Source organism: Streptomyces sp. NPDC005784 (genome assembly GCF_042871525.1).
Taxonomy (GTDB): domain Bacteria; phylum Actinomycetota; class Actinomycetes; order Streptomycetales; family Streptomycetaceae; genus Streptomyces.
Map to the genome: position 1 here is coordinate 56,933 of NZ_JBIAIQ010000018.1, position 111,330 is coordinate 168,262.

Annotated in this window: 104 protein-coding genes, 3 pseudogenes and 1 riboswitch (1 of these 108 running past the window's edge); of the genes and pseudogenes, 47 read left to right on the forward strand and 60 right to left on the reverse strand. The window is 71.3% G+C overall.

Features of this window, described 5'->3' with window-relative positions:
- Window positions 1-51 precede the first annotated feature (51 nt).
- Entirely contained in the window at window positions 52-1,497 is a 1,446-nt protein-coding gene (locus tag ACFYR3_RS26115) for an MFS transporter (protein WP_355852751.1), read from the reverse strand.
- 131 nt (window positions 1,498-1,628) lie between these two features.
- A complete protein-coding gene (locus tag ACFYR3_RS26120; RefSeq protein WP_355852748.1) occupies window positions 1,629-2,831 on the reverse strand; it encodes an FAD-dependent monooxygenase in 1,203 nt (400 codons plus the stop codon).
- A 336-nt stretch (window positions 2,832-3,167) separates the two neighbouring features.
- Between ACFYR3_RS26120 and ACFYR3_RS26125 the strand changes: the two genes are divergently transcribed.
- Window positions 3,168-3,572 carry a tyrosinase cofactor gene (locus tag ACFYR3_RS26125; protein WP_355852745.1) on the forward strand — a complete coding sequence of 135 codons (405 nt, stop codon included), beginning with the start codon at window positions 3,168-3,170 and terminating at the stop codon, window positions 3,570-3,572.
- A gap of 33 nt (window positions 3,573-3,605) precedes the next feature.
- Entirely contained in the window at window positions 3,606-4,430 is an 825-nt protein-coding gene (locus ACFYR3_RS26130; RefSeq protein ID WP_356784360.1) for a tyrosinase family protein, read from the forward strand.
- A 220-nt stretch (window positions 4,431-4,650) separates the two neighbouring features.
- Here the strand turns inward: ACFYR3_RS26130 and ACFYR3_RS26135 are convergent, their stop codons facing one another.
- Entirely contained in the window at window positions 4,651-5,376 is a 726-nt protein-coding gene (locus ACFYR3_RS26135) for a ribonuclease H (RefSeq protein WP_355852739.1), read from the reverse strand.
- A gap of 337 nt (window positions 5,377-5,713) precedes the next feature.
- Window positions 5,714-6,511: a VOC family protein gene (locus tag ACFYR3_RS26140; RefSeq protein ID WP_355852736.1), complete on the reverse strand. Its 798-nt coding sequence runs from the start codon at window positions 6,509-6,511 to the stop codon at window positions 5,714-5,716.
- A gap of 141 nt (window positions 6,512-6,652) precedes the next feature.
- Between ACFYR3_RS26140 and ACFYR3_RS26145 the strand changes: the two genes are divergently transcribed.
- Both ACFYR3_RS26145 and ACFYR3_RS26150 read left to right on the forward strand, forming a co-directional pair.
- Complete coding sequence (locus tag ACFYR3_RS26145; RefSeq protein WP_355852819.1) at window positions 6,653-7,669, forward strand: zinc-binding alcohol dehydrogenase family protein; 1,017 nt, start codon at window positions 6,653-6,655, stop codon at window positions 7,667-7,669.
- Between the two features lie 62 nt (window positions 7,670-7,731).
- Window positions 7,732-8,955 (forward strand): PP2C family protein-serine/threonine phosphatase, encoded by a 1,224-nt coding sequence (locus ACFYR3_RS26150; RefSeq protein WP_389284835.1) that lies wholly within the window; start codon window positions 7,732-7,734, stop codon window positions 8,953-8,955.
- 235 nt (window positions 8,956-9,190) lie between these two features.
- On the opposite strand, the gene ACFYR3_RS26155 is transcribed toward ACFYR3_RS26150, so the two are convergent.
- Window positions 9,191-9,673 carry a VOC family protein gene (locus ACFYR3_RS26155; RefSeq protein WP_355852730.1) on the reverse strand — a complete coding sequence of 161 codons (483 nt, stop codon included), beginning with the start codon at window positions 9,671-9,673 and terminating at the stop codon, window positions 9,191-9,193.
- Window positions 9,674-9,898: 225 nt separating this feature from the next.
- Here ACFYR3_RS26155 and ACFYR3_RS26160 point away from each other — a divergent pair, with 225 nt between their 5' ends.
- The 3 genes from ACFYR3_RS26160 (at window position 9,899) to ACFYR3_RS26170 (ending at window position 12,596) form a co-directional block, all read left to right on the forward strand.
- Entirely contained in the window at window positions 9,899-11,095 is a 1,197-nt protein-coding gene (locus ACFYR3_RS26160; protein WP_389284836.1) for an epoxide hydrolase family protein, read from the forward strand.
- A gap of 243 nt (window positions 11,096-11,338) precedes the next feature.
- Window positions 11,339-11,992, forward strand: coding sequence for an ATP-dependent Clp protease proteolytic subunit (locus ACFYR3_RS26165; RefSeq protein WP_355852724.1), 654 nt, complete (start codon window positions 11,339-11,341; stop codon window positions 11,990-11,992).
- 1 nt (window position 11,993) lies between these two features.
- The gene (locus tag ACFYR3_RS26170; protein WP_355852721.1) at window positions 11,994-12,596 is read left to right on the forward strand and encodes an ATP-dependent Clp protease proteolytic subunit; all 603 of its coding nucleotides are present in this window, start codon (window positions 11,994-11,996) and stop codon (window positions 12,594-12,596) included.
- 28 nt (window positions 12,597-12,624) lie between these two features.
- On the opposite strand, the gene ACFYR3_RS26175 is transcribed toward ACFYR3_RS26170, so the two are convergent.
- Window positions 12,625-13,107 (reverse strand): helix-turn-helix domain-containing protein, encoded by a 483-nt coding sequence (locus ACFYR3_RS26175; RefSeq protein WP_389284837.1) that lies wholly within the window; start codon window positions 13,105-13,107, stop codon window positions 12,625-12,627.
- 79 nt (window positions 13,108-13,186) lie between these two features.
- Window positions 13,187-14,530 (reverse strand): DUF6777 domain-containing protein, encoded by a 1,344-nt coding sequence (locus tag ACFYR3_RS26180; protein WP_389284838.1) that lies wholly within the window; start codon window positions 14,528-14,530, stop codon window positions 13,187-13,189.
- 162 nt (window positions 14,531-14,692) lie between these two features.
- Between ACFYR3_RS26180 and ACFYR3_RS26185 the strand changes: the two genes are divergently transcribed.
- Window positions 14,693-15,988 (forward strand): streptophobe family protein, encoded by a 1,296-nt coding sequence (locus tag ACFYR3_RS26185; protein WP_355852712.1) that lies wholly within the window; start codon window positions 14,693-14,695, stop codon window positions 15,986-15,988.
- 31 nt (window positions 15,989-16,019) lie between these two features.
- On the opposite strand, the gene ACFYR3_RS26190 is transcribed toward ACFYR3_RS26185, so the two are convergent.
- The 4 genes from ACFYR3_RS26190 to ACFYR3_RS26205 all read right to left on the reverse strand — a co-directional run bounded on the left by ACFYR3_RS26190 (window position 16,020) and on the right by ACFYR3_RS26205 (window position 20,636).
- Complete coding sequence (locus ACFYR3_RS26190; RefSeq protein WP_355852710.1) at window positions 16,020-17,018, reverse strand: serine/threonine-protein kinase; 999 nt, start codon at window positions 17,016-17,018, stop codon at window positions 16,020-16,022.
- A 34-nt stretch (window positions 17,019-17,052) separates the two neighbouring features.
- On the reverse strand, window positions 17,053-17,808 hold the full coding sequence (locus ACFYR3_RS26195; protein WP_355852707.1) for a hypothetical protein: 756 nt from the start codon (window positions 17,806-17,808) through the stop codon (window positions 17,053-17,055).
- Between the two features lie 6 nt (window positions 17,809-17,814).
- Window positions 17,815-20,157: an FHA domain-containing protein gene (locus ACFYR3_RS26200; protein ID WP_389284839.1), complete on the reverse strand. Its 2,343-nt coding sequence runs from the start codon at window positions 20,155-20,157 to the stop codon at window positions 17,815-17,817.
- 68 nt (window positions 20,158-20,225) lie between these two features.
- Complete coding sequence (locus tag ACFYR3_RS26205; protein WP_328557338.1) at window positions 20,226-20,636, reverse strand: hypothetical protein; 411 nt, start codon at window positions 20,634-20,636, stop codon at window positions 20,226-20,228.
- A 358-nt stretch (window positions 20,637-20,994) separates the two neighbouring features.
- On the opposite strand from ACFYR3_RS26205, the gene ACFYR3_RS26210 reads away from it, so the two are divergent.
- Window positions 20,995-21,402, forward strand: coding sequence for a nuclear transport factor 2 family protein (locus ACFYR3_RS26210; RefSeq protein WP_355852700.1), 408 nt, complete (start codon window positions 20,995-20,997; stop codon window positions 21,400-21,402).
- 71 nt (window positions 21,403-21,473) lie between these two features.
- On the forward strand, window positions 21,474-21,761 hold the full coding sequence (locus ACFYR3_RS26215) for a DUF1905 domain-containing protein (protein WP_355852697.1): 288 nt from the start codon (window positions 21,474-21,476) through the stop codon (window positions 21,759-21,761).
- A 226-nt stretch (window positions 21,762-21,987) separates the two neighbouring features.
- On the opposite strand, the gene mgrA is transcribed toward ACFYR3_RS26215, so the two are convergent.
- The gene (mgrA, locus tag ACFYR3_RS26220) at window positions 21,988-22,980 is read right to left on the reverse strand and encodes an L-glyceraldehyde 3-phosphate reductase (protein ID WP_355852694.1); all 993 of its coding nucleotides are present in this window, start codon (window positions 22,978-22,980) and stop codon (window positions 21,988-21,990) included.
- Window positions 22,981-23,126: 146 nt separating this feature from the next.
- On the opposite strand from mgrA, the gene ACFYR3_RS26225 reads away from it, so the two are divergent.
- The gene (locus ACFYR3_RS26225; RefSeq protein WP_389284840.1) at window positions 23,127-24,020 is read left to right on the forward strand and encodes a LysR family transcriptional regulator; all 894 of its coding nucleotides are present in this window, start codon (window positions 23,127-23,129) and stop codon (window positions 24,018-24,020) included.
- A 142-nt stretch (window positions 24,021-24,162) separates the two neighbouring features.
- Window positions 24,163-24,672 (forward strand): DUF664 domain-containing protein, encoded by a 510-nt coding sequence (locus ACFYR3_RS26230; RefSeq protein WP_355852689.1) that lies wholly within the window; start codon window positions 24,163-24,165, stop codon window positions 24,670-24,672.
- Between the two features lie 28 nt (window positions 24,673-24,700).
- Here the strand turns inward: ACFYR3_RS26230 and ACFYR3_RS26235 are convergent, their stop codons facing one another.
- Window positions 24,701-25,765, reverse strand: a complete 1,065-nt coding sequence (locus ACFYR3_RS26235) for an adenosine deaminase (protein WP_355852686.1) — start codon at window positions 25,763-25,765, stop codon at window positions 24,701-24,703.
- A gap of 74 nt (window positions 25,766-25,839) precedes the next feature.
- On the reverse strand, window positions 25,840-26,232 hold the full coding sequence (locus tag ACFYR3_RS26240; RefSeq protein WP_261707466.1) for a VOC family protein: 393 nt from the start codon (window positions 26,230-26,232) through the stop codon (window positions 25,840-25,842).
- Window positions 26,233-26,612: 380 nt separating this feature from the next.
- Between ACFYR3_RS26240 and ACFYR3_RS26245 the strand changes: the two genes are divergently transcribed.
- Both ACFYR3_RS26245 and ACFYR3_RS26250 read left to right on the forward strand, forming a co-directional pair.
- Complete coding sequence (locus tag ACFYR3_RS26245; protein ID WP_389284841.1) at window positions 26,613-27,356, forward strand: phosphatase PAP2 family protein; 744 nt, start codon at window positions 26,613-26,615, stop codon at window positions 27,354-27,356.
- Window positions 27,310-28,362, forward strand: a complete 1,053-nt coding sequence (locus ACFYR3_RS26250; RefSeq protein ID WP_356784339.1) for a sodium-dependent transporter — start codon at window positions 27,310-27,312, stop codon at window positions 28,360-28,362. Before ACFYR3_RS26245 ends, ACFYR3_RS26250 begins: the two co-directional genes overlap by 47 nt.
- A gap of 240 nt (window positions 28,363-28,602) precedes the next feature.
- Here the strand turns inward: ACFYR3_RS26250 and ACFYR3_RS26255 are convergent.
- Window positions 28,603-28,698, reverse strand: a pseudogene (locus ACFYR3_RS26255) (aldo/keto reductase); the annotation flags it as partial.
- Between the two features lie 451 nt (window positions 28,699-29,149).
- Here ACFYR3_RS26255 and ACFYR3_RS26260 point away from each other — a divergent pair.
- From ACFYR3_RS26260 to ACFYR3_RS26270, 3 genes and pseudogenes are all read left to right on the forward strand, one after another.
- Window positions 29,150-29,575, forward strand: coding sequence for an STAS domain-containing protein (locus ACFYR3_RS26260; protein ID WP_389284842.1), 426 nt, complete (start codon window positions 29,150-29,152; stop codon window positions 29,573-29,575).
- A 13-nt stretch (window positions 29,576-29,588) separates the two neighbouring features.
- The gene (locus tag ACFYR3_RS26265; RefSeq protein ID WP_389284843.1) at window positions 29,589-30,350 is read left to right on the forward strand and encodes an ANTAR domain-containing protein; all 762 of its coding nucleotides are present in this window, start codon (window positions 29,589-29,591) and stop codon (window positions 30,348-30,350) included.
- 184 nt (window positions 30,351-30,534) lie between these two features.
- A pseudogene (locus ACFYR3_RS26270) lies at window positions 30,535-31,244 on the forward strand (GAF and ANTAR domain-containing protein).
- A gap of 467 nt (window positions 31,245-31,711) precedes the next feature.
- Here ACFYR3_RS26270 and ACFYR3_RS26275 read toward each other — a convergent pair.
- On the reverse strand, window positions 31,712-31,987 hold the full coding sequence (locus tag ACFYR3_RS26275) for a hypothetical protein (RefSeq protein WP_389284844.1): 276 nt from the start codon (window positions 31,985-31,987) through the stop codon (window positions 31,712-31,714).
- 675 nt (window positions 31,988-32,662) lie between these two features.
- Here ACFYR3_RS26275 and ACFYR3_RS26280 point away from each other — a divergent pair.
- A complete protein-coding gene (locus tag ACFYR3_RS26280) occupies window positions 32,663-33,238 on the forward strand; it encodes a DUF5994 family protein (protein ID WP_355852675.1) in 576 nt (191 codons plus the stop codon).
- A 338-nt stretch (window positions 33,239-33,576) separates the two neighbouring features.
- Complete coding sequence (locus ACFYR3_RS26285) at window positions 33,577-34,170, forward strand: hypothetical protein (RefSeq protein ID WP_355852672.1); 594 nt, start codon at window positions 33,577-33,579, stop codon at window positions 34,168-34,170.
- A gap of 150 nt (window positions 34,171-34,320) precedes the next feature.
- Here the strand turns inward: ACFYR3_RS26285 and ACFYR3_RS26290 are convergent, their stop codons facing one another.
- The 3 genes from ACFYR3_RS26290 to ACFYR3_RS26300 all read right to left on the reverse strand — a co-directional run bounded on the left by ACFYR3_RS26290 (window position 34,321) and on the right by ACFYR3_RS26300 (window position 37,945).
- Window positions 34,321-34,716 carry a DUF5994 family protein gene (locus tag ACFYR3_RS26290; protein WP_355852670.1) on the reverse strand — a complete coding sequence of 132 codons (396 nt, stop codon included), beginning with the start codon at window positions 34,714-34,716 and terminating at the stop codon, window positions 34,321-34,323.
- Between the two features lie 763 nt (window positions 34,717-35,479).
- Window positions 35,480-36,847: a phospholipase gene (locus ACFYR3_RS26295; RefSeq protein WP_355852667.1), complete on the reverse strand. Its 1,368-nt coding sequence runs from the start codon at window positions 36,845-36,847 to the stop codon at window positions 35,480-35,482.
- A gap of 264 nt (window positions 36,848-37,111) precedes the next feature.
- The gene (locus ACFYR3_RS26300; protein ID WP_355852664.1) at window positions 37,112-37,945 is read right to left on the reverse strand and encodes an alpha/beta hydrolase; all 834 of its coding nucleotides are present in this window, start codon (window positions 37,943-37,945) and stop codon (window positions 37,112-37,114) included.
- A gap of 423 nt (window positions 37,946-38,368) precedes the next feature.
- Window positions 38,369-38,463: riboswitch (TPP riboswitch) on the forward strand.
- On the opposite strand from ACFYR3_RS26300, the gene ACFYR3_RS26305 reads away from it, so the two are divergent.
- From ACFYR3_RS26305 to gndA, 3 genes are all read left to right on the forward strand, one after another.
- Window positions 38,455-39,855 carry a cytosine permease gene (locus ACFYR3_RS26305; protein ID WP_355852661.1) on the forward strand — a complete coding sequence of 467 codons (1,401 nt, stop codon included), beginning with the start codon at window positions 38,455-38,457 and terminating at the stop codon, window positions 39,853-39,855. It overlaps the preceding riboswitch by 9 nt.
- A gap of 65 nt (window positions 39,856-39,920) precedes the next feature.
- A complete protein-coding gene (gene thiD, locus ACFYR3_RS26310) occupies window positions 39,921-40,718 on the forward strand; it encodes a bifunctional hydroxymethylpyrimidine kinase/phosphomethylpyrimidine kinase (RefSeq protein WP_389284845.1) in 798 nt (265 codons plus the stop codon).
- Window positions 40,719-40,916: 198 nt separating this feature from the next.
- Entirely contained in the window at window positions 40,917-42,359 is a 1,443-nt protein-coding gene (gene gndA / locus ACFYR3_RS26315) for an NADP-dependent phosphogluconate dehydrogenase (protein ID WP_355852655.1), read from the forward strand.
- A gap of 122 nt (window positions 42,360-42,481) precedes the next feature.
- Here gndA and ACFYR3_RS26320 read toward each other — a convergent pair whose 3' ends face one another.
- The 6 genes from ACFYR3_RS26320 to ACFYR3_RS26345 all read right to left on the reverse strand — a co-directional run bounded on the left by ACFYR3_RS26320 (window position 42,482) and on the right by ACFYR3_RS26345 (window position 48,060).
- Window positions 42,482-43,246, reverse strand: coding sequence for a hypothetical protein (locus tag ACFYR3_RS26320; RefSeq protein WP_355852652.1), 765 nt, complete (start codon window positions 43,244-43,246; stop codon window positions 42,482-42,484).
- A gap of 8 nt (window positions 43,247-43,254) precedes the next feature.
- A complete protein-coding gene (locus ACFYR3_RS26325; RefSeq protein ID WP_389284846.1) occupies window positions 43,255-43,650 on the reverse strand; it encodes a hypothetical protein in 396 nt (131 codons plus the stop codon).
- Window positions 43,651-43,967: 317 nt separating this feature from the next.
- Window positions 43,968-44,696, reverse strand: coding sequence for a pyruvate formate-lyase-activating protein (pflA, locus tag ACFYR3_RS26330; RefSeq protein WP_355852646.1), 729 nt, complete (start codon window positions 44,694-44,696; stop codon window positions 43,968-43,970).
- A 5-nt stretch (window positions 44,697-44,701) separates the two neighbouring features.
- A complete protein-coding gene (gene pflB / locus ACFYR3_RS26335; protein WP_355852643.1) occupies window positions 44,702-46,960 on the reverse strand; it encodes a formate C-acetyltransferase in 2,259 nt (752 codons plus the stop codon).
- Between the two features lie 239 nt (window positions 46,961-47,199).
- Window positions 47,200-47,640 carry a pyridoxamine 5'-phosphate oxidase family protein gene (locus tag ACFYR3_RS26340; protein ID WP_389284847.1) on the reverse strand — a complete coding sequence of 147 codons (441 nt, stop codon included), beginning with the start codon at window positions 47,638-47,640 and terminating at the stop codon, window positions 47,200-47,202.
- A 189-nt stretch (window positions 47,641-47,829) separates the two neighbouring features.
- On the reverse strand, window positions 47,830-48,060 hold the full coding sequence (locus ACFYR3_RS26345) for a hypothetical protein (protein WP_389284848.1): 231 nt from the start codon (window positions 48,058-48,060) through the stop codon (window positions 47,830-47,832).
- A 303-nt stretch (window positions 48,061-48,363) separates the two neighbouring features.
- On the opposite strand from ACFYR3_RS26345, the gene ACFYR3_RS26350 reads away from it, so the two are divergent.
- On the forward strand, window positions 48,364-48,948 hold the full coding sequence (locus tag ACFYR3_RS26350) for a hypothetical protein (RefSeq protein WP_355858909.1): 585 nt from the start codon (window positions 48,364-48,366) through the stop codon (window positions 48,946-48,948).
- A gap of 36 nt (window positions 48,949-48,984) precedes the next feature.
- Entirely contained in the window at window positions 48,985-49,662 is a 678-nt protein-coding gene (locus tag ACFYR3_RS26355; protein WP_389284849.1) for a DUF4389 domain-containing protein, read from the forward strand.
- Between the two features lie 141 nt (window positions 49,663-49,803).
- Here the strand turns inward: ACFYR3_RS26355 and ACFYR3_RS26360 are convergent, their stop codons facing one another.
- The 5 genes from ACFYR3_RS26360 to ACFYR3_RS26380 form a co-directional block, all read right to left on the reverse strand.
- Window positions 49,804-50,688 (reverse strand): universal stress protein, encoded by an 885-nt coding sequence (locus tag ACFYR3_RS26360; RefSeq protein WP_355858906.1) that lies wholly within the window; start codon window positions 50,686-50,688, stop codon window positions 49,804-49,806.
- A 493-nt stretch (window positions 50,689-51,181) separates the two neighbouring features.
- Window positions 51,182-51,805 (reverse strand): hypothetical protein, encoded by a 624-nt coding sequence (locus tag ACFYR3_RS26365; RefSeq protein ID WP_389284850.1) that lies wholly within the window; start codon window positions 51,803-51,805, stop codon window positions 51,182-51,184.
- Between the two features lie 129 nt (window positions 51,806-51,934).
- On the reverse strand, window positions 51,935-52,720 hold the full coding sequence (locus tag ACFYR3_RS26370; RefSeq protein ID WP_389284851.1) for a universal stress protein: 786 nt from the start codon (window positions 52,718-52,720) through the stop codon (window positions 51,935-51,937).
- A 42-nt stretch (window positions 52,721-52,762) separates the two neighbouring features.
- On the reverse strand, window positions 52,763-55,393 hold the full coding sequence (gene ppdK / locus ACFYR3_RS26375; RefSeq protein ID WP_355849297.1) for a pyruvate, phosphate dikinase: 2,631 nt from the start codon (window positions 55,391-55,393) through the stop codon (window positions 52,763-52,765).
- Between the two features lie 22 nt (window positions 55,394-55,415).
- A complete protein-coding gene (locus ACFYR3_RS26380; RefSeq protein ID WP_389284852.1) occupies window positions 55,416-56,405 on the reverse strand; it encodes a universal stress protein in 990 nt (329 codons plus the stop codon).
- Window positions 56,406-56,584: 179 nt separating this feature from the next.
- Here ACFYR3_RS26380 and ACFYR3_RS26385 point away from each other — a divergent pair, with 179 nt between their 5' ends.
- The 5 genes from ACFYR3_RS26385 to ACFYR3_RS26405 all read left to right on the forward strand — a co-directional run bounded on the left by ACFYR3_RS26385 (window position 56,585) and on the right by ACFYR3_RS26405 (window position 59,638).
- Window positions 56,585-57,049, forward strand: a complete 465-nt coding sequence (locus ACFYR3_RS26385; RefSeq protein WP_355849303.1) for a cyclic nucleotide-binding domain-containing protein — start codon at window positions 56,585-56,587, stop codon at window positions 57,047-57,049.
- Between the two features lie 50 nt (window positions 57,050-57,099).
- Window positions 57,100-57,762, forward strand: a complete 663-nt coding sequence (locus tag ACFYR3_RS26390) for a CBS domain-containing protein (RefSeq protein ID WP_355849306.1) — start codon at window positions 57,100-57,102, stop codon at window positions 57,760-57,762.
- A gap of 114 nt (window positions 57,763-57,876) precedes the next feature.
- Complete coding sequence (locus tag ACFYR3_RS26395; protein ID WP_355849309.1) at window positions 57,877-58,584, forward strand: response regulator transcription factor; 708 nt, start codon at window positions 57,877-57,879, stop codon at window positions 58,582-58,584.
- 118 nt (window positions 58,585-58,702) lie between these two features.
- A complete protein-coding gene (locus tag ACFYR3_RS26400; protein WP_389284853.1) occupies window positions 58,703-59,269 on the forward strand; it encodes an HNH endonuclease in 567 nt (188 codons plus the stop codon).
- Window positions 59,270-59,353: 84 nt separating this feature from the next.
- Window positions 59,354-59,638 carry a hypothetical protein gene (locus ACFYR3_RS26405; RefSeq protein ID WP_355849315.1) on the forward strand — a complete coding sequence of 95 codons (285 nt, stop codon included), beginning with the start codon at window positions 59,354-59,356 and terminating at the stop codon, window positions 59,636-59,638.
- A gap of 812 nt (window positions 59,639-60,450) precedes the next feature.
- Here the strand turns inward: ACFYR3_RS26405 and ACFYR3_RS26410 are convergent.
- Window positions 60,451-60,789, reverse strand: coding sequence for a hypothetical protein (locus ACFYR3_RS26410; protein ID WP_389284854.1), 339 nt, complete (start codon window positions 60,787-60,789; stop codon window positions 60,451-60,453).
- A gap of 225 nt (window positions 60,790-61,014) precedes the next feature.
- Here ACFYR3_RS26410 and ACFYR3_RS26415 point away from each other — a divergent pair, with 225 nt between their 5' ends.
- Both ACFYR3_RS26415 and ACFYR3_RS26420 read left to right on the forward strand, forming a co-directional pair.
- On the forward strand, window positions 61,015-61,341 hold the full coding sequence (locus ACFYR3_RS26415) for a hypothetical protein (protein WP_389284855.1): 327 nt from the start codon (window positions 61,015-61,017) through the stop codon (window positions 61,339-61,341).
- Complete coding sequence (locus tag ACFYR3_RS26420) at window positions 61,338-61,829, forward strand: hypothetical protein (protein WP_389284856.1); 492 nt, start codon at window positions 61,338-61,340, stop codon at window positions 61,827-61,829. The genes ACFYR3_RS26415 and ACFYR3_RS26420 overlap by 4 nt, the downstream gene beginning before the upstream one ends.
- A gap of 282 nt (window positions 61,830-62,111) precedes the next feature.
- Here the strand turns inward: ACFYR3_RS26420 and ACFYR3_RS26425 are convergent, their stop codons facing one another.
- A complete protein-coding gene (locus ACFYR3_RS26425) occupies window positions 62,112-62,936 on the reverse strand; it encodes a hypothetical protein (RefSeq protein ID WP_389284857.1) in 825 nt (274 codons plus the stop codon).
- A gap of 383 nt (window positions 62,937-63,319) precedes the next feature.
- Between ACFYR3_RS26425 and ACFYR3_RS26430 the strand changes: the two genes are divergently transcribed.
- Window positions 63,320-63,775 carry a universal stress protein gene (locus tag ACFYR3_RS26430; protein ID WP_355849327.1) on the forward strand — a complete coding sequence of 152 codons (456 nt, stop codon included), beginning with the start codon at window positions 63,320-63,322 and terminating at the stop codon, window positions 63,773-63,775.
- A 141-nt stretch (window positions 63,776-63,916) separates the two neighbouring features.
- Here ACFYR3_RS26430 and ACFYR3_RS26435 read toward each other — a convergent pair whose 3' ends face one another.
- Both ACFYR3_RS26435 and ACFYR3_RS26440 read right to left on the reverse strand, forming a co-directional pair.
- Window positions 63,917-66,295, reverse strand: coding sequence for a glycoside hydrolase family 65 protein (locus tag ACFYR3_RS26435; protein ID WP_389284858.1), 2,379 nt, complete (start codon window positions 66,293-66,295; stop codon window positions 63,917-63,919).
- A gap of 127 nt (window positions 66,296-66,422) precedes the next feature.
- Window positions 66,423-68,807: a phosphoketolase family protein gene (locus ACFYR3_RS26440; protein WP_355849333.1), complete on the reverse strand. Its 2,385-nt coding sequence runs from the start codon at window positions 68,805-68,807 to the stop codon at window positions 66,423-66,425.
- Between the two features lie 86 nt (window positions 68,808-68,893).
- On the opposite strand from ACFYR3_RS26440, the gene ppk2 reads away from it, so the two are divergent.
- A complete protein-coding gene (gene ppk2 / locus ACFYR3_RS26445; RefSeq protein WP_389284859.1) occupies window positions 68,894-69,697 on the forward strand; it encodes a polyphosphate kinase 2 in 804 nt (267 codons plus the stop codon).
- A gap of 5 nt (window positions 69,698-69,702) precedes the next feature.
- Here the strand turns inward: ppk2 and ACFYR3_RS26450 are convergent, their stop codons facing one another.
- The 7 genes and pseudogenes from ACFYR3_RS26450 to ACFYR3_RS26480 all read right to left on the reverse strand — a co-directional run bounded on the left by ACFYR3_RS26450 (window position 69,703) and on the right by ACFYR3_RS26480 (window position 75,153).
- Window positions 69,703-70,590, reverse strand: coding sequence for a universal stress protein (locus ACFYR3_RS26450; RefSeq protein ID WP_355849339.1), 888 nt, complete (start codon window positions 70,588-70,590; stop codon window positions 69,703-69,705).
- Window positions 70,591-70,595: 5 nt separating this feature from the next.
- Window positions 70,596-71,618, reverse strand: coding sequence for a zinc-dependent alcohol dehydrogenase (locus tag ACFYR3_RS26455; protein WP_355849342.1), 1,023 nt, complete (start codon window positions 71,616-71,618; stop codon window positions 70,596-70,598).
- Window positions 71,619-71,681: 63 nt separating this feature from the next.
- Window positions 71,682-72,587 carry a universal stress protein gene (locus ACFYR3_RS26460; RefSeq protein WP_389284860.1) on the reverse strand — a complete coding sequence of 302 codons (906 nt, stop codon included), beginning with the start codon at window positions 72,585-72,587 and terminating at the stop codon, window positions 71,682-71,684.
- A 173-nt stretch (window positions 72,588-72,760) separates the two neighbouring features.
- Window positions 72,761-73,027: pseudogene (locus ACFYR3_RS26465) on the reverse strand (hypothetical protein); the annotation flags it as partial.
- A gap of 67 nt (window positions 73,028-73,094) precedes the next feature.
- Window positions 73,095-73,466, reverse strand: a complete 372-nt coding sequence (locus ACFYR3_RS26470) for a hypothetical protein (protein WP_355849347.1) — start codon at window positions 73,464-73,466, stop codon at window positions 73,095-73,097.
- Between the two features lie 134 nt (window positions 73,467-73,600).
- Complete coding sequence (locus ACFYR3_RS26475; RefSeq protein ID WP_389284861.1) at window positions 73,601-74,800, reverse strand: RNA polymerase sigma factor; 1,200 nt, start codon at window positions 74,798-74,800, stop codon at window positions 73,601-73,603.
- Complete coding sequence (locus tag ACFYR3_RS26480) at window positions 74,800-75,153, reverse strand: YciI family protein (protein ID WP_355849352.1); 354 nt, start codon at window positions 75,151-75,153, stop codon at window positions 74,800-74,802. Before ACFYR3_RS26480 ends, ACFYR3_RS26475 begins: the two co-directional genes overlap by 1 nt.
- A gap of 102 nt (window positions 75,154-75,255) precedes the next feature.
- On the opposite strand from ACFYR3_RS26480, the gene ACFYR3_RS26485 reads away from it, so the two are divergent.
- Window positions 75,256-76,308 (forward strand): acyl-CoA dehydrogenase family protein, encoded by a 1,053-nt coding sequence (locus ACFYR3_RS26485; RefSeq protein ID WP_355849355.1) that lies wholly within the window; start codon window positions 75,256-75,258, stop codon window positions 76,306-76,308.
- 215 nt (window positions 76,309-76,523) lie between these two features.
- Here ACFYR3_RS26485 and ACFYR3_RS26490 read toward each other — a convergent pair whose 3' ends face one another.
- The 6 genes from ACFYR3_RS26490 to ACFYR3_RS26515 form a co-directional block, all read right to left on the reverse strand.
- On the reverse strand, window positions 76,524-77,666 hold the full coding sequence (locus tag ACFYR3_RS26490) for an LLM class flavin-dependent oxidoreductase (RefSeq protein WP_389284862.1): 1,143 nt from the start codon (window positions 77,664-77,666) through the stop codon (window positions 76,524-76,526).
- An 87-nt stretch (window positions 77,667-77,753) separates the two neighbouring features.
- Window positions 77,754-78,308 carry an NADPH-dependent FMN reductase gene (ssuE, locus tag ACFYR3_RS26495; RefSeq protein ID WP_356782956.1) on the reverse strand — a complete coding sequence of 185 codons (555 nt, stop codon included), beginning with the start codon at window positions 78,306-78,308 and terminating at the stop codon, window positions 77,754-77,756.
- 304 nt (window positions 78,309-78,612) lie between these two features.
- Complete coding sequence (locus ACFYR3_RS26500) at window positions 78,613-78,696, reverse strand: putative leader peptide (protein WP_355794513.1); 84 nt, start codon at window positions 78,694-78,696, stop codon at window positions 78,613-78,615.
- Between the two features lie 267 nt (window positions 78,697-78,963).
- The gene (locus ACFYR3_RS26505; protein ID WP_261707043.1) at window positions 78,964-79,131 is read right to left on the reverse strand and encodes a hypothetical protein; all 168 of its coding nucleotides are present in this window, start codon (window positions 79,129-79,131) and stop codon (window positions 78,964-78,966) included.
- A 125-nt stretch (window positions 79,132-79,256) separates the two neighbouring features.
- Window positions 79,257-81,443: an MMPL family transporter gene (locus ACFYR3_RS26510; protein WP_389284863.1), complete on the reverse strand. Its 2,187-nt coding sequence runs from the start codon at window positions 81,441-81,443 to the stop codon at window positions 79,257-79,259.
- Window positions 81,444-81,626: 183 nt separating this feature from the next.
- Window positions 81,627-82,148 (reverse strand): MarR family winged helix-turn-helix transcriptional regulator, encoded by a 522-nt coding sequence (locus ACFYR3_RS26515; protein ID WP_355849367.1) that lies wholly within the window; start codon window positions 82,146-82,148, stop codon window positions 81,627-81,629.
- Window positions 82,149-82,312: 164 nt separating this feature from the next.
- On the opposite strand from ACFYR3_RS26515, the gene ACFYR3_RS26520 reads away from it, so the two are divergent.
- The 3 genes from ACFYR3_RS26520 to ACFYR3_RS26530 all read left to right on the forward strand — a co-directional run bounded on the left by ACFYR3_RS26520 (window position 82,313) and on the right by ACFYR3_RS26530 (window position 86,379).
- Complete coding sequence (locus ACFYR3_RS26520; protein ID WP_355849370.1) at window positions 82,313-83,839, forward strand: SDR family oxidoreductase; 1,527 nt, start codon at window positions 82,313-82,315, stop codon at window positions 83,837-83,839.
- Window positions 83,840-84,025: 186 nt separating this feature from the next.
- On the forward strand, window positions 84,026-85,429 hold the full coding sequence (locus ACFYR3_RS26525; RefSeq protein ID WP_389284864.1) for a cryptochrome/photolyase family protein: 1,404 nt from the start codon (window positions 84,026-84,028) through the stop codon (window positions 85,427-85,429).
- A gap of 212 nt (window positions 85,430-85,641) precedes the next feature.
- On the forward strand, window positions 85,642-86,379 hold the full coding sequence (locus ACFYR3_RS26530) for a DUF4142 domain-containing protein (RefSeq protein WP_355849376.1): 738 nt from the start codon (window positions 85,642-85,644) through the stop codon (window positions 86,377-86,379).
- Between the two features lie 168 nt (window positions 86,380-86,547).
- Here ACFYR3_RS26530 and ACFYR3_RS26535 read toward each other — a convergent pair whose 3' ends face one another.
- Window positions 86,548-87,546 (reverse strand): MerR family transcriptional regulator, encoded by a 999-nt coding sequence (locus tag ACFYR3_RS26535; protein ID WP_355849379.1) that lies wholly within the window; start codon window positions 87,544-87,546, stop codon window positions 86,548-86,550.
- A gap of 112 nt (window positions 87,547-87,658) precedes the next feature.
- On the opposite strand from ACFYR3_RS26535, the gene ACFYR3_RS26540 reads away from it, so the two are divergent.
- From ACFYR3_RS26540 to ACFYR3_RS26550, 3 genes are all read left to right on the forward strand, one after another.
- Window positions 87,659-88,294: a sigma-70 family RNA polymerase sigma factor gene (locus ACFYR3_RS26540; protein WP_356782950.1), complete on the forward strand. Its 636-nt coding sequence runs from the start codon at window positions 87,659-87,661 to the stop codon at window positions 88,292-88,294.
- 154 nt (window positions 88,295-88,448) lie between these two features.
- Window positions 88,449-89,033 (forward strand): sigma-70 family RNA polymerase sigma factor, encoded by a 585-nt coding sequence (locus ACFYR3_RS26545; RefSeq protein WP_355849385.1) that lies wholly within the window; start codon window positions 88,449-88,451, stop codon window positions 89,031-89,033.
- Window positions 89,030-89,782, forward strand: coding sequence for an anti-sigma factor (locus ACFYR3_RS26550; protein ID WP_355849388.1), 753 nt, complete (start codon window positions 89,030-89,032; stop codon window positions 89,780-89,782). Before ACFYR3_RS26545 ends, ACFYR3_RS26550 begins: the two co-directional genes overlap by 4 nt.
- 127 nt (window positions 89,783-89,909) lie before the next feature.
- On the opposite strand, the gene ACFYR3_RS26555 is transcribed toward ACFYR3_RS26550, so the two are convergent.
- The 5 genes from ACFYR3_RS26555 to ACFYR3_RS26575 all read right to left on the reverse strand — a co-directional run bounded on the left by ACFYR3_RS26555 (window position 89,910) and on the right by ACFYR3_RS26575 (window position 95,043).
- Window positions 89,910-90,716 carry a DUF1295 domain-containing protein gene (locus tag ACFYR3_RS26555; RefSeq protein WP_355849391.1) on the reverse strand — a complete coding sequence of 269 codons (807 nt, stop codon included), beginning with the start codon at window positions 90,714-90,716 and terminating at the stop codon, window positions 89,910-89,912.
- Window positions 90,713-91,981 carry a cyclopropane-fatty-acyl-phospholipid synthase family protein gene (locus tag ACFYR3_RS26560; protein WP_355849394.1) on the reverse strand — a complete coding sequence of 423 codons (1,269 nt, stop codon included), beginning with the start codon at window positions 91,979-91,981 and terminating at the stop codon, window positions 90,713-90,715. The genes ACFYR3_RS26555 and ACFYR3_RS26560 overlap by 4 nt, the downstream gene beginning before the upstream one ends.
- Complete coding sequence (locus ACFYR3_RS26565; protein WP_355849396.1) at window positions 91,978-92,709, reverse strand: DUF1365 domain-containing protein; 732 nt, start codon at window positions 92,707-92,709, stop codon at window positions 91,978-91,980. The genes ACFYR3_RS26560 and ACFYR3_RS26565 overlap by 4 nt, the downstream gene beginning before the upstream one ends.
- Window positions 92,706-94,031, reverse strand: coding sequence for an NAD(P)/FAD-dependent oxidoreductase (locus ACFYR3_RS26570; RefSeq protein WP_389284865.1), 1,326 nt, complete (start codon window positions 94,029-94,031; stop codon window positions 92,706-92,708). The genes ACFYR3_RS26565 and ACFYR3_RS26570 overlap by 4 nt, the downstream gene beginning before the upstream one ends.
- Before the next feature lie 160 nt (window positions 94,032-94,191).
- Complete coding sequence (locus ACFYR3_RS26575; protein ID WP_389284866.1) at window positions 94,192-95,043, reverse strand: MBL fold metallo-hydrolase; 852 nt, start codon at window positions 95,041-95,043, stop codon at window positions 94,192-94,194.
- A 116-nt stretch (window positions 95,044-95,159) separates the two neighbouring features.
- Between ACFYR3_RS26575 and ACFYR3_RS26580 the strand changes: the two genes are divergently transcribed.
- Entirely contained in the window at window positions 95,160-95,762 is a 603-nt protein-coding gene (locus tag ACFYR3_RS26580) for a TetR/AcrR family transcriptional regulator (RefSeq protein WP_355849405.1), read from the forward strand.
- A gap of 134 nt (window positions 95,763-95,896) precedes the next feature.
- On the opposite strand, the gene ACFYR3_RS26585 is transcribed toward ACFYR3_RS26580, so the two are convergent.
- Complete coding sequence (locus ACFYR3_RS26585; protein ID WP_389284873.1) at window positions 95,897-96,664, reverse strand: ArsR/SmtB family transcription factor; 768 nt, start codon at window positions 96,662-96,664, stop codon at window positions 95,897-95,899.
- A gap of 114 nt (window positions 96,665-96,778) precedes the next feature.
- Window positions 96,779-98,314, reverse strand: a complete 1,536-nt coding sequence (locus ACFYR3_RS26590; protein ID WP_355849408.1) for an AMP-binding protein — start codon at window positions 98,312-98,314, stop codon at window positions 96,779-96,781.
- Between the two features lie 199 nt (window positions 98,315-98,513).
- Here ACFYR3_RS26590 and ACFYR3_RS26595 point away from each other — a divergent pair, with 199 nt between their 5' ends.
- Complete coding sequence (locus tag ACFYR3_RS26595; protein ID WP_355849411.1) at window positions 98,514-99,080, forward strand: GNAT family N-acetyltransferase; 567 nt, start codon at window positions 98,514-98,516, stop codon at window positions 99,078-99,080.
- Window positions 99,081-99,195: 115 nt separating this feature from the next.
- Here ACFYR3_RS26595 and ACFYR3_RS26600 read toward each other — a convergent pair whose 3' ends face one another.
- The gene (locus ACFYR3_RS26600; protein WP_355849414.1) at window positions 99,196-100,650 is read right to left on the reverse strand and encodes an APC family permease; all 1,455 of its coding nucleotides are present in this window, start codon (window positions 100,648-100,650) and stop codon (window positions 99,196-99,198) included.
- A 183-nt stretch (window positions 100,651-100,833) separates the two neighbouring features.
- Between ACFYR3_RS26600 and ACFYR3_RS26605 the strand changes: the two genes are divergently transcribed.
- Both ACFYR3_RS26605 and ACFYR3_RS26610 read left to right on the forward strand, forming a co-directional pair.
- On the forward strand, window positions 100,834-102,033 hold the full coding sequence (locus ACFYR3_RS26605) for an ROK family transcriptional regulator (RefSeq protein WP_355849417.1): 1,200 nt from the start codon (window positions 100,834-100,836) through the stop codon (window positions 102,031-102,033).
- Window positions 102,034-102,270: 237 nt separating this feature from the next.
- Entirely contained in the window at window positions 102,271-104,997 is a 2,727-nt protein-coding gene (locus tag ACFYR3_RS26610) for a sugar-binding domain-containing protein (RefSeq protein ID WP_389284867.1), read from the forward strand.
- Window positions 104,998-105,069: 72 nt separating this feature from the next.
- Here the strand turns inward: ACFYR3_RS26610 and ACFYR3_RS26615 are convergent, their stop codons facing one another.
- Window positions 105,070-106,518 carry a hydrolase gene (locus ACFYR3_RS26615; protein WP_356782930.1) on the reverse strand — a complete coding sequence of 483 codons (1,449 nt, stop codon included), beginning with the start codon at window positions 106,516-106,518 and terminating at the stop codon, window positions 105,070-105,072.
- A gap of 229 nt (window positions 106,519-106,747) precedes the next feature.
- Between ACFYR3_RS26615 and ACFYR3_RS26620 the strand changes: the two genes are divergently transcribed.
- From ACFYR3_RS26620 to ACFYR3_RS26630, 3 genes are all read left to right on the forward strand, one after another.
- Complete coding sequence (locus ACFYR3_RS26620; RefSeq protein WP_355849424.1) at window positions 106,748-107,011, forward strand: GlsB/YeaQ/YmgE family stress response membrane protein; 264 nt, start codon at window positions 106,748-106,750, stop codon at window positions 107,009-107,011.
- A 571-nt stretch (window positions 107,012-107,582) separates the two neighbouring features.
- Window positions 107,583-108,464: a GNAT family N-acetyltransferase gene (locus ACFYR3_RS26625; RefSeq protein WP_389284868.1), complete on the forward strand. Its 882-nt coding sequence runs from the start codon at window positions 107,583-107,585 to the stop codon at window positions 108,462-108,464.
- A 117-nt stretch (window positions 108,465-108,581) separates the two neighbouring features.
- On the forward strand, window positions 108,582-109,100 hold the full coding sequence (locus ACFYR3_RS26630; RefSeq protein ID WP_355849430.1) for a MarR family winged helix-turn-helix transcriptional regulator: 519 nt from the start codon (window positions 108,582-108,584) through the stop codon (window positions 109,098-109,100).
- Between the two features lie 128 nt (window positions 109,101-109,228).
- Here the strand turns inward: ACFYR3_RS26630 and ACFYR3_RS26635 are convergent, their stop codons facing one another.
- The 3 genes from ACFYR3_RS26635 to ACFYR3_RS26645 all read right to left on the reverse strand — a co-directional run.
- A complete protein-coding gene (locus tag ACFYR3_RS26635; RefSeq protein WP_355849433.1) occupies window positions 109,229-110,140 on the reverse strand; it encodes an NAD(P)-dependent oxidoreductase in 912 nt (303 codons plus the stop codon).
- A gap of 73 nt (window positions 110,141-110,213) precedes the next feature.
- Window positions 110,214-110,990 carry a GNAT family N-acetyltransferase gene (locus ACFYR3_RS26640; RefSeq protein WP_356782925.1) on the reverse strand — a complete coding sequence of 259 codons (777 nt, stop codon included), beginning with the start codon at window positions 110,988-110,990 and terminating at the stop codon, window positions 110,214-110,216.
- A 308-nt stretch (window positions 110,991-111,298) separates the two neighbouring features.
- A protein-coding gene (locus ACFYR3_RS26645; RefSeq protein WP_355849438.1) for an MFS transporter crosses the window boundary here: on the reverse strand, window positions 111,299-111,330 show its 3' portion. The gene runs 1,297 nt beyond the window's last position; 32 of the gene's 1,329 nt are visible here — the last part of the coding sequence; its start codon lies beyond the right edge, outside the window — the gene reads right to left on this strand; the stop codon is at window positions 111,299-111,301.

Below are 111,330 nucleotides of genomic sequence, written 5' to 3' on the forward strand. Positions count from 1 at the left end.
CCGGGACGGTCGGGGACGCCGTGAGACCGGAGTGGGGGGTGGTCACGGTGCTCAAGCTCCTTCGAGGGCCTCGTCGCGGGGTGCGCCGGTACGGCGGCCGGTGCGCGGGGTCTCGCGGGAGGCGCGGTCGGTGGGTATCGACAGTGCGGCGGCACAGGCCACCAGTGCGACGGTACCCGCCATGACGAAGGCCAGCAGATAGCCGTGCAGGGTCGGCACCGGGGCGCCTGCCACGAGGCTCGTGTGGTGCACCAGGATGGCGGCCACGGCGGCGCTGCACACGGCCTGCCCGATGGTGCGCATCAGGACGTTGACGCCGTTGGCGGACGCGGTCTGCCCGGCGGGCACCGCGCGCAGGATCAGGGTGGGCAGCGCGGAGTAGGCGAAGGTGGTGCCGATCGCGCAGACCGTGGCACCCACGATGATCATCCACAGGTCGCGGCTGTCGGCGATCCGCAGGACATAGCCGGAGGCGATGATCGCCGTGCCGAGGGCCAGCGTCACCCGGGGACCGCGGGTCGCCGAGATACGCGCCGAGACGGGCGAGAGCAGCAGCATGGTCACCCCGCCGGGCAGCAGACACAGGCCGGTCGCCACGATGGAGAGGCCGAGCCCGTAGCCGGTGGCCTTCGGCGCCTGCACGAGCTGCGCCGTGACCAGCGAGTTGCCGTAGAAGGCGAAGCCGGTCAGGAGTGCGGCGATGTGCGGCAGGGCGACGCGCGGACGGGCGGCCAGCTTCAGGTCGACGAGGGGGCGCTCGGTACGCAGCTGCTGTCGCCACCACAGTGTGAGGACCACGGCGCAGGCGACGAAAAGGCCGAGGATCCTGGGGCTGGACCAGCCCCAGGTGCCGCCCTGGGACACGGCGAGCAGCAGACACGCCAGTCCGGCGGCCAGGCCGAGCGCGCCCACCGTGTCGAAGCGGCCGGGCTCCCGGACGGGCGACTCGCGCACCGCCCACCAGGCCAGCGCCAGCCCGACGACGCCGAGCGCGGTCGTCGCCCAGAACATGACGTGCCAGTTGGCGTACTGCACCACGAGGGCGGCGAGGGGAAGACCGAGGGCGGCGCCGATGCCGACGGTGGAGCTCATGAGCGAGACGGCGGAACCCGTGCGCTCAGGCGGCAGTTCGTCGCGCAGGATGCTGATCGACAGCGGGACCACGGCGGCCGCCGCGCCCTGCAGCGCACGCGCCACGATCAGGACGCCGATGTCCGAGGTGAGCGCGCACATCAGCGAGCCGACCGTCATCATCCCGAGGGCCATGAGCAGCACGCGCCGCTTGCCGTACATGTCGCCTGCGCGGCCCAGAACAGGGGTGAGTACGGCTCCGGCGAGGAGGGTCGCCGTCACCATCCAGGAGACCGCTCCGGCCGAGGCGCCGGTCAGCCGGGGCAGGTCGGGCAGCAGCGGGACGACCACCGTCTGCATGACGGCCATGAGGATCCCGCCGAACGCCAGGACGGGGATCGTGAGGCGCTCGCGCAGAGCCGCCATCGGCACTCCAGAAGTAGACGCGCAAAGGGGTGAATGACAATTCACCTTACCGGTGAATTGTCATTCACCCCAAGCGGGGTCCGCTTCTCACGAGGCACCTGGGGGCGCCTCGGGGGCACCGGGACGGGAATCTAGCGCCGGGCGCGTGACTGCACGCCGCGGGCCACCTTCGGTCCGAGCCAGCGCTTGAAGCGGCGCAGCGCCTCCAGCCGCCCGGCAGCGCGGTCGATCCGGTAGTACAGCTGCGGCGGGACGTACGGCAGCAGCGGCGAGTGCCGCTGCCCGAGGAGGGCGAACATCTGCGCAGGCGGAAGGCGGATGTAGCGCGCCAGGTTCTCGTACCACTGCGCGCTGTGGCGGGCCGCGCTCTGCACCGACAGGAGTTCTGCCCTGCGCTCCCGTCCGTACTCACTGAGCGCGGTTTCCAGGTCCGTGTGCTCGCGCAGCGCCCGGGCCAGCGAGATGGCGTCCTCCAGGGCGAGGGTGGTGCCGGCGCCGATCGAGTAGTGGGTGGTGTGGGCGGCATCGCCGAGCAGGACGAGGTTGCCGCGGTGCCACGTCCGGTTGGTCAGGGTGCGGAAGGTGAGCCACTGGGCGGTGCCGTCGCTCTGCGCCCGGCCGATCAGTCCGTGCCCGTTCAGCAGGTCGGCGAAGAGCTTCTCCAGCAGCGCGAGACCGTCGGCCTCGCTCGCGCCGTCGAGTCCGAGGCCGGTCCAGGTCCGCGGGGAGCACTCGATGACGAGGGTGCTCCGGTCGTCGCCGAAGCGGTACGCGTAGCACCAGATCCAGCCGTGCTCCGTCTCCACGAAGGAGAAGGTGAACGAGTCGAAGACCTTGGTGGTGCCGAGCCAGATGTAGTAATTGCGCCCGACACTGGTCTCGCTGCCGAAGTGGTCGGCGTGGCGCTCACGCAGCGCGCTGTTGACCCCGTCCCCGGCGACGACGAGGTCGGCGTCGGGCAGCCGGTCGGCCGTGATCTCGCTCTCGTACTCGACGCGGACCCCGAGGGCCCGGGCCCGCTCGGCGAGCAGCTCCAGCATCCGGCGACGGCCGATGCCGAATCCCTCGTCGCCCGGGTGCACGGTCGTGCGGCCCCCGACATGGGCGACGCCGTCGCTCCAGCTCACCGAGTTCTCGCTGACGGCGAGCGCGGACGCCGGGTCGCCCTCACGCAGCTTGTCGAGCAGGCCCGCCCAGTAGGTCACTCCCCAGCCGTACGTCGATCCGGCCGGGTTCCGCTCATGGACGGTGATGTCATGGGACGGGTCCTGGAGCTTCATCAGGATCGAGAAGTACAGGCTTGCGGGTCCGCCACCGACGCACGCGATCTTCACGCGCACTCCCCTATGTTGCACAATGCGGTCAATTGATCACGAAGAGTAGCAGGGGTGTCACGCCCGCAGTTCACGCCAGATCGCGAACGTGAGCAGCGCCACGAGCCGGGGGTCGCCACCGCAAGATCATCCACGCGGGGCCTCCCCGCCGGAGGATTTCCGCCCACGGGGGCGCCGCGAGCACCCGCACAGCAAGATCATCTTCGTTCAATCTTGCACGACATATACGCGATTGTCCGGATCACGGCCAACCGACATTCGGCGATTTCTCCCGCTGTTTGACGATCCGATAGGCATATCGGGTCATCAACCCAGCTGATCACAGGAGGTCTCCGCATGCCGGAGCTCACTCGTCGCCGTGCCCTCGGGGCCGCCGCCGCGCTCGCCGCGGGCGCGGGCGCCCAGACCCTCGCCGCGTCTTCGGCGTCCGCGTCACCCAACGGGCCCGCCGGCTCAGGCCGTTCGATGGCCGAGCACCACCACGGCGGCCCGGAGGCCTTCGACGAGGTCTACCAGGGACGCCGCATAGAGGGCCGCCCGGTCACCGGGGGCGGTCACCACCACGGCGCCGGATACGCCGTGTTCATCGACGGCGCGGAGCTGCACGTGATGAGCAACGCCGACGGCAGCTGGATCAGCGTCGTCAGCCACTACGCCCCCGTGCCCACCCCGCGCGCCGCCGCCCGCGCCGCCGTCGTGGAGCTGCAGGGGGCGCCGCTCGTGCCCTTCGTCGCCAACTGAACCACCCCGCAAGCAGATCGTGGAGTCCCGCACATGACCGTACGCAAGAACCAGGCGAACCTGACCGCCGACGAGAAGCGGCGATTCGTCGCCGCGCTGTTGCAGCTCAAGCGCAGTGGAAAGTACGACGCCCTCGTCACGACGCACAACGCCTTCATCATGGGCGACACCGACAACGGCGAGCGCACGGGCCACCGTTCGCCGTCGTTCCTTCCTTGGCACCGCAGATTCCTTCTCGAGTTCGAGCGGGCCCTGCAGTCCGTGGACCCCTCGGTGGCGCTGCCCTACTGGGACTGGAGCAGCGACCGCACGGCGCGCTCGTCCCTGTGGGCGCCCGACTTCCTCGGCGGCACCGGACGCAGCCTGGACGGCCGGGTGATGGACGGCCCGTTCGCCGCCGCGTCGGGCAACTGGCCGATCAACGTCCGTGTCGACAGCCGGACTTATCTGCGCAGATCGCTCGGCGACGGGGTCCGGGAACTGCCGACCCGCGCCGAGGTGGAGTCCGTGCTCGCCATGGCGACGTACGACATGGCGCCCTGGAACAGCGCTTCGGACGGTTTCCGCAATCACCTCGAAGGCTGGCGGGGCGTCAATCTGCACAACCGGGTGCACGTCTGGGTGGGTGGCCAGATGGGCACCGGCGTCTCCCCCAACGATCCGGTGTTCTGGCTCCACCACGCCTTCATAGACAAGCTGTGGGCCGAGTGGCAGCACCGTCACCCGGGCTCCGGCTATCTCCCGCTGGCGAACACCCCGGACGTCGTCGACCTCGGCGAGACGATGAAGCCCTGGAACGACACCCGGCCGGCCGACCTGCTCGACCACACCGCGTTCTACACGTTCGACACGGCCTGATCCCGGCCGCTCCCGTGACCGGCGGCCCTCTCAGCGGGAGCCGACCGGTCCTCGGCAGCCCGGCGGGTGCGGGAGCACCCGGGGCACGGGGACGCGTGCGGTGCGGGAGCACCCGGGCAGTGGGACGCGTGCGGTGCCGGGACGCCCGGGGCAGGGGAACACGTGCGGTGCCGGGACGCCCGGGTCACGGGAACAAGTGCGGTGCCGGGACGTTGGAGCGTCAGGCGCCGCCCGGCTCCTCGGTGCGGCACTCCGGGTGACCCCAGCCCTGGGCGTTCTTGGCGATGAGCTCGCCGGCGGCGTACGAACGGCCGCACACGCAACGGCCGTTGAACTTGGCCTTGATGGTGCGGCTCGACGTGCCCTGACGGCTCGACGTGCCCTGCCCGGGCGCCTTGGCCGCCGGTCGGCGGCGGGCGGCTCCGGATGAAGCCGGGGTGTCGGGTGACGCCGGCGGCTCCGCGGACCCGAGGTCGCTGCCCGCGGGCTGCTGCACGATCGCGGCCTGGCTGGCGGCGCGGTCGGCGAAGTCGTTCAGCCGGTCGCCGTCGACCTGGTGGGCGGGCACGTAGCGGAACTCCACCGTGCGGCCGGTGAGGAGTTCGTCGATGCGGGCGACGAGTTCCTGGTTGGCGACGGGCTTGCCCGCGGCCGTCTTCCAGCCCTTGCGCTTCCAGCCGGGCAACCAGGTCGTGACGGCCTTCATCGCGTACTGGGAGTCCATCCGGATCTCCAGCGGAACGTCCGGCGCGATCGCCGTCAACAGGCGTTCCAGCGCGGTCAGTTCGGCGACGTTGTTGGTCGCCGTGCCCAGCGGTCCCGCCTCCCAGCGGGTCGGGGTCTCGTCCCCGTCGGCGACGACCCAGGCCCATCCGGCGGGTCCCGGGTTTCCCTTCGAAGCCCCGTCACAGGCGGCCACAACGCGTTCAGGCATGACCCCGATCATGCCACGCCCCGGCGAGGGCGCCGCGCACGGGGCGCGGGCCCGGCGCACCCCGGAGGAACCCGCGGCGGCCGGGCGGTGCGGGCCGCGGCGGGGCGGTGCGGGCCGCGGCGGGTGTGGAGCCACCCCGCCGGTGTCCGACGCGACCCCACCGCACCGGTCACCGGCACGGACCCCGCCGGTGACCCCCGGCGGGGTAAGAAGATCCGGGATGCGGTCGACCGCCCGGTCAGTGCCCGGGGCGGATTCGGCGCGCCCGCGGCCATGTCCAGTGCCGGACCGCGGCGGGCCGTGGACCTACGATGCCCGCCGGCGTGTGTCGCGCGTGCCCGCAAAGGCGTCAGGACACGTCCGTCATCTCGGGCATCTCGCCCTGGGTCGTCTTCATGTCGATGACGGAGAACGGCGCGCCCTGCGGGTCGCTCAGCGCGGCGAACCGGCCGAACGGGCTGTCCATCGGCCCGAAGCGCAGGACCGCGCCGCGCTCGGTCGCCTTCGCCACCGCCGTGTCGCAGTTCTCGACGGTGAAGTAGACGTTGACATACGGCGGCACCTCGGGCGGGAAGTCGTCCGTCATCTTCATCCGGCCGAGGACCGGTTTCCCGTCGAGGTTGAAGATGCGGAAGTCGATGGCGTCGTCGCGCACCTGCTGGGCGGTGAAGGGGAAGACGGCCGGGAAGAACGCGTCGGACTTCTCCGGGTCGCGGGTGAAGACCTCGGCCCAGGCGTACGCGCCGGGCTCACCGATCGACTCGAAACCCTCGTGGACGCCCGCCTGCCAGACGCCGAAGACGGCCCCACTGGGGTCCCGGGCCAGCGTCATGGTGCCGAACTCGCCGACCTGCATCGGCTCCATCAGCACCTCGCCGCCCTGGTCCTTGATCTTCGCGGCGGTCGCGGCGGCGTCGGGCGAGGCGAAGTACAGGCACCAGGCGGACTGGCCCTCCTGCCCCGGCATCGGCGGCACGACGGCCGCGACCGCCTTGCCGTTGGAGTAGGCCTGCGTGTAGTTCCCGTACTCCGAGGACGCCTCGCCGAACGTCCAGCCGAGTACGTCCCCGTAGAAACTCTTGGCCCCTTCGACATCGCTGAACATCGCGTCCGCCCAGCAGGGCGTTCCTTCAGGCTGTACGGCCATGACCCGACCTTCTCCTGTTCGGTGAACGGTTGCCCTGTTCACGCTAGCCAGCCTTCGGGCGGGCCGCGCGCCGAAGCGCGGGCGCTGCACGACACTGGAGAACGGGCCGACCTGGTCGTCGACGGGACGGGGTGCGGGATGATGCGGGCGTGGGAAGTGTCCGAGCCGGGGCCGATCGAGGGGGAGCCGCTGCGCCTCGTCGACAGACCGGTACCGACGCCCGGACCCGACGAGCTCCTGGTGCACGTCCGCGCCTGCGGGGTGTGCCGCACCGATCTGCATGTCGGTGAGGGCGACCTGCCCGTGCACCGCCCCGGGGTGACGCCGGGCCACGAGGTCGTCGGCGTGGTGGCGGGGACCGGCGGCGCCGTGAGCGGCTTCGGCCACGGCGACCGGGTGGGGGTCGCCTGGCTGCGCCGCACGGACGGCACCTGCGGGTATTGCGTACGAGGGGCCGAGAACCTCTGCCCGGCGTCCGAGTACACCGGCTGGGACGCGGACGGCGGCTACGCGGAGTTCACGACGGTGCCGGCCGCCTTCGCGTACCGGCTGCCGGACGGCGTGGACGACATCGCCCTGGCGCCGCTGCTGTGCGCGGGCATCATCGGCTACCGGGCGCTGCGCAGGGCCGCGCTGCCCCGGGGCGGCCGGCTCGGCCTGTACGGCTTCGGCGGCAGCGCGCACCTCTGCGCGCAGCTCGCGCTCGCCGAGGGCGCCACCGTGCACGTACTGACGCGGGATCCGGCCGCGCGACGGCTGGCTCTCGGCCTGGGGGCCGCGTCCGCCCGCGGGGCCTACGACGAGCCTCCCGAGCCCCTGGACAGCGCGATCCTGTTCGCTCCGGTCGGCGATCTGGTCCCGGTCGCCCTGCGGGCGCTGGACCGGGGCGGCGTCCTGTCGGTCGCGGGTATCCATCTGAGCGACGTCCCGCCGCTGCGCTACGAGAGCGACCTGTTCTACGAGAAGGAGCTGCGCAGCGTCACCTCCAACACGCGTGAGGACGGCAGGGACTTCCTCGCACTCGCGGCCCGCCACGGCATCCGCGCCACGACGCACGCCTATCCGCTGGAGCGGGCGCCGCAGGCCCTGCGGGATCTCAAGGCGGGCCGCTTCGACGGAGCGGCGGTGCTGGTGAACGACCACCCGCCGAAAAGCTGAGCATGCGGGCGCGCCGCCCCCGTGCGTGGATGGACCCACGCGGGTGCTGCGGTGGAGGTGCGATGGCGGGCCGGGGCGGTGACGACACGGCGGGTACGGGGGCGGTGTCCGACGCCCTGGAGGACGCCATCGAGTCCATCGGCACGACGCTCGACGAGCGCACCACCTGCGAGGAACTCGTGGCGTTCGTCTGCCGGCACTTCTGCGAGACCGCCGCGGTGGACCTGCTGCCGAGGGACGTCGCGGCCGACCGTCACTCGCCGGACCCGGACTTCTTCCGCGCCGCCACCGCCGGCCGCACCCGGCTGCTCACCCCGTCCGGCGGTCCGCGCCCGCTGTCCGTCCGGGCCCTCGACGAAGGGCACCCGATCGCCGCCTCGATCGACCTGTCCGGCCGGATACCCCGGCAGGTCATGACCGTGCCGCTGCTCGCGCACGGACGCCTGTACGGGGTGCTGCTCGCCGTCCGGCAGGGAGCGCCGTTCACCGACGCCGACACGTCGGGCACTCACTACGCGGCGCGTCTCGCGGCCGTGCACCTCGGCCACTCCCGGAAGCACGAGACCGTCCGCAGTACGGTCCTGGATCTGCAACGTGCGCTGCTCGCCGAACCGGGCCGGCCGCATCCGAACCTCGACCTCGCCACCCGCTATCTGCCGGCCGGGGGCGGAACCCTGGTGGGCGGGGACTGGTTCGAGACCGTGCGGCTGCACTTCGGGCGGACCCTGCTGGTCGTGGGCGACGTCATGGGCCACGGCCTGGACGCGGCGGTGGACATGAACGCGTACCGCTCGATGCTGCGCTATGTCGCCTCCACGGATCTGCCGCCCCACCGGGTGCTGCGCCGTCTGGACGCGGCGGTCGCCGAGGAGGGCACCCGGCGTCCGGCCACCTGTCTGCTCGTCCGCGTCGATCCGGCGCGCGGCATCGCGGTGATCGCGGGCGCCGGGCATCTGCCCCCTGTGGTGTTCGCCGGGGACGGCTCCGGCGAGCTGCTGCCGCTGCCGGTCGGTCCGCCGCTGGGCACGGGGGTGGGCGGCTACCAGCAGGTGGTCCGCAGGCTCTCCCCCGACGACACCCTGGTGATGTTCACCGACGGTCTCGTGGAGCGCCGCGACGAGGACATCGACGAGTCGCTGGCGCGGCTGGCCGCACTGCGTATGCCGCCGGGTGCCGGGGTCGACGACCTGCTCGACGAGGTGCTCGTCAGGCTCGACGCCCGCCACGCGGAGGACGACGTGGCGGTACTGGCGGCCCGGATCCACCCCCGGAACCACCCGGCCTGAGGCGCGCTCAGGACCTGCTCCCGCGGCCGGGACGGTTCGGTCGGGTGCGACCGACACGTTCAGTCGGTGGGATCGACGCGCACCGTGGTGAGGGCGGCGCCGACCATGCGGACGGCGGCGCTGTTGAACCGGGGCAGACTCTTCGGCCGGGCGCGGGCGTCGTCCCCGTGCAGCACATGGGCGGTGCCGCCGTACCAGCGCCGCTTGACGCGGACCGGACCCTCGGATCGGCCGGCTACTCCCCCGCGTACGCCCTCTCCAGGGCCGCGATGTCCAGCTTGGACATCTGGAGCATCGCCCGGGTCGTACGGGCCGCCTTCTGGGGGTCCGGGTCGCTGACCAGGTCGATGAGCCGGGAGGGGACCACCTGCCACGACAGTCCGTACTTGTCCTTGACCCAGCCGCAGGGGCCCGCTTCGCCGCCGTCCTCGACGAACCTGTTCCAGAAGTGGTCCACCTCGTCCTGGTCGGCGCAGTCGATCTGGAACGAGATCGCCTCGTCGAACGTGAACTGCGGGCCTCCGTTGAGCGCGACGAACTTCTGGCCGTTGGCCACGAACTCGACGGCCAGCACGGAACCGGCGGGGCCCGGGCCCGCCTCGGTGTAGCGGCCGACCCTGCCGAGCCTGGAGTTCTTGAAGATCGAGACGTAGTAGTGGGCGGCCTCCTCGGCCTGGCCGTCGAACCACAGACAGGTGGTGAAACCGTCGGCGGACATGGGTACCTCCTTGGGCGGAAAGCGTCGTCACTTCTGTCGACTGATCCTCGTCCGAAAACTCATCTGTCGCGCGCGCACGAACTCACCGGCGACGGCCCCGGGCCACCCCCGCCGCAGGCCCTTCCGAACAAGCCCTACCGGCAGGTAGGACCGGGTCGGCGCGGCTTCCGGCGCCGGGAAAAAACCCTGCCGGACGCCCGGCCCACGGAGTTACCATCCGCGGACATGACCTTCATCGACAGCCCCGGCGTCCGTCCGTTCCGTATCGACTTCCCGCAGAGCGACCTGGACGACCTGCACCGACGCCTCGACCGCACCCGCTGGCCCGACGAACTGCCCGGAGTGGGCTGGGCCTACGGAGTCCCCAAGGACTACCTCCAGGATCTCGTACGGTACTGGCGGCACACCTACGACTGGCGCGCGGCCGAGGAACGCCTCAACGCGTGGCCGCAGTTCACCACCGAGATCGACGGCGCGCGACTGCACTTCGCGCACATCCGCTCGCCGGAACCCGGGGCGACCCCGCTGATCATGACGCACGGCTGGCCCGGGTCGATCGTCGAATTCGCCCATGTCGTCGGGCCGTTGACCGATCCGCGTGCACACGGCGGCGATCCGGCCGACGCCTTTCACCTGGTCGTTCCGAGCATTCCGGGCTTCGGGCTCTCGGGGCCGACACGGGACACGGGCTGGGAGTTCACCCGGGTGGCCGCCGCGTTCGCCGAACTGATGGAGCGACTCGGCTACCGGCACTTCGGCACGCAGGGCGGGGACTGGGGCGCGGCCGTCTCGCGCGAACTCGGGCGCGCGCACCCGGACCGGGTGACCGGCGTCCACCTCAACCTGCTGCCCGGTGCGTACGCCGTCACCGAGCCGACAGCCGAGGAACTGTCCGCGCTGACCCCGGTCGAGCGCGAGCGCACCCTCGTCTCCTGGCGGCGGGGCCAGGATTGGAACCGCGAGGAAGCGGGTTACGCCGCGCTCCAGTCGACCCGGCCGCAGACGCTCGCCTACGCCCTCACGGACTCGCCGGTCGGTCAACTCGCCTGGATCGCGGAAAAGTTCAAGCAGTGGACGGACTCGAAGGACCGCCCCGAGGACGCGGTCGACCGGGATCTGCTGCTGACGAACGTGATGCTGTACTGGCTGACGGGCACGGCCGGTTCGTCCGCACGGATCTACTACGAGCGTGCCCACGCGGACTATTGGGGCACGCCGCCCGAGCCGTCGACCGCCCCGACCGCGCTCGCCGTCTTTCCCGAGGAGAACTTCGTCCTGCTGCGCCATGTCGCGGAACGCACCGACACCGTCGTCCGCTGGACCGAGTTCGACCGGGGCGGCCACTTCGCCGCGATGGAGGAACCGGATCTGCTGGTCTCGGACATCCGGGCGTTCTTCCGCCAACTCCGGCCGCTCGTCTGAGGGATGGTGCCGGACCTCCTGTCGTGGACCTCGGCGTCGAACGGGAGGTCCGGGTACGGCGGCAACCCGGCTCCGCGGCTCTCCGGCTCTCCGGCTCCGCGGCCTTCCGGCTCCGCGGCCTTCCGGCCTTCCGGCTCTGCCGACAGCGAATCTGCTGCGGGCCGAGAAATCGGGTCCGGCACCGTCACCGGGCCGAGAGTGGAGTCAGCGGCGACGCCCGCCGCGTCACGACCAGGAGGAACCATGACTCCCCTCATCACCGGCTGGGATCCGGCCCGCGCACCGCGGGCCGAGGAGGGCGACACTCCCGCGACCCGCTTCGACGACCATCTGGCCGCGCAATTGCTCGCCCAGCGGATCGTCCTCCTCGGTACCCAGGTCGACGAGGTCTCCGCGAACCGGGTGTGCGCCCAACTGCTCCTGCTCTCCGCCGAGGACGCGCGCACCGACATCAGCCTGTACATCAACAGTCCGGGCGGATCGGTGACCGCGGGCCTCGCCATCTACGACACCATGCGGCTGATCCCCAACGACGTCTCCACGCTCGCGATGGGATTCGCCGCGAGCATGGGGCAGTTCCTGCTCAGCGTGGGGACGCGCGGCAAGCGCTTCGCGCTGCCGAACGCGCGGATCATGATGCACCAGCCCTCCGCGGGCATCGGCGGCACCACCGCCGACATCGAGATCCAGGCGCAGAACCACGAGTTCACCAAGCGGGCCATCGAACGGATCACCGCGGAACACACCGGCCAGAGCGAGGAGACGATCTCCAGGGACGGTGACCGCGACCGCTGGTTCACGGCCGAACAGGCCAAGGAGTACGGCATGGTGGACCGGGTCGTGGAGTCGCTCGAAGATGTCCGCCCGGCCGCGTCACGGCGACGGATGGGACTCTGACATGGGTACGTACACGATTCCGAACGTCGTCGAGCGGACCCCGCAGGGCGAGCGGTCGTACGACGTCTTCAGCCGGCTGCTCTCGGAGCGGATCATCTTTCTCGGCACGGAGATCGACGACGGCGTCGCCAACGTCGTCATCGCGCAGCTCCTCCATCTGGAGTCGTCGAGTCCGGAGAGCGAGATCGCGATCTACATCAACTCGCCCGGCGGCTCGTTCACCTCACTGATGGCGATCTACGACACGATGACCTTCGTGCAGGCGCCGATCTCGACGTTCTGCGTCGGACAGGCCGCCTCCACCGCCGCGGTGCTGCTGGCCGGGGGCGATCCCGGACGGCGATTCGTCCTGGAGCACGCGCGCGTACTGCTCGGCCAGCCCGCGAGCGGCGGACGTCAGGGCACGGTGTCGGACCTCAGCCTCCAGGCCAAGGAGATGCTCCGGATCCGCTCGCAGGTCGAGGAGGTCCTCTCCCGGCACACCCACCACGACGTCGCCACTCTGCGCGCGGACATGGACCGCGACAAGATCTTCACCGCGCAGGAGGCGGTGGCGTACGGACTCGCGGACGAGATCCTGAGCCGGCGGCTCGCCGTGCTCTGACCCCGGGTCGCCCCGGGGCCGGCCGGAGTCAGGCGGCGAGGCACATGCCGTCGTACCGCGAGGCCGAGGTCGGGGTCGCGGCGGAGCGGCCCCGGACGGACCCGGCCCGGGTGTGCCGGGTCAGCTCGCGCTGGGCCAGCGACAGCAGTTCGGTGAGGCCGAGGCCGAGGGCGCGCGCGGCGGCCGCGAGGACCTCGGAGGATGCCTCCTTGCGGCCGCGCTCCACCTCGGAGAGGTAGGGCATGGAGATACGGGCCGCGTCGGCCACGTCCTTGAGCGTGCGCTCCTGGGCCAGGCGCTCACGCCGCAGGACGTCGCCGACCAGGTCGCGCCACAACGGCTCCTTGCCGGTGGGAGCGGCGGGAGCCGTCGGTCCCGGGTGCGGCGCGACGACCGGCGGCCGCGGTGCCCGAGCCGGGGTCTCGGCCACCGCGGGGGTCCGGGAGCGCTCCGGTGCTGCCACCGGGCGCAGGGGGATGACGCGGGCTTCGTTCGCCATGTGGTTGCTCACCTCTTCAGCCTAGGAGGCCCGCGCCGTACGGGAAGGGAGCGGCGTTCCGCTCTCGGTGAATCGGCCGAACGCCGTCGGCCTATGCGGAGGAGGAGGCGGCGGAGGCAGCCGACTGCGTCGTCAGATCGGCGGACGCCGAACCGGACGCCGGAGCCGACTCCGTCGTCGGAGGCTCGCTCGACGGGGTCTCCGGCTGCGCCGAGGACGGCGAGGAGGACGATGGTGTGGAAGGGGAGGACGACGACGGTGACGAGCTCTCGGACGACGGCGAGGTCGAGGTCGACGGGCACGGACTTCCGGATTCCGACTTCTTGTCGCCGGGCGAGGAGCACGGCGAAGCGGAGCCCGAGACGCTGACCGACGGAGAGGGATTCACCGGGGGGTGCGTCTTCTTGTCGTGGTGCACGTTGTCGCCCCGGTGCCGGGCGATCCACTCGTTGTTGTCCGGGTCGAAGATGACGAACACGTTGATGATCGTCGTCGAGGGCGCGACGACCACGACGTTCTGCGATCGGTACGACGGCCACGAGTCGCCCGTCGGCTTGGGGGTGCCGTTCTGCGGAACCGGCGCGAGCAGCGGGTTGCCGCACGCGCAGCGCACCCGGGGCACACCGCGGGCGTCCACGAGGACGGCGGTGCCTGCCTGGAGGACCGCCTGGTAGCTGGTGGGGGCGCCGTTGCGGTATCCGTGGTTGGTGACGCGGGTGTCCATGCGCAGCTGTACGGGGGTCAGGGAGCGCAGATACGCGGGGACCGCGTCCGGCTGGACGCCCTCCACCGAGGCGAACGCCTTGTTCTTCGCGGGGGCGGCCTGGAGCGCGCTGATCTGCTTCTCCACGTCGCAGCTGGAGACGTTGCGGGTGCCGCCGTAGAGGCCGGGCGCGTTACCGCTGACGGCGCGGGTCGCGTTGGCGGGCGCCGACTGGGCCGGCGTCGCCGGGGCCTGCGGCGCGGTGGAACTGTCGTTGGCGGTCGACTCGGTGAACGGGTCGGGCCCCGTCTTGTCCGCGGACTGCAGGAAGACCTCACTGCCGGCGTTCTTGGACCCGCCACCGCTGTTCGTGAAGACCAGGCCAAGGATCACCGCCGCCGCCACGACACCGGTGATCAGCGCGACCCGCGGCGCCGACCGCCACCAGGGCCGTTCCGGTCCGCGGCCCGGTTGCCCCGGGCCGGTGGCGCCACCGCCGGGCCCGGAAGGCCCACCCGCGCCACCACCACCCGTACCGCCGCCACCCGTGCCACCGCCTCCCGCACCACCGGCTCCGCTTCCCGCGCCGGACGCGCCGCTGGGCGGTCCGACGGGCGGCCGGCCGACGGGCTGGGTCGGGCTCGGCTGGGTCGGGCTCGGCTGGGTCGGGCCCGACAGGGGGCCCGAAGGCGGTCCGGTGGGGCGGCCGGAGGACGGCGGTTCGACGCTCACGAGCTCTTCTTCCCGATGGAGGGATGCCGCGGGACGCAGGTGTTTTGCACCGCTTTCTTCCACAACGAACCCATTGTGTGCCTCGGTCCGCCAGTGCCCGCAAGCCGACGCGGTCGGCCCTCCCGAGGGGCGGGCGGTGTCGGCGCTGCTTAGCGTGGCAGCGTGAGTCCCCAGACACCGTCCGCCCAGCCGGTCGACAGCAGCGGTGCGCGTCCGGCCACCCGCCACGGCTGGGTCCAGGCCCTCGTGGCCGTACTGGCCGGGCTGGTCGTCATGGGGGTGGTCGCCGCGCTCGGTCTGTGGGCGTCCGGCGCCACCGACCTTCCCGACAACGCCTATCCACGGGTGGTCGCGGCCACCGTCGTCACGGCGGTCGGCGGCACCATCGAGTTCACGGGCGACGCGGGGGCCATCGCCGAGACCAAGGCGGGCCTCACGGTGATCCCGCTGTCGGTGACCCTGGCCGGGGCACTGGTTCTCGGGGCGGGATTCCTGCGGCCGCTGCGACATCGCGCCGTCGCCGGGGCGACGGAGCTGGCCGGCTGGGCCGGCCGGCTCGTCGTCCTGTGGCTGCTCGCCCTGATCGGGCTGGCGCTCGCGGCCCGTCAGAACTTCACCGTCGACCTCGGGAACGGCACCATCGGCGCCATCGGCGACCTGTTCGGCGCAACGCCCGAGGTGGGTTTCAAGGCCGCCGTGGCACAGACCCTGGCCTTCGGGGTGCTGTGGCTGGCGGGTGTGTTCGTGATCGCGCTGCTGGTCTCGCGGGGCGCGCCGCTTCCCGCCCGGCTGCTGCGCTTCCAGGAGTCGGTGCGACCGGCCGCGTACGCCATGGTGGTCCTGCTGCTCACCTGCGTCGGCCTCGGTGTGGTCATCGGACTGGTGGTGGCGGCGACCCGCGGCCACGCGGCCGAGACGTTCGCCGTGATGCTCCTCGGTCTTCCCAACGTCGTCTGGCTCGCGTTCACCATCGGGCTGGGCGCCACCTGGAACGGGCGCGTGGACGGGCCGTTCGGGCTGCCGATGCCGCATCTGCTCGACGAGGTGCTGCGCACTCCGGACATCTCCGCGGTCAATCTCGGCACCCTCGCCGACTACGACGGCAGGATCTGGTGGCTGGTGGTCGTCGACGCCGTCCTGCTGCTCGGGGCGGCGTTCCTGATGGCGGCCCGCTCACCGGCCCGGGTGCGCGCCTGGCAGCACGCCGTCCACATGGCGGTCGCACTGGCGCTGACCGTGCTCATGATCTGCCTGCTCGGCCGGATCTCGGCGCACTACGGCCTGTCGATCCTCGGTCTCGGCGACATCGGCGGCGGTCTGAAGGGGGAGCTCTTCCTCAAGCCCGAGGTGTGGGGCGCCCTCGGCTTCGCCGTGCTGTGGGGACTGGTCGCCGGTTTCCTCGGCGCGCTGCTCGCGAAGGGCGTCCGGCGCAGGGGCGAGGTCGAGTCCACCGGCTGACGCGAGCCGGATGCGGTGCGGTGCGCTCGCGTCAGCGCCGGAACACCGGCCGGGCCCAGGCGGGTGGCTCCGGCGGTGGCCCGGGGTGCCCCGGTGCGGCCTCGGCGTCCGTCCGCGACCCGGTGCCGCCCCCGGTCACCTGACCGCGTGCGGCGATGCGCAGCGCGCTGACGAAGGCCAGGCACGAGTCGTACCGGTCGTCGGGGCTCTTGGACAGCGCCTTCGCGAGAACGGCGTCGACCGCGTCCGGGATGTCGGGACGCTTGGTGGTCAAGGCCGGCGGCTGGTCGTACTGGTGCGCCCACAGCAACGCCATGTCGTCGTCGCGCTGGAAGGGCGGCTTGCCGGCCATCGTCTCGTAGACGACACAGCCGAGGCTGTAGACGTCGCAGCGGCCGTCGACCGGCTTGCCGGAGATCTGCTCCGGCGCCACGTAGTCCAGGGTGCCGACGAACTGTCCGACGCTCGTGAACCCGGTCAGTGACAGGGACTTCTTGGTCAGCCCGAAGTCCGTGAGATAGACGTGTTCGGGATGGTCGCTGTCGGTGCCCTGGGCCACCAGGATGTTGCCGGGCTTCACGTCCCGGTGCACCAGGCCGTGGTCGTGGGCCGCGTCCAGTGCCGAGGCGACCTGGAGGGCGATCCGGGCGGCCACCGCGACCGGCAACGGCCCCTCGCGGTCGAGGAGATGACGCAGGTCGCGGCCGGCGACGTAGCGCATGGCGATGTAGAGGACACCGTCCGTCTCGCCCGCCTCGAAGACGGGCACGATGTGCGGGTGGTCGATGGCGGCGGCCACCCGTGACTCGTGGGTGAAGCGGCCGCGGAAGGTGTCGTTGCGGGCGAGTTCCGGGGCGAGCAGCTTGAGGGCGACCGTGCGGTCCAGGCGCAGATCCTTGGCCTGGTAGACGACGGCCATGCCACCGCGGCCGATCTCCCGCTCGATCCGGTAGCCCGCGATCTGCCGTCCGATCAGATCGGAGGGCCGCCCCGAGACCAGGCCGGTGTCGCGACGGGATTCTTCGTCCATCAACCGTCACCCCGGTGGCGCCCGGCGCCGTCCATCAGTCCTCGCCCCGGTCGTCGTCTTCGAAGGTGACCAGTCGGGTGGGTTCGTGGCCGCCGGGAGGTCCGCCGGGAGGTCCGCCGGGGGCGACTTCCCTCACGATCCGCGTCGGATCCGCCGCATGCTCGTGCGCCTTCCTCGGCCCCGGCTCCCGCCCCAGGTCTCGATTTCGATCCCGCTCCCGGTCCCAGTCCCGGTCCCGCTCCGGGCCCCGGTCACGCTCCGGGTCCTGTGCGCCTGGCTGCCGAGCCGTCCGGGGTCGGGCGGTCCCGGGAGTGCGCTCGGCGGCGAAGGTGCTCAGCCGCGTCCCGTCGCAGTACACCCACCGCTCGTGCTCGCCGTCGTACAGCCACAGCGACTCGCCGTCGACGACCACACCGATCCGGCTGCCCTGCGTCCGGGCCCGGAAGCTCTCCGCCTCGAGCTGCCCGGACGCCAGTTCCTCAGCGGCCTTCCTGTACTCGGAGAGCGCCTCCTCGACCCGGGCCAGCAGGGGGCGCGGATCGGCCGTGCGGGCGAGCGGACGCGTCGCCGCCGGCGGTACCTGCGGGACGGCGATCAGCAGGCGGCCGTCGACCCAGGCCGACCAGCCGTTCGCGCAGACGACCCGCCCCCAGTCCCCGAGCCGGTCGACGAGCTCGACTGGCAGCAGCGCGTCGAGGGGGGCGGTGGGCCGGGAGGGGTCCGGCGACTCCCAGGCGGGCAGCCCGTCCTGCGGAACGACATGCGTCGGGCGGAAGTCGGGGCTCGTCATCGGCGCCTACTTCCGCATGACCGCGGGCTCGTGCCGCCGCAGCAGCCGGGCCACCAGCCAGCCGAAGACGACGGAGAGCACGATCAGCATCCCCATGTTGAGGAGCCAGACGCCGGTCGAGTGCCGGAACAGCGGGTCGCCGGTCAGGTCGCCGGGGACGATCCGGGAGAGGCCGATGGTCCCGGCCATCGCGCCCAGGGCCCAGCGGGAGGGCACCAGCCAGGACAATTGCTCGATGCCTGGCACGCCGTTCAGCTTCAGCAGGGCGCCGCAGAACACCACCTGGACGATGGCCAGCAGCACGAGCAGCGGCATCGTCACCTCCTCCTTGCGCACCACGGCGGAGACGAGGAGACCGAGCATCATCGCGGTGAAGGCGAGCAGGGCCACCGCCAGCGTGATCTCGACGAGCGGTGGCATGAGAACGCCTTTGCCGCCGGGGGCGTTGAGATCGACGCCGAACAGGGCGACGAGGGTGAGCACGACGGCCTGGAGCACGGTGATGGTGCCGAGGACGACGACCTTGGACATCAGGTACGCCGATCTGGACAGGCCGACGGCCCGTTCTCGCTGGTAGATCGTCCGCTCCTTGACGAGTTCCCGCACCGCGTTGGCCGCTCCGGTCAGCACACCGCCGACACACAGGATGAGCAGCGCGTTCATCGCGGTGTCCCGGGTCAGCTTTCCGCCGGCCAGCGCCCGTGCCATCGCGCCCATCACGAACGGCAGGGCGATCATGATCGCGAGGAAGGTCCGGTCGGCGCCCAGCGCTGCCGCGTACCGGCGGACCAGGGTACGCAGCTGGGACCCCCAGCTCTGGGCCTTGGGCGGCGGTCCGACGAGCGCCCCGGTGGCGGCGTCCGGCAACCTCGGCTGCGAGGTGGACTTGTCGATGTACTGGCGATGGAACGGCGAGTCCCGGTACTCCTCCGCCCAGGCCCGGTCCGTGTCCCGCTCGAAGGCCTCGAACGCCTCGGGCCACTGCCGGTAGCCGAAGAAGGCCAGGGTGTCGTCGGGCGGCCCGTAGTAGGCGACCTTGCCGCCGGGCGCGAGGACCAGGAGCCGGTCGCAGACGTCCAGGCTGAGCACGCTGTGGGTGACCACGATGACGGTACGGCCGTCGTCGGCGAGGCCGCGCAGCATGTGCATCACCGAACGGTCCATGCCCGGGTCGAGACCGGAGGTCGGTTCGTCGAGGAAGAGCAGCGACGGCTTGGTCAGCAGCTCCAGGGCCACGCTGACGCGCTTGCGCTGTCCGCCCGACAGACTGTGGATGGGCTGGTCGGCGCGCTGCTCCAGACCCAGCTCGCCGATCACCTCGTCGACCCGCGCCCGGCGCTCCTCCTTGGCCGTGTCCTGCGGAAAGCGCAGTTCGGCGGCGTAGGTGAGCGCGCGGCGGACGGTCAGCTGAGCGTGCAGGATGTCGTCCTGCGGGACGAGTCCGATCCGCTGGCGCAGCTCGGCGTAGTCCCGGTAGAGGTCACGGCCGTCGTAGAGCACCGTGCCGTGGTCGGCCGGCCGCTGTCCGGTGAGCGCGTTCAGGAGCGTGGACTTTCCGGCACCGCTCGGGCCGACGACGGCGAGCAGACATTTCTCGCCGACGGGAAAGGACACCTGGTCCAGAAGCGTCTTGCGGCCCTTGTCCACCTCGACGGTGAGGTCCTGCACGTCGAGGGAGATCTCTCCGCTGTCGACGTACTCCTGCAGCTGGTCGCCGACGAGGCAGAACGCGGAGTGTCCGATGCCGACGATGTCACCCGGTGCGACCGGGGCGCGCTCGACCGGCTGGCCGTTGAGGAACGTGCCGTTGTGGCTGCCGAGGTCGACGATCTCGAACGTCCCGTCGGGCCGGGCCTGCAGTTCGGCGTGGCTCCGGGAGACGATCAGGTCGTCGATGACCAGGTCGTTGTCGGCGCCGCGGCCGATACGGACGGTGCGGGAGGGCAGCGGCCGTACGGTGGTCGGCTGTCTGAAGGTGCTGGTGGCGGCCGGCATGGAGACGGCCGAGGGGCGCTCCGCGGCAGGTGGCGGGTGGCGGACGAGCACGGCGCGCGGGCCGTCGGCGGGACTGCCGAAGCGGATGACGCTGCCGGGTCCGACACCCCACTCGTGGACGCGCCGGCCGTCGGCGTACGTGCCGTTCGTGCTGTTCTCGTCCTCCAGCGTCCAGTGATCGGCCTGGGGCCGCAGCACCGCGTGGTGCCACGAGACCCGGACGTCGTCGATCACGACGTCGCACAGGGGATCGCGCCCGACGTGGTAATCGTGGTTCGGACTCATCACCGTCGAGCCCGTCTCGGTTTCGAGGACGAGCTCGGGTGCAGTCGCCGCGATCTGCCTCTCCGCCATGCCAGAATTCTAACGATTCGCCCACATGTGCGCCTGATCAGCTTTGCACGGCCGGAGCGCGCCAGAGGTCAGGCGGCGGAGATGCCGAGCACCGCGGCGGTGCGGTGCATGCGCAGGGCGTCCACCGATTCCGCGAGCAGTTCGTATTCGGTGGTGTCGTCGTTGGTGGAGACACGCACGAGTTTTCCCGCGGCCAACTCCTCGGCGACCAGCTCCTGTTGCTCAGAGTCACCGCACCAGGCACGCAACATCGTCGGAACGTCGGGAACGCTCTCCCCCACCGGCGCGATCGAGTTGGGCGGAAACGTGGGGTCCTCCGGCTGCGGATCGAGTCGTTCGGCCATCCAGGCCGCCCGGTCCCGCATCCACCACAGGGCCAGCGCGAGGGTCGGCGCGCGATAGGTGCCCAGGGGTACGCCGACTCGCTGACCGCCGCAGATGCCGTACGCGGTGACATGGCACAGGAATTCGTCGTGCACGTTGTTCCCCCATTGGCGTCGCTCGTCGCCGGTCCGGCCTCACTTTCCCTGCGGCTCATATGCAGTGCACCGTGCTGGTGCACGGGCGTGGCTGAATTGCCCTACTGATTGAGTATCGTCACTACTGACACACTGTCACCATGTGATTCCAGCCAGTCTCTTGGCATATTCGCCGCCGGGTTTGGCCGAAACGGCACCGCCCGTGTCCCGGGCCTCCTGGGCCGCGGCATGACCCCGCAGGTAATCGACGCTCCGAGGGGCGCCCGCCAGGGTGGTCGTATCGCATCCGGAGCCGCAACTCCCGCTCGGGATACGGACCCTGGCCATGAATACGTTCCTCGATGGAGGCTGGTTCACCATGTCCGCGAACACCGACCGCTACGAGACCGCCGTCACCCGCTACTTCGAGGCCTGGAACGCGGGCGGGCGGGACACGCTGACAAAAGCGGTGGCCGCCGCCTGGACCGCGGACGGCACGTACACCGACCCGCTCACCGACGTCCGCGGGCACGAGGGGATCGCGGCCGTGATCACGGCGGCGCACGAGCAGTTCCCCGGCTTCGCCTTCCGCCTGCTGGGCGCGGTCGACGGCCACCACGACACGGCCCGCTTCGGCTGGGAGCTGGTCGACGAGACGGACGGATCCGCGCCAGTCGCCGGATTCGACGTGATCGTCCTGGACGGCGAGGGCCGGATCCGGAGCGTGCAGGGATTCCTGGACCGCGTCCCGGCCCGAGCCGGGGCGGAACCCGGCCGCTCGCGATGAGTTTTCCCGCTTCCGGTGGTCTCTTGAAGAGGACGAGCATCGGATGACGGCCACCGGACCGGGAGGACCACATGAGCACGGCGAGCAGGCTCGAAGCGGAATTCACCGCGGTGCTGCGCAAGAGCCCCGAGACAGGCGGCTGGACGTACGTGGTCTGGCCCGAGTCAGTCGCGTTCTTCGGAACCCGGGGACTGGTCAAGGTCAGCGGCACGATCGACGGCCACCCCTTCCGCAGCTCGTTCATGGCACTCGGCGACGGCACCCACAAACTGCCGGTCAAGGCCGATGTGCGCAAGGCGATCGGGAAGGAGGAGGGCGACACGGTGACCGTACGCCTGAAGGAACGGCTCACCGCCTAACGGCCGGCGCGGGGGGCGACGCCCGCGCCCGCGACCGCGCAGGTGGCCGGGCGGCGGCCGTCCGATGATCCGCGCCGGTGGCCGGGCGGTGGCCGTCCGATGATCCGCGCCGGTGGCCGCCGAGGGGGCCGCGCCGGTGGCCGCCGACCGCGAGGTCCCTGATGCGGACGGGCACCGCGTCAGGGACCTCGGCGAACACCTGGCGGCCCGCCGGCCGCCGTAGGCCCTACACCTTGACGACCGCGTCGATCCGGGCGAGCTCGTCCTCGGTGAACTCCAGGTTGCCGATGGCCGCGACGCTGTCCTCCAGCTGCCGCGGGCTGCTCGCGCCGATCAGCGCGGAGGTGACCCGGCCGCCGCGCAGCACCCAGGCCAGCGCGAGCTGGGCCAGCGACTGGCCGCGTGACCTGGCGATCTCGTCGAGGGTACGCAGCCGGCCCACGAGGTCCTCGGTGACCTTGTCCGCACTCAGGAACGGACTGTCGCTCGCGGCCCGCGAGTCCTCCGGGATGCCGTCGAGGTAGCGGCCGGTGAGCAGGCCCTGCTCCAGCGGCGAGTACGCGATGGAACCCACTTGGAGCTCGTCGAGCGCGTCGAGCAGGCCCTCCTCCTCGGGGCGGCGGTCGAGCATCGAGTAGCGCGGCTGGTGGATGAGCAGCGGGGTGCCCAGCTCGGCCAGGATCCGGGCGGCGTCGCGGGTCTGCTCCGCCGAGTAGTTCGAGACGCCGACGTACAGCGCCTTGCCCTGCTGGACCGCCGAGTGCAGGGCGCCCATCGTCTCCTCCAGGGGAGTCTCCGGGTCGGGGCGGTGCGAGTAGAAGATGTCGACGTAGTCGAGGCCCATCCGGCCCAGGCTCTGGTCGAGCGAGGACAGCAGGTACTTGCGCGAGCCCCATTCGCCGTACGGACCCGGCCACATCAGGTATCCGGCCTTGGTCGAGACGATCAGCTCGTCGCGGTGGTGCGTGAAGTCGGCCTTCAGGGCGTCACCGAGGGCGGACTCGGCGGCGCCGGGCGGCGGGCCGTAGTTGTTCGCCAGGTCGAAGTGCGTGACGCCGAGGTCGAAGGCGCGGCGCAGGATCGCGCGCTGGATGTCCACGGGCCGGTCGGGGCCGAAGTTGTGCCACAGGCCGAGCGACAGCGCGGGGAGCTTCAGGCCGCTGCGTCCGGTGCGCCGGTAGGGCATCTCCGCGTAACGGTCGGGGTGTGCGGTGTACAACGCGTACTCCTGGGAGGCCGGGGAAACAGGCCTCCACTCTCGCGCGCCCGTGGGCGGCGGTCCAACGGGAGGATCGGATGGCATTGAGCGATCCCGCTTCTCAATCGGTACCGACGCCCTCACCTCGGCCCTTAGGCTTGTGCCCCATGGAACTGCGCCATCTTCAGCACTTCGTCGCCGTCGCCGAGGACCGGCACTTCACCCGGGCGGCGGAGCGGCTGATGGTGTCGCAGTCGGGCCTGTCGTCGTCGATCCGCGCGCTGGAGCGGGAGCTCCAGGCGCCGCTGTTCGTCCGTACGACCCGCCGGGTCACCCTCACGGAGGCCGGTCGCGCCCTGTTCGTCGAGGCGGAGCGGATCCTCGCCCAGGTGCGTTCGGCGCACGACGCCGTGGCCGCCGTGCAGGGCGTGCTGCGCGGCACTCTGTCCCTCGGCACCGAACAGTGCATCGCGGGCGTGCACTGTGCCAAGCTGCTCGCCGCGTTCCGGCGGCGCCATCCGGACGTGGAGATCCGGCTGCGGCAGGCGGGTTCCGAAGCGCTGGCGGAGGAGGTCGCGGCGGGCCGTCTCGACCTGGCCTTCGCCGTGCGGACGCGGGCCGACTCCGAGCACCTGCGGTCGGTCCCGCTGGCCGGTGAGCCGATGACCGTGCTCTGCCACCCGGAGCACCGTCTCGCCACCGCCGCCGTGGTGACACCCGAGGAACTGGGCGAGGAGGCCTTCGTCGACTTCCACCCCGACTGGGGCCCGCGGCGCACCACCGACGCGGCGTTCGCGGCGGCGGGTGTGCAGCGGACGGTGACCCTGGAGGTCAACGACGTCCACAGCCTTCTGGAGCTCGTCCACGAGGGGCTCGGAATCGCCGTCGTACCACGTCACTTCGGTCTCAAGCGCGAGGCCCGCGCCCTCACCGCGCTCCCCTTCAAGGGCCCCGTCGAAGCGTCGTACGAGACCGTGGCCATGCTCCCGCCACCGGAGGCCACGAGCCCGGCGGCGCGGGCCCTGATGACGCTCCTCGTCACCTCCCGGGACGGCGTCTGAGCGCACCCGGCCACCCTGCTGCCGCCCGACACGACCGCGCACGGGTGAGCGGACGCCGGGACTGGGTGTCGCGGACACATCAGCGGGCCCAACGTGCGGGGTTCCGGGCGCAGGCACGGGCGCGATGCGCGATGGTGGATCCATGCTCGCAAAGGACATCCTCATCGACGGATTCAGCCGCATCCGGGAAGAAGTCCATGCCGCCGTCGACGGCCTCCCGCCGGACGACCTCAACGCCCGCCCCAGCGAAACCGCCAACTCGATCTCCTGGCTGGTCTGGCACCTGACCCGCGTCCAGGACGACCATGTCGCCGAAGCCGCCGGAACCGAGCAGGTCTGGCTCACGGACGACTGGGCCAAGCGCTTCGGGCTCGACCTGCCGCGGCGCGACACCGGGTACGGCCACACCTCCGCGAAGGTCGCCCGGGTACGGGTGGAGTCGGGTGACCTGCTGCTCGGCTACTACGACGCCGTTCACGAGCGGACCGTCGCGTTCATCGGCGGGCTGACCGCCCAGGACTTCGAGCGGGTCGTGGACGAACGCTGGGACCCGCCGGTCACCCTGGGCGTACGCCTGGTCAGCGTCCTGTCCGACGATCTCCAGCACGTCGGACAGGCCGCCTACGTACGCGGACTGGTTCAGCAGGCGTAGCCCGGCAGCGCCATGCCCTCGGACTCGTTCAGCAGGCGTAGCCGGGAAGCACGACGTCCTCGATGAGTGCCTTGCGCTCGTCGTAGGGGATGAACGCGCTCTTGACGGCGTTCACCGTGACGGTGCGCAGATCCTCGATGCCCCAGCCGGCCTCCTCGACGAGCAGCGACATCTCCCGGGTCATCGTCGTCCCCGACACCAGCCGGTTGTCGGTGTTGAGGGTGACGCGGAAGCCCAGGTCGCGCAGGGCGGTGATGGGGTGCTCGGCGATGGAGGTGGCCGCTCCGGTCTGGAGGTTGGAGGTCGGGCACATCTCCAGGGCGATACGGCGGTCGCGGACCCATCCCGCGAGGCGGCCGAGCTTGCCGTCCACGATGTCCTCGGTGATGCGGACGCCATGGCCGATGCGCTGGGCGCCGCAGACCTGGAGGGCCTGGTGGATGCTGGGCAGGCCGTGGGCCTCACCGGCGTGGATGGTGAACGGGACGCTCTCGCGCCGCAGGTGCTCGAAGGCGGCCAGGTGGTCGGCGGGCGGGAAGCCGTCCTCGGCGCCCGCGATGTCGAAGCCGACGACTCCGGCGTCCCGGAACGCCACCGCGAGGTCGGCGATCTCCCGGGTGCGGTCGAACATCCGCATGCCGCACAGCAGGGTGCCGACGCGCACCGGGGTGCCCGCGGCGGCCGCCTTGGCCATACCGGCCGCGAGGCCCTCCTGCACCGCCTCGACGACCTCGGGCAGGGTGAGTCCGCCGTTCACCATCAGCTCGGGCGCGTACCGCACCTCGCCGTAGACGACACCGTCCTCCGCGAGGTCGAGTACGTACTCCTCGGCCGTGCGCAGCAGGCCCTCGCGGGACTGCATCACGGCGAGGGTGTGCTCGAAGGTGGCTATGTAGCGCACCAGGTCACCGGAGTTGGCGGCCTCGTAGTACCAGTCGGCCAGTGCCTGCGGGTCCGTGGTGGGCAGGGTGTGGCCGACCTTCTCCGCGAGCTCGACCAGGGTGGCCGGGCGCAGACCGCCGTCGAGGTGGTCGTGCAGGACCACCTTGGGCAGGCGGCGGATCGTGTCGATGTCGATGCGGGGCGCGGTCATGTGCGGTGTTCCTCGGCAGGTCGGTTCGGGTCGGGAGCGTGCGGAAAGACGCGGAGTGGTGCGGGAAGCCCCGGTCAGCCGGCGGGCTGGAGCAGGTCCCAGCGGTTGCCGTACAGATCCTGGAAGACGACGACCGAGCCGTACGGCTCGTGACGCGGCTCCTCCAGGAAGGTGACGCCCGCGGCGCGCATCCGGGCGTGGTCGCGGGCGAAGTCGTCGGTGTGCAGGAAGAAGCCGACGCGTCCGCCGGTCTGGTCGCCGACCCGGCCGCGCTGGGCCTCGTCCTTGGCCCGGGCCAGCAGCAGTCCGCTTCCGCCGCCGTCCGTGCCCGGCTCGACGACGACCCAGCGGGAGCCGTCGGGCCTCGGGGTGTCCTCGACGAGGCGGAAGCCGAGGGCTTCGGTGTAGTGGCGGATGGCCTCGTCGTAGTCGTCGACGACGAGGGTGACCAGGGCGATGCGTCTCATCGGACCTCTCCAGGGTTATACGTAACACGCAGGGTACGGCATCCCGTCGAGGGCCTGATGGAGACCTCCGTCGGGGGGGTGCGGCGGCACTCTCCGGCAGCCGGCGCGGCAGCGATTCCCGCCGGCGCGCACGGCGGCGATCTCCACCGGACACCACGGAGCGATCTTCATCGGAATCCACCGCGGCGATCTTCATCGGGCGATACGGGAACGATCCCGGCCCCCAATCGTCTACAGTTGTGTAGACGATCACTGCAACGCAGTCGGCGCGGGCGACGTGTCCTGCCGCGTGCGCGCCTGCCATGGAAAGGGGCCACACCCATGTCCGCCGCCCCGGGCGTCGCACCCGCACGCGAGGCCGATGCCCCTCCGGCTCGGCCGTGAAGCGCGACGACACCGGCGACATCGCCGGTTCGACGGCTGTGGGAAGCCTGGTCGCGTTCGTACTGCTGACGCTGATCGTGACCGGCCACGACGGTGCCCCTTTGTTCGGCGACGAGAAGCTCGCCTCCTGGTCGCTCGCGCACCGCCCGGACGTGGCGCTCGCCCTGGCACGCGGCGTGACGTACACCGGCACCGGAGTCACCGCGTACGCCCTGGTGGTCCTCGCCGGCCTCATTCTCGGACGGACGGCTCGGCAGCGGGTCGGCGCCGTCGCCGCCTGCGTGGGCTGTCTGGCCGCCGCGCAGGCCGTGCGGTACACCGTGATGTCGCTGGTCGCCCGCCCCCGGCCCCCGATGGCGGACTGGGCCACCCACGCCTCGGGCTGGTCCTTCCCCTCCGGTCACACCACCACCTCCGCCGTCACCGCCGGACTGCTCGTCCTCGCGGTGCTCACCCGCGCCCCGCGGTGCAAGAGAACCCTCGTCCTGCTCATCGGCGGCTGGGCCGTGCTGGTCGGACTCTCCCGCGTCTACCTGGGTGTTCACTGGTTCTCCGACGTCGTGGGCGGCTGGCTGTTCGCCATCTGCTGGCTGAGCCTGCTCCTGTACGTCCTCGCGCGGTTCCTCCCCCGCGCTCACTCCGCTATATCGGCGCCCCGTCTCCGCCCAGGCCCCACGACGGAAGAGCGCCACGATGCACCCCACGACCAGCGCGACGTCCCTCCTCACTCTGCTCCGTAGCCATCTCGGCCGGGCGGTGGGCATCGCCTATCTGGCCGCCGCGACAGTGCCCGCCCCGGGCCTGTGGCTTCGCCGCACCCACTGGCTCGGCCCGGCCGGAATGCTCGAATTCCCCTTCAGAACAGCACCGTTCCTGCTGTCCCTGGTCCTGTTCACAGCCGGACTGCAAGTGCCGCTGAGCGAACTGCGCGCGCTTCTCGGCCGTCCCACGGCACTGCTGACGGGCCTCGCCCTGCATCTCGTCGCACCCCTGGTGATCATCCCAGGGGTCGCGTTCGCGCTCCGGCAGTCCCCCGACAGTGACGGGGGCAGCGGGCTGGTCACGGCGATGATCCTGATCGTGGCGATGCCGGTGGCGGCGGGGGCAACGGTGTGGACCGGCAAGGGGGAGGGCTGCCAGCCGACGGCGGTGGGCCTCGTCCTGGCGTCCACGATCGTCAGTCCGATCACCGTCCCGGTGACCTTGACGACGCTGTGCCCACTGCTGCACGGCACGTACGCGGGCTCACTGACGGAAGCGGCCCGGACCGCGGGCAGCGGTTTCGCCCTCACGGGCGTACTGCTGCCGTGCGGCGCCGGAATCCTGTGCCGGCTGGTACTGCCCCGCCGCCCGACGGCCCTCCTGCTCGGTGCGGCGGTTCCCGCGGCGATACTGGCCTCGTTGCTCCTGACGTACGTCAACGCGAGCGGAGCTCTCGGCCCGTTCCTCGCCCACCCCGAGCCGGTCCTGTTCACGGCCGCGGTGGCCGTCGCCGCCACGGTCTGCGGGCTGTCGTTCGCGCTGGGCCTGGTCACCGCCCGCGCACTGCGCCTCGACGCACCCGCGGGCGCGTCCGTCACCCTGGCCTGCGGGATGAACAACAGCAGCGCCGGCGCCGTCCTGATCACGACGACACTGCCCGACCGGCCGCACGTACTGCTGCCGGTGCTGGTCTACAGCCTGTTGCAGAAAGTGGCCGCGGGGCGGGTCGTACGGGCCGGAGGACGCTCTCGTGCACGGACCTGAAGGGGTCGGATCCACCGCGCCACTGTCCGCTGATCGAGTCCGCGCTCGGGCTCGGGCTCGGGCTCGGGCTCGGGCTCGGGCTCGGGCTCGGGCTCGGGCTCGGGCTCGGGCTCGGGCTCGGGCTCGGGCTCGGGCTCGGGCTGAGGGAGCCCCTGCCCCGGCAGGGCAAGGGCTCCCTCCGCGTAATTCGTCCCCGACACACCGGGCCTGCAGCACGTCGAGGCCGGCGAGCTCCGCGTCCGTCAACCGCGTCGCGCCGAATCCGACGCGATTGACGGCGAGTTCGCCAAGCGTCCAGGTGCCCGCGGCCGCCGCGGTGATCGTTTCTGCGGTCATCGCGGCAGTTTCGCAGGCCGTCCGCGGAGCCGTGGCGAACGGTCGTAGGACATCCCACGGCATCGGGCAGCCCGCCGTACCAACTCCCAAGTACCGTGCTACGCAAAGGACATGGGCTCGACACCGAGCCTCAACACTGTCCACATGCTGGGATTGAGCCGTACCGACCGTCCGTTCCGTCGGGCGAGGACTACCCTGCTGTGCAGACGTCCCAGACCCCGGCGGCATGTCGTTGCCGAGCGCAGATCGCCGCGGGAAGCGGGCCCTTCGCCCGTAGCCCGGCACGTCCCTGGAGGAAATCGGGTGGGTCCGCAATCCTGCCGCACAGGCCGGCGAGTCGGCCGTTGCCCGACCTCCGCCGAAAGTACTCCGCTGCCGGAAGTGGGTCGGCGACGCCGGGATCCCTGCGCCGCCGAATCCCCTGCCGGACGGTCTTCCGAACCGAGGCGTCATGCCCCTTCCGCCGCTCGCCATCTACCGTCACGACCGAAATGAACGGGCACTGATCACGCTGGTCGGCGAGATCGACCTGGAGACGGCGCCCTTGGTGGGCGCATCACTGGAAGGGTGCCTGCGCGACGGCATCCGCGCCATCGATGTCGACCTCACGCCCGTGACCTTCTGCGACTGCAGCGCCCTCAACGCCTTCCTCCACGCCTCACAGCGCATCGCCGCGGCCGGGGGGACGCTCCGACTGCACCATCCACCGCGGACGCTGGGTCTCATGGTGGACATCGTCGGCTGCGCTTTCCTGCTCGTGGACCCGCCGTTCGGGCATCGGCCTTCTCGTCCCAGGAACACCCCGGCCACCAGGTCTCCGGTCCCGCCGCGTCGGCCGGTTCCGCCCGTACCTGTCCTCGCGGGCGGTGTGCTGTGACCCGGTGGCCCGGGTGAAGTCCCACAGCAGGTCGGCCCGGATCCAGTCACTGGTCGCCGAACAGGCGGCCCGGCGGGGTGCCCGGGTCGGCGTGGTGGACGTGTGCACCGCGGCGGTGGCCGCGCTCCCGGTCGGCGGGGCCGGACTCTCCGCGATGTCCAGATCCGCGGCAAGCCATCCGTTGTGCAGCACCGACGATGTCAGCGAGCAGTTGGAGGAACTCCAGCTCACCTTGGGCGAGGGGCCTTGCGTGGATGCCTTCGCACAGGGCTCGGCCGTACTGACGCCCGATCTGCTCACCGCTGAAGTGCAGGACCGCTGGGCCGTGTTCGCCGGCGCGGCCGCGAAGGCCGGGGCACGCGCCGTCTTCGCCTTCCCTCTGCAGATGGGGGCGATCAGCCCCGGAGTCCTGGACCTGTACTCGCAAGACCCGGGCCGGTTGAACGCGGAGGAGCTGGCGGACGCGCTGGCTTTCGCCGACACCGCCACTCTGGTCCTGCTCGACTCCCGGATCGACGGGGAGGCGGGCCTGGCGGACGAATGGTCGGCGGACGGTCGCTTCGAGGACCTGGGCGCCTACCGGGCGGAGATCGACCAGGCCACGGGCATGCTCACGGCCCAGCTCGAAGTCGGTGCCGAAGAAGCCTTCGTCCGGCTGCGGGCGTACGCCTACGCCAGAGGACGCCGCCTCGCCGCGGTGGCCGCCGACGTGGTCACCCACCGGCTCATGTTCCCCGCGGGCCCGGACACGGATCAGGCCGACGATGAGGCGTGACGCCTCGGCCGGACCAAGGAGCCGAAGCAAGGAACCGGGCCAAGGAACCGGACCAAGAAGCCGAACCCGAGTATCGCGGACGGGAACCAGACCGCGAACCGATCCCATGGACCGGACGAAGAGTGAGTTGCGCTTCCCGTCCCCGCATTCGGGCCGGGACGAGAGTCGACGGAGGGTGTGCACGATGAATCAGCGGCTCCTGGCCAAGACCTTCGTCGAGCTGGCGGACAACCTGGTCGCCGACTTCGACCTGATCGATTTCCTGCGCCTGCTCACCGACCGCTGTGTGGGCATGCTCGGCGCGAGTGCCGCAGGCGTGCTGCTCGCGGACCGCGACGGCGAACTCCGCGTCATGGCCGCCTCCAGCGAGCAGGTGCGCCTGCTGGAGCTCTTCCAGCTGCAGAACGACGAAGGGCCCTGCCTGGACAGCTTCCGTACGGGCGCCCGGGTGATCGTCGCCGATCTGAGCGGGGAGGCCGATCGCTGGCCACGCTTCGTCGCGGCGGCCCAGCGCAGCGGGTTCGGGTCGGTCCAGGCTCTGCCGATGCGGCTACGGGACGAGGTCGTCGGAGCGCTGAACCTCTTTCGCACCGACCCCGGCCCCTTCGACCCGGACTCCATGCCGCTCGCCCAGGCCCTGGCCGACGTCGCCACCATCAGCCTGGTGCAACAGCGCACCGCAGCACCGTCCTCAACGAGCAACTGCAGAGCGCGCTGAACAGCCGCGTCCTGATCGAACAGGCCAAGGGAAAGCTCGCCGAACGCCGGGGCATCGACATGGAGCAGGCCTTCACCACACTGCGCGGTTACGCCCGTGCTCACAACCGGCGCCTGTCCGACCTGGCCCGCGCGTTCATCGACGACTCCGAGCCGCTCCCCGGCCTGCGGTCCTGACCAGGGCCACGGCCTGTCAGCGGTGCCCTGTCCGGTTCCCCGGGCTGTGATGCGCGGACTCCGGTTCACGGTCGGACGGCCGCCGCCGCTGGTGCGCGGCGGCGGCCGTGGTCGCAAGGACGCGAGGCCCCCCGGGCCATCGTGTTCTCGCGCGCTGCCCTCCGCGGCGGCGGGGTTGCGGGAGCACCCCGAGTGGAAACGCCAGGAGGACGGAAGCTGGAGCCGCGCACTCCGACGATGCGGCTCCGGCCGGCCTCGATCGCGACTCGGGGGCTGGGAGCCTGGGGAGGGGACTTGCCGGTTCCGTCGAAACCCGACACGAAGTCCCGCCTGCCCTGTCGGGAGCCTAGAGCAGATGCAGGACGAGCGGAACAGGGCGTGCCGTACGCGTTCCCGCCTCGCGGCGGCTTCGGCACCTGGCAGGCACGGCCGGCAGAGGGTGTCCACCCGCCCGGACACCGCACGGGTCACCCGCGGCGCCCGCGGTCCCGCCGGTCCTCGCGGTTCCAGCGCGCTCGGTGCTGACGGTTGTAGCGGCGGTCCCAGCGGTCCTGACGCTCCCGGCGGTCCCGGTAGTCCTGGTACTCGGCGAAGTCCGACCCGCCGCCACGACCCCGGCGACCGCCACCACGGCCGTATCGGGTGGCTCCGAAGACCAACACGGCCGCGGCGACCCACCAGATGGGGTTCAGGAATCCGAAGCCGAACAGGACGACGATCAGGACGAGCAGCAGAACGAACACAGCGGGCCTCCCCGAGAGCGGAACACAGCATCGGTACCGGGGACTGGGGCCTCACCCCACAGCGTAGTCCTGCCCGAGGACTGCCGGTAGCGCGCGACACATCGTCTACTGCCGTATGTCGACGGCCACTTGGCGGCCGCTGAGGAAATACGGGCAGGGCCGGCGTGCGATCCGCCCCCCTGCCTCGGTACAGCGATCCCGGCACGGCTCGGTGGAGGGAGCATGTACTGCCGCCGACCATGCCGCGCCGTGCCGCGCCTTGCCGTGCCGTGCCATGCCATGCCATGCCGGAAAAATGTCTGAAATGCACGGACCGCAGTACCGTTGGTTCTGGGTTGGTTCACTCTCACGTGCAACCGCCCGGAAGGGCGGCTCCGGCGTGTTTGCGCCGGAGCCGTTGGCTCACTCCTCGGGAGGGTGCCGCGCCTGGAAGGGACGGTGTGCACGTCCGGTCCTGTCCGTCCCGGTCCAGTCGGAGGAAGGCGTTCGGACGACGGCGCTCTTCCTTCTCCTCGTCCTCGCCACCGTCGTCCTGGGGGTCCGTCCGACGTGGCGTGGGAGTAACGTGGAGGCATCGAGAGTACTTCGCACACGGCCGCCATGCCCGTGTCGTTCTCGGCGAGTGACGACGCCGGGCCGCCACCTCGAGCGGCGGCCGGGAGACAGGTGCCCGCGATGTCCGCGACCACCGACCACCCCACGCTGCGGATCGCGCCCTTCAGGGCTCCGACCGCTCGTCTCGCACTGAAATCCGTCAGTACGTCCCGAGGCTCTCTCGATGGTGCTTGGTGGCCCCGCTCGCGGAACCTCACTCATGAACTCTCCGCTCTGGCCGACGTACTGGACCCCCTGTCCGGACGGATCACCCGGATCGCCGTCAACCCGACGTACTGGCCGACCATGGCGAGCAGCGTTCCCGTCAACGGTCACCTGGTGAAGGTCCGTTGGTTCACGACGGAGCTGGACCCCCACAAGATCCTGGTGCTTTCCCACACCACGGGCAGCTGGAACCTGCTGGTGGTACCACCGGAGGCCGACGCCGCGGCGGCCGAACGCCTGATGACGGCCGCGAGCGACAGCTCCGGCCCTCCCACGACCGCGAGCGCGCTCATGGCCGCGGAACACGCCCTCCACGGCGGTTCCGTGGCTGACCGGGAGCGTGATTCCGAGGACACCTGGGAGGACGGGGATGTCATCTCCCGCCACCGGACAGCCGGTGCCCGGCCGAGCCGCCTGATCACGGCGAAGTGAGCGTCACGGTCACCGCCGTGGCCTTCAGCTCCATACTGATCCTTGTCGTTGTGGCCACCCGTGTGATCACGCGCCTCGGCGCACAGCGCGCGGGGAGCAGCGGCCCTCGCGCGTACGGCGGCCCACCGGCCGGAAGGAACATCCCGGACCGGCCGTCGGGCAACCAGTTTCGGGACGCTCCGCCAGACCCGCCATGGCCGGCCCCCGGCTCCGCACCCGGGACGTCGGCCGGGCGCTGAACTCCCGGCGCCGAACGCCTGGTTTACCCCGTCGGCTCCTGCTGCCACCATGCCGAGTCCGGGGATGACCGTCCCACGGCCCCGGGGGGAGAGGCTCAGATGGCAGAGGTGTACTTGCGCAGGCTGTCCCGATGGCAGGCCGAGCAGCAGCGGGACGCCGTGGCGGACGTCCATGTGGCGGCCTACCACGGGGCTGCGGGGGCGGAATACCGCGGCCGCCAGGGCTTTCTGAGCCGCTTCGAACAGCATGTGCAACGCCCCGCCTTCGACATGGCGGTCGCCGACATGGGCGGCCTGGTCGGCTGCGCCTACGGGTTCCGGATCGCCCGAACCGGTGACTGGTGGTCGGGCTTTCGAGGAGAGCTGCCCACGGACATCGAGGAACTCACCGCCTCGGGCCGTACGTTTCTGTTGGCCGAGTTGATGGTGCTGCCGGCCCACCGCCGCACCGGCATCGCGACGCGCCTGGGTGAGTGGCTGCTGTCCCGCCTCGACACCGATCTGGTCGTCGCGGCCGTCGACGGGTCCGGCAACGACGGCCGCGAGAGCGCGGCGGCGGGGACCCTGCGCGCCTGGGGCTGGTCGACGCTCGGCGAACTCGACTGCCACGCCCGTTCGGACTCCGGACCAGACGTCGGTTCCGGTCGGGCCAGGGCCGCTCGGGAGGTGTGGATCCGCAGGCCGCCGCGGTGATCCGACGCGGCCCCGCGAAGCGAGCCGTCGCTCGGCGGTGCCGTGCACGGGTGGTACCGCCCCACGCTCTCCCGTGCGCAGAGAGGCTCCCCCGTCGGTCCGGACACGGACGAGCCACCCGTGTGGCGCGGGCGCCCGGAGCCGGGGCTGTCAGCAGTCGCCGGCCGCCGCGGCCGCCATCAGCGGCTCGGCGTCCGCCGCGTCGACCTCCGGCGGCACGACCAGCAGTTCCCTACGGCCCCGGCCCTGGCTGAGCAGACTGATGGTGTGTCGCCCGTGCGGCCCGGTCGACCTGCGCAGCAGTACGACGTGGTTGGCGACCAGCATGCGTCCGGGCGACATCGGCCACATCGCCGTATTGACGGTCACGGCGGTGATCTGTCCCCACAGACGGGGCAACGTGCCGATCAGAAGCGGGAGTTCACCGAGGAGATCGCGCGAGCGGGGCCACCATGCCCCGTCGATGCGCCGGGGCAGGGCGCTGTGCGGCGCCAGCCGCACGCGGGCGAGAGGCAGGGAGGGCAGGGGTTCGACGACAGTCGCCATGGAAACTCCGGTCTGGGGGCACGCCTGCGGTGTACCGATGGCTCGCGCCGCGACCCGGCGGCGAGCGGGACGGCTCGGTCGAGCCGAGGGACGGGCAGGACTCCTTGAGCTCGTCGGCCTCGGTGCGAACCGCACGGCCGGGGACCAGGGGGCTGCCTTCGTACAGGGGTGCGCGGGCCCTCAATCGATGACCGCGTTCCCGTTGCCGCTCTGCTCGTCGTAGACAGGGCACGGGTGAGATGTGCGCGCCTCTCGACACTCCGCCTCGGAGTGGGCGTCGGCTCTGGCGTCCGTGCGTCGGCCCGCACGGCGTGGCTGGATCGGCCGGGAGAGTCCGGCCGCCGCACAGCCGAGCGGAGGGCGAACGCCTTCGGCCGTCATGGGGCGGCATCTGCTCCGGGCGATGAGCCGCCCGGCGTCGTCCTGCGCCGGGGACGAGACCGGCCCGATCACCGGCGTACGACGTGCCCTCGGTTCCCCCACCGTACCCCGCCCGCCGGAAAACGGGACTCCGGAGACCGCACGTCTTGCGTAACCGCCGCCCACGCCAAGCCCGTTGCAGCCTTCGCGCCGGTCGCCCCGCGTCCGGTCCCCGTCATGGGATCTGCCGACAGCGCGGGTGTCGGCCGGGAGATGCCCGGGAGCCGTCCGGGGGAGCCCCTCCCCCGGACGGCTCCCGACACCACCGGCCTTGCTCCGCGCGCCCCGGGCCGCCCGCTCCCCCTCGGGCGAGGCCGCTGCGAGACGTACGGTCTCACCAGCCCTACGGATAGACGTACGTGTTCAGCGTGTTCACCGCGGAGGCGGGATCGCCCAGGTCGTAGCGGTCGACGGCGAGGTAGTTGGGCTTCTTGCGGGCGGCCGGCCGGCAGAAGCGGCGGGCCCGGTCGGCGAGTTTGGTGTTGTCCGTGCCGGCGGTTCCGGAGAGGGTGGCGTCGCGGAAGTGGTTCATGACGAAGAGGGGGCGGAAGCCCGTCTCGGTGCGGGTGAGCGGTACGTTCGTGCCCGCGTCGTACCAGCGGCTGTAGCAGGACCAGTCGGAGGAGCCGAGGCCCGAGCCCATGGACCAGTAGTTCTCGACGGTCCATTCGCGCTGGTACATGACGCCGAAGCTGTCACGCGTGAGTCCGGCGGACTCGTCGGAGGCACGGCTGTGGTCGGTGAAGATGAGCAGGCGGTGGCCGGCGGCGGTCAGATCGGCGAGCTTCGGCCAGCCGTTCTCGCGCACGCCGGTCAGATCGGGACGGTAGAGGACGTCGGACAGGCCGTTCACGCGGGCGAGTTCGGCCCGCAGGACGCCCGGGTCGACGTAGTCCTCCATGAATACGGTGACGAACTGGTCGGGGTGCTGCTTGAGGAAGTCGACCATGCGCTGGAGGTCGACCCAGAGCGCGACCGGCTTGCTGACGAGCGTGCAGCTGTCGTGACAGAGGATCGCGCCGTCGGGGGTCTGGTGCAGGTCGAGCATGAACCCGCGGACACCGTCGGCGAGTTGCTGGTTGATACCGCGGGTCTGATTGGGCACCAGGTTGACGAAGGGCGGGGCGAATCCGCCGTCGACACCGTTCGCGTAGGCGTTGTGGGCGGTGAGGAACGTGACCTGGTCAAGGGTGCGTTGGTCCTGCGGCGGCATCGGCCGGGTCGCGGGGGCGACCGGCGTGAGATACCAGGAGGCGAGGCCGCCAGGCGACCCGATCGCCAGCTGGGCGGGGTAGTTGGAGCCGGGGGGCTTGGCTGCCACCGTCAAGAACCGTTCCGTCCCGGGGGCCTTGAGCAAGTACTGGTCGGCGCCGCTCGGCTTCACCTCCCACCCGGCGTCCGCGCTGGTACAGGCGACGGTCCGGGCCTGGTCGCCCGAGCGGCCCAGACAACTGCCCGCGGTGTCGGCGCTTTCCAGGACGAAGGAGGAGCCGCTCGGGCGCAAGGTCCACTGCTGATGGTCCTCGTTGCCCTTGGGGTTGTGCTGGACGACCGCACCCGCGCTGTCGGCGGCGTTCAGCCCCGTGGTGGCGCTCTGGACGTAATAGGCGCCCTCGGCGGGGACTTCGGCGGCGTCGGCGGGCGCGGGGACGGCGAAGACGGTGCTCAGTACTGCGGTGGCGGCGAGCAGGGAGCGTCGGCTCGGTCTCATGGCACGTGATCCCTTCCTGTGGGGAGCATGAGCATGCCATGTTGCTGTGAGCATCGGCGGTACGGATCGCGTCGACGGTCGCGGTCGCTCTCGCGTCCACCATCGTGGTCGGCCCCGCGCCGGCACTGGCGTCAGGTCCCGCGCCGGGGGTCTCCGTCGGCGGCCCCGGTCCGGGGCGACGCCCAGGCTCTCGGGCGCGGAGGAACGACCCGGTCTCACGGCCGACGCGGTTTCGGCGCGCCGCCGTTCACCCTGCGAGCCGGGTCAGGGGCTGCCGTAAGGAGTGCCGGGGTGTTCGATCCGCGTGGCGAACGCGGTGATGTCGGCGACCACGCGTTCGGGCTGTTCCCAGTGGACGACATGGCCAGTGCCTTCGTAGGCGACGAAGGCGGCACCGTGGACGGCGTCCAGGATGGTCTGCTGGTCGACGCGGGGAAGGAACTCGTCCTGTTCGCCCCAGATGACGAGGGTGGGCACCAGGATGCCCGCGAGGGTCGCACCTAGATCGGCGTCGAGGAGACCGCGCACGGTCTCCCTCCAGACGTACGCGGGGAGTTTGAGGTTCTCCTCGACCATGGTCTCGATGAACCCCCGGGCGATCGGGCGGGCCGCCGTGCCGGCCAGGAAGTCCTCGACGAACGCGCGGGGCACAGGGTCGGAGAGGTCTTCGAGAGACTTCCCCATCGCGGCCGCCGCCGGCTTGTCCGCGAGAGTGCCGGGGACGCCGAGCAGAACCAGACCCGCGATGCGGTCGGGGTAGGTGCCGGCGACGATCCGGGCCGGTACGCCGCCGCTTGACGCCCCGACCAGCAGGGCGCGGGGGATGTCGACCGCGTCCAGGAAGGCCACCAGGTCGGCGGCGAAGTCGTCGGGGGTGTAGCCCTCCGGAGGCCGGTCGGCATCGCCGTGCCCGCGCTGCGTGGGCGCGTAGCCGTGCAGGGACGCCGGAAGGCGCCTCAGAAGGGGCTCGAAGGACCACCAGGAGTCGGCCAGACCGTGCACGAAGACGACCGGTGTACCACTGGGGTAGCCGGCCTCGGCGTACGGGAGGGTGGGCCCTTCCCGCAGTTGCGCTGACTTCAGGGAGATCACGGTCACGGCACTCTGCCTCCTTCCGCCCGGCCACCGGGGTCCGGGAACCCGGGAGCGGAGAGCGAGCGGCGATCACTTCCGACAGTACCGAGGGGCGGCGCGCGCCGCGCTGCGAAAGGCCGGGCCGGGCCGCTCGGATGAAACGGAGCATGCGGGCGGGCACTGCTCCGGGTGGGTGACTCCAAGGGGCCGGTGGAGGGCCCGAGGGGGACCCGGCACCCTGGACGAGCCGCCGTGTCCCGTGCGGACACGATCCACCGCGTCCCGTGGAGACCGGGGACGGGTACCTCCGCCGTACACAGGGGCCGCCCTGCGCAGGGGCCGCCGACGCAGGACCGCCCCACGCAGGGGCCGCCGTACGCAACAGCTGCCGTGCCCGGGAGCCGCCGTACCCACAACCTGGGCGATCGGGCTAATGTGTCCGTCGTAGTACCGGACACGGGGTGCCCCGTCCGAGGGCTGAGATCACACCCGTCGAACCTGAACCAGTTCGTACTGGCGGAGGGATGTCTTCCATGCCATTGGCGCATGTTTCCGGCGGGCTGCCCGCCGACGGCCGGCCCGCCGTCTTCGACGGACGGATGCCCGCCGCACCCGGCGACCTGCGGGTGGAGGGGCACGGCATCGATCCGGTCCCCGAGAACAACCGGTACGGCGGCGCCGGGCGCCTGTTCACCGTGTGGTTCGCTCCGAACCTGACGATGACGGGCGTGTTCACCGGAACCATCGGCATCGCGCTGGGCCTGGACTTCGGTACCGCCCTCGCGGCGGTGGTCCTCGGGACCGTGCTCGGCGCGCTGCCCACCGCCTACCTCAGCACCTGGGGCGGCCTCACCGGCACCGGCCAACTCCCGCTCGCACGGCTCGCGTTCGGCCGGGCGGTGGTGCTGCCCGGGATGCTCCAGTGGCTGTCCTCGGTCGCCTGGGACGCGCTGATCGGGCTGTTCGGCGGGGACGCGCTGGCGCGGCTGTGCGGCTGGCCGTTCTGGCTCGGCGTGCTCGTCATGATGCTTGCCCAGGGGGCTCTCGGCATCCTCGGCTACGAGGCGATCCACCGCCTGCAGATCATCATGACGTTCGTGCTCGCCATCGCGTTCGCGGTGATCGCCTGGCGCATGCTGGACGGCGTCCATCCGGCGGCGACCGGGGCCGCGACCGGCGCCGACCGCGCGGGCGCGTTCGTGCTCACCAGCACCATCGCGCTCAGCCTCTCGCTGTCCTGGGCGCCGTACGCCGGTGACTTCAGCCGCTATCTGCCGCGCACCACGTCCCGACCGCGGATGTTCTGGTGCACCCTGCTCGGCCTCGTCGTGTCCTTCGTCGCCGTGCAGGTTCTCGGCCTGTGGGGCGCGTCGGTGCTGACCGACCAGACGGCGGCGGGCGTGGACGTGCTGCTGGGCGGCGGGACGGCGGGCGCGTTCGGGCTGCTGGCCGTGGCCCTGGCGGCCGTGTGCAGCAACGCGATGAACGACTACAGCGGTTCGCTGGCGCTGCAGACCCTGGGCGTGCGGATACCGCGCCCGGTGGCCGCCGCCCTGGCCGCCGGGCTCGGCTTCCCGCTGGTGCTCTGGATGCACGCCGCCGACACCACGGCCCGCTTCCAGAACGTGCTGCTGTTCGTGGGCTATTGGATCCCCGGGTTCGTCGCGATCGTCGTCGTCGACTGGATCGCCCGCGGGCGGGAGCGCGGCGGCGCCCCGGTCGACGTCGCCGTCGAGATCTCCCGTCCGCGCTCCGGATGGCCGTCGCTGGTCGCCTTCGTCGCGGCGTTCGGCGCGGCCGTGCCGTTCATGGACACCGGCCTGTACGTCGGTCCGGTGGCCGACGCGCTGCACGGCGCCGATCTCTCGTACTACGTGGCGTTCGTCGTCGCCCTCGCCCTCTACGCCCCACTGCGGCTGCGTCGCCGGGTCTGAGGGCTGTCCGTCGCTCCGCCGGTCGAGAGCCTCGCGCCCGAACCCGAACCCGAGAGGAACCTCGTATGGCCACTCCGCCCCGCGTCCTGACGATCGCCGGATCCGACTCCGGCGGAGGTGCCGGAATCCAGGCCGACCTGAAGACCATGCTCGCGCTGGGCGCCCATGGGATGAGCGTGCTCACCGCGGTGACCGCGCAGAACTCCGTGGGTGTGCAGGGCGCCTGGGAACTGTCCGAGGAGGCGGTACGCGCCCAGTACCGCAGTGTGGTCGACGACATCGGCGTCCAGGCCGTGAAGACCGGGATGCTCTCGTCGCCCGGCCTGGTCACGACGGTCGCCGAGCTGCTGTCCGACGTGGGCGCCCCGGTCGTCGTGGACCCCGTGAGCGTCTCCAAGCACGGGGACCGGCTGTTGGCCGATGACGCGCTGGATGCCGCACGGACCCTGTTGCTGCCGCGGGCGACGGTGGCCACCCCGAATCTCGACGAGGTCGCGCAGCTCACCGGGGTGAAGGTGAAGGACGAGGAGGGCATGCGCCGGGCCGCCGACCGGCTGCTCACGTACGGTCCCCGTTGGGTGCTGGTCAAGGGGGGCCATCTGCCGGGACAGGCCGTCGATCTGCTCACCGACGGAACGGCGGAGCACTGGCTGCGCGCGCCGCGCCACGACAACCGGCACACGCACGGCACCGGGTGCACGCTCGCCTCGGCCATCGCGGTGGGCCTGGCCGAGGGCCTTTCGGTGCCGGAGGCCGTACGGCGGGCCAAGGAGTACGTGACCGCCGCGATCGAGGCCGGTTTCGCGCTCGGCGCCGGCATCGGACCGGTGGACCACGGGTGGCGACTGCGCCGAACCGGCTGACCGCCGACCGGAGTTCCGGAGTTCCGGAGCGTCCGCCTCCGCACGTCGCCCGGAGACCCGGGTCCGCGATCCGGCGCACCACCTGCCTCGGAAGGTGAACACCTCGGCCCCTGTCGTGCGTACTGATCGGCACAGCGACAGTCGTCTGCTCGCCCGTCAGGGACGCGGGCAGGCAGATCCGGATCCAAGGAGCACACCATGAAGGCGACCGCGCAGATCGGCGTCACAGGGCTCGCGGTGATGGGCCGCAATCTGGCCCGCAACTTCGCCCGGAACGGCTACACCGTCGCCGTCCACAACCGCACCCCCGCACGCACCAAGGCACTGGTCGAGGAGTTCGGGCATGAGGGCGCCTTCGTGGCGGCCGAGTCGGCCGAGGAGTTCGTGGCCGCACTGGAGCGGCCCCGCCGCCTGATGATCATGGTGCAGGCGGGTGCGGCCACCGACGCCGTCATAGAGGAGTTCGCCCCGCTGCTCGAGACCGGCGACATGATCATCGACGGTGGCAACGCCCACTTCACCGACACCCGGCGCCGTGAACAGTCACTGCGCGAACGGGGCATCCACTTCGTCGGCGCGGGTGTGTCCGGCGGCGAGGAGGGCGCCCTGCACGGGCCGAGCATCATGCCCGGCGGCTCCCCTGAGTCGTACGCCTCGCTCGGCCCGATGTTCGAGTCGATCAGCGCGAAGGTGGACGGCGAGCCCTGCGCCACGCACATCGGCACGGACGGCGCCGGACACTTCGTCAAGATGGTGCACAACGGCATCGAGTACGCCGACATGCAGCTGATCGGCGAGGCCTACGACCTGCTCCGCCGCGTGGGCGGCTACACACCGGCGCAGATCGCGGAGATCTTCCGGCGCTGGAACAAGGGCCGCCTCGACTCGTACCTGATCGAGATCACCGCCGAGGTCCTCGCGCACACGGACGCCTCCACCGGGGAGCCGTTCGTGGACGTCGTGGTCGACGCCGCGGGGCAGAAGGGCACCGGCCGCTGGACCGTGCAGACCGCCCTCGACCTCGGCTCTCCGGTCACCGCCATCGCGCAGGCGACCTTCGCCCGCGCGGCCTCCAGTCAGGGCGGACTGCGCGCCGCCTACCGCGGTCTGCCCGGCGGCACCCACTGGGACCTGTCCGGAACCGAGGCCGAGCGGTTCACCAGTCAGGTCGAACACGCCCTGTACGCATCGAAGTTGATCGCCTACGACCAGGGCTGGAAGATGATCCTGGACGCGGCGGCCGAATACGGCTGGGACATCGACCTCGGCGAGGTGGCGAAGATCTGGCGCGGCGGCTGCATCATCCGCGCGGCGTTCCTCGACCGTATCCGCGCCGCGTACGCCGTCGATCCGGGCCTGGTCAGCCTGCTCTCGGACGCGGGGTTCGCCACCGAGATCAAGGACGCCCAGGTCCCGTGGCGCGAGGTCATCTCCATCGCCACCCGCAGAGGCGTCCCGGTGCCCGCGTTCTCCGCCGCCCTGTCCTACTACGACACCCTGCGCGCCGACCGGCTGCCCGCCGCCCTCACCCAGGGCCAGCGCGACTTCTTCGGCGCCCACACCTACCGGCGCACCGACCGCAAGGGCAGTTTCCACACGCTGTGGGGCGAGACCACCCGGGGTGAGACCGAGGTCCTGTGACGCCCGACCGGCCATGAGCCGGAGCGGAGCAGGCCCCGTGTCCGTGCGACGGACCGCTGCGCCGCAGCCCGATGGCCCCGCCGGAAACCTTCCCGGTGTCCGGCGGGGCGATCCGCCCCTGTTCAGTCCTCGCGGGTGCCCTGGAGTATCCGGCCGATGACGGCCGCGGCCTGGTCCGGGTGCCCGTCGAGCCAGCTGCCGAGGTGCTCGCGGACGGCCTCCGCGACGCAGGTACGCACGGCGTCACCTCCCAGCCGGCCGCGCGTGGCGCCTTCGAACTCAAGGTGGTCCAACTTGACGGAGACGACCGCTGTCAGGCCCTCGCTGATCCGGTCGGCGCCGAGGTCGGGGTCCACCGCCGTCAGGTGCCGTCGCTCTCGTGCGTAGGCGTTGATCGCGCCTGCCACCCCGTCGCGCAGGCCCGCCATGTGCGTTCCGCCTTCGGGAGTGGTCAGGCTGTTGGCGAAGCCCTGGACGCGCTCCTGGCGGGATCCGTACCACTGGAGGGCCGCCTCCACCGTCCCCTCCATCCGCGGGTCCTCCGTCGCGAAGGCCAGGACGTCGGGGTGAACGGGTGCCCCCGCCCGCGCACCGAGGAAGGCGACGAGGTCCCGTGGTCCGCCCGGGTACCGGAACCGCTCCGACCGAGACCCGCCGGGCGAGCGCTCGTCGCTGAGGGAGATGTCCAAGTCCCCGTACACATAGGCCAGTTCCCTGAAGCGCCGGGCCAGCGTGTCGAACGAACACTCCACCGTCTCGAAGATCTCCGCGTCCGGCAGGAAGGTGATGGTGGTCCCGCTTCCGGTCACCGGCCCCGCCGCGGTGGGCGGGGTGAGCGGGACACCGCGCGCGTACTCCTGGACCCGGCGGACGCCCTCGCGCCGCACCTCGGCCGTCAGGCGGCTCGAGAGGGCGTTGGTGACACAGAGCCCCCCCCGCCGAAGGTGGTCATGGCCACATCGTGACGGCCTCCGGGCTGCGCCCCGGCCTGCGGACGCGTCAACAGTGCTCCGAGCCCTGGGCCCTCGGCGTCCGCGTCGGTCTCGAAGGCGATGCCCGGTCCGTCGTCGGAGACGCGCACGCCGCCGTGTGAGGTGAGGACGATGCCGACGGCGCGGGCTCGGCCCGCCAGGACCTCGTTCACCGCGCGGCCGACGACCTCGAACACCATGTGGTGCAGGCCCCGTTCGCCAGTCGAGCCCACGTACATCCCGGGCCGCTTCCGGATGGCTTCCCGTCCTTCCAGCACCTGGATGTGGGTGGCGTCGTACCTGATGGCTTCCTCGTTCATGCGGGCCCCCTCCGAGCGTGTCCAACAGTGCCCCCAGGCTACTGAGGAACTCGGAAAGCACCAGGTCAGAGCCATTTGACCAACGGCGCAGGCGGGCACGCGCCCGCCTGGGTGGAGGCGGTTGGCCCAGGGGGGCGGGAACCGTGACGGCAGTGCGGCCGGGGGCCCGCCGAGGCGGCGTACAAGCCCGTTCCTCGCGGCCCCGGGGCCACCGATTCAGGTGGGTGGCACCCCCGTCCAGAACACCGCGTCCGCCCGCCCGGCTCCCCTCGCCGGTGCCGGCCCGGCGTTCGAAGGCCCTTGCTTGCGGGGCGAATTCACTGGGCGGCGAGTCCGTACGACCTGAACTGGCCCCGGACGCGTTCGACCAAAGCGGGGTCGGGAACAGGGTTGTCCTGCAAGGGGAAAGGAATGCCCAGGGCTTCGTATTTGGGGGCGCCCAGTTTGTGGAAGGGCAGGACGTCCACGCGGTCGACGTTTCCGAGGCCGGAGAGGAAGCGGGCCAGTCCCTCAATGGGCTCGGGGGCGTCGGTCCGGCCGGGCACGAGGACGTAGCGGATCCATACCGGGATGCCGAGGCGGTCCAACCTGGTGGCGAAGTTGAGCGTGGGGGCGAGTTCGCCGCCGGTCAGTTTGCGATAGGCGGCGACGTCGAAGGACTTGATGTCGAGGAGCACCAGGTCGGTGTCGGCGAGGAGTTGGTCGGTGGCGCGGGCGCCGAGGAAGCCGGAGGTGTCCAGGGCGGTGTGCAGTCCTGCCTCCTTGCAGCGGCGCAGCAGCGCGCCGGTGAAGGCGGACTGGAGCAGGGGCTCGCCACCCGTGATGGTCACGCCTCCCCCGGCGGCCGTGACGAACGGCCGGTACTTCTCGATCTCCGCCATCACCTCGTCGACGGTGGCCTCCCGCCCGTCCCGCATGTGCCAGGTGTCGGGATTGGCGCAGTAGAGGCAGCGCAGCGGGCAGCCGTTGACGAAGAGGACGAACCGGGTCCCGGGACCGTCGACGCCGGTGGACAGGTCCCAGGAGTGGATCCGGCCCGTCGTCATGGTCCTCACAGCGTTCCGTGGAAGGTTCGGCTGATCACGTCGAGCTGCTGTTCGCGGGTCAGGCGGACGAAGTTGACGGCGTAGCCGGAGACCCGGATGGTCAACTCCGGGTACTTGTCCGGGTGTTCCATCGCGTCCTCCAGGGTGGCCCGGTCCAGGACGTTGACGTTCATGTGGAAGCCGCCGGAGGCCATGTACGCGTCGAGGATGCCGACCAGATGGCCGGCGCGCTCGCCGGGCACGTGTCCCAGGCCCTCCGGGGTGATCGTCGTCGTCAGCGAGATGCCGTCGCGGGCGTGCTCGTAGGGCAGTTTGGCGACGGAGAGCGCGGAGGCGGCCACCCCGTGCCGGTCGCGGCCGTTCATCGGGTTGGCTCCGGGCGCGAAGGGCTGTCCGGCGCGGCGGCCGTCGGGTGTGTTGCCGGTGTGCTTGCCGTAGACCACGTTCGAGGTGATCGTCAGGACCGACTGGGTGTGTTCGGCGTCCCGGTAGGTGGGGTGCTCGCGCAGCTTCGTCATGAAGGCGTCCACCAGGCCGACGGCGATGGTGTCGGCCCGATCGTCGTTGTTCCCGTACGTCGGGAAGTCGCCCTCGATCTCGTAGTCCACGGCCAGTCCGGTCTCGTCGCGGATCACCTTGACCCGGGCGTACTTGACGGCGGACAGGCTGTCGGCGGCAACGGAGAGGCCGGCGATGCCACAGGCCATGAAGCGGTGCACGGGATGGTCGTGGAGCGCCATCTCGATGCGCTCGTAGGCGTACTTGTCGTGCATGTAATGGATGACGTTGAGCGCGTCGACGTACGTCTCCGCCAACCAGTCCAGCATCCCGTCGTACGCCTTCGACAGCTCCTCGAACTCCAGATACTCGCCGGTCAGGGCCGGTGCCTCGGGGGTGATCCGCTCGCCGCTGATCTCGTCCCGGCCGCCGTTGATCGCGTACAGCAGCGCCTTGGCGAGGTTGACCCGTGCGCCGAAGAACTGCATCTGCCTGCCGACGGCCATCGCGGAGACACAGCAGGCGATCGCGGTGTCGTCGCCGGTGCGGGGGCGCATCAGCTCGTCGGACTCGTACTGGACAGCACTGGTGTCGACGGAGACCTTGGCGCAGAACTCCTTGAAACCGGACGGGAGACGGGGCGACCACAGCACGGTGAGGTTGGGCTCGGGGGCCGGACCCAGGTTGTAGAGCGTCTGCAGGAAGCGGAAGGAGGTACGGGTGACGAGCGGGCGGCCGTCCGCGCCGATGCCGCCGATGGATTCCGTGACCCACGTCGGATCACCGGAGAACAGCGCGTCGTACTCGGGGGTGCGCAGGAACCGTACGATGCGCAGCTTGATCACGAAGTCGTCGATCAGTTCCTGGGCGTGGGTCTCGTCGAGGACGCCCGCGGCCAGGTCGCGCTGGAGGTACACGTCCAGGAAGGTCGAGGTGCGGCCCAGCGACATCGCCGCGCCGTTCTGCTCCTTCACTGCGGCGAGATAGCCCAAGTAGAGCCACTGCACGGCCTCGTGGGCGGTGCCGGCGGGGCGGGAGACGTCGCAGCCGTAGGTGGCGGCCATCCGGGTCAGCTCACCCAACGCCTTGATCTGCTCGGCGAGTTCCTCGCGGTCGCGGATGATGTGCTCGGTCGACGGCGCGGCGTCGAGTCCGGCGCGCTCCGCGCGCTTGGCCGCGATGAGCCGGGTGGTGCCGTACAGCGCCACGCGTCGGTAGTCGCCGATGATGCGGCCACGGCCGTACGCGTCGGGCAGACCGGTGATGATGCCGGCCTTGCGGGCGGCACGCATCGAGGGGGTGTACGCGTCGAAGACGCCGTCGTTGTGGGTCTTGCGGTAGGTCCCGAAGACGCGGGTGACGAAGTCGTCGGGCTCGTAGCCGTACGCCTTCAGTCCGCTCTCGACCATCCGCAGACCGCCGTTGGGCATGATGGCGCGCTTGAGCGGCGCGTCGGTCTGCAGGCCGACGATCAACTCCCGCTCGCGGTCGATGTATCCGGGCGCGTGCGAGGTGATCGTCGAGGGGGTCGTGGTGTCGACGTCGAGGATTCCCCTGCGCCGCTCCTCCGGGAAGAGTGCGCTGACCGTGCTCCATACGGCCCGGGTGCGCTCGGTCGGGCCGGTCAGGAAGGCCGCGTCTCCTTCGTAGGGCGTGTAGTTGGCCTGGATGAAGTCGCGGACGTCGACGCGCTCGCGCCACGCCGTCCCGGCGAAGCCCCGCCATGCCTCCGCCGTCCGGACTCCGGCCGTCGTCGTTGTGGTCATCGCCGGTCTCCCCTCGCACTGTGTCGAATGTTCCGCGCTCTCGATACTTGTCGTGCCGGGTGACCCGGGCGAGGGCCGGACAGTACCGGCCGGGCCGCCGAACGCCCTCGTCCGAGGGCCGTTCGGCCCACTCGGTGATCACGGCGTCGGTCCACCCACCGGGCGATCGCGACGTCGGATCGGATCGGTCGGATCGGTCGGATCGGTCGGATCGGTCGGATCGCCGGACGTTCCAGGCGTCAGGACGGCAGGTCAATGCCGTACAGCGTGCGGCCGCCTACGAGTTCCCGGCCGGTGACCAGTTCTGACGCGATCCGGATGAAGACGTCGTGGGGCGAGGCCACCCAGGAACGGGGTCCTGTCCGGGTCAGGCGATCGTGCTCGGCGGGATCGGTCACCACCACGGCTCGGCCCGTCACGACGACGCTCCAGCCGGAGTGCGCGGCCGCGTCCACCGCGTCGGCCTCGAACGCCACCACCACACCGTCGATGGAGCGGGCCAGTTCCGAGTCCGCCGACGTCCGCAGCACGACGGCGGACTCGGCGTCGAGACAGAAATTGACCGGCAGCACCGCGGGCAGGGCGTCCCGTGTGTGGACGACCCTGCCGATGAGCGCGTCGCCGAGCCGGTCCAGGCACTCCTGCCGGCCGAGTTCACGAAAGCCGTCGTTGGGATTCATGGCCCGACCCCACTCTCACGCGTTGAGGCGACACAGCGATACAGCGACATACGGTCAGACTCCGACAACGCGTGAAGGGGGGCCAGGGCCCATTGGTCCCCGGCGAACGGAGAGTGGCCGCTACCTGGCGCCGATGCGTCGCCGGGCCCGGGGTCCGTCGCCGATGCGTCGCCGAGCCCAGGGTCCGGATCAGAGCGCGGCGATCCGGCGCCCGGTGGTCCTTTCCTCGTCGACATGATCGGCCTCGAAGGCGGCATGGGATCCGGAGTGATCGGCGGCCCGGCCGGGGCCCGGCGACAGGTCGGCCGCGCCGCCGTGCAGGGCGGCGACGCCGGTGTCAGGGCGGCGGCGAGCCGGATCAGGACGCTCGTCCCGGGCATCGGTGTCCCTCCGGGCGGGTCGTCCACCCGAGGTGTCCACCAGCCGCTCCTGGCCGATCGCGCCTGCTCGATGATGACGCTTCGTGTCTGCTCGGACATGGCCCATCACTTCGTTCCGTCGGGGCGTCCCGACCGTCAGGGGGTCCCGACGATCAAGGCGGACAGCGCCTTCACGAAGACCTCCTCAGCTCGCGACATGACCCGGCACATGCGCCCTGACCGGGGCAGATGCTTCGCGCAGGGGTCGGTCGGTCCCCACCGCGGGACCGGGCGGCCCCCGCCACCGCTCGCGCGCGCCGCGATCCCCTTGCACTGTTGGGATGTAACGAGGAGGTGCGGTGCCATGCGCGGAGCACAGGGTGCGAGGCAGTGGTGCTGGCGCTGGCGGAGAAATCCGCTGCGTCGCCGTGACGACGTCTTCGAGGCGTGGATCGTGCTGATCGTCTGGACGGTGATGGTGCTGGGCGGCATCCTCGCCGGCCTGGTGACGGCCCATGCCGCCGACACGTCCTTCACGCGGCTGCGCCACGACCGGCACGCCGTCCCGGCCGTGCTGGTCGTCAGTACGGGTTCGGCGGTACCCGCCGGAGACGGCGGGGTCTACGACCATGTACGGGCGACGGTCCGGTGGACCGCGCCGGACGGGTCCCCCCGTATCGGCAGCGCCCTGGTGGAATCCGGGCACAAGGCCGGATCGCATGTGGTGATCTGGCTGGACGCACAGGGCCGGCCCACCACCGCGCCGCCGACCGCGAGCGCGGCGGCCACCGAGTCGAGCCTGCTGGGCATCGGCGCCGCTGTGGCCCTCGGCGGCCTCGTCTTCGGCGCCGGCGGCCTGGCGCGGTGGCGGCTCGACCAGCGGCGCTACGACCGGTGGGGACGCGAGTGGGAGCGGCTCGGACCTCAGTGGGGACACAAGACTCCGTGACCCGGCGCGCGGACCCGCGCGGAAGGAGGGATCACCATGGTGACTCCGATGCGAGCGCCGACACATCCCGTGAGGGTGAACGCACACCTCGACGCGCCACTGTCCCGGTGGCTGTGGCTGGTGAAGTGGCTCCTCGCCATACCGCACTACGTGGTGCTGTTCTTTCTCTGGATCGCCTTCACCGTGGTGAGCGTGATCGCGTTCTTCGCCATTCTCTTCACCGAGCGCTACCCCCGCGGGCTCTTCGACTTCAACGTCGGTGTGCTGCGGTGGAGTTGGCGGGTCGCCTACTACTCGTACGGCGCCCTCGGCACCGACCGGTATCCGCCGTTCAGTCTCGGTGAGGAACCGGACTACCCGGCGCGGCTCGACATCGCCTACCCGGAGCGGCTCTCCCGCGGCCTGGTGCTCGTGAAGTGGTGGCTTCTGGCGATTCCGCAGTACATCGTCGTCGGCTTCTTCCTCGGCGCCTCCCACCTCGGCTGGTGGGACGTCGGCCTCATCGGCGTCCTGACCATCTTCGCCGGCGTGGCACTGGCTTTCACCGAGAAGTACCCGAAGGACCTGTACGACCTGATCATGGGCCTCAACCGGTGGGCGCTGCGCGTGGCCGCCTACGCCGCCTTGATGACCGATGTCTATCCGCCGTTCCGCCTGGACCAGGGCGGCTCCGAGGAGAGCCCGTCCGAAGCGGGACTGTGGCAGGACCGGTGATCGGCGCCGGGCGGCACGCGGTTGGCCGGCCCGGCGGAGCCGAGGGATCCGCCCGGGCGTCCCGCCGCAAGGGCCCCGGGGCAGAGTGCCCCGGGGCCCTGAGTCGCCTGTCGGTGACCCGCGGTCGCGCGCCCGTACCGGTCAGTCGTGCGGGATCACCGCGACCGGTGCGGCGGAGTGGTGCAGTACCGCTTGTGTCACCGGTCCGATGTGGGCGCCGACCGGCGATTGCCGGTTGCGACGACCGACCACCACCAGCGCGGCCTTCCTCGACGCCTCCACGAGGTGGGGGCCCGCGCCTCCGATCACCGCCTGCTCACGCACCTCGACGCCGGGGAACTTCTCACGCCAGGGACTCAGGACCTCGGACAGCCGCTGCTGCGCCTCGGCGAGCAGCTCCGCGTCGACCGCCGCGTCGAAGGCTCCGCTGTAGCCGTAGTACGGCGGCAGACTCCAGCCGTGGACGACGCGCAGGTCCGTCGCCCTGCGGGCCGCCGCCCGGAAGGCGAACGCGATCACGGAGGCGTCCGCGTGCTCCAGGTCGAGCCCGAGGACGACATCCTCGGGCCCGGACGCCTCCGCGGGCCGCGCGTCGGCTCGTACGAGCACGATCGGCGTCCGGCTCCGGGCCACCACGGCCTGCGCGACGGAACCCGTCAGGAAACCGGCGACTCCGCTCAGGCCCCTTGACCCGAGCACCAGCAGCTCGGCTTCCTCCGCGGCGGCCAGCAGGACGGTGACGGGCTGCTCGGCGACCCTCTCTGCGGTGACGGACAGACCGGGGTGGTCCGCGGCGAGGTTGGCCGCGGTCTCGCGCGGCAGGCGTTCGGCCCATTCACGCTGCGGGTCCTCCGACGGCGGGGGAACCGCGACGCCGGCCAGCGGGCCGTACACGTACGGATGCCACAACCAGGCGTGCACGAGACGCAGTTGAGCGTCGGTGAGCCGGGCTTCACGGGCTGCCCACTCGGCTGCGGCGAGGCTCTCGGGCGAGCCGTCCAGACCGACGACGATGGTGCGGGACATCTGGGGACCTCCTTGAGGGATGCGTGATCAGTCTTGCGTTCGAACGAGCGCCGGAGGAGGGGCCACTGGTCCCCGATGGGGGCCGACCGGCCCATCCGGCACGGGACTTGACACCCCTCCGGGACGGTGTCCGCCGGTCGACCGGTGGCTGGGTCCATGGCTGCCCCCGGCGGACGGATGGCCGCGTGCAAGTCCGGGACGAAATCCGGGGCAATACCCGTCGAGACCGACCGTGGAGGCCGACCGTGGAGGCCGACCGTGGAGGCCGACCGTGGAGGCCGACCGCCGCGAGCCATGACCGTTGACGGACGGTCGGCCATTCCACGGCGGACCGGCACTCCCCCGAGACCCTCGCCGGCCGACAGGCGCTCGGCGGGCGGTCGGCGGGCGGTCGGCAGCCGGCCCCGCCGGTGGAACGCCCTGCTCGGCTCGCGGCGAAACACGCGGGGCGCCCCCGCACGCTCGCGAGGGCGCCCCGATTCTTGCCGTGCGGTTATCGGAGCCAGGGGGTGCGGTTCACGAAGGGGAGTCGCTCCCAGAGCTTCCCGAGTCCCCAGGTGGCGCCGGCGCCCGCGGCGGCGAGAGCGATCAGGACGACCGCGTAGATCACGTGGTAGTCGGTGAAGGGGTTGGGCGACATGCTCGGCGAGCCGTCGGACAGGTGCCGGGCGGGCGGCCATTCGGCGAGCCACATGAACGCCATCATCGCCGTGCCCGCGACCGCGGCCAACCGCAGGGCGACACCGGCGACCAGGGCGATACCCACACCGAGCAGACCGGCCATGAACAGCCAGTCGACCCAGCCGGCGCCGGCCCAGGAGTGGAACGTCGACTCCATCGGCCCGGCCGCGACCCCGCCGAGGAATCCCTTGGTGGGCGAACCGCCGTCGATCCAGCCCTTGCCGGACGGGGTGGCATAACCGAACCCGAAGGTCTTGTCGAGGAAGGCCCACAGGAAGACGAACCCCGTCAGCAGCCGCAGACCCGCGAGGGCGTACGAGCCGACCGCCGTGGCCGACGTGGTCACGGCCTCACCCGGCGCCTGCGCCGAACGGGTCCCGCGCAGCGACGGGAAGTGGAACCCTGTGTGCCGGTGAGGCTGCTCGTGGACTGCCATGATGCTGATCCCTCCCAGAGATGTTCGACGTGGTCTTGCGGGTTTCCGTTGCGGTCTCAATGTCTCGCGGTGGCAAGGGAGTTCGGAGGGGTCGCGGGTCCCTGACAGGAGGGCCGAAGGTCCCTGTCGTCAGGCCGCGTCGCTGGGTACCAGCACCACCGGGCAGTGCGCGTGGCGGAGCAGGGCACGGGCGACCGGGCCCGGCCCGGGCCCGCGGTACTGGGCGCCGACGACCACGACGACGGCCCCGCGCGTCGCCTCCAGGAGCTCGCGCACGGGACGGGCGCGCGGCAACGAACCCCGCCCCGTGGGCGATGCGTCGCCATCGCCGGACACCGGCCGCTCACATCGCGGCGATCGGCAGGCGCCGTCATCCGGCACCAGAGCCCGGCGACGGGCCCTCGCATACCGTGAGGTCCCGGCGCGCAGCACGCACAGGCGGGCCCCTCGCCGTTCCGCCTCCGCGAAGGCGAACGCGGCGGCGTCCGCGTCCGTCTCACCCTCCGGCCAGCACAACACCGCACCGTCCTGGGCTCCTTGAGTGCCCCGGACGACGAGCAGCGGGCCGCGCGTGCGCGCGGCCAGTCGACGGCTAACCGAGCCGGCCAGCAGTCCACCGAGTACGCCCAACCCGCGCGCGCCGACGACAGTGAGTTCGGAGTTCCGGCCATGGTGCGCCAGTGCCCGGACCGGGCTGCCGACGACGGCCAGGGCCGTGACGGTCAGACCGGGACAGCGCCGGCGGGCCCGTAACGCGGCGGTGGCGAGAACGGGTCCGGCGATGTCCACGTCGGGCACGGCGTAGACGATGTTCAGGGCGGCGCCCCGCAGCGCCGCTTCCTCGGCGGCCCGGTCCAGCGCTCGAACGGCGATGAGCGAGCCGTCGACACCGACCGTCACCTGACGGTTCATCATGTCTGTTCCTCCCCTTGCCCGTTGGCACTGCGCCGGTCGGTACTAGGTCGCGGCCGACGCGCCGTCCCTGCCGTCGGCGAGCGAGGCCCGGCCCGCTTCGAGGCGGGCGGCCGGGACGCGGAACGGCGAACAGGAGACGTAGTCGAGGCCGATGTCGTGGAAGAAGTGGATGGAGTCGGGGTCGCCGCCGTGTTCGCCGCAGACGCCGATCTTCAGACCGGGGTGGGCTGCGCGGCCCTCCTCGACGGCGATGCGCAGCAGGCGTCCGACGCCGTCCCGGTCGAGGGTCTCGAACGGCGAGGCGGCGAAGACACCCTGGGCCAGGTAGGCCGGGAAGAAGGACGCCTCGACGTCGTCGCGGGACAGGCCCCAGGCCGTCTGGGTCAGGTCGTTGGTGCCGAAGGAGAAGAAGTCGGCGGCCTCGGCGATCCGGCCGGCGGTCAGTGCGGCCCGGGGCAGCTCGATCATCGTGCCGATGGGGCATTCGACGGTGAGCCCGGAGTCCCGCGAGACCTCGGCGAGGACACGCTCCGCCGCGGCGCGGACGATCCGCAGTTCCTCGACCGTGCCGACCAGGGGGACCATGATCTCCGCGCGTGGGTCTCCCCCGGCGCGCATCCGTTCCACCACGGCTTCGGCGATCGCCCGCACCTGCATCTGGACCAGGCCGGGGACGACGAGCCCGAGGCGGACGCCGCGCAGTCCGAGCATGGGGTTGGACTCGTGCATGCGCTCGACCGCGGCGAGCAGGCGGCGGTCGTGCTCGGTGGGCCGGGTGGCGACACGGACGGCGAGTTCGGTGCGGTCGGGCAGGAACTCGTGCAGCGGCGGGTCGATGAGCCGGATGGTCACCGGGAGCCCGTCCATCGCAGCGAGGATCCCGGTGAAGTCGCCCCGCTGAAGGGGCAGAAGGGCGTCCAGGGCGGCGCGCCGTCCGGTCTCGTCCTCGGCCAGGATCATCGCCTCGACCAGGCTCCGGCGCTCGCCGAGGAACATGTGCTCGGTGCGGCACAGCCCGATGCCCTGGGCACCGTAACGGCGGGCCCGTTCCGCGTCCTCGGGGGTGTCCGCGTTGGCGCGCACCTCCAAGTGCCTTACGGAGTCGGCATGCTGGAGGGTGCGGGCGACCGCGTCGGTCAGTGCGCCGTCGCCTTCTCCGGTGTCGAGGAAGTGCCCGACCGGGGACTCGGTCAGCGGCAGCGCGCCGAGATGGACGGTGCCCGCCGTGCCGTCCACGGAGATCACGGTGCCCTCGGTGAGCACGGTCCCGTCAGGTGCGGTGAGGTTGCGGGATGCGATGTCCACCGTCAGTTCCTCGGCACCGCACACACAGACCTTGCCCATCCCGCGGGCGACGACGGCCGCGTGACTGGTCTTGCCGCCCCGGCTGGTCAGCACGGCCTCGGCCGCGACCATCCCGGGCAGGTCGTCGGGCGTCGTCTCACGCCGTACGAGGACGACGTGCTCCCCCGCGTCCGCGCGTCGTACGGCCTCCGCCGAGTCGAAGACGATCGCGCCGACCGCGGCGCCGGGCGAGGCGGGGACACCGTGCGCCAGCGGCGTGGCCTCGGCATGCGCCTCGAACCGGGGGAACATCAGCCGTGCCAGCTGCGTCCCGCCGACCCGGGCGAGCGCCTCGTCCTCGCCGATCAGCTTCTCGTCGACGAACGCCTCCGCGATCCGGAAGGCCGCCTCGGCGGTGCGCTTGCCGACCCTGGTCTGGAGCATCCACAGCCTGCCGCGCTCGACGGTGAACTCGATGTCGCACAGGTCGCGGTAGTGGTGCTCCAAGGTCGCCATGTTCTGCAGGAGTTGACGGTAGGAGGCCGGGTCGAGGCGCTCCAGTTCGGCGAGCGGGACGGCGTTGCGGATGCCGGCGACGACGTCCTCGCCCTGGGCGTCGGGAAGGTAGTCGCCGTAGACGCCCCGGGCGCCGGTGGCCGGGTCGCGGGTGAAGGCGACGCCCGTGCCGGAGTCCGGGCCGAGGTTGCCGAGGACCATCACCTGGATGGTGACGGCGGTTCCGAGGTCGTCGGGGATGTGTTCACGGCGGCGGTAGAGGCGGGCGCGCTCGCCGTTCCAGGAGTCGAAGACGGCACGGATCGCCCGCTGGAGCTGTTCGGCCGGGTCCTGCGGGAACTCCTCGCCGGTCGCGTCGCGGATGACCTGTTTGAAGTGCTCGACGAGCGCCGCGGGATCGCCCCCGGCGGTGTGCCGGTCGAAGCGTTCCGGTGCGATGCCGAGGACCGTGCGGCCGTACATCTGGAGGAGCCTGCGGTAGGAGTCCCATGCGACGTGCTCGCTGCCGGTCATCTTGGCGAGGCCGAGGACGGACTCGTCCCCGAGGCCGATGTCGAGGATGGTCTCCATCATCCCGGGCATCGAGAACTTGCCGCCCGAACGGACCGAGAGCAGCAACGGGTTGTCCCGGCCGCCGATCTCACGGCCGGTGCTCCGCTCCAACTCGGCGAGCGCGTGCACGACTTGCGCGCCCAGCTCGCCCGGTTCCTCGCCGGTGGCCAGGTACGCGCGGCACGCCGCGGTGGTGACGGTGAAGCCGGGCGGAACGGGAAGTCCCAGCCGGGTCATCTCCGCGAGGTTGGCTCCCTTGCCGCCGAGCAGGTCCGCCATGTCGCGGCCCCCGTCGGCGAATTCGTACACGTAGCGGGTCATGTGCTTCACCCTCCGGGTGTGTTCAGGCGTGCGGGACGACGGCGACGGAACAGTCGGCGTGGTGCAGCACCGCGTGGGCGACCGGACCGAGGTAGGCGCCGAAGCGGGTCTCCCGCTGCCGGCGTCCCACCACGATCAGGGCGGCGCCCGCGGAGGCGCGGACGAGTTCACCGGCCGCGCGGCCGTCCACCACGGTCTCGGCGACGGGAACCCCGGAGAACTTCTCGCACCAGGGGCGCAGGGTGGCGACGACGGCGTTCTCGTGCTCGGCCAGCAGCTCCGGGCCGCTCACCGGGACGAGCCGGTCGGCGGCGAAGGAGGGCGGGGCGCTGAAGGCGTGAAGGACGCGCAGCGCGGCGCCACGCAGCCGGGCGGCGTCGAAGGCGAACTCGATCAGCTCGTCGCACGGGCGGTCGGTGTCGAGGCCGAGTACCACGTCGCGGTACGGGACCTGCGGTATCTCGTCCGGGGAGATGCCGTCCGGTGCCGCAAAGTGCTCGTCGCAGGTGCCGACGCCGGCGCGCACCAGGACCACCGGGACCGGTGACCTGGAAACGACCCGCTGGGAGATCGAACCCAGCAGGTATCCCGTGACTCCGCTGAGCCCGCGAGACCCGAGGACCAGCAGGGCGGCCTCGTCGGCCACGGCGAGCAGAGCGGTCACCGGGGCGTCCTCGACGGACCGGTCGAGCACCCGCAGTCCGGGGTGTGCCGCCCGCAGACCGTCCGAGACCCCGGTCAGCAGGTCCTCCGCCCAGGCCCGCTGGGACACGTCGGCCGGCACGGACGGGGCCGGTCGCGGATGCCAATGCCAGGCGTGCACCAGAAGGAGCGCCGTGCCCCGGCGCACGGCTTCACGGGCCGCCCAGTGCGCGGCGGCCAGACTCTCCGGGGACCCGTCGATCCCCGCTGCGACCGGTCGAATCATGATCCGCACCTCCAGCGTCGTGCGCTCGGCGGAGAGACCGCGGGCCGGACGGCGGTCGCCGCTGCCCGTGGCGTCTCTTCTCACGTCAAGCCTGCTACCGGAGCGGAGCCCGCGCGCAGGGGCCGGGCGTCCCTTCCGCGGGGCCCTTCGGCCCCGGGCCGTGCCATGCGGCCCGCAGCCGGGGCCGGATGGCCCATGGCGACCGGCGGGGCACGGGCAGAGATTGGAGGTGGAAGGATTGCGCGCCAGGAAGAGGCAGGATCATGAGCACTTCCACCACATCCACCATGCTGCGGGCGCTGCCCGTCGACCACCGGGAACGGCTGCTGCGAGTGGCCCGCGAGGTGTCGTTCCCCGAGGGCACCCGGCTGTTCGAGGAAGGCCGCCGCGCGGACCGGTTCTGGATCATCCGGACCGGCACGGTGGCCCTCGACCTGCGGGTTCCGGGCCGCCGACCGGCCGTCATCGAGATCCTCGGACACAACGAACTCGTCGGCTGGTCCTGGCTGTTCGCCCCGCACACCTGGCATCTGGGCGCCGAGGCGACAAGCCCGGTGCGCGCCTACGAGTTCGACGCCGAGGTGGTCAGGGAGCTGTGCCGGGCCGATCCCGAGCTGGGGATGGCCGTGGCCCAGTGGACGGGCGAGATCGTCGCCCACCGGCTGCAGTCGGCCCGGACCCGGCTGCTCGACCTGTACGCCCCCTACGGCAGCGGCGACGCACGCTGACCGCGATCGTCGCGCTGACAGCCATTGTCGGAACCGATCAAGGAGCCATCGTGCACGGCAGTCCGCACATCGTGAGCGACGTGATGACCCACACCGTCGCCGCCATCGGCCGTGGGGCCGGTTTCAAGGAGATCGTGCAGCTGATGGAGCAGTGGCAGGTCAGTGCCCTGCCCGTCGTGGAGGGCGAGAGCCGGGTGATCGGGGTCGTCTCCGAAGCCGATCTGCTGCCCAAGGAGGAGTTCCGCGACAGTGACCCCGACCGCTACACCCAGCTGCGGCGGCTGAGCGATCTCTCCAAGGCCGGCGGGGTGAGTGCCGAGGAGCTGATGACGTCTCCGGCGGTGACCGTGCGCGCGAACGCGACCCTCGCGCAGGCCGCCCGCATCATGGCGCACGCCAAGGTCAAGCGGCTGCCCGTCGTCGACGAGATCGGCGGCCTCGAGGGCGTCGTCAGCCGCGGTGACCTCCTCAAGGTGTTCCTGCGCAGTGACGAGGACATCGCCGAGGAGGTCCACAGGGAGATCGTGTCCTACCTCTTCCACGCGTCGCCCTCGTCGGTCCGTGTCGAGGTGCGGGGCGGTGTCGTCACCCTCTCCGGACGCGTCACCGACACATCACTGGTGCCGGTGGCCGCCCGTCTGGTGCGGGCCGTCGAAGGAGTGGTGGACGTCGGCTTCGACGTCACAGGCCCGGAACACCGCCAGGAGAGGTGAGGCGGCCGCCGGGCTCGGATGGGGCCGATCGGCCCTAGTGCATCCGGGCCGGAAGGATGATGATCGTCGTCAGGGGCTCACGGCCCGTGGTCCATCACTGAACAAGGGGTCGTCATGGCCGAGGCGCGTACGTTCTCCGAGCAGAACCCGATCCGGGTGTTCCTGCTGGACGACCACGAGGTGGTACGCCGCGGCCTGACGGACCTGCTGGACGCCGAGCCGGACATCTCGGTGGTCGGCGACGCGGGCAGCGTCGAGCACGCCCTGGTGCGCGGCCCGGCGCTGCGCCCGGACGTGGCGGTCCTCGACGTACGCCTGCCGGACGGCGACGGCATCAGTGTGTGCCGGGAGCTGCGCAGCCAGATGCCGGAGCTGTCCTGTCTGATGCTGACGTCGTTCGACGACGAGGAAGCGCTCCTCGACGCGATCATGGCCGGGGCGGCGGGCTACGTACTGAAGCAGATCAAGGGTTCCGACCTGGTTTCGGCGGTTCGTACCGTCGCGTCCGGCCAGTCGATGCTGGACCCCACGACGACCGCCCGGCTGATGCGCAAGCTGCGCACGGACCCGGCCGAGGAGCCGGCCCTCTCGCCCGAGCTCGCCAGTCTCTCACCGCGCGAGCGGGACATCCTGGCGCTGATCGGGGACGGGCTCACGAACCGTGAGATCGGCAAAGAGCTCTATCTGTCCGAGAAGACGGTCAAGAACCACATCTCCCGACTGCTGGCCAAACTCGGCGTCCAGCGCCGCGTCCAGGCCGCGGTCCTGGCCAACCAGCTCGAACACCCCGAGGCCGCAGACCACCACCGCTCCACACGCTGAGTCCCGAACCGGCCGACCACCAACAAGGCGCCGGATGCGGCCGAGTTGGGCGGCGAGGCCGTTCGCGGCCTCCCCACCCAACTCACTCGGCCGGCGGCAGCTGAATGACGCCGGCTGGATGCTGCTGGGCGACGAGCGGGCCGTAGAATATCGGCCATGCGGGCACTGTGGTTGTCCCGAGGGGCAGGAAGATGTGACCAGCGCGGACCCGCCTGAATCGCGGCGTAGCGAAGCCAAGCGCACCCAGGACCGGCGCCGCCGTCAGCGCATACGGATCAACGGGGCCGTCGAGCGCTTCACCGCGGACGAGATCGGTGAGCGGGACGGCTGGGTCTGCGGCCTGTGCGAAGGTCCGGTGGAACGGGCGTATCGGCATCCAGACCCTCGGTCACCAAGCATCGACCACGTTCGCACCATCGCGTCCGGCGGCACTGACACCCGGGACAACGTGCGCCTCACACACTGGGGTTGCAACCATGGGCGCAACGACAGCAGCCCTCTGACGACCGTCGAGGAAGCCGAATCGCGACGCGCCGTCCTCCTGCGCGTACCGGCGCTGCGGCCCTATGCGGAGGGCCTCACGGCCGAGGGCTTGATCCGCGGCTCTGAGGCTTTCCATTCACCCGAGAGGTATCGCGCCAAGTTGGCGCGTCGGGTGGAACGCTACGAGCGCGAAGGACGCTGACTGCGTACGGCTGCCGTCAGGCCCGCGGAGGCCAACGTCATTCGAAATCGGAGGTCCACACCTGGCGGGTGAGATCATCCGTGGATGGCAGATGCACAGCTACCCCCGGGTTGGACCCTTCAGCGAATCCGTGACGTGTCCGGGGATCAAGAGGCTGTCGTTCTCGATCCGAACCGGGCGGTGAAGTGGCTCGCCTTCGACGGAGCCAACGAGGTTCTGCATCCAGAAATCGTTCTCGGGTTCCACGGCCTGTGTCTCGTGAAGGCCGTCCATGACGACGACTGGTACATGGGGAGCCTGTATGACGACGGCAGCATCGACTGCTGGGCAGCCTACGACGATCTGTACGAGGCGCTACGCGGCCTGTAGGGCCACAGACTGACCGGCCAACTGCGATACAAGGCCCCCGCACCGAGGCGGGCGTCCACGGACGCCGGCGAACGGTCCTCGCAGGTCAAGGAAGTTGCGCCGCAGGTCGTGGAGCGGGTCCCATTGCTTCGGAACGAAGCAGTCCTCGTGCCACAGCCGTGCCACATCATGCGGTCAATCACGGTCAACGACGGTTTGCCACAGCCGAGATGGACCGCCGAGGCAGTCCTGGCCGAACCCGGGGTGACCTGCGCGCCTTCGTTGCCTCACACAGCCGCCCTTACAAGGCGGATGTCGGCGGTTCGAAACCGTCCGCGCCCACCAGGTTGACCAGCAGGTAGGCCCCGGAACTCCCAGGTCAGGGAGGGCCCGGGGCCTTTCTTGCCCGCGCCGCACGGTCTGGTTACGCACTGACTACACCCTCACTACACCCGTTTACTGGCGAGGCGCGCCCCCTGAAATCCCCTAAACGATCACCGTGAACGTGCAGGGCACGGCGTAAGAACGCGCTGGACACCCTGTTCCGCATCACCGACGCCCTCGACACCCCGCTCGTCGGCCTCGTGCGCTGAGTGGCCGCCTCCGCAGGGGGACGAACGCGGCCGCTCGACCCGTGCCCGGCACGCCGTCTGCGCTGGGTCCGGGGCCTACTGCCACGTAGTGCGGGCGTACGCGTCCCGGTGTCCGCTCCCAGGCGAGTGGCAGTGTGCAGCGGCCTTGCCCGTGAGGATTCCGCTCCCAGTAGTAGCCGACCGCACGGCCGGCCGACAACGACTTCTCCTCGAGGGCGGCGTCCGCGGTCTGGCGCGGCGTCATCGGCGGTTCTCCCGCATGAGCCGGTACAGACCGCGCCCTAGCTCGCAGCGCGCGGCCTCGTCGGCGCACTGCTCACACACCGACGCATGGTCCAGTAGCGCGCGGTATGCCTCCTTGGCGACGCAGGGCGGGCACCCGCGCGGGAACCAGCGGGCAGGATGGCCTGCGCGCGTCGTCGTCTGCGTGCCGAGGTCGACGGCAGGGACCCCGGAGAGGGGCACTGCATCCCACGCGCAGGCCTGACCGCTCATCTGCTGCTCGGTGAGCGCGGCGAGGTTGGGTAACTGCAGTACGGCGAGGGCCTCGGCGGTGCTCGCGCTGGTCGTGGGTGCCATGGGTTACGTCTCCGTGGTCACGGTGATCCGCCTCACGCACGTGACCGTAGAAGCGGCTCGGCAGAAGCAGGGGCACAGTTTGTGCCCCCTCGCTCATGCCGCCAGCAGCCCCAGTTTCACCGCGAGTTCCGATGCCCTCCGGCGCCGGTCCGGGCTCTTCGCCTCTGCCTCCTCCAGCACGATCCGCTTCGCATACCCGTTGTCAGGGATGGTCCCGGCGGCACGATGAACGTATCGGTCACCAAGGCCGCCACGATCAGTGTGGACGTAACCGGCACGATCGAATTCCAAACGAACGCCATCATCGCCAAGGCCAAGACCTCGGTGAGCGTGCACGTCGGCGGAAGCACGACCGTCACCACGGGACACGGCTACTCCCACGAAGTACGCCACAATAGGTACGGACACATGCAGTACGGCTCGTGGGGGTACAAGGTCGCCTGGAAGAAGTACCGACGTGTTGGATCCTGCGGAGTCGAGGAACTCGGTCACGGGACCGCGACACTGCCGACGTCAGAGACTGGATGGAAGTACTGGGAGACCTCGTCATGACCTATTCGAATCCCCGGGCTTACCTTGCCGCGTGCGCCGTGGCAGCGTCGGCATTCCTGCTTGCCTCATGCACCTCCGGCAGCGGTGAGGGGGAGGCCGTCAGTGCTCCGCCGTCGCCGTCCGCGTCGAGCGAGTCTCGGACGGCAACCGGGTCCTCCGAGAAGAAGCTCACCGAGCAGGCCAAGGCGGCCCTGGCCGCTGTCCACAGCGGGAAGATGGTCGAGGCCGGAGTCGAGCGGGTAAACGACGGAATCCACACTGAGCCCACCCTGAGCGAAGGCAAGACATACCGGCTCAACCTGGTTTGCTTCGGGAGCGGCAGCGCCCAGTTGACATTCGTACCGGCGAGCGCTGGTACAGAGACCAGGGTGCCGTGTGATCAGTCAGTGGTCCAGCAACGGATCACGATGCACAAGCCAGTACACATCGATGCCGACGGGGCCAAGGGATCTACCGGCATGATTGCCTGGCAGATAGACGCAATCTGATCCAGGCATACAGTGCGCCGCCCAGCATCGCTGCTGGGCGGCGTTCAGCCGTACAGCAGCGAACTACAGCGCCCCAGCAACCGTCTCCATCCGGTGGTGTCCTTTCGGAGCCTGGTAGCGGCCGGAATGGCCGTCGCCGACCAATCTCGCTGGAGCTACGGATCAGAACGTTGCAGGTTCGAATCCTAGTGCGCCCTTGCCGATGCCGATGCCGGTAGGGGGTCTCCCTTCGACGGATCAGCGACTACTGCTCCCCCAGCAGGCTGACCGTCCTATGCAGAGTCAGCCCGCGGCTTGGAGTCTTGCGACGGCCTTGGCCAATGTTTGGTTCAGCATCGTTCGATCGAACTTGACCGTGCTGGTCGATGCGATCAGCACGCCCTGGATCTCAACCACGTTGTTTCCGACCTGAGCCACGGCCAGCACATTGTCGGACGAGCCGACCGCGCTGCCCATGGACCACTCGATTCCTGCGCTCGCGTCGCCCACTCCCGGAACGGTGAGGGACCGGGGTTCGGATGCCACCGTGCCGGTTGCCCGCTTGCTGTAGACGGTCTGGCATGTCGAGCGGGCGGTCGCCACATCGGACACGATCCTGGCAGCGACGCCTCGCGGGTAGCCGGCCACGATCTCGGTTATCAAGGTCACACGATCGGACCCGATCAGGCCGATCCCGGCATAGGCATCAGCCGCGGGTGCCTTCTTCCCGTAACCGATCGCGTTGAGCAGCCGCGAACACCGTTGTGTGTCCGCGTTCAGGATGATTCCGAACGGGCCGTCGACGGGCGGCTGGTCGCTGATCGAGCTGTGACGCTCGCTGTAGATCCCGCCGGGGTTGCTGCCCATGGCGTCGTCTGTCGTGAAGGGGCCGTGTGGCGGGTCCGTGGCGCGGAGCAGTCCCGCCTTGAGCCGGGCCAGGGGCAGCGACCGGATCGCTGACGCTGATGCCGGAGTGCCCGGCGGCGATGTCAGGGCGGTGGCGCTCGGCCTTTCCGATCCACTGCTGGTGCTGGTGCCGGTGGCCGATGGCGTCGACGAAGCACACGCCGTGAGAGTGCTTGCTAATGCCACAGCCGCAGCGAACAGACTCAGTTGTCTGCCGATCATGATTCCTCCCGAGGTACACCAGATCATTGATCGGGCCGCTGCTCGTGCCAAGCGATATGGCGCAACCGTGATCAACTGGAGTGGTGTGGCAGGGGGCGCCCCTGTGGCACGATCCTCGGCGTGGACCGGGCGACCTCATAGCGACGCTGTGTCCGGAGTTGGGGCGACTCCCGCCGGCGAGCACCTGTGTTGGCGACGCACCGACAGGGACAACAGGCTGCAGGACCGCCGGACCATGTACGTGGGCTGTTCGGTCGCCCCGCACCGAGCGCAGGAGGCCGTGCGACTGGCCGCCGAAGAGGACCACACGGACCCGCAGGCTTATCGGTGTTGCCTCCCGTACGGGTGTTGCTTCCCGTACGGACGACGAAGGGTGAACTGCCATGGCGCAGAGGATCGTTGCCGGTCACGGCCCCGGGTCCGAGGGGCTCCGGCCGGTGGTGCTCGGTATCGACGCCCGACGTCCGTGCGACGCCGTCACCGGCTTCGCCTTCGAGGCCGCGGTGCGGCGTGGCGCGCCGCTGCACGCCGTCCACGCCTGGCACCTCCCCACCCCCGCCGGACCGTCCCTGCCGTTCGCGCCGCCCGAGGAGGACAGGGGTGCCTGGGAGGACCAGGAGGTCCAGTTGCTGGCTGACGCGCTCCGGCCGTGGCGGGAGGCGTATCCGCGGGTGCGTGTGTACGAGGACGTCCGGCTCCAGAGCCCGGCGACCGCCCTCGTCCACGCCTCCGACTCGGCCGGGCTCCTGGTCCTCGGCCGCGGCGGCACGGCACTCGGGCCCACACTCACGGCCGTGCTGGGCCGCACGATGTGCCCGGTGACAGTGGTCCCGCACTGACAGCGCCGACCGTGGCCGATTGCCCGGTCACCGGTTCACGCGTCACGAGTAACGAGTAACGAGTAACGACTCACGACTCACGAGTCAGGCCGGCGGCAACCGGCTACCAGTGGCCGGCACCCGGCCAGCCACCGGCCACCGTCACCCCTCCGGCAGAGTGAGCGTGCAGGTCTCGCCCGGAGCCACCGAGACGGTGCGATCGGCCAGGGTGATGTCGATCGGAGGTTCGTCCGAGGTCGGTACGCTGACTCTCAACCTTCCTGCGTTCAGGTGCAGTTGTACGCCCCGATGGCCCCGGTAGCGGATCGCGAAGCCGTACTCGGACAGCTCCGGCAGCGGGACCGGGTCGAGCCGCAGCGCTCCGCCGCGGGTCTCGAGGCCGGTCAGACCGCGCTGGACGAGATCGAGGGTGCCCGCCATGGCGCCCAGGTGGATGCCCTCCCCCGAGGTGCCGCCCTGCACGTCGGCGATGTCGCCCCGCAGGGCCTCGTGAATGTACGTCCAGGCCTCGGAGCGCCGCGCCCGGCCCAGCACCCAGCCGTGCACCAGGCTGCTCAGTGTCGAACCATGGCTCGTACGGCTCAGGTAGTGGTCGACGGTGCGCCGCCAGAGGGTGTCGTCGACCTCGTACCCGAGCCGGCGGAACAGGCCGCCGAGTTCGGCGGGCGAGAAGAGATAGCCGAGCATCAGGACGTCCGCCTGCTTCGACGCCTGGTAGCGGTTGACGCTGTCGCCCTCGGCCTCCAGGATCCGGTCGAGCCGCCGGGTGTCGCCGTACCGTTCGCGGTAGCCCGCCCAGTCCAGCTCCGCGAGGTCGCCGTAGCCCTCGAACTGGCTGATGACGCCGGCGTGGAAGGGTACGTGCAGTGCGCTCGACACGGCGCGCCAGAGGTCGAGTTCGGCGGAATCGAGGCCGGTCCGCTCGGCGAGGTCCCGGCGGACGAGTTCGGGCAGCTCGCCGAGCACGTCGAGGGTGCGGGCGAGCACCCAGGCGGCCGTGACGTTGGTGTACGCGTTGTCGTCGAGCCCGGGTCTGTCGGCGCCCGGGTAGGCGTCGTGGTACTCGTCGGGTCCGACGACACCGCGGATCCGGTAGCGGCCGAGCGTGGCGTCGTACTCGGCGGAGCCGGCCCAGAAACGGGCGATCTGCACGAGCATCTCGATGCCCTTGGTATGCAGGAACTCGGTGTCGCCGCTCGCCTCGCAGTACTGCCACACGTTGTAGGCGATCGCCGATCCCACGTGATGCTGGAGCCTCGAGTGGTCGGGCAGCCAGCGCCCGGAGCGTGGGTTGAGGTGCAGTTGCTGGGTCTCCTCCCGTCCGTCGCTGCCGCTCTGCCAGGGGTACATCGCGCCGGTGCGACCGGCGTCCTGGGCCGCTCGGCGGGCCCGCTCCAGACGCCGGTGGCGATAGGTGAGCAGGGCGCGGGAGACCTCGGGGAAGTGGAGGTTCAGATACGGCAGCACGAACAGCTCGTCCCAGAACACGTGTCCCCGATACGCCTCGCCGTGCAGGCCGCGGGCCGGGACCCCGACGTCCAGCTCGGCGGTGTGCGGGGAGAGCGTCTGAAGCACGTGAAACAGGTGCAGGCGCAGGATCGGTCCCACGCTGTTCGGCACGTCCAGTTCGGCGTTGCGCCACAGCTGCTGCCACGCCGTTCGGTGGGTGTCCAGCAGCGTCTCGAAGTCCGCGGCCCGGCCGACCCGGTCGACGGCCGCGTCCAGCGGGTCCTTGATCGCCGGATCGCGGGAGGTGTGCAGGGCGACCGTCTTGTCCACGGTCACCGTCCGGCCGTCGGTCAGCGTCATCCGGAGCAGTTGTGCGGCGCGTCCGGGGGTGTGCGCGTCCGTGGTCCCGGCGGGTGCGTCCGTGACGGTCCGGGCGGCCAGCCCGATGCCGATCTCCGAGGTGACCGTGCGGCAGCGCAGCCAGACGGTGTCCGGTGCGCTGGTGCCGGTCCGGGCGTCCGTGAGGTGGCGGGAGGCGAGGGAACGGTAGCGTTCGACTCCGCTGTTGGTGACCGTCCCGTCTAGCGCCGACTCGATCTCGACCGGGCCGGACCAGCCCTCGGCCGTCACCTCCGTGCGCAGCAGTGCGAGGTGGGGATCGGCCATGTGGACCAGGCGCAACTGCCGCACGGCGAGGCGTCGGCCCTCCTCGTCCTCGTAGCGCGCGGTGCGTTCCAGGGTGCCCGCGTCCAGGTCGAGGCACAGCCGGTGGTCGAGCAGCCGGTGGGAGTCGGGGGTGAGCCAGGTCCCGGTGGCGGTCCGCATCCGGAGCGGCAGCCAGTTGGGGAGGTTGACCATGTCCTCGTTCTCGACCCGGTGGCCGACCACCTCCGAGGTCAGGCGGTTGTAGCAGCCCGCCACGTACGTGCCCGGGTAGTGGACGGGGTCCGCGGCGCACTCCGGGGCGGCGCCCCGGGTCGCGAAGTACCCGTTTCCGAGGGTGCACAGCGACTCGCGCAGGCGTTCCTGCGCCGGGTCGTAGCCTTCGTACTCCCAGGTGCCGTCGCGCATGCCTCCATCCTGCGGTACGGGCGGCCCGCCGTCCCCCCGGCACGCGCGGGGACGGCGGGCCGCTCCCGTGGGCGACAGCGGCTGACGCGCACGGTCATGACCTGCACTCCTTTGCGGTGCGGGGTCCTCAGCCGGTCCAGGTCCAGTCCGTGACCTCGGGGAGGTCTGTGCCGTGCTCGCGGATCCAGTCGTGGTGGCGGGAGCGGGCGTCGGCCATCTTCTGGCGGACGGCGGCGGCGCGGACACCGAGGCCGGGGACGCGGTCGATGACGTCCATGACGAGGCGGAAGCGGTCCATGTCGTTGCGGACGACCATGTCGAAGGGGGTCGTGGTGGTGCCCATCTCCTTGTAGCCGCGTACATGGAGGTTCTGGTGGCCGGTGCGACGGTAGGCGAGGCGGTGGATGAGCCAGGGATAGCCGTGGTACGCGAAGATCACCGGCTTGTCCGTGGTGAACAGCCCGTCGTACTCGAAGTCGTTCATCCCGTGCGGGTGCTCCGCGCGGGGAAGCAGCCGGGTCATGTCGACGACGTTGACGACCCGGACGGCGAGCTCGGGCAGATGGCGGCGCAGCAGGTCGGCGGCGGCCAGGATCTCCTGGGTGGGTACGTCGCCGGCGCAGGCGAGGACGACGTCGGGGTCGCGGTCCCCGCCGACCGATCCCGCCCAGTCCCAGATGCCGGCACCGCGGGCGCAGTGGGCGCGGGCCTGGTCCATGGACAGCCAGTCGAAGCTGGGCTGTTTGCCGGCGACGACGACGTTCACGTAGTCGCGGCTGCGCAGTACGTGATCCGCCACGGACAGCAGGGTGTTGGCGTCCGGCGGGAGGTAGACGCGCACGACCTCGGGGCTCTTGTTGAGGACGTGGTCGACGAAGCCGGGGTCCTGGTGGGAGAAGCCGTTGTGGTCCTGGCGCCATACATGGGAGGTGAGCAGGTAGTTGAGGCTGGCGATCGGGGCGCGCCAGGGCAGTTCGCGTGACGTCCTCAGCCACTTGATGTGCTGGTTGACCATGGAGTCGACGATGTGCACGAACGCCTCGTAGCAGGAGAACAGACCGTGCCGGCCGGTGAGGGTGTAGCCCTCCAGCCAGCCCTGGCAGAGGTGTTCGGAGAGGATCTCCATGACGCGGCCGTGCCGGTCCAGGTGTTCGTCCACCGGCAGGGTCTGCGCCTGCCAGGCCTTGCCGCTGGCGTCGAAGACGGCGTCGAGGCGGTTGGAGGCCGTCTCGTCGGGGCCGACCAGCCGGAAGTCGCGGCGCTCCGAGGTCTCCCGCATGACGTGTTCGAGGAGGTCGCCCAGGACCCGGGTCGGCTCGTGCTGGGTGGCGCCCGGCTTGTCGACGGGGACGGCGAAGCGCTCCAGGGGCGGGAGCGGCAGATCGCGGACGAGGAGGCCGCCGTTGGCGTGCGGGGTGGCGCCGAGGCGCCGGGCGCCGTCGGGTACGCAGGCCAGTACGTCGGCCACCGGCCGTCCCTCGGCGTCGAAGAGCTCCTCGGGGCGGTACGAGCGCAGCCAGGTCTCCAACTGCCGCAGGTGTTCCGGGTTTTCGCGTACTGCGGCCAGGGGAACCTGGTGGGCGCGCCAGGTGCCTTCGACGGGCAGGCCGTCGACCTCCGCGGGGCCGGTCCAGCCCTTCGGGGTGCGCAGCACGATCATGGGCCAGCGGGCCCGTTCGGCCACGCCCTCCTCGCGGGCGGTGCGCTGGATCAGCGCGATCCGGTCCAGGGCGTCGTCGAACGCGGCGGCCATGGCGCGGTGCACCTGCATCGGGTCGTCGCCGGTCACATGGATCGGGTCGTGGCCGTAGCCGCGCAGCAGTTCGTCGAGTTCGGCCTCCGGGAGCCGGGAGAGCACCGTCGGGTTGGCGATCTTGTAGCCGTTGAGGTGCAGGATCGGCAGGACGGCGCCGTCGTGGACGGGGTCGAGGAACTTGTTGGAGTGCCAGGACGCGGCGAGCGGTCCCGTCTCCGCCTCGCCGTCGCCGATCACACAGGCGACGAGCAGGTCCGGGTTGTCGAAGGCGGCGCCGTAGGCGTGGGCGAGGGAGTAGCCGAGCTCGCCGCCCTCGTGGATGGAGCCGGGCGTCTCGGGAGCGACATGGCTGGGCACACCGCCGGGGAAGGAGAACTGCCGGAACAGTTTCCCCATGCCTTCGGCGTCGCGGGACACGGTGGGATACGTCTGGCTGTAGGTGCCCTCCAGCCAGGAGTTCGCCAGTACGGCCGGGCCGCCGTGCCCGGGGCCCCAGACGCACAGCGCGTCCTGGCCGCGCGCCTTGATGACGCGGTTGAGGTGGGTGTGGACCAGGTTGAGGCCGGGCGAGGTACCCCAGTGGCCGAGCAGCCGGGGCTTGATGTGCGCCGGGGTCAGAGGGTCGGTGAGCAGCGGGTTGGCCAGCAGATAGATCTGGCCCACGGCAAGGTAGTTGGCGGCCCGCCAGTGGGCGTCCAGGGTGCGCAGTTCGTCGTCGGTCAGTACGGTGCTGTCCTGGTGTTCGACCTTGGGCATGGTGACTCCGTAAGTCATCGGGGTACGTCGGCGAGGCGGGTCATCGGAACGCTTCGCGGGAGGCGTCATCGAGCGGAGGAGGCGGCATGGCCGACAAGAAGCCGACGAAGGTGCCGCTTGCGGCGTACGAGCGGGAGCTGCTGCGTCTGCAGACGGAGCTGGTGAAGCTTCAGGAGTGGGTGCGGACCGAGGGCGCCCGTGTGGTGGTGGTCTTCGAGGGCCGGGACGCCGCGGGCAAAGGCGGCACGATCAAGCGGGTGGCGGAACATCTGAACCCGCGCGTCGCACAGATCGTGGCGCTGCCCAAGCCGACCGAGCGCGAGCGCACGCAGTGGTACTTCCAGCGGTACGTGGAGCATCTTCCGGCGGCCGGGGAGATCGTGCTGTTCGACCGGAGCTGGTACAACCGCGCCGGGGTCGAGCAGGTCATGGGCTTCTGCACGAAGGAGGAGCACCAGCTCTTCCTGCGGCAGTGCCCGATCTTCGAGCGCATGCTGGTCGAGGAGGGTGTGCTGCTGCGCAAGTACTGGTTCTCGGTGAGCGACGCGGAGCAGCAGAAGCGGTTCCGGCGCCGGCTGAAGGACCCGACGCGGCGCTGGAAGCTCTCCCCCATGGACCTGGAGTCGATCACCCGTTGGGAGGCGTACTCCCGGGCGAAGGACGAGATGCTGGTGCACACGGACATCTCGGAGGCGCCGTGGTTCGTGGTCGAGAGCGATGACAAGCGGCGCGCCCGGCTGAACATGATCGCCCATCTGCTCTCCTCCGTTCCCTACCACGAGGTGCCGCCGCCGGTTCTGGAACTGCCCGATCGGCCGCCGTCGACCGGTTACGTCCGCCCGCCGCGCGATCTGCAGACGTACGTCCCCGATCACGCGGCGAGCCTCTAAGGCGCTCATACCCGCTGGGGTACGACGGCGACGGGGCAGGCCGCGTGGTGCAGGGCGGCGTGGGCGACCCGGCCGAGCTGCATCCCGATGTGCCCGTGGCTGTCGTGCCGCCGGACCCCGACGACGAGCAGATCGGCCTCGGTGGAGGCGTCCAGCAGCACCGTACGGGCGGTCCCCTCGACGGTGCGCCGGCGCACGTCCACGGCCGGATACTCCTCGGCCGCGCCGCTCAGCGCCTTGTCCAGCACCTCCACCGCCCGCTGTTCGTGCAACCGGGCGGGCTCGCCCGCCATCAGCGGGTGATCGACCGACTCGTGGGCAGGCCACCGCCAGGCCCGTACGGCCTCCAGCGCGACCCCGCGTTCGGCCGCCTCCCGGAAGGCGAAGCGGGCGGCGGCCGAGCCGTGCGCGGGGTCCCCGACCCCGAGGACGACCCGCCGGTACCGGCTGTCCCTGGCCTGGTTGTCGTGGCTGCCGCGCAGCACGATCACCGGGCAGTGGGCACGGGCGGCGACCGTGAGGCTCACCGACCCGAGGAGTCTTTCGGCGATACCGCCGCGGCCCCGCGACCCGAGCACCAGCGCGGTGGCGTTCAGGCCCTCCCGGAGCAGCGCGCCCACCGCGTCGTCGGGCACCACCTCGGTGGTGACCCGCACCGCGGCGTCGCGCCGCCGGGCGCGCTCGGCGGCGGCCTCCACGACGGTGTCGGCCATGATCTGCTCGGAGGACCTGCCCAGCCCCTCGGCGAGGGCGGCTCCTTCGTAGCGTTCCCAGAGCGAGGCGTACACCAGGCGCAGCGGCAGACCGCGCAGGGCGGCCTCGTCCGTGGCCCAGTCCACGGCGCGCATTCCGGGCTCGGACCCGTCGACGCCCACGACGAGGGGCAGCTCCACGGCGGTCAGCTCCCTTCGCCGAAGTCGAAGACGATCCGGGCCTGGATCCGGCCGTGCAGCACGTCGTCGATGGACTCGTTGACGGAGGCGAGGGGCCGGGACTCTCGGATGACCCGCGTCCGGCCCGCGGCGTGCAGGTCGAAGACCTCGGCCAGATCCTGCCGGGTCCCGACGATGGAGCCGATCACGGAGGTCCCGTTCAGCACGGTCTCGAAGATCGGGACCGGGATGGTGCCGTGCGCCGGCATCGCGACCAGGACGAGCTTCCCACCGCGCCGCAGGCCCTTGTACACCGCGGAGAAGGCGTCCTCGTTCACCGCGAGGGCGAGCGCGGCGTGCGCGCCGCCGTGGCTCTTGAGGACCTCGCCCGGGTCCTCCTTGCGGGCGTCGATCACGATGTCGGCGCCGAGTTCCGCGGCGAGTTCGAGTTTGTCGTCGGTGACGTCGATCGCCGCCACGGTGGCCCCGGCGATCTTCGCGTACTGCAGGGCCAGGTGGCCGAGTCCGCCCACCCCGGAGATGGCGACCAGCTGGCTCGGCCGGACTTCGGCGACCTTCAGCGCCTTGTACGTGGTCACGCCGGCACAGGTGAGCGGGGCCGCGTCGAGCGCGGAGATCCCTTCGGGCACCGGCTGGGCGAAGTCGGCCCAGGCGAGCATCTTCTCCGCGTAGCCGCCGTCGCACCCGTAGCCGGTGTTGATCTGCTGCTCGCACAGCGTCTCCCAGCCGGAGAGGCAGTGCTCGCACCGTCCGCACGCGCTGCCCAGCCAGGGCACGGCGACCCGCTGGCCCAGAGCGAGATGGGTGACGCCGTCGCCCAGCGCCTCGACCAGACCGACGCCCTCGTGTCCGGGAACGAACGGTGGGCTCGGCTTGACCGGCCAGTCGCCGTTGGCGGCGTGGATGTCGGTGTGGCACAGCCCGGAGGCCTCCACCCGGACGCGGACCTGGCCGGGGCCGGGCTCGGGGTCCGGGCGCTCCTCGATGACCAGCGGTTCACCGAACGCTCGTACGACTGCTGCTCTCATGGGATGTCTCTCCTTGCGCGATCGAGCCCCGGACACCACACGGCCGCGGGCGGTCCTTGGTGATCAGGGGTGCGGTACGACGGCGACGGGGGCGGTGGAGTGGTGGAGCACGGCGTGCGTGACGGGCCCGAGGTGGGCGCCGAGCGCGGCATGGCGGACGCGGCGGCCCACGACGACGAGGGAGGCCTCCCGGGAGGCGTCGACGAGGTGGTTGGCCGGCTTTCCGGACAGGGAGTCCTCGATGATCTCCACGGTCGGGTACTTCTCGCGCCAGGGCCGTAGTGCGTCCGTCATGGCGGCGGCGTCCTCGGCGGCCAGCCGGGCGTTCATCTTGATGTCGGGGGGCAGCCCGTAGGCGATGTAGGGCGGCTCGTTCCAGGAGTGCACGACCCGCAGCGCCGTGGCGCGCAGGAGGGCCGCCTCGAAGGCGAAGCCGATCAGCGCGTCGTCCGGGCCGCTGGTGTCGAGCCCGAGCACGACGGGGTGGAAGGGCGCGACGGCGGACGGGATGCCCGTCGGATCCATGAGGTGCTCGTCAGCGGCCTGTTCACCGGCGCGTACGAAGACGACGGGGCGCCCGGAGTGCGCCGCGACGGCCAGGCCGACGGAGCCGACCATGAAACCGCCCACGCCGCTGAGCCCACGGGTGCCGAGGACAAGTATTTCGGCGTCGTCCGCGGCCTTCAGCAGGACCTCGGCGGGCCGGCCGGTGAGCTGCTCGGTGGAGACGTCGACTCCCGGGTGGCGCGCCCGTATCCCTTCGGCCGCCTCGCGCGGGATCCGCTCGCTCCAGTGCTGGTGGGTCTCGGCGCCGAGCAGCGGTGCCTGGGCCATGGGGTCCGGGGCCGGTTCCCATACGTTGACCAGCCTGACCGGCACGGCGCGCAACCGCGCCTCGCGGGCGGCCCATTCGGCGGCGGCGAGGCTCTCGGGAGAACCGTCGAGGCCTACGGTGACAGTGCGGGGCATGGTGTCCATCTCCTGATTCGGGGTCCGATCCGGGTCCGGTTCCAGCGTCGTGCCGAAACGGTCGGGTGGGGCAGGGGCCGCAGGTCCCCGGTGGGGGCCGTTCGGCCCAACGCGGGCCGCGCGGCCGTGCGGCGGAACCCCGGACGGGTCCTGCCTCCCCTCCGCGGTCGGCGGCTCGTGCGGACGGCCGGGAGCCTGGCCCAGAGCCTGCCGACCCCCAGGGTGTCGCCTGCGGAGGCCGGCGCGAGGACGATCAGGACGGCGGCGTGGGCGAGGTGGCGGTCGACGAACGGGTTGACCGACATGCTCGGCGAGCCGTCGGACAGGTGCCGGGCGGGCGGCCGCTCGGCGACCCACGTCAGCCCCATCATCACGGTGCCCGCAACCGCGGAGATGCGCAGCGCGATACCGCCGATCAGGGCCGGCCCGAGCCCCAGCAGCAGTCACCTGTGCTTCGCCGGCGACTGAAGCTCGTGCTGTGGGCGTGCCGACCGAGCGCGCGTTCGGCTATTCGGTGCCCGTTCCGGCCTTGTGCAGCATCTGGGCCAGCAGCAGGGCACCTCCGGTCGCCGCCCCTACCGCTCCCGCGGCCAGGAAACCGCGGGAGGACCGCCAGGACAGCACCGACCACCGCGACTGCGCGGAGAACAACGATCCCGTACTCAGCCACGAACCGGTTGAGATGAGTGACAGTGCGGAACCGATCGAGCCGACCGACAGGGCACTTCCGATCGAGCCGACCGACAGGGCCGAACCGACGGACCCCACGGACAGCACCGACCCCACCGAGCCGATCGACAGCACGGAGTCCTGCGACCACAGCGACAGCACCGAACCGGAGGAGGTACGAGCGACCGAGCGTACGGACAGCTTTGTCATGGGGCCATCCTGCCCGCCGGTCACTCTGCCTCGGGCGGTTGTGGCCGGATGACGCGGGTCTCGGGTGAGGACCGTCCAGCATTTGGCTCACCGCGTGGTTCCGGAGTGACGGAACAGGGTGACCCTCCGCGCGGTCAGCTCCCGGCGAGGGCCGCTCTGGCCCGTTCGAGGTGGGCGCGTTCCGGCGCGCTCCCGGTCAGCGTGATGGCCGCGTCGTACGCCCGTAGCGCCTCGGTGTGGCGTCCGAGCCGGCGCAGCAGATCCGCCCGTACGGCGTGGAAGGCGTGGTAACCGTCCAGGTCGAGCTTCTCGACGAGGGCGAGAGCGGTCTGCGGTCCCTCGACCTCGGCCACGGCGACGGCGCGGTTGAGGGCCACGACCGGGCTGGGGGCGAGCTCCATGAGCTGGTCGTACAGCCGGCGGATCTGGCCCCAGTCCGTGGCGGCCGCGGTCGGCGCGTCGCTATGGACGGCGTTGATCGCGGCCTGGATCTGGTAGGGCCCGGGCCGGTTGCGGCGCAGACAGCGGCGTACGAGGGCCTGGCCCTCGGTGATCAGGTCCCGGTCCCACCGCGTACGGTCCTGGTCGGCGAGGAGGACCAGGTCACCGTCCGCCGTCGCGCGGGCCGGCCGGCGGGCCTCGACGAGCAGCATGAGCGCGAGCAGGCCGAGCGCCTCGGGCTCGTCCGGCATGAGCTCGACGAGGAGGCGTCCGAGACGCAGGGCCTCGGCGCAGAGGTCCTCGCGGCCGCCGTATCCCTCGTTGAACACGAGATAGACGACGGCCAGCACACCCCTCACGCGGTCCGGCAGGTCCGCGTCGCGCGGGATGCGGTAGGGGATGCCGGCGTCGCGGATCTTGGCCTTGGCGCGGACGATCCGCTGGGCCATGGTGGTTTCGGGGACGAGGAAGGCCCGCGCGATCTGCGGGGTGGTCAGGCCGCCGAGGAGCCGTAGCGTGAGGGCGACCTGGGCCTCGGTGGCGAGCGCGGGGTGGCAGCAGGTGAAGATCAGACGGAGCCGGTCGTCGCGCACGGGGCCCTCCTCGACGGGTTCGTCCGGGGCGTGCAGCCGGGCCGCCTCGGCGTGCCGGGCCGCGCGCGTGGACTCACGGCGCAGCCGGTCGACGGCACGGTTGCGGGCGGTGGTGACGATCCAGCCGGCCGGGCTCGGCGGTATGCCGGTCTCCGGCCACTTCACCACGGCCGTGGTGAACGCGTCCTGGACCGCTTCCTCGGCGAGGTCGATGTCGCCCAGGAAGCGGATCAGGACGGCGACCGCCCGGCCGTACTCGGCGCGGAAGACGGCCTCCATCCCGGCGGCGCCGACGGCCATCAGTCCTCGGTCTCGTGCATGAACGGGCGTACCTCGATGGGCAGCGTGGTCGCCAGCGCCGCCTTGCGCCCCCACATCAGCGCCGCGTCGAGGTCGGGCGCCTTGAGCAGACAGATCCCGCCCAGATACTCCTTGCTCTCCGTGTACGGCCCGTCGGTGACCAGGACGTCGCCGTCGCGGGCCCGCAGCACGGTGGCCGAGTCCAGCCCGTGCAGGCCACCGGCGAATACCCAGGCACCGGCCTCGCGCAGCTCCCCGTGGAACACCTCCACGTTGTGCATGATCTCTTCCAGGACCTCGGGCGCGGGCCGCTCGCCCTGCGGCTGCATCACGCTCAACAGGTAGTACTTCATGATGTGTCCTCCTCGGATGTCTCTCACTCGGCGTCTCACTGACTACACGAACGAGACGGCGCCGGATCGACACACGCCACGACGACAGGGGGAGATTCTTCGATGACCGTCCCACCGCATCCGCTCGTCACCGCGGCCCGCGGTCTGGCCGCGGAGGTGCTGGCGCCCCTGGCGGAGCGCGTGGACCAGGAGGGCATCCCCGCGAGCAGCGTCCAGGCGGTCAAGCGTTCGGGGCTGCTCGGGGCGGTCGCCCCGGTGGCGTACGGCGGGTCGGCGGCGCCCGCCGCGGTGGTCCGGGAGACCGCGGAGATCCTGGCCGGGGCGTGCTGCTCGACGTGGTTCGTGCAGACCCAGCACCACACACCGGTGACGACGCTGGCGAGGAGTGATCTTCCGGTGCGGGAGCGCCTGCTGGGTCCGCTCGCGCGCGGGGAGCTGCTGTCCGGTGTCGCGTACGCCCAGTTGCGCGCCTACCCGCGGATCCCGGTACGGGTCACGCGCGAGCGCGGTGGCTGGCGCTTCGACGGGAGGGTCCCCTGGTACACGGGCTGGGGGCTGAACGACGTCATGCTGCTGGCGGGAGTGACGGACGCGGACGAGGCGCTGTTCGCGTTCACCGAGGCGCGCGAGCAGCCGGGGCTGCGCCCGTCCCCGCCGATGCGGCTCGCCGCGCTCAGCGCGTCCCGGACGGTATCGCTGGAGCTGGACGGGCTGTGGCTGCCCGACGACGCGGTGGCGCTGCGCACCCCGTACGAATCCTGGGCGGTGACCGACCGGCCCAAGAACACCAACGCCTCACCTGCCGTGTTCGGGGTGACCGCGACGGCGATCGGCCTGCTGGCGGACGATCCCTCCGCGACGGAGACGGCGGACACTCTGCGCGCGCGTCTCGACGAGGTCAGACGCCAGGCGTACGAGCTCGCCGACCACCCGGTGCCGACCGAGCGGATCGACGAGCGGCTGGCCTGCAAGACACGGGCGTACGACGTGATGCGGGCGGCCACGACGGCGGCGGTCGTGGCCGGCGGCGGGCGGGCGATGGACCTGCGCAACCCGGCGCAACGGCTGGCGCGCGAGGGGATGTTCCTGCTGGTGCAGGGGCAGACGGCCCAGGTGCGCGCCGCGCACCTGGGCTCGCTGGGATCGCCCGGATGAGCCGATCCACTCCGGTGAGCCGGTCCGTTCGGATCGCCCGAATGACCCGGTCCACTCCGGTAACCCAGTCCGCTCCGATCGCCCGGATGAGCCGGTCCGCTCCGGTGACCCGGTCCGCTCGGATCGCCCGGTTCGCCGGTCTACGCCGGTCGGCCGGTCCAGCCGGTCGACCTCCCCGCCCGAGTCGATCCGTCCACGCCGGTCGACCGGGCCGTTCAGCCGGTGAAGGGGACTTGAGCGGCGGGCGCGGGCGGGGTCGCGAACGGATGCTGCCACAGGCCCCGCGCGGCGAGGCGGGGCAGGACGCCCTCGCCGAACCAGTAGGCCTCCTCCAGGTGCGGATAGCCGGAGAGCACGAACTCGTCGATGCCCAGGGCGTGATACTCCCTGATCCGCTCGGCCACCTCCTCGTGGCTGCCGACCATGGCGGTGCCCGCTCCGCCGCGCACCAGACCGATGCCGGCCCAGAGGTTGGGGTGGATCTCCAGGCCGTCCCGGCCACCGCCGTGCAGCGCGAGCATCCGTTGCTGGCCGTGCGACTCGCTGCGGGCGAGCCCCGCCTGCACGGACCGTACGGTCGCCGGGTCGAAGCCGTCGAGGAGCCGGTGGGCCTCGGCCCAGGCCTGCTCGGAGGTGTCGCGGGTGATGACGTGCAGCCGGATGCCGAACCGGACGGTCCGCCCCTCCTCGGCCGCGAGCCCGCGGATCCAGGCGATCTTCTCGGCGACCTGGGCGGGTGGTTCGCCCCAGGTGAGGTAGACGTCGGCGTGGCGGGCGGCGACCTCCCCGGCGACGGGTGAGGAGCCACCGAAGTAGACCTCCGGGACCGGGTCGGGGACCCGGGTGAGCCGGGCGTCCTCGACCCGGAGGTGCTCGCCGGACAGGTCCACGGTCCTGCCGTCCCACAAGTCCCTGACGATCCGCAGGAATTCGCCGGTACGGCGGTACCGGGCGTCCTTGTCGAGGAAGTCGCCGTACGCGCGCTGCTCGTGGCTCTCGCCGCCGGTGACCACGTTGAGCAGCAGCCGTCCGCCGCTCTGGCGCTGGAAGGTGGAAGCCATCTGCGCCGCGAGGGTGGGCGATACGAAGCCGGGCCGGAAGGCGACGAGGAACTTGAGCCGCTCTGTGTGCTGACTGACCATCGCGGTCGTCAGCCACGCGTCCTCGCACCAGGCACCCGTCGGCGTGAGGGCACCCACGAACCCCAGGTCCTCAGCGGCACGGGCGATCTGGCTCAAGTAGGCGACCGTCGGCGGCCGGTCCCCTCCGGAGGCGGTGGCGGGTGTGCCGTGACCGCCGCCGACGACATGACGGCTGTCGCCGTTGGTGGGCAGGAACCAGTGAAAGGTGAGGGACACGGCGGGGCTCTCCGATCGGGGGGCCGGGCGACGACGGCGGTGGCTGTCGACTCGGCTTCAGCGGCTACGACTTGGGGGCCAATGGCATCAACCGGCCACCGCCAGCAGGGGTGTACGACCCAGGGCTGCCGAGAACTGGTCCACCACCTGGGCCAGGGCCTCGGCGGTGCCCGGCGCCACGGTGACGCTCCCGTCCTGCCCCGTGATGATGTCCTTGTCGAGCGTGAACCAGCCCTGGACTATGTGCGCCGCTCCCATGGAGTTGAGGACCGGACGGAGGGCATAGTCCAGGGCGAGCACATGGGCGGTACTGCCACCCGTCACCAACGGCAGCACGGTCTTCCCGCTCAGGGCGTACTGCGGGAGCAGATCGAGCAGGGCCTTGAGGACGCCGGAGTAGGCGGCCTTGTAGACGGGGGTGCCGATGACCACCCCGTCGGCGCGGGCGAACAGCTCGGTCGCCTCGACGATGGCGGGGTGCTGGAAGTCGGCGCCGAGCAAGGCATCGGCCGGGATCGTCCGGACGTCGAGGGGTATCACCTCGTGACCCTGCGCGGCGAGCCGGGCATCGAGGTGGCGCAGGAGTTTGGCAGTGCGGGAGGAGACCGAGGGGCTACCGGAGACGGACAGGACGGTGGCCATGAGTCCTCTTTCGTGAACGGGGTACGGAGAGGTGGGCGGGGTACGGAGACGGGCGCGTCGGACTCCGCGCATGGACCACGCTCGCCCGGAACGGACTCCGGTCCCCTGTACGGCAGTTGGACCCTGCGCCCGCACTGCGGGCAGGAGGGCGGGCCGCTGGAGGACGCGTCGAGGTCCGGGAATTCAGCCGGAATTCAGGCAGCGAGACACGGGCGAGAGGCGGGGAAGCGCGCTGGATCGCGACAGAGAGGAAATCACTGCGGGCGAACCGTCCCGTGCGAAGGGGACCCCGCCGTCGGGATCGTCAGGCTTCGCGGCAACAGAAGGAACTGGAGACACGCGCGAGGTCGACGTGGCGTCGCCGCGTGAGGTCCAGTCGCATCTTCATGCCGCCGATCGTCGCAGCCCCCGGTCCGGCCAGTCAAGGAATGACAGACCGATCTCGCATCCCGGACCGCCGTCTTGCCCGGAGGCTCGGCTGGGGCCGTTGTAATGAGAGCGCGCCCGCGACGAGGAGTACGCCGCCACCCTGTGCGGCTGCCGGATCTCACGCGGGGTCGCATGGAGAAGGGCGCGTCACCGGTCGCGATCGGCGGCAGGGCGAGCCGGTGAGCCGGGCTGACCGCTCGTGGTCCGCGTCAGCCCCTGACCCCGATCAGTCCTCGTCCCCGAGCGGAACGACCACGAGGAAGGCGTCCGACTTCAGGTCCATCACGACCGTCGCCGCCAGGCCCTCGGTACGACGTCGTGCCGCGTACTCCTCCGCAGTCCAGGATCCGCGCGGAGCGCCGGCGGGGAATCGTTCCAGCACCTTTGTGCCCATGGCGGCACACCTCCAGCTCTGACGTCGGACCCGGAGCGACGAGTCCCGTGGAATGCGCTTGCCCGGGTTTCACCGAGACATGTCAGGTCCGTTCGCCGACCGTCGACGGCGAACGCCCGTTCCGCTCATACCTCGACGCGCTCGCCCCCGCGGGCCTCGGGCTCGGACGCCGGCTCGGGCTCGGCTTCGGGCTCGCGGCTCAGCGCCCCCGGCCACCAGGCGCGGCGGCCGATGTCGCGGACCAGGGCGGGCACCAGCAAGGAGCGGACCACCAGGGTGTCGAGCAGGACACCGAAGGCGACGATGAAGGCGATCTGCACCAGGAAGGCCAGCGGGATCACGCCGAGGGCGGCGAAGGTCGCGGCGAGCACCACGCCGGCCGAGGTGATCACCCCGCCGGTGGCGACGAGTCCGCGCAGCACACCCTGGCGCACCCCGTGGCGCAGCGACTCCTCGCGGACCCGGGACATCAGGAAGATGTTGTAGTCGACGCCGAGGGCCACCAGGAACACGAAGCCGTACAGCGGCACGGACGCGTCGGTGCCCGTGAAGCCGAACCCGTGCCGGAACACGAGCGACGAAATCCCCAGAGTGGCGAGGAAGTTGAGCGCCACCGTGGCCACCAGGAGCACCGGCATGAGCAGCGAGCGGAGCAGGCCGATCAGTATCACCAGGATGATGGCGAGGACCACCGGCACGATGAGCGTGCGGTCGTGTTCGGCGGTCTGCCGGGTGTCGTACTGCTGGGCCGTGTAGCCCCCGACGAGCGCGTCGGCGCCCGGTACGGCGTGCACCGCCTCGCGCAGCCGTGCGACGGTGTCCTTGGCCGCGTCGCTGTCCGAGGCGGACCGCATGGTGACGTCGACCCGCACCCGGCCGTCGACGACCTGGGGCGCTCCCCCGCCGGGCCGCCCGGACCCGGTCACCGCGGCGGCCGACGCGACACCGTCGGTCGCGCGCGCCGCGGCCGTGACCCGCGTGACGCTGTCCGCGTTCGCGATGATCACGGCGGGGTTCCCGGAGCCGCCGGGGAAGTGCCGTCCGAGGGTCTGCTGGGCGGCGACGGACGGCGCGTCGTTGACGAAGAGTTCGTCGAGCGGAACGCCCTTCGCGGTGAGGGTGGGCGCGAAGGCGGCGCAGGCGAGGAGTCCGGCCAGGGCGATCGCCCAGACCTTGCGCGGCGCGCGGTCCACCAGGTCCGCGACCCGGTTCCAGATGCCGCTGCTCGTCCGCGCGTCGCCGGTCCGTACGGCACCGGTCCGCGCGTCACCGGTGTGTACGGCGGCCGCCGGGCGGGGCTTGGCCGGCCAGTAGGCGGCGCGGCCGAGCAGCATCAGGACGGCGGGCAGGAAGGTGAGCGAAGTCAGCACGGCGCAGACCACTCCGATGGCGCCCACCGGGCCGAGTGACCGGTTGTTCGTCAGGTCGCTGAGCAGCAGCGCCAGCAGTCCGAGTGCGACGGTTCCGGCGCTCGCGACGATCGCGCCCCAGGACTGCCGCAGCGCCGCCCGGACAGCCGTGAACCGGTCGGCGCGCAGGGCGAGTTCCTCGCGGAAGCGGGCGGTCAGCAGGAGGGCGTAGTCGGTCGCGGCGCCGATCACGAGGATCGAGAGGATTCCCTGCACCTGACCGTCCACGCGTACGACGTCGTGGTCGGCGAGGACGTAGACGACGGCGCAGGCCAGACCGAGCGCGAACACCGCCCCGAGGATGATGAGGAACGGCAGCAGCACGCTGCGGTAGACGAGCAGCAGAATCACCAGGACGGTCGCCAGGGCCACCCCGAGGAGCAGTCCGTCGATTCCCGAGAAGGCGCCGGCGAGGTCTGCCTGACTGGCCGCCGGTCCGGCGATCCGTACGGTCGTTCCCGGGACGCGTTCGGCGGCGGTTCGAAGACGTTCGACGGCGTCGGGCAGCTGCTTGCCGAGGTCCGGCCTGAGCTGGACGACGCCCCCCAGGGCCTTGCCGTCCCGCGACGGCAGGGCGGGTGACGCCCGGCCCACCACGCCCGGGACGCCGGTGAGCGAGGTGAGGGCGCCGGTCGCGGCGGACTGCCGGGCCGCGGCCGTGGAACCGTCACCGTCCATGGTCCAGACGACGATCGCGGGCAGCGTCCCGGCCTGCCGGAAGGCCCGCTGCTGGGCCACCACCTTCGTGGATTCGGCGCTGCGCGGCAGGAAGGCGGACTGGTCGTTGGTGGAGACCTCGCCGAGCCTGCCGGCATAGGGGCCGAGGGTGCCTCCGATGCCGAGCCAGGCGACGAGCAGGACGACGGGGATCAGCCACAGGGCTCGTCGCGGGGTGAGGGACATCGCTCTCCAGATCTCACGTGCAGGTGCCTCAATGAATGACAATCTCAATCATTGAGATATCTCGCGCCCAGATCGTAGACCACGCCCGGACTTCGGACCCGGGCACCCACCCGGATGCGCCGGACGGCGACCAGGACGACGCATGCGCCGATCGAACCGGCCCGAACCGTCCGGCAGGCGGGTTCAGCGCCCGGGGGACCGTACGCCCGAGAGCTGTTCGTTCATCGCCGTCAGGAAGCGGAGGACCACCGACAGCTCGTCCTCGCTGAAGCCGGACCGCACGGTCGCGGTGACCTCGGCGAGGGGCCGGAAGTGGGCGCGCGCGGCCGACCTGGCGTCCGGAACATAGTGGAGGTGGACCACCCTGCGGTCGGGGCTCTCCCGGACGCGCCGTATGTGACCGGCGCGTTCGAGCCGGTCCAGACACGCCGTGACCGCGCCGGAGGTGAGTCCGAGGTGCTCGCGCAGCCGGCCGGGTGTGAGCGGCTCCGGTGCGTCGAGGATCGCGGCGAGCGCCTGCACGTCCGTGGCGTGCAGACCGTGTTCCCCCGCGAAGCCGTGGATCAGCCGGTTGATCTCGCCGTTCATGCGGCGCAGCTGAACCGCGAAGGCCTGGAGATCCGTGGCCGCGGCCTGCTCCCGCTCCGGGCCCGCATCGGGGTCCGCCTCACCCGTTCGGTCGTCACGGTCGTCTCGTCTGGCCACCTGATCAGCCTATAGAAGTCCTGGCGCCTACCCCGTTCGGGCGTCCCGCCGTCAGACTGTCCCGTCCGGCGCATCCGCGGGCGGCGCCCGCGTGGAAGGAATCAGGAGGGATCAGGGAGGGGACGGACCCCCAGGGGGCGACGACGGCGAACGACGGAGGACCCATGAACGACGACGACGCCCGTACCGGCCCGAGGTGTCTGGTGACCGGTGCCACCGGCTACATCGGCGGACGCCTGGTCCCCGAGCTGCTGGCCGAGGGCTATCGGGTGCGCTGCCTGGCCCGCTCCCCCGCCAAGCTGCGCGACTACCCCTGGGCGGGCGAGGCGGAGGTGGTCCGCGGAGACGTCATGGACGCCGCGTCCGTCGCCGACGCGATGCGCGGCTGCGAGGTCGCGTACTACCTCGTGCACGCCCTCGGCACGGGCCACGACTTCGAGGAGACCGACCGCAGGGCCGCCCGGATCTTCGGCGAGCAGGCCCGCGCGGCGGGTGTGCGGCGCATCGTCTATCTGGGCGGACTCACCCCGGCGGGCGTACCGGAGAGCGGGCTGTCACCGCACCTCAGGTCCCGGGCCGAGGTGGGGCGCATCCTGCTGGAGTCGGGTGTACCGACCACAGTGCTGCGCGCCGCGGTGATCATCGGCTCCGGCTCGGCCTCCTTCGAGATGCTGCGCTATCTCACCGAGCGGCTGCCCGTGATGGTGACGCCGAGCTGGGTGCACACCCGGATCCAGCCGATGGGCGTACGCGATGTGCTGCGCACCCTGGTCGGCAGCGCCCGGATGCCGGCCGAGGTCAGCCGCGCCTTCGACATCGGCGGCCCCGAGGTCCTCACGTACCTGGAGATGATGCGGCGGTACGCCACCATCGCCGGGCTGCCCCGCAGGCTCATCTTCGCGGTGCCGGTGCTCACCCCCCGGCTGTCCAGTCACTGGGTCGGACTGGTCACCCCGGTGCCCGCGTCCATCGCCCGCCCGCTCACCGAGTCACTGCGCCACGAGGTCGTGTGCCACGAACACGACATCGTCCGCTACGTTCCCGATCCCCCTGGACGGCCGATCGGGTTCGACGCCGCGGTGGCCCTGGCGCTCCAGCGGGTGCGCGACGCCCAGGTGACCACCCGGTGGTCGTCGGCCTCGTATCCCGGCACGCCCAGCGATCCGCTGCCCACCGACCCCGACTGGGCCGGCGGCAGTCTCTACACCGACCAACGCGAGCTGACCGTGGACGCGTCGCCCGAGGCATTGTGGCGGGTGATCGAGGGCATCGGCGGCGAGAACGGCTGGTACTCCCTCCCGCCGGCCTGGGCCGTCCGCGGATGGCTGGACCGTGCGGTGGGCGGGGTGGGGCTGCGGCGCGGGCGCCGGGACGCGGCCCGGCTGCGGGTGGGCGACTCGCTCGACTTCTGGCGCGTCGAGGAGATCGAGCCGGGGCATCTGCTGCGGCTGCGCGCCGAGATGAGACTGCCGGGCCTGGCCTGGCTGGAGATGTACTCCGAGGTGACGGACGACGGGCGGACGCGCTACCGCCAGCGGGCCCTCTTCCATCCGCACGGGCTGCTCGGCCAGCTGTACTGGTGGAGCGTCTCGCCGTTCCACTCCGTCGTGTTCGGCGGCATGGCCCGCAACATCGCGCAGGCCGCCAAGAACACTCCCGTCGGCCGAGAAGAACCCGCGCTCACGCGCTGACCAGACAGCCATCCGCACGGGCCGGCCCGATTGCTCATCCGCAGGATCCGGCCTGATCACGGATCCACGCGAGCCGACCCGACCGCACATCCGCACCTCCCGCCCACCTCACGCATCCACACCGGTCGGCCCAGCCGAAGCAGTCCGACGCCGTACCCCTCGCAGCCCTGCCCCGGAGCCACCCCCATGACCGTCTCGATCGTCCTGTTCACCTCGGACCTGCGCCTGCACGACCACCCGCCGCTACGAGCCGCCCTCGACGGTTCGGACACGGTGGTGCCGCTCTTCGTCCGCGACGAGGCCGTCGCCAGGGCCGGATTCACCGCCCCCAACCGGATGGCGTTCCTCGCCGACTGTCTGGCGGATCTCGACGCCGGGCTCCGGGATCACGGCGGTCGTCTGGTGGTGCGCTCCGGCGACGTGGTGACCGAGGTGGCCAGGACGGTCGCCGAGGCCGACGCCGACGAGGTGCACATGGCGGCGGGCGTCAGCGGCTACGCGCACCGCCGCGAGGAGCGGTTGCGCACCGCCCTGGAGGCGGAGGGGTGCCGACTGCACGTCCATGAGACGGTCGTCACCGCGCTGGCTCCCGGCGCCGTCACTCCCGCGTCCTCCGACCACTTCGCCGTCTTCACGCCGTACTACCGCCACTGGGCGCGGCAGCCGCTGCGGGACGCTGTCGCCGCTCCCCGGATCGTCCGGGTGCCGGACGGCGTCGCCTCGGAGGAGATCCCGTCCCGCTCGGAGGTGTCCCGAGTGTCCGAGGGACTGGCCCGGGGTGGCGAGAGGGAGGCAAGGAAACTGCTCGCGGCCTGGCTGCGCGGCGGGATCGGGGCGTACGAGGACCGCCATGACGACCTGCCCGGCGACGCGACCTCCCGGCTCTCCCCCCATCTGCACTTCGGCACGCTGTCTCCGGTCGAGCTGGTGCACCGGGCGCGCGGCGCGGACGGTCCGGGCGCCGAGGCGTTCGTACGGCAGCTGGCGTGGCGGGACTTCCACCATCAGGTGCTGGCCGCCCGGCCGGACGCCTCCGCAGCCGACTACCGGACCAAGCACGACCGTTGGCGCACGTCCGCCGAGGCCCGGGACGACATCGAGGCGTGGCGGGAGGGGCGCACCGGCTATCCGGTGGTGGACGCCGCGATGCGGCAGCTGCGCCACGAGGGCTGGATGCACAACCGGGGGCGCCTGCTCACCGCGAGCTTCCTGACCAAGACGCTGTACGTGGACTGGCGGGTCGGGGCCCGGCACTTCCTGGACCTGCTGGTGGACGGCGATGTCGCCAACAACCAGCTCAACTGGCAGTGGATGGCGGGAACGGGCACGGACAGCCGGCCCAACCGCGTCCTGAATCCGGTGATCCAGGCCAGGCGCTACGACCCTGACGGGGCATATGTCCGGCGCTGGGTGTCCGAGTTGGCGGGAGTAGCGGGGCATGCGGTGCACGAGCCGTGGAAGCTCCGGGGCCTGGACCGCGCGGCCCGCGCCTACCCGGACCCGATCGTCGAGCTGTCCGAGGGGCTGGCCCGGTTCAAGAGGGCCCGGGGCCGTGACCGACTCGAAGCCGTGACGGATTCGGGGCCGTGACCGACTCGGGGCGTGACCTGGTGATCGGGAGGCTCGAGCCGAATATAAACTGCCAGGGATTTTACCCGTTGTAGAGATTTCTCACCGGAGTACCGCCGTATAGGTGGTCGTCCGAACCACTCGTACCGGATCCGTCCGTACCGGATCCACCGCGCGGCCGACCGGAGCCAACAGCTCCGGGCCCGCCGCCCCCGCCCCCAGGAGGCTGCTCGATGCGCATTGCACGGAACGCGGGAACACTCTTCGTGTGCGGCGCGTTGACGCTGACTCTGGCGGCCCTCGCTTATCCGGCCATGCTGGGCATTCAGACCACGTCCGCCGCCCCGGTCCGCATCATCGCCAATCCCCCGTCGGGGCCGCTGACCGAGGCCGACCGCGACTTCCTCGTCAAGGTGCGCGCGGCGGGACTGTGGGAGTACCCGGTGGGGCAACTGGCCCTGCAGAAGGGGACCATACCGGCGGTCCGTACGGCGGGGCAGCACCTGATCTCGGGGCATGCCGGACTCGACGACACGGACCGCAAGATCGCCAAGCAGCTCGGCGTCACGCTGCCGAACAAGCCGTCTCCGCAGCAGCAGGGCTTCGTGGCGACCCTGAGCACGGACACCGGCAAGAAGTTCGACACCGACTTCGCCAACATCCTGCGTATAACGCACGGCCAGATCTTCTCGACCGTCGCGAAGATCCGCGCCACGACCGAGAACACCCTCGTGCGTCAACTCGCCGACCAGGCCAACGACACCGTGCTGGACCACATCACCGTGATGGAGAAGACCGGACTGGTCAACTTCAACCAGGTGGTGATCCAGGAGACGACTCCCCCGAAGGTGCCCGCGGTCAACCTGACGCCTCCGCCGCCGCAGCCCGGCGAGCCGGAGGTGGTCCTGACGCCGCCCGCGAGCGGGGCCGCGCTCCCCGTGACCCCCTCCCCGACGCCGACGGTGGGCTGATCGGCGCGACGACGGGAACGGCGGCCACGTAGGGGTTCAGGTAAACAGCGGCCGCGTGCGAGGGACTCCGGAACTGCGTACGAGGGGCTACGGAGCTGCGTATGCGGAGCTCCGGGGATGCGGGGATGCGGCCGCATACGCGAGGCCTCGCGGTGACCATCGGCCGGTTCAGCCGCCGGCCAGGCCCACCAACGCGGTGAGCGCGTCCCGCAGTCCCGGCGGCCGGAGCATGCCCGGTTCCGGGCGTCCGGCCCAGCCCGGGCCGCCGAGGAGGACGACGGGTTGGCTGCGTGCGCCCTTGACTCCCCAGGTGGTGGCGGCGATGTGCCGGGCCAGCGGGCGGTCGGCGGTGGAACGGGTCTGGGACCAGAGCACGACGGCGACCGGCCCCAGCCGCCGTACCGCCGCGGTCAGCGCCTCCGGTGGCACGGCTGGGCCGAACATCCGGGTGGGCAGGCCCTGTTCGACGAGTCCCGCGTGCAACGCCTCCAGCGGCAGGCAGTGCTGTTCGCCCGGCACGCAGGCCAGCACGACGGGTCCCGCGGCGGTGTCCGGCACTCCGGGCCCCGTCGGTCCGGAGGCGCGGTGCAGCACCCGGGAGATGTGCCAGGACAGCAGGTGCTCCACCTCCACGTAACGGTCCCCGGCGGACTCCCACTTGCGGCCCACCGCGTGCAGGGTCGGCACCATCACCTCCTCCCAGCCGACGACCACGCCATGGCGCGTGACGAGTGAGGTCAACTGGTCTTCCACGGACGGCGCGTCGAGGCGTACGGCGGCGCGCGCGAGGCCCCTGCACTCCTGCCGGGGGTCCCCGAGGGGTTCCGCTCCGGCGGCCGGCGACGGGGGACCGAGCTCGTCGGTCGGGGTCCTGACCTCGGGCGCAACCGGGTCGGACGCGCCCTTCGCCGCCCTGGCCGCCTCGGCCGGCGGCACTCCGGCCGAGGTCAGCCGGCACATCTCCTCGAGCATCGCCACGTCCTGGGGCGTCCAGCGACGGTGCCGCCCGTCGGAACGGACCGCAGGCCCCACGCCGTACCTGCGGTCCCAGGAACGCAGCGTGGTCGGTGACACTCCGAGGCGACGGGCCAGCGCACCTGTGGTGACAGCGGCTTCGGCGGATCCCGTGCCCGGATCCCGCCCCTGATCCGACCGGCTCTCACCCATACGGCGACTATACGACGCAGAAACGATGCGAGTTGTCGCCTCTGTCCCTTGGTTCGCACGATGGGTTCACGGGGTCCGTCGCAGGAGGGGCCCGGAGCAGGGAGCCGTGGCCATGAACGCAGATCCGACCGCCGGACAGCGGGCCGCCGAGCCTGCGGACACGATCACGGACACGGACGCGATCACGAATACGGTCACGGACGCAGTCACTGACGCGGACCTGGCGCGGGGCATCATCGACGGGGACGAGACCTCGCTGGGCACCGCGTACCGGCGCTGGGCGCCCCTCGTCCACGCGCTCGCCCGGCGTTCGCTGGGGGACCCGCGCGAGGCCGAGGACGTCACTCAGCAGGTGTTCCTCGCCGTGTGGCGGGGCGGTCGGGGATATCGCCCGGAACGCGGCCCGGTAGCCGCCTGGCTCGTCGGCATCACCCGGCGCAAGATCGCCGACGCGCTGTCCGCGCGGACCCGGCGCACCGAACTGGTCGGCGCGGCCGGCGCCCTGCTGGCCCTCGCCGACGACACGCGGACCCGCCCCGAGGCGACGCTCGACCGTGTCCTCGTCCGGCACGAGCTGGCCAAGCTCCCCACAGCGCAGCGCCGGGTACTGCACCTCGCGTTCTACGAGGACCTCACCCAGACACAGATCGCCCAGCGCACCGGCTTGCCGCTCGGCACGGTCAAGAGCCACTCCCGACGCGGTCTGCACCAGTTGCGCCACGGTCTGCGGTCGGCGGCGGAGGTCTGAGCGCCGACGGCTCGCCGTGGGCCGCGGGCCGTCCGGACCGCATCGCGCCGATGTGTTCCGGCAGGTCCGTACTTTCCCGGGCCGTGGGCCAATCCGCGGCCCGACCGGCTTCGGATCACTTCCGAACCGTCAAAGCGTCCTGGAGGACCACACTGTGAAGGAAGCCGTGGAGATCGGGAGGGACCCGTCTGCGAAGCCGGACCTGCCGGATCTCATGGCCCGGGTCGCCCGGGGTGACCAGGAGGCGTTCGCCTCGCTCTACGACGTCGTGGCGGGCCCCGTCCTCGGCATCGCGCGCAGAATGCTGCGCGACCGGGCGCAGTCGGAGGAGGTCGCCCAGGAGGTGCTGGTCGAGGTGTGGCGGACGGCCGCCCGCTACCGGCCCGAGCGCGGGTCGGTGATGAACTGGGTCCTCACCCTCACCCATCAGCGGGCCGTGGACCGGGTGCGATCGGTCGAGGCCTCGGCGGCGCGCGAGCACAAGGCCGCTCTCCTCGACCGGACGCCCGAGTTCGACGAGGTGACCGAACAGGTCGAGGCGCGCCTGGAACATGAGCAGGTACGGCGCTGTCTGCGCACGCTGACGGAGCTCCAGCGGCAGTCGGTGACGCTGGCCTACTACCGCGGCCTGACCTATCGGGAGGTGGCGGAATTGCTGGCGCTTCCCCTCGGCACGGTCAAGACCCGCCTGCGTGACGGTCTGATCCGGCTTCGTGACTGCCTGGGGGTGACGGCGTGACCCCGGTGGATCTGCATACGCTGACCGGCGCGTACGCGCTGCACGCGCTGGCCGACGACGAGCGCGAGCGCTTCGAGCGGCACGCCGCGGACTGCGCGGACTGCGCCCAGGAGGTCCGCGAGCTGACCGCCGCGGCCGCTCGGCTGGGCCTGGCCGTCACCGCCTCGCCGGGCCCGGCGCTCAAGGCCCAGGTCATGCGGCGGATCACCACGGTCCGGCAGGAGTCGCCGCGCACGGTTCCCCGCACGGCGCCCCGAGCCACCGGCATCCGCCGGCTCCGGCCCGCGCGATGGGCGCTCGCCGCCGCTCTGGCCGCCGCTGCCTCCTTGGGCGGTGCGGCGGTGTGGCAGCACGAGCGCGCGCAGGACGCCCAGGAGCAGGCCCGGCAGGCCGAACGGCGTACGGACGAGGTGGCCGCGGTCCTCGCCGCTCCCGACGCCACGTCGCGCACGGCGACGCTGGCGGGCGGGGCGAGCGGCACGGTGGTCGTGTCCAAGAGCCGGGACCAGGCGGTGTTCATCGCCGCACGCATGGCCAAGCCGCCGAGCGGCAAGGTCTACCAGCTGTGGTTCGACGACGCGGGCACCATGCGGTCCGCCGGACTGATGGACCCGGGCCGCACCACCGAGGCGGTGCTGATGGAGGGTTCCGTCGACGGCGCGTCCGGCATGGGGATCACGGTGGAGCCGGTCGGTGGTTCGGCCGAACCCACCTCCGATCCGCTGGCTCTGCTGAGTTTCCCCACCTGAGCGTTCGTGCCCTCACCCGCTGCACCGGTGGGGGCACGAGGTGCTCGCCGTACCGCCTGTGGGTCCCCTCCGGCGGGAGGGGACCCACGGGCGACGCCACGGTGCCGAGGAGGGAACTCCGGACCGGTCAGCCGCGACGCTTCGGTGGCCGCGGAAAGAAACCGCTGGTGCGCGCCGCGTACTCGGTGAAACCCGGGCGCCGCGCCATGTGGCGCTCCAGCATGGGCTTTCCGCTCCCGTTGATCAGGAGGTAGCTCATCACCAGCGGTGACACCACCGTCACCGCCGCCGACTGAGGACTGTCGCAGGCCAGCAGGAACAGGCCCCACCACACGCAGAAGTCACCGAAGTAGTTGGGGTGGCGGGTCCAGCTCCACAGGCCGCGGTCCATGATGCGGCCGCGGTGGGCCGGATCGGCCTTGAAGCGGGCCAGTTGGGCGTCGCCCACCGCCTCGAAGAACAGGCCGGACGCCCACAGCGCGGTGCCCGCCCACGCGAAGCCCGTCAGGGGCCCCGGAATGTACTGCGCGGCCTGGACGGGCAGCGACACCAGCCACACCAACGCCCCTTGCAGGAGGTACACCATGCGCAGGGCGTAGAGGTCTCGGCTGCCGGGGGCCCTGGCCAGCAGGGCGTCGTAGCGCGGGTCCTCGCCGTGCCCCCGGCCGCGCCGCGCGATGTGCGCGGCCAGCCGCAGTCCCCACACCACGGTGAGGACGGTGACGAGCACGCGCCTGCCCTCGTCGCCCTCGCCGGCGGACGCCAGGAAGCTGACGATGGCCACCGAGGTGAAGCCGATCCCCCAGGCGACGTCCACGATCCGGTGCAGGCCCTTGCGTACGGCGACGGCGAAGGTGGCGAGCATGACGGCGAACGCCGCGACGGCCGCGAGTGCGAGGTTCTGGGCGAACGCTCCCCAGGGGAAACCGCTCATCGGGTGGGGTCCTCCTTCGTGAACAGGTACTGCTGGACGTCCAGATAGCCGGAGCGGAATCCGGCTTCGGAGTACGCGAGATAGAAGGTCCACATCCGGCGGAAGGTCTCGTCGAAGCCGAGCGCCGCGACCTCGTCGCCCCGCTCGGTGAACCGTTCGCGCCACAGGCGCAGGGTCTCCGCGTAGTGCGCCCCGAAGGAGTCCTTACGGGTGGTGCGCAGGCCGGTGTGAGCGCGGGTCACCTCTTCCACCGCCTCCACAGAGGGCAGCAGTCCGCCCGGGAAGACGTACTTCTGGATCCAGGTGAAGGTGTCGCGGGAGGCGAGCATGCGCTCGTGCGGCATGGTGATCGCCTGGAGGGCGACCCGGCCACCGGGGGCGAGCCGTGCGTCGAGAGTCGCGAAGTAGACGGGCCAGAACTCCTCGCCGACCGCCTCGATCATCTCGACGCTGACCACGGCGTCGTACGTACCGGCGGCCTCGCGGTAGTCGCACAACTCGATGCTCACCCGGTCGTCGAGTCCCGCCTCGCGGACCCGCTCACGGGCCAGAGCCTGTTGTTCCCGGGAGAGGGTGAGCGAGGTGACGTGGGCGCCGCGCGCGGCGGCACGGACCGCCAACTCGCCCCAGCCAGTGCCGATTTCGAGCAACCGGGTGCCGGGTCCGACCTCGGCGAGGTCCAGCAGCCGGTCGATCTTGCGGTGTTGGGCGGTGGCCAGCAGTGGCCAGGAGGCGGGGAAGCCCCGGAAGAGCGCCGACGAATAGCTGAGGGTGTCGTCGAGGAAGAGCGCGAACAGATCGTTGGACAGGTCGTAGTGGCGGCTGATGTTGTCGCGGGCGCCGGTGGGGGTGTTGCGCTGGGCGTCCGGCCGGCGCATCGCCCAGAGTCCCCGCAGCTTCTGGAGTGGGGCCGGGATCAGCTCGGCCGCGTTCCCGGCGAGGACGGTGAGCGCGGCGACCAGGTCCGGCGCGTCCCACTCCCCCGCCATGTAGGACTCACCGAAGCCGACGAGGCCCTGGGCGCCGATGCGGCGGTGGAAGGCGGACGGGTCATGGATCTCGATGACCGGGCCGCCGAGGCCGAGGCGGGTTCCATCGGCGAACCGCGCTTGCAGGGGCAGGCGTTCCAGGGCGCGGCGCAGCAGCGCGCGGGTGACGGCGGTGCGGGCCCGCGAGGACTGCGGGCCGGTCATCACGTCCGGCCAGGGGAGCGGGTCGGTGTCCTGTCGGGGTGCCTCGACGGGGCAGGACTCGGCTGTCCTCATTTCACGTTCTCCTGGGCTCGTTGCGGGGTGCGGGGCTGGACGGGCAGTCCGCGCAGGTACAGACGGATGCCGTGCAGCCGGATGGCGGCGGACACGGCGGCGGTGGACCACGGGTGGCGCACCGCCTGACGCAGCAGGGCGCCGAGGGTCGCGGCCCGGCGCGTGCCGCGTACGGTGGCGGTGAAGGGCCGGGCGCCCTCGCGTTCCAGATGCACCGTCAGGTCGAGGCGGGTGCCGGGCTCGGGCAGCCGCATGCGGTAGGCGCCGTCGACGGGGAAGAACGGCGAGACGTAGAACTCCTTGCGGGTCCGCGCGGTGCCGCTGTCGTCGGGGTGCAGCAGATAGGAGTGCCGTTCGCCGTAGGTGTTGTGCACCTCGGCGACGACGCAGCGCGCGGTGCCGTCGGGGTCGTGACACCAGTACAGGGTCAGTGGGTTGAAGACGTGGCCGAGGACCCGGGCGTGGGCGAGCATCCGCACCGGCCCGCCGTGCAGGTCGACGCCGTGCGAGGCGAGGAAGCGGTCCAGGCCGGCCCGGATGCTCGGCTGGTCGCCGTCGAAGTGGTCGCGGGGATCGAAGCGGGCCAACGGGCGCAGCGGGTACGGCAGTTCGGGTGGGTGGTCGGGGTCGGTCAGCCACATGTACGTCCGGTGGCGGAGCGCGTACCGGGTGGGCTTCGTCCGTATGTGCGCGACCGTGCAGGGATAGAGGGCGGGGGTGTCGGTCACCAGGTCACCCCCAGTGCCTCGGCGGCCTCGACGCCGGACCGGCAGCCGTCCTCGTGGAAGCCCCAGCCGTGGTAGGCACCGGCGTACGCGGTCACGGGGCCGTTCAGGGCGGGGAGTCGGCGTTGGGCGGCGACCGACTCGGGGGTGTAGACGGGGTGTTCGTACTCCATGCGGGCCAGCACCCGGGCCGGGTCGACGCGGTCCTCCCCGCCGAGGGTGACCACATAGGTCTCGGGTGCGTCCAGCCGCTGGAGGCGGTTCATGTCGTAGCTCACCCGGACCCGGTCCGCGTCGGACTCGCAGTCGGGCATCAGGTAGTTCCAGGAGGCGCGTGCCCCGCGGGCGCGCGGCAGCAGTGCCGTGTCGGTGTGCAGCAGGGTGCTGTTGCGCGAGTAGCGGAAGGCGCCGAGCACCTCGCGCTCCGGGTGGGTGGGGTCCGCGAGCAGTCTCAGCGCCTGGTCGGGATGGACCGCGATGACCACGGATCCGTACGAGGTGGTGGTGCCGTCCTCGGTGGTGATGTCCACACCGTCCGCGTGACGGCGAACGGCCCGGACCGGGGTGGAGGTGTGCACCGCGTCGAGCTCTTTGGCCAACCGGTCGACGTAGGAGCGGGAGCCGCCGGCCACCGTCCGCCAGAGCGGCGAGTCGCCGACCGACAGCATGCCGTGGTGGTCCATGAAGCGGAACAGATAGGCGGCCGGGTAGCGGCGGGCGGTGGCCGCGTCGCAGGACCAGACCGCGGAGACGAGCGGGGTCATGAAGTGCCGGGTGAAATAGGGCGAGAAGCGCTCCCGGGCCAGGAACTCGCCCAGGGTGAGGTTGTCTTCGCCACCCCGGGCCAGCAGCCGGCGGGCGGCGCGGTGGAAGGCCGGCACTTCGGTGAGCATCCGCAGATAGGGGCCGCGCAGCGCGCTGCGCGGCCGGGCGAACAGGCCGGCGGGGCCCCGCGCGCCCGCGTACTCCAGTCCGCACCCCTCACACCGCAGCGACATGCTCATCTCGGACTCCTGGGTGGCGACGCCGAGTTCGGCGAACAGCCGCAACAGGTTCGGGTAGGTGCGCTGGTTGTGCACGATGAAGCCCGAGTCGACGCGGTGCAGACGTCCGTCGGACGAGGTCAGGTCGTGGGTGTGCGCGTGTCCGCCGAGCCGGTCGTCCGCCTCGTAGACGGCCACGGGCCGCTCACGGCCCAGCACGTACGCGGCGGTGAGCCCGGCAACTCCCCCGCCGATCACGGCCGTACGTCGGCGCGCCTCCCGCCGTTCCCGCTCGGTGCGCCCCGCGCCGCCGTCCGGAGCGTCTGCGGACCTGCGTCTCATCGGTTTCCTCCCGCCCGGCTCCCGATCGGAGCTCTCGCAGGTATTCCGAAGCTGAGGCCCTCGCGGATTGGCCGGGCTCGATCTTCCTTCGATCGGACGGGAGAACGTCGCCGGACAACGCCGCAGGCGAACGTCGAGGCGCCGGGACGCCCTGCTGGGACTACTGGACCGCTGGACCGCTGGACGCCCCGCTACCGGCTCCGTCCACGTACCGGGCCAGTTCCCAAGGGTCGTGGGCGCTGAAGACATCGACCTCGTCGCCGTGCAGGCGGACCAGTTCCCGCAGCCGGGCGTGATTGGCGAGCCGCAGAGGCCGGTCCACCTCGGCGATCTGCTGGAGGAGATCCAGACCGGGGTGGCCCACGGGGTGGTCGGGGTCGATCTCGTGGTGGAAGTAGTAGGCGTCACCGCACTGCAGGAGCCAGCGTCCGGAGTCCTGGACCGCTATCGCGCTGTGGCCCCGGGTGTGCCCGCCGAGCGGGACGAGCAGGATCTCCGCGTCCAGCCCCTCCAGTGGGCGGACCGCGTCGAAGCCGAACCAGGGGTCCCCCGCGGGCTCCGCGTACGTGACCCAGTGCGGATGGTGTGCCCACTGGGCCGGGCGGTAGCGGACGCGGTCCTCGGGGTGGGCGCCCGGTGCCGCCATGGCCGCGCGATGCTCGGCCTCGGTCAGATGGACCTTCGCCCAGGGGAAGTCGGGAAGACCGCCGGCGTGGTCGAGGTCGAGATGGCTGAGCACGATGTGCTGTACGTCCTCGGGCCGGAAGCCGAGGGCGGTGACCTGGTGCAGCGCGGTTTCGGCGAGGTCCAGGACCGGCTGGGCACGGCCGAGGAAGTCCGCGCCGAGGTTCTCCTCGGGGCGCGCCACATCGGCCGTACCGATGCCGGTCTCGACCAGGACGAGGCCGTCGCGGTCGGTTTCGACGAGCAGGCAGTGGCACACGGCGGGCAGGCTTCCCTCCTCGCTGTCGATCGTCCGCAGGGAACCGCAGTTCAGGTGGTGGATCTTCACGATGAGTCCCTTCAGGCGCTCATGGGTGCCCCTTGGCACCGGCACAGAGCCGCGTCCCAATAGATAACGAACGTTCGTAAGCTAATAGCGAACGGTCGTCAGGTTAAGCTGGCCGTATGAGCCCGCGCAAGTCCGTCGCCGAAACCGCCGCCACCCGCGAACGGATCATCGACAGCGCCCTCACGCTGGCCTCCGCGGAAGGCCTCGAAGGCCTCACCATCGGACGCCTCGCCGCCGACCTGGCGATGAGCAAGGCCGGCGTGATCGGTCACTTCGGCAGCAAGGAAGCGCTCCAGCTCGCCGTCCTGGGAGCGGCTGTCGAACGGTTCACCCTGCGCGTGCCGGCGCGGGCCGTCGGGGCCAGGCCCGGCACGGAGCGGCTGACACGCACCTACGTCGAGTGGATCGCCTACATGGCCGAGGGCGAGGGGCACGGAGGCTGCTTCCTCACCTCGGTGGCGAGCGAGTTCGACGGCCGCCCCGGCCCGGTCCGCGACGCGGTCCTGGCCGCGCTGGGCGCGTGGACGGCGTACGTCCTGACGGAACTGAACACGGCGGTCGAGACCCGCCAACTCCCCGAACGCACCGATGTGGACCAGCTCGCCTTCGAGCTGGGCGGCGTGATCCTCGCGGCCGGGCAGTCGATCAAGCTGTACCGCGACCCACAGGCGCCGACCCGGGCGCGCCACGCCATCGCCCGCCTGCTCAGCGCCCCCTGACGCAACCTCGCGGGACCGACGGACCCCGCGGTAAGACGGGCCGCCGAACCAAACACCCATACCCACGCGTACGCGTCGAATCGCCAATGTCCGCACGGCGGGCACCCGTGTCCAGGCCGGCACCCGCGTCCGGTTCAGCGGCTCGGCATGAGCCAGGGTTCCTGGGGCAGCGGGCTGCCGGTCTCCAGCAGGGACTTCAGGTTGGACAGCACCGCGGCCCAGCCGGAGGTGGCGTCGCGCAGCGCGTCCTCGCCGGGCAGGTCCTCGTGCGTCACCGTCAGCCGCACGATGTCGGCGTGCGGCTGGATGTCGAAGGTGACGCGGGAGTATTTGTCCGCGTCGCCCTCCTCCTCCGGAGCGGCCCAGGTGGTCACGAGGCGGGTCGGGCGCTCGCTCTCCACGACGGTCCCGACCACGTCGGCGATACCGGAGCCGTCCGTGCGCCGGTGCTCCCAGCGGGACCCGGTCCGCCAGTCCGAGACATTGCTGTGGCCCCAGTAGGCGGCGGTGAGATCGGCGTCGGTGAGCGCGTCCCAGACCTTCTCGGGAGTGCTCCGGATGTAGGTGACGTAGACGAAGTTCGGCTTGTCGGTCATGACTTCCTCGGCTCGTTCCTTGAGGGCGCCGAGCGCGCGCAGCCGCGGGCGCTCGAACTTGTCGATCCACCGCTCCTGGATCTCGTGGAGCGGCACCGGATTCAGGTAGTGCAGCTTTTCCCGCCCTCGCCGCACGGTGCTGACGAGGTTGGCGGCCTCCAGGACGGCCAGGTGCTGCGTCACCGACTGGCGTGTCATGTCGATGTGTTCGCACAGCTCGCCGAGTGTCTGGCCGCTGTGCCCGTGGAGCCGGTCGAGCAGTCGCCGCCGGGTCCCGTCGGCGAGCGCCTTGAAGACGTGGTCCATTCCGGAGTCGCTCTCTGATCGCACACCCAACGTTATGCAGGCAATCGACTGCATGTCAACCACGAAGAAACCCGGCCGTCTGCCGCCGGGGTGGCAGACGACCGGGGAAAACGGTCAGTTGACGTCCCGGTCGCGCCCTTCCCAGTACGGCTCGCGCAGCTTGTACTTCTGGAGCTTGCCGGTGGCCGTCCGGGCCAGCTCGCTCCGGAACTCGACCGAGGTCGGTGCCTTGTATCGGGCGAGGCGCTCCTTGCAGTACTGGATCAGTTCACTCTCCGTCGCCTCCGCGCCCGGCGCGAGGACCACCAGGGCCTTGACGGTCTCTCCCCACTTCTCGTGCGGCACGCCGATCACCGCGACCTCGGCGATCGCGGGATGGCTGAAGAGCGCGTCCTCCACCTCGATCGAGGACACGTTCTCACCGCCCGTGATGATCACGTCCTTCTTGCGGTCGCTGATCGTCAGATAGCCGTCCTCGCCGATCGATCCGCCGTCGCCGGTGTGGAACCAGCCGTCGGCCAGCGCCCGTTCGGTCTCCGCGGGCTGCTCCCAGTACCCCTCCAGGATGACGTTGGAGCGCGCGAGGATCTCGCCGTCGGCGGCGGTGCGCAGGGTCACTCCCAGCGCGGGGACGCCGGCGCGGACCAGCTTCTCGGCGCGGGCCTGCGGGTCGAGGTCGTCCCACTCGGAACGGGTGCGGTTGACGGTGAGCAGGGGTGAGGTCTCGGTGAGCCCGTAGATCTGGATGAACTCCCAGCCCAACAGGGACTCGACGCGGGCGACGGTCTTGGTGGGCGGCGGCGCTCCGGCGACGATGATGCGGACCCGGTCGCGGCCGGGGATCTCGCCCTCCCAGGACTCGGCGGCTGCCAGCACCGCGTTGACGACGGCCGGGGCCGCGCACATCACGGTCACCCCGTGCTCGGCCACCCGGCGCAGGATCTCCGCCCCGTCGACCTTGCGCAGCGCGATCTGCCGGACGCCGAGGCCCGCCATCGCGAAAGGCATCCCCCACCCGTTCGCGTGAAACATGGGCAGGGTGTGCAGATAAACGTCACGGTCGGTGACACCGGCGTGCAGGGCGAAGGTCGTGGCGTTGACCCAGATGTTGCGGTGCGTGATCTGTACGCCCTTGGGCCGGGCGGTCGTTCCACTGGTGTAGTTGATCGTCGCGGTGGCGTTCTCGTCCGCCTCCCAGGCGCGGGGTTCGGTGTCGAAGCGGTACAGCTCGGCGTCCGCGGCGGCGCCGAGGGTGAAGCGGTGCTTGCAGCTGACCCCGGCGAAGCGGTCGGTCAGCTCGGGGTCGACGAGCAGGACGCTCGCGCCCGAGTGCTCGACGATGTAACCCACCTCGTCGGCCGTCAGACGGAAGTTGACCGGTACGAGGACGCGGCCGTGGCCGCTGACGCCGAAGAACGAGGTGAGCAGCCTGGCGCTGTTGGGCGAGACGACGGCCACACGCGCGCCGTGCGGGACATCCAGCGCGTCGAGGCCGGCGGCCTGGGCTCTGGCCAGCTCTCCGACGCGCCGGTAGGTCAGCCCCTCCCAGGACTCGGCCGGCTGGTCCGGTTCGTCGACGACGCCGACGCGGTCGCCGTACACGGTGACGGCGCGGTCCAGGAAATCACGGGCCCCGAAGGGGACGAGCATCACGGCCTCCCGACGATCGGACGATGTCCCAGTTCTATCCTGGCCACGCGCCCGCGCACCCGGACAACCCCCAAGTGGCGTCGACCGCCGTGTCCGCCTCCATGTGCGTGTCCGTATCCGTATCCATGTGCGTGTCCGTATCCATGTGCGTGTCCCTGCGTCCTTGGCCGTCGCCCGCTCGACGCGTCACGATCGTCCGATGGACAGCCGACCGACCTTCGACTTCCCCGGGCCGCTGCGTATCGACGGGCTGGGGCTGCATCTGCGCGAGTGGTCCGACGACGATGTCGCGGATCTCGTCGCGCTCTACGACGATCCCGAGATCGACCGATGGACGCCGGTCGCCTCTCCCTTCGACACCGAGGCGGCACTCGCCTACCTCGCGGCGGCGGAGCAGAAAAACGCCGAGCGGCGGGGCGTACAGCTGGCCATCACCACGGACGGTGAGCGGCCCCGGGGCGAGATCCTGCTGTTCCCCGGCACGGCCGACGAGCGGGACGTCGAGCTGGCCTACGGCGTAGGGGCCGCGTACCGGGGCCGGGGGCTCGCGACCCGCGCGGTCCGGCTCGTCGTGGACTTCGCCCACCGTCGCGTCGGCGGGCGGCGCATCGTGCTGTGCATCGAGGACGGGAACACGGCGAGCGAGGGGGTCGCCAAGGCGACGGGTTTCGTTCTCTCCGGTGACGAGCCCGTCCTCCGCACGGCGAAGGGCCGGGACGTGGTCCTTCGGACCTGGAGCCAGCTGGCCGACGACGGCCACGGCTGAACTCCGTGACCGGCGGCGACAGGCCCCCGGCGGGTCCGAGGGCCCAGGTCTGCCCAGGCCGTCGGATTCAGGTGGGCGCCCCCGGACATCGTGCGTCCGGGGGCGCCCCGGGCGGTCACGCCCCGGCGGGTTCCGTCTCCGGAGCCGGCGCCGTCAGGTACTCCTCGGATACCTCCTTCGGGCCGAACGGCCACACCTTGTCCAGGCGCGCCCAGACGACGAAGGCGACGAGGCCGAGGGCGAGCCAGGCCAGCGACCACTCGATGGGGTGGCGGCCCGGGGAGTTCTTGTCCGCGTAGCCGTAGATGGTGAGCCAGCCGGCGAGGGCCAGGAAACTCGGCACCGGGTAGAGCCACATCTTGTACGGGCGGCGCAGGCCCGGCTGCCGTTTGCGCAGCACCGACAGGGCGACGACCTGGGCCAGCGCCTGGACGATCACCATGACCGTGGTCAGCAGCTGGATGAGGGTGGCGAGATCGGTGTGGCGGCCGATCAGGAACCCGATCGCCGTGATGACGCCCATCGTGGCCAGACCCAGCATCGGGAAGCGGTGCTTGGGGTGCAGCTTGGCGTACGGACGGAAGAAGACACGCTCGCGGGCCGCGTCGTAGGGCACCCGCGAGCCGCCGAGCAGTCCGGTGAAGACCGAGGCGAACGCGGTGATCAGGATGAGGACGGTGACGGTGTCGGCGGCGCCCTTGCCCCAGGTCTCCTCCATGACCGCCGAGGCCACCGAGGTGGAGGCGATGTCGCCGGGGTCCTTCATCCGGTGCCAGTCGATGACGCCGAGCGTGCCGATCTGGAGCAGCAGGTAGATCACCATGATGCCGAGGATCGAGAAGATGATGGAGCGGGGCAGGACGCGGCCGGGGTCCTTGATCTCGGCGCCCATGTACGCGGTGGTGTTGTAGCCGAGGTAGTCGTAGATGCCGATGGTCAGGCCTGCCGCGAAGCCGATCCAGAAGTGGCTGCCCGACAGTTCGAAGGCGTGCGCCGGGTAGGTGAAGGCGAGGTCGGCGCTGAAGTCGGTGGCGGCGGCGACGATCACCAGGAGGACCGAGGTGATCATCACGGCCCACATGACAGCGGTGATCCGCGCGATGTGCTCGATCCCCCGCCACAGCAGGAGGACGACGAGGGCGACCATGCCGAGTCCGACGAGGTCGCCGGTGGTCTTGCCCATGTCAGGGGCCAGATAGCCCAGGTACTGCACGAAGCCGACCACGCCCGTGGACATGATCAGCGGGATGAAGAGCATCGCCGTCCACACGAACAGGAACGGCATCAGACGCCCGGTGCGGTACTGGAAGGCCTGGCGCAGATAGACGTAACTGCCGCCGGAACCGGGCATGGCGGCGCCGAGCTCGGCCCAGATGAGCCCGTCGGCGAGCGCCAGCAGAGCGCCGGCGATGAAGCCGATGACCGCTTGCGGGCCGCCGAACGCGGCGACCATCAGCGGGATCGTCACGAACGGCCCGATGCCGCACATCTGGCTCATGTTGATGGCGGTGGCCTGGAACAGGCCGATACGGCGGACGAAACCGCCGGTGGGTGGCGGGGTACCGGACACGGGTCCTCCTCAGGACAGGACGCGGGGAGAGGTACGAGGTGACGGCCGGCGTCGATGGCGCGGCCGACGGATCAAGGGCGGCGGGTGACCGGCCGGCGCTGGGCTCCCCTCGGCTCGCCCGGCGAGGCTGACTGGGCGATAAAGTTAAGGAGCCTTACTAAGCACGTCAAGGGGGTGTCATGAATGAGTGAGAATGGTCCGATGCCCGTCGGCGACACCGCAGAGCAGCCCGAACAGCCCTGGAACCGCCGGCGGCTGCGCAGCACCAACGAGCGACTGCTCCTCGACCGGCTGCGCACCGACGGTGCCGCCTCGCGCGCGCAACTCGCCCGCGAGACGGGCCTGTCCAAGCCGACGGTCTCCAGCGCGCTCGCCGCGCTGGAGGAGGCGGGACTCGTCCACGAGGTCGGAACGCGGGCTCCCGAGCGCGGCCGGGTCGCCGTCCTGTACGCCCCCGACCCCGCGGCCGGGTACGCGCTCGGCATAGACATCGGCCGCAGCTGGCTGCGCGTCGCGGTCGCCGATCTCGACGGCGCGGTGGTCGCGCGCGCCGACGTGCGCAACCGCGCCCGCACCTCGGGCGCCATGGCCGATCTCGTGGTCTCCACCGCCCACCAGGTCGTCGCCAACTCCGGTGTCGGCGCGCACGAGGTGGCCCACGCGGTGGTGGGCACGCCGGGCGTGTACGACGAGAAGCAGCGCCGGGTGCGGTACGCGATGCATCTGCCCGGGTGGGGGCGGGCGGGCCTGTTCGACCGGATGCGGGAGGAACTCGGCATCCCGCTGGAGGTGCACAACGACGCGAACCTCGCGGCGCTCGGCGAGTACACGTACGGGGTCGGCGCCGGCAGTCGGCTGTTCGCGTACATCATGATCGGCACCGGCCTCGGCATGGGTGTCGTCAGCGAGGGACGGCTGTTCACTGGGGCGCACGGCGGAGCCGGTGAGATCGGCTTCCTGCCGTGGCCCGGCCGACACAAGCCCGAGACCCTGGAGGACGCGGTGTCCGGCGAGGCGGTCGTCGAAGCCGCCCGGCACTTCGGCATGACCGGGCAGCTTACCGCGAAGGCCGTCTTCGATGCCGCCCGGGAAGGCCACAAGCCCGCGGTCGAGGCGGTCCGGCTGGAGGGCGAGCGGATCGCTCACACGGTGGCGGCCGCGACGGCGGTGCTCGATCCCGACCTGGTGGTTCTGGGCGGCGGCGTCGGCCACAGCGTCGATCTGCTACTGAAGCCGGTCCGCGAGACCCTGCGCGCCCTCACACCCCTGCGCCCGAGGATCGCACCCGGCCGTCTGGGCGAGGACGCGGTGCTGCTCGGCGCGGTGGCCACGGCGCTGGGGACCGCGCGCGATGTGGTGTTCGAGCGCAGGTCGGCATCCTGAACCGGGGCGGCGCCCGCCGCCGCCCCCGCACAACTCGCCCGCCCGGCACGGGCGGTCGGCACGGGCGGTGCGAGGCGGGGGCCGGGAGGCGGGCGAGGAAGGGCCGCCCCGCTGTGATCGACGGGCCGGTGATTGACATGGCTTACTCACCGGCCTAGCTTGTGGGCCTAGTTAGTAAAGTTTCCTAACTTGCAGTGCCGAAGCGCGGATGCTCCCCCACCTCCCAAGGAGATCACCGTGTTCCACCGCCCTGCCTCCCGGCGGCGCCTCGCCACGGCCGCCGTCGCCCTGGGCCTGCTGTGCACCCTCTCCGCGAGCGCCTGGGCCGACGGGCCCGACATCGGAGCGATCGCCGTGCCGCACGTCCGCGTCACACCGGTGGCCTCCGCGCCGGGCAGCGCCACGGCGTTGTCCGGGTACGCGATCCAGTCCAGCGCCAAGGTCCTCGACCCGGCGTCCGCCGTCTCCAGCCCCGGCTACGGGGTGAGCGGCTGGTACCCGGCCGGCTCCCGTTCCACGGTCCTCGCGGCGCTGCTCGCGAACGGGACGTACGAGGATCCATTCTACTCGACGAACCTGCGGAAGATCCCGAAGGCCGACTTCACCGTGCCCTGGTGGTACCGCTCGGACTTCACGGTCACCGACACCTCCGAGCGCAGCTATCTGGACTTCAGCGGGGTGATCTCGGCGGCGGACGTCTACGTCAACGGCCGCCGGGTCGCCGACGCCGCCGAGGTGGCCGGCGCCTACACGCACCACGAGCTGGACATCACCTCGCTGGTGCGCGCGGGCACCAACACGGTCGCCTTCCGCATCCGGCCCAACGACCCGAACAAGAACCTGACGATGGGCTGGATCGACTGGCTGCAGCCGCCGCCCGACCAGAACATGGGCATCGTCCGGGACGTCCTCGTCCGCCGCGGCGGCCCGGTCGCCTTGCGCGACGCGCATGTGCCGACCCGCCTGGACGTGCCCTCGCTCCGGTCCGCGGACCTCACGGTCAAGGCGCGGGCGCGCAACGAGACCGGCTCGGCCGTCACGGCCACGGTGTCCGGCCGCATCGGCCCGGAGTCGTTCTCGAAGACCGTCCCGCTCGCGGCCCACCAGACGAAGGCGGTCACCTTCTCGCCGTCCGACGTCCCCGGGCTGCACCTGACGTCACCGAGGGTGTGGTGGCCCGCAGGCATGGGCGGGCAGCCGCTGTACGGCCTCGATCTGACCGTCTCCGTCGCCGGTACCGTCTCCGACACCGCGCACGAGGACTTCGGCGTCCGCGACGTGAAGGCGCCCCTGAATGCCGACGGCGCCCGGCAGTACAGCGTGAACGGCCGCAGGCTGCTCATCAAGGGCGGCGGCTGGTCCCCGGACGAGTTCCTGCGCTGGGACCGGGGGTACGTCGAGGACCGGCTGAGGTACGTGCGCGATCTGGGCCTCAACACCATCCGCCTCGAAGGCCACATCGAGCCGAACGAGTTCTTCGACCTCGCCGACCGCTACGGCATTCTCACCCTGCCCGGCTGGGAGTGCTGCGACAAGTGGGAGGGACAGGTCAACGGCACGGAGACCGGCGACAAATGGACCGCCGCCGACTACCCGGTCGCCAAGGCGTCGATGACCGCCGAGGCCGCCCGGCTGCGCGACCACCCGAGCGTCATCTCCTTCCTCATCGGCAGCGACTTCGCGCCGGACGCCAGGATCGAGAAGACCTACCTCGACGCGCTGAAGGCGGCCGACTGGCCGACCCCGGTGGTCGCCGCGGCGTCCGACAACTCCTCGCCACTGTCCGGCAGTTCGGGCATGAAGATGACCGGGCCCTACGACTGGATCCCGCCGGGCTACTGGTACGCCAAGCGCGAGGGCGGCGCCACCGGCTTCAACTCCGAGACCGGCGCGGGCCCCGACATCCCCACCCTCGACACCCTCCGCCGCATGATGTCGCCCGCCGAACTGGACACCCTCTGGAAGAACCCGGACGTCAAGCAGTACCACCGCTCACCCTCCCCGGTCTTCGGCACCCTCAAGATCTACGACGCCGCCCTGGCCGGCCGCTACGGCGCGCCGACGGGTCTCACCGACTACGTGCGCAAGGCGCAGCTCGCCCAGTACGAGAACGTACGGGCGCAGTTCGAGGCGTACGGGCGCAATGCCACCGATGCCTCGAAGCCCTCGACCGGGGTCGTCCACTGGATGCTCAACAGCGGATGGACCTCGCTGCACTGGCAGTTGATGGACCGTTACCTCGACCAGGGCGGGGCCTACTTCGGGGCGAAGAAGGCCAACGAGCCCCTGCACATCCAGTACTCGTACGACGACCGGTCCGTCGTCGTCGTGAACAACCGGCACGCGTCCGTGTCCGGCCTCACGGCGCGGGTCACGCTCTTCGACACCGACGGCACACAGCGGTACGACAGGACGGCGACCGGTGTCACCGTGCGGGGCGACGGGGCGCGCGGCACCGCGCTCACGGTGCCGTCCTCGGTGAGGGGTCTGTCGACGACGTATCTGGCGCGCCTGGTGCTGCGCGACGCCGGGGGCAGGGAGGTCAGCCGCAACGTCTACTGGCTGTCGACCCGGCCGGACACCATCGACTGGGCGAACACCGACTGGTACTACACGCCGACGACGAGCTACGCGGACCTCACGGGGCTCAACTCCATGGCCCGGGTGCCGGTTTCGGCCTCCGTGTCGACCTCGTCGGGTCCCGGCGGGACCTCCACGACGAAGGTCGTCCTGCGCAATGACGGGAGCGGGAAGACGCCCACACTCCTGACCGACGCGCATCTCGTGGACGCCAAGGGCAGGCCGGTGCTGCCGGTGCGGTGGTCCGACAACCAGGTGAGCCTGTGGCCGGGCGAGTCGGTGACGCTGACGGCGACATGCCGGACGGCCGAACTGCACGGGGCCGGGCCCGCGGTGCGGATCTCCGGGTGGAACACGGAGGAGCGCACGGTCCGGGCCCGGTAGAACCGTCCGGGCCCGGTGGAACGGCGCGAGGGGCGGACCCGGTTCCGGGCCCGCCCCTCGTCCGGCTCGCGCTCAGCTCACATTGAGCGCGGTGTCGTCGAGGACGAACGACGTCTGGAGCGTGGAGCCCTCGACGCCGGTGAACTTGATCGTGACCGTCTGCCCGGCGTACGTGGTGCCGAGGCTGAACGTGCGCTGCGCGTACCCGGACGCGGCGTTCAGGTTCGAGTACGTGGCCAGGGTCGACAGCACGGTGCCGCTGCTGTTGACGACCTGCGCCTTGAGGGTGTCGTACGCCGTGGTCGTGGTCGTCTCGGCCGTGTCCACGTGCAGATAGAAGCTCAGGGTGGCCGAGCAGCCCGAGGGGATGGTCACGGCCTGGGAGAGCGTGTCGGTGTTGGCCGAGCCGTAGCCGTTGAGCCACGCCTTGTACGAACCGGTGCGCGCTGCCTCACTGGAGCTGTTGGTGATCACCCCGCTGGTGCCGGTCCAGGACGTGCTGCCGGACTCGAAACCGGGGTTGGCGAGCAGCTGCGCGGCCGTGCAGGTGCCGCCGCCACCGCCCCCGCCACCGCTGCTGCTCGTGCCCGCGAGCCAGTCGGTGGCGTTGAGGGCGAGCGCGGCGTTGGTGGCGCCGGTGTCGTTCCAGCCGTCGTACAGGGTGTTGCCGGACTGGCCGGTGCCGTCGTCGATCGGTGAACTGTCGCCCCAGAAGGCGACCTTGCCGCTGCCGAAGGTGCTGGTCGCGAAGAACGCGCCGGTGTTCCCGGAGTAACCGGACCGGTAGAGCAGGCCCTTGACGGCCGAGTTGTCCGCCGGCTTGAGCGTGGCCGTGGTCCCGTCCGCGATCAGGCTCTTGGTGACGGTGCCGAACGAGCCGTGCAGGATCGTGTTGGTGCTGTCGCTGATGGCGGCCGGATAACCGGAACTGACGTCCAGCGTGTCGATCGAGAAGCCGAACGGGTCGGTGCTGTCGACGCTGTTGTTGGTCATCAGGTCGTTGAAGATCTCGACCGCGTCGTAGCCGTCGCTGTTGCGGTCGGCGCCGGTGTGGTCGGAGATCATGAAGAGGCCGCCGCCGTTCTTGACGAACGTCATGATGGCGGTCTTCTCAGCGGTGGTGAACAGCGTGTTGGGCTCGGGCAGCACCAGCTCGTCGAAGTTCGCGAGGTCGGTCGCGGCACTGCCGCCGTAGGTCAGGCTGGAGCCCGAAGGCAGCGTCTTGAGGCTGTAGTTGCCGGTCTTCTGCAGGGCCACGCCCCACGAGGACAGCGCGCCGGTCCAGTCGGTCTCGGCGGACGGGGTGGAGTCCTGGCCGAGCGGGTCGGGCTGGCTGGTGGAGATGATCCAGTCGGCGTTGCCAGCGGTCTCGGCGTGGCCGTTGTCGAACAGGACGCGGTGGGGGGTGGCCGCGTGGGCGGGGATGGCGGTGGCCGCCTGAACGGCGGCGCCCGTGATGAGCAGTCCGAACACGGCCAGTGCCGTGGTGAGTCTGTGGCGGGACTTCCTGAATCCGAGCATCCGGCGAACCTCCGTCAGAGTGGGGAGAGGCGGTGCGGGCGCTAAGTCTGCGCGCGTAGAACGGAAGTTGGCCGTCCTCCGTTCAACAGATTATTGAACGGTACATGACTAAACGGTGGCTGCACAGGGTCCGGACGGGTCCGCCACGGGGTGCATCCGCGGGAGCGGACTGGCTCCGCGCGATACGGGCAGATACATAACTGCGGGGGACCGACCAAGAGGGGCGGAGATGGAGATCTCGGGCATCATCAGTGCCATCCTCATCGGCATCATCATCGGTGTATTGGGCCGGCTCGTCGTGCCGGGACGCCAGCGCATCGGCATCCTGTGGACGATCGCGGTCGGCATCGTGGCCGCGTTCATCGGGTCGGGTGTCGCCGCCGCGTTCGGCGTCGCCGACACCAAGGGCGTCGACTGGATCGAGTGGCTCATCCAGGTAGGCCTGGCCGCACTGGGTGTCGCGGCACTGGACCGGACGAGGGGGCGGCGCTGAGCCGCTGCGCTCCAGCGGCCGGTGCCGGGAGGACGGCGCTCCAGCGCCGGTGCTGAGTGGTCGACGCTCCAGCATCCGGGTGCTGAACGTCGACGCTCCAGCATCCGGTGCCAAGCGGTCGGTCCTCCAGCAGTCGGTGCTGAGCGGACGGCCCTCCAGCAGTCGGTGCCAAGCAGTTGGCCCTCCAGCAGTCGGTGCTGAGTGGTCGGCCCTCCAGCAGTCGGTGCTGAGCGGTTGGCCCTCCAGCGCCGGTGCTGAGTGGTCGACGCTCCAGCATCCGGGTGCTGAACGTCGGCGCTCCAGCATCCGGTGCCAAGCGGTTGGCCCTCCAGCAGCCGGTGCTCAGCGGACGGGGCACCAGCGGCCGGTGCTCAGCGGTCGACGCTCCAACATCCGGCGCTGATCGGCCCGGGCCCATCGGTCGGGGCCCAGCCGACAAGTCTGGGGCGACCTGGTGCGGGGTACCGGATGAACTGCGTGGCGGCGCCGCTCAATTCCGTTGCGGGGCGTGGGTACGCGCGGCTACGGTCTGCGGGCTTCGCACCCGCACGCCCGACGCCACGGAGAGATCTTGCCGCCACGCATCACGCCGTTGACCGATCCCGGAGCCACCGCGTCGAGCCGCCGTCTGGCCTGGCTGGCCTCGGACGCCGAAGGGGTCCCGCTGGGCTCGGCGTTCCTCCGGCTGTTCACCACGGAGGGTCAGGATCATCGCGCCGAGCTGGAGATCGCCGTACACCCGGCCGAACGGCGCACGGGAGTGGGCGGCGCTCTCCTGGACGCCGCCGTGACCGCCGCGCGGAGCGACAAACGGCGGTCGCTCGTCTCCCGGGTCACGGCCGGCTCTCCCGGCGACCGGTTTCTCGCGGCGCACGGGTTCCACCAGGTGCTGGCCCTGACGTTCGCACGCCTCCCACTGCCGGAACTGGACCTCCGGGCCGTGACTGATATGGCCGAACACCCACACTCGGGCTACGAGTTGACGCACTGGGACGGCGTCGTGCCGCCCGAGCTTGCGCACACCTACGCCGACTCCCGGCGGGCCATGGACGACATGCCGATGGAGGACAGCGACTACGGAATCGACGTCTGGGACGTGGAGCGGGTCGTGGCGGTGGCCGAGGTCGTCCTCGAACGGGGCGACGCGCTCCACACGGTGGCCGTGCTGGACCGCTCGGACGGCTCCGTCGTCGGATTCTCGGAAGTCGTCGTGCCGGGCGACGGCCGGGGCGACGCCCAGCACTACGGAACGGGCGTCCTGCCCGAGCACCGCGGCCACGGCCTCGGACTGTGGATGAAGGCGGAGTCGATCCGCCGGGCCCGTCTGCGCTACCCGGAACTCGCCGGCCTGTTGACGGACACGGCTGACAGCAACGCGCCCATGATCGGCATCAACGACTCACTCGGCTATCAGCCCACCCACCGGGAGCTGGAGTACCGGCTGGACCTCTGAACCGACGAGGGGGCCCGGGTCTCCCGTCTCTGGCCCACGGCGCAGTCCTACCGGCGGCGGGGCCGGCGGCAGGACGTCTGTGACGCGAGGCCCTACGCGGCGTTGCCGAGGCCCTCGATGAGTACGGACTGCGGGACCGGTTCGAACAGGGTGGGGGGCACGGGGCATGAATGGGAACATGGCGGACACGGATCACGGATTGCAGCCCCCGGCCCGACCGCGCGAACTCGCCAGCTGGCAGGCGAACAAGGTGTCAACGCTCGGCGCCCGGCTGACCGCGCGGCGCATGCCGCTGAGCGCCCGCGCCGACTTCGCGGTCCTGGCGGCACTGGAGGAGTACGGGGGCTCAGCCAAGCCGACATCGGCCGCCGCCTCGGCCTTGACCGCAACGACGTCAGCGGCATCATCAACCGCCTGCAGGCCTGCGGCCAGGTCGACCGTCGAGCCGACCTCGCCGACCGGCGCCGCAACGTCGTCACCCTCGCCCCGGCCGGAAGGCAGCACCTCGGAGAACTCCAACGGCACGCCGATACCGTCCAGGCCGACCTGCTCGCAGGCCTCGACGCCGCCGAACAACGACAGCTCTGCGACCTGCTTGCCAAGCTGCTCGACAGCCACCAGCCACAACCTGCCTAGGCCCAGAACTCCCGGCCCTGACGCCGGCCGAAACGCAGCCGCGCGAAGGTGTTCCATATATGTCCACCTGCGCCGCACCGGCGGGCTCGCCGAGAGATGGGGGACCTCGGCCGAGACCGCGTTCAGGGTCAGGCGGCCGCCTTGAGCGCGGCGAGACCCTCGTAGGCGGACGGGTGCGCGGGCGTCCAGCCCAGTTCCCGCTCCGCCTTCGCCGACGACACCCGCAGGGTCGTGCGCATCACGACATGCGCGTACGACATGGGCCTCATCATCCACAGCGGTACGGTCATCGGCTTCGGCAGGCCGAACTCCTCGGCCACGGCGCGGACATGGGACGCGAAGCCCAGCGGCGTGCGGTCGGCGACGTTGTACGCCTGACCCGGGCGGCCGCGTTCCACGGCGGCGGCCACCGCGCGCGCAGCGTCGGCGAGGTCGACCCAGGGCAGGACCCGACCGTGGTCGTCGGACACGGGGAGCCGCCTCCCGCGCAGCATGGGCAGCAGGGCGTCGGTGCCGCCCTCGCCGTAGAAGAGGCCGAAGCGCAGTGCGACCCCCTCCAGACCGGCGGCCTCCAAGGTGAGGCGCTCCTTGATGCGCATGGCCGCGATGTGCCGTTCCAGTTCGGGCGTGGCCCCCTCGGGCCCGAAGGTGTCGGTCTCGGTGACGACCCGGTCGCCGTGGTCGCCGAATCCGTACCCGAAGATCATCGACTCGGCGACGAGCCGGCGTGCGCCGGTGGCCCGCGCGGCCTCGACCAGGTGGGCGGTGCCGTCGACGCGCAGGGCGTCGGTCGCGTGCATGTCGCGGTGGCGCAGGGGCGCCTTGCGCAGGGCGGTCGCGGCCAGCACGACCGTGTCGTAGCGCTGTCCGTCGACGGCCCGCAGCAGCGCGTCGCGGTCCATCAGATCGGCCCGGACACCGTTGGCGGGACCGCGGCCGAGGCCGGTGACTTCATGGCCCGCTTCCGTCAGGGCCCGGGTGATGTGCCGGCCGAGGACACCGCTCGCACCGGCCAGGAGAATGCTCTGGTTCGTTGTCATACTGATGCGACGGGTCACGCACGCGGGGATGTGACATCGGCCCCGGACGCTCCCACGGCCTGCGGACGGCGCGTCACCCCTCGTAGATGTACGGGGTGGTCGTGGTGAGCGGCTGGAAGCCCAGCCGGGTGAGGATCGGGCGGCTCTGGCTGGAGGCGTCGACCTGGACGTATCGGTAGCCGCGCTCCGCGGCGACCCGGGCGCGGTGGGCGACGAGGGCGCGGTAGATGCCGCGGCCCCGCCAGGCCTCGACGGTGCCGCCGCCCCACAGTCCGGCGAACCGGGCCCCCGGCAGGAGTTCCATACGGGCCGCGCTGACCGGAACGTCGCCGGCCAGGGCCACGACGGCGACGACCGTGTCCGCGTCACCGGTGAGCTGGGCGAGCAGTTGGTGGCGCAGGAGGGTGCTGTCGCCGCCGAAGGCCTGCTCATGGACGTCGGCCATGAGGGCGACGCCCGCGCGGTCGGTGACCGGCAGCAGCCGTACGCCCTCGGGCGGTTCGACGTCGAGGGCCAGATCGCCCAGCTCGGCGATCATCAGCGTCTCCTCGGGCTCGGCGACGAAGCCCGCGGCCCGCAGACGCTGCCCCAGGTCCTCCGGCCGGTCGTGCCCGTACAGCTTCCACTCGAAGCCGCCCCCGAGCCCGGAGAAGAACCGCACCTGCCCGGCGATGGCCGCGTCGGCGCTCGTTTCGTCGAGGTCGGACCAGAGCACCGCGTTCCAGCCCTTGTCGGCGCCGACGTGGCGCACCACCTCGCCGACGCGCTCGACCCGGGCGCCCGACGCGTCGGGCCGTGCGCGTTCCCGCATGTCCCGGTCGAACAGGGCCAGTACCGCAATGTGATCCATGAGGTCACTCCAGCACCCCGGGACGAACGGGGCAACGGGAATATGCGGCCCCCGGGCGGTCGGGAAGGACGTTGTGGCCCGGCGGTCGCGACGGACGCCGTGGCCTGGTGGTCGGGAGCGACCCCGGGGCCCGGCGGCAGGGGGGCGACGCCGGGGCCCGGCGGCAGGGGGGCGACGCCGGGGCCCGGCGGCAGGGAGGGGCTCCAGGCTGGGGCGGCTCCTCCCCCTCCGGCGCACCCCGGACGCGAGGGCGTCCGGGCGGACCCTTTGTCAGGCCCCGCCCGGACGCCGGCTCCACGCCGCTCCGGTCAGCCGGTGGCGGCCAGTTCCCGGGGCTGTA

Bases quoted from the DNA above. Each gene is read 5' to 3' on its own strand.
- ACFYR3_RS26580 (WP_355849405.1), top strand. From the start codon at position 95,160: ATGAGCCCGCGCAAGTCCGTCGCCGAAACCGCCGCCACCCGCGAACGG.
- ACFYR3_RS26405 (WP_355849315.1), top strand. From the start codon at position 59,354: ATGGCAGATGCACAGCTACCCCCGGGTTGGACCCTTCAGCGAATCCGT.
- ACFYR3_RS26290 (WP_355852670.1), bottom strand. From the start codon at position 34,716: ATGGCGACTGTCGTCGAACCCCTGCCCTCCCTGCCTCTCGCCCGCGTG.
- ACFYR3_RS26585 (WP_389284873.1), bottom strand. From the start codon at position 96,664: ATGGACCACGTCTTCAAGGCGCTCGCCGACGGGACCCGGCGGCGACTG.
- ACFYR3_RS26355 (WP_389284849.1), top strand. From the start codon at position 48,985: ATGGTGACTCCGATGCGAGCGCCGACACATCCCGTGAGGGTGAACGCA.
- ACFYR3_RS26485 (WP_355849355.1), top strand. From the start codon at position 75,256: ATGACCGTCCCACCGCATCCGCTCGTCACCGCGGCCCGCGGTCTGGCC.
- ACFYR3_RS26370 (WP_389284851.1), bottom strand. From the start codon at position 52,720: ATGATGAACCGTCAGGTGACGGTCGGTGTCGACGGCTCGCTCATCGCC.
- ppdK (WP_355849297.1), bottom strand. From the start codon at position 55,393: ATGACCCGCTACGTGTACGAATTCGCCGACGGGGGCCGCGACATGGCG.
- ACFYR3_RS26250 (WP_356784339.1), top strand. From the start codon at position 27,310: ATGCACCCCACGACCAGCGCGACGTCCCTCCTCACTCTGCTCCGTAGC.
- ACFYR3_RS26240 (WP_261707466.1), bottom strand. From the start codon at position 26,232: ATGAGACGCATCGCCCTGGTCACCCTCGTCGTCGACGACTACGACGAG.
- ACFYR3_RS26210 (WP_355852700.1), top strand. From the start codon at position 20,995: ATGTCCGCGAACACCGACCGCTACGAGACCGCCGTCACCCGCTACTTC.
- ACFYR3_RS26560 (WP_355849394.1), bottom strand. From the start codon at position 91,981: ATGAGGACAGCCGAGTCCTGCCCCGTCGAGGCACCCCGACAGGACACC.
- ACFYR3_RS26595 (WP_355849411.1), top strand. From the start codon at position 98,514: ATGGACAGCCGACCGACCTTCGACTTCCCCGGGCCGCTGCGTATCGAC.
- ACFYR3_RS26510 (WP_389284863.1), bottom strand. From the start codon at position 81,443: ATGTCCCTCACCCCGCGACGAGCCCTGTGGCTGATCCCCGTCGTCCTG.
- ACFYR3_RS26190 (WP_355852710.1), bottom strand. From the start codon at position 17,018: ATGGACGAAGAATCCCGTCGCGACACCGGCCTGGTCTCGGGGCGGCCC.
- ppk2 (WP_389284859.1), top strand. From the start codon at position 68,894: ATGGCCGACAAGAAGCCGACGAAGGTGCCGCTTGCGGCGTACGAGCGG.
- pflA (WP_355852646.1), bottom strand. From the start codon at position 44,696: ATGACGACGGGCCGGATCCACTCCTGGGACCTGTCCACCGGCGTCGAC.
- ACFYR3_RS26500 (WP_355794513.1), bottom strand. From the start codon at position 78,696: ATGAAGATGCGACTGGACCTCACGCGGCGACGCCACGTCGACCTCGCG.
- ACFYR3_RS26630 (WP_355849430.1), top strand. From the start codon at position 108,582: ATGAGTACGGACTGCGGGACCGGTTCGAACAGGGTGGGGGGCACGGGG.
- ACFYR3_RS26605 (WP_355849417.1), top strand. From the start codon at position 100,834: ATGAGTGAGAATGGTCCGATGCCCGTCGGCGACACCGCAGAGCAGCCC.
- ACFYR3_RS26125 (WP_355852745.1), top strand. From the start codon at position 3,168: ATGCCGGAGCTCACTCGTCGCCGTGCCCTCGGGGCCGCCGCCGCGCTC.
- ACFYR3_RS26400 (WP_389284853.1), top strand. From the start codon at position 58,703: ATGCTGCTGGGCGACGAGCGGGCCGTAGAATATCGGCCATGCGGGCAC.
- ACFYR3_RS26540 (WP_356782950.1), top strand. From the start codon at position 87,659: ATGAACGCAGATCCGACCGCCGGACAGCGGGCCGCCGAGCCTGCGGAC.
- ACFYR3_RS26260 (WP_389284842.1), top strand. From the start codon at position 29,150: ATGCCCCTTCCGCCGCTCGCCATCTACCGTCACGACCGAAATGAACGG.
- thiD (WP_389284845.1), top strand. From the start codon at position 39,921: ATGGCCACTCCGCCCCGCGTCCTGACGATCGCCGGATCCGACTCCGGC.
- ACFYR3_RS26570 (WP_389284865.1), bottom strand. From the start codon at position 94,031: ATGAGACGCAGGTCCGCAGACGCTCCGGACGGCGGCGCGGGGCGCACC.
- ACFYR3_RS26615 (WP_356782930.1), bottom strand. From the start codon at position 106,518: ATGCTCGGATTCAGGAAGTCCCGCCACAGACTCACCACGGCACTGGCC.
- ACFYR3_RS26200 (WP_389284839.1), bottom strand. From the start codon at position 20,157: ATGGCGGAGAGGCAGATCGCGGCGACTGCACCCGAGCTCGTCCTCGAA.
- ACFYR3_RS26640 (WP_356782925.1), bottom strand. From the start codon at position 110,990: ATGGATCACATTGCGGTACTGGCCCTGTTCGACCGGGACATGCGGGAA.
- ACFYR3_RS26535 (WP_355849379.1), bottom strand. From the start codon at position 87,546: ATGGGTGAGAGCCGGTCGGATCAGGGGCGGGATCCGGGCACGGGATCC.
- ACFYR3_RS26140 (WP_355852736.1), bottom strand. From the start codon at position 6,511: ATGGCCGTACAGCCTGAAGGAACGCCCTGCTGGGCGGACGCGATGTTC.
- ssuE (WP_356782956.1), bottom strand. From the start codon at position 78,308: ATGGCCACCGTCCTGTCCGTCTCCGGTAGCCCCTCGGTCTCCTCCCGC.
- ACFYR3_RS26505 (WP_261707043.1), bottom strand. From the start codon at position 79,131: ATGGGCACAAAGGTGCTGGAACGATTCCCCGCCGGCGCTCCGCGCGGA.
- ACFYR3_RS26555 (WP_355849391.1), bottom strand. From the start codon at position 90,716: ATGAGCGGTTTCCCCTGGGGAGCGTTCGCCCAGAACCTCGCACTCGCG.
- ACFYR3_RS26305 (WP_355852661.1), top strand. From the start codon at position 38,455: ATGCCATTGGCGCATGTTTCCGGCGGGCTGCCCGCCGACGGCCGGCCC.
- ACFYR3_RS26525 (WP_389284864.1), top strand. From the start codon at position 84,026: ATGACCGTCTCGATCGTCCTGTTCACCTCGGACCTGCGCCTGCACGAC.
- ACFYR3_RS26350 (WP_355858909.1), top strand. From the start codon at position 48,364: ATGCGCGGAGCACAGGGTGCGAGGCAGTGGTGCTGGCGCTGGCGGAGA.
- ACFYR3_RS26135 (WP_355852739.1), bottom strand. From the start codon at position 5,376: ATGATCGGGGTCATGCCTGAACGCGTTGTGGCCGCCTGTGACGGGGCT.
- ACFYR3_RS26430 (WP_355849327.1), top strand. From the start codon at position 63,320: ATGGCGCAGAGGATCGTTGCCGGTCACGGCCCCGGGTCCGAGGGGCTC.
- gndA (WP_355852655.1), top strand. From the start codon at position 40,917: ATGAAGGCGACCGCGCAGATCGGCGTCACAGGGCTCGCGGTGATGGGC.
- ACFYR3_RS26410 (WP_389284854.1), bottom strand. From the start codon at position 60,789: ATGGCACCCACGACCAGCGCGAGCACCGCCGAGGCCCTCGCCGTACTG.
- ACFYR3_RS26415 (WP_389284855.1), top strand. From the start codon at position 61,015: ATGAACGTATCGGTCACCAAGGCCGCCACGATCAGTGTGGACGTAACC.
- ACFYR3_RS26480 (WP_355849352.1), bottom strand. From the start codon at position 75,153: ATGAAGTACTACCTGTTGAGCGTGATGCAGCCGCAGGGCGAGCGGCCC.
- ACFYR3_RS26155 (WP_355852730.1), bottom strand. From the start codon at position 9,673: ATGTCCGCCGACGGTTTCACCACCTGTCTGTGGTTCGACGGCCAGGCC.
- ACFYR3_RS26360 (WP_355858906.1), bottom strand. From the start codon at position 50,688: ATGTCCCGCACCATCGTCGTCGGTCTGGACGGCTCGCCCGAGAGCCTC.
- ACFYR3_RS26365 (WP_389284850.1), bottom strand. From the start codon at position 51,805: ATGGCAGTCCACGAGCAGCCTCACCGGCACACAGGGTTCCACTTCCCG.
- ACFYR3_RS26620 (WP_355849424.1), top strand. From the start codon at position 106,748: ATGGAGATCTCGGGCATCATCAGTGCCATCCTCATCGGCATCATCATC.
- ACFYR3_RS26455 (WP_355849342.1), bottom strand. From the start codon at position 71,618: ATGAGAGCAGCAGTCGTACGAGCGTTCGGTGAACCGCTGGTCATCGAG.
- ACFYR3_RS26285 (WP_355852672.1), top strand. From the start codon at position 33,577: ATGGCAGAGGTGTACTTGCGCAGGCTGTCCCGATGGCAGGCCGAGCAG.
- ACFYR3_RS26160 (WP_389284836.1), top strand. From the start codon at position 9,899: ATGACCTTCATCGACAGCCCCGGCGTCCGTCCGTTCCGTATCGACTTC.
- ACFYR3_RS26215 (WP_355852697.1), top strand. From the start codon at position 21,474: ATGAGCACGGCGAGCAGGCTCGAAGCGGAATTCACCGCGGTGCTGCGC.
- ACFYR3_RS26150 (WP_389284835.1), top strand. From the start codon at position 7,732: ATGGCGGGCCGGGGCGGTGACGACACGGCGGGTACGGGGGCGGTGTCC.
- ACFYR3_RS26520 (WP_355849370.1), top strand. From the start codon at position 82,313: ATGAACGACGACGACGCCCGTACCGGCCCGAGGTGTCTGGTGACCGGT.
- ACFYR3_RS26170 (WP_355852721.1), top strand. From the start codon at position 11,994: ATGGGTACGTACACGATTCCGAACGTCGTCGAGCGGACCCCGCAGGGC.
- ACFYR3_RS26340 (WP_389284847.1), bottom strand. From the start codon at position 47,640: ATGAATCCCAACGACGGCTTTCGTGAACTCGGCCGGCAGGAGTGCCTG.
- ACFYR3_RS26225 (WP_389284840.1), top strand. From the start codon at position 23,127: ATGGAACTGCGCCATCTTCAGCACTTCGTCGCCGTCGCCGAGGACCGG.
- ACFYR3_RS26235 (WP_355852686.1), bottom strand. From the start codon at position 25,765: ATGACCGCGCCCCGCATCGACATCGACACGATCCGCCGCCTGCCCAAG.
- ACFYR3_RS26475 (WP_389284861.1), bottom strand. From the start codon at position 74,800: ATGGCCGTCGGCGCCGCCGGGATGGAGGCCGTCTTCCGCGCCGAGTAC.
- ACFYR3_RS26130 (WP_356784360.1), top strand. From the start codon at position 3,606: ATGACCGTACGCAAGAACCAGGCGAACCTGACCGCCGACGAGAAGCGG.
- ACFYR3_RS26635 (WP_355849433.1), bottom strand. From the start codon at position 110,140: ATGACAACGAACCAGAGCATTCTCCTGGCCGGTGCGAGCGGTGTCCTC.
- ACFYR3_RS26425 (WP_389284857.1), bottom strand. From the start codon at position 62,936: ATGATCGGCAGACAACTGAGTCTGTTCGCTGCGGCTGTGGCATTAGCA.
- ACFYR3_RS26165 (WP_355852724.1), top strand. From the start codon at position 11,339: ATGACTCCCCTCATCACCGGCTGGGATCCGGCCCGCGCACCGCGGGCC.
- ACFYR3_RS26145 (WP_355852819.1), top strand. From the start codon at position 6,653: ATGCGGGCGTGGGAAGTGTCCGAGCCGGGGCCGATCGAGGGGGAGCCG.
- ACFYR3_RS26280 (WP_355852675.1), top strand. From the start codon at position 32,663: ATGTCCGCGACCACCGACCACCCCACGCTGCGGATCGCGCCCTTCAGG.
- ACFYR3_RS26435 (WP_389284858.1), bottom strand. From the start codon at position 66,295: ATGCGCGACGGCACCTGGGAGTACGAAGGCTACGACCCGGCGCAGGAA.
- ACFYR3_RS26530 (WP_355849376.1), top strand. From the start codon at position 85,642: ATGCGCATTGCACGGAACGCGGGAACACTCTTCGTGTGCGGCGCGTTG.
- pflB (WP_355852643.1), bottom strand. From the start codon at position 46,960: ATGACCACAACGACGACGGCCGGAGTCCGGACGGCGGAGGCATGGCGG.
- ACFYR3_RS26470 (WP_355849347.1), bottom strand. From the start codon at position 73,466: ATGACAAAGCTGTCCGTACGCTCGGTCGCTCGTACCTCCTCCGGTTCG.
- ACFYR3_RS26440 (WP_355849333.1), bottom strand. From the start codon at position 68,807: ATGCCCAAGGTCGAACACCAGGACAGCACCGTACTGACCGACGACGAA.
- ACFYR3_RS26325 (WP_389284846.1), bottom strand. From the start codon at position 43,650: ATGAACGAGGAAGCCATCAGGTACGACGCCACCCACATCCAGGTGCTG.
- ACFYR3_RS26395 (WP_355849309.1), top strand. From the start codon at position 57,877: ATGGCCGAGGCGCGTACGTTCTCCGAGCAGAACCCGATCCGGGTGTTC.
- ACFYR3_RS26385 (WP_355849303.1), top strand. From the start codon at position 56,585: ATGAGCACTTCCACCACATCCACCATGCTGCGGGCGCTGCCCGTCGAC.
- ACFYR3_RS26230 (WP_355852689.1), top strand. From the start codon at position 24,163: ATGCTCGCAAAGGACATCCTCATCGACGGATTCAGCCGCATCCGGGAA.
- ACFYR3_RS26460 (WP_389284860.1), bottom strand. From the start codon at position 72,587: ATGCCCCGCACTGTCACCGTAGGCCTCGACGGTTCTCCCGAGAGCCTC.
- ACFYR3_RS26590 (WP_355849408.1), bottom strand. From the start codon at position 98,314: ATGCTCGTCCCCTTCGGGGCCCGTGATTTCCTGGACCGCGCCGTCACC.
- ACFYR3_RS26195 (WP_355852707.1), bottom strand. From the start codon at position 17,808: ATGACGAGCCCCGACTTCCGCCCGACGCATGTCGTTCCGCAGGACGGG.
- ACFYR3_RS26115 (WP_355852751.1), bottom strand. From the start codon at position 1,497: ATGGCGGCTCTGCGCGAGCGCCTCACGATCCCCGTCCTGGCGTTCGGC.
- ACFYR3_RS26295 (WP_355852667.1), bottom strand. From the start codon at position 36,847: ATGAGACCGAGCCGACGCTCCCTGCTCGCCGCCACCGCAGTACTGAGC.
- ACFYR3_RS26420 (WP_389284856.1), top strand. From the start codon at position 61,338: ATGACCTATTCGAATCCCCGGGCTTACCTTGCCGCGTGCGCCGTGGCA.